At 64.3% G+C, this 115,343-nt stretch carries 99 protein-coding genes, 1 tRNA gene and 1 riboswitch (1 of these 101 running past the window's edge); of the genes, 52 read left to right on the plus strand and 48 right to left on the minus strand.

Going from position 1 to position 115,343, the window contains the following annotated elements; all coding sequences use genetic code 11:
- Positions 1-94: 94 nt before the first annotated feature.
- A complete protein-coding gene (locus LB525_RS13260; RefSeq protein ID WP_224544963.1) occupies positions 95-4,117 on the minus strand; it encodes an SEL1-like repeat protein in 4,023 nt (1,340 codons plus the stop codon).
- Between the two features lie 450 nt (positions 4,118-4,567).
- Between LB525_RS13260 and LB525_RS13265 the strand changes: the two genes are divergently transcribed.
- The 7 genes from LB525_RS13265 to LB525_RS13295 all read left to right on the plus strand — a co-directional run bounded on the left by LB525_RS13265 (position 4,568) and on the right by LB525_RS13295 (position 13,532).
- Positions 4,568-5,032: a MerR family transcriptional regulator gene (locus tag LB525_RS13265; protein ID WP_140845707.1), complete on the plus strand. Its 465-nt coding sequence runs from the start codon at positions 4,568-4,570 to the stop codon at positions 5,030-5,032.
- A gap of 234 nt (positions 5,033-5,266) precedes the next feature.
- Positions 5,267-7,063 (plus strand): acyl-CoA dehydrogenase, encoded by a 1,797-nt coding sequence (locus LB525_RS13270; protein ID WP_095765912.1) that lies wholly within the window; start codon positions 5,267-5,269, stop codon positions 7,061-7,063.
- A gap of 52 nt (positions 7,064-7,115) precedes the next feature.
- Complete coding sequence (locus tag LB525_RS13275; protein WP_224544964.1) at positions 7,116-8,288, plus strand: acyl-CoA dehydrogenase family protein; 1,173 nt, start codon at positions 7,116-7,118, stop codon at positions 8,286-8,288.
- A 33-nt stretch (positions 8,289-8,321) separates the two neighbouring features.
- Entirely contained in the window at positions 8,322-9,530 is a 1,209-nt protein-coding gene (locus LB525_RS13280; protein WP_224544965.1) for an acetyl-CoA C-acetyltransferase, read from the plus strand.
- A gap of 14 nt (positions 9,531-9,544) precedes the next feature.
- Positions 9,545-11,764 carry a 3-hydroxyacyl-CoA dehydrogenase NAD-binding domain-containing protein gene (locus tag LB525_RS13285; protein ID WP_224544966.1) on the plus strand — a complete coding sequence of 740 codons (2,220 nt, stop codon included), beginning with the start codon at positions 9,545-9,547 and terminating at the stop codon, positions 11,762-11,764.
- 229 nt (positions 11,765-11,993) lie between these two features.
- On the plus strand, positions 11,994-12,635 hold the full coding sequence (locus LB525_RS13290; RefSeq protein WP_224544967.1) for a helix-turn-helix transcriptional regulator: 642 nt from the start codon (positions 11,994-11,996) through the stop codon (positions 12,633-12,635).
- 12 nt (positions 12,636-12,647) lie between these two features.
- Positions 12,648-13,532: a thermonuclease family protein gene (locus tag LB525_RS13295; RefSeq protein WP_411971023.1), complete on the plus strand. Its 885-nt coding sequence runs from the start codon at positions 12,648-12,650 to the stop codon at positions 13,530-13,532.
- Here the strand turns inward: LB525_RS13295 and LB525_RS13300 are convergent.
- Positions 13,495-15,144, minus strand: a complete 1,650-nt coding sequence (locus LB525_RS13300) for a lysine--tRNA ligase (RefSeq protein ID WP_224544969.1) — start codon at positions 15,142-15,144, stop codon at positions 13,495-13,497. The genes LB525_RS13295 and LB525_RS13300 overlap by 38 nt on opposite strands.
- Before the next feature lie 214 nt (positions 15,145-15,358).
- Here LB525_RS13300 and LB525_RS13305 point away from each other — a divergent pair, with 214 nt between their 5' ends.
- Complete coding sequence (locus LB525_RS13305; RefSeq protein ID WP_224544970.1) at positions 15,359-15,772, plus strand: tellurite resistance TerB family protein; 414 nt, start codon at positions 15,359-15,361, stop codon at positions 15,770-15,772.
- A 77-nt stretch (positions 15,773-15,849) separates the two neighbouring features.
- Here LB525_RS13305 and LB525_RS13310 read toward each other — a convergent pair whose 3' ends face one another.
- The gene (locus LB525_RS13310; protein ID WP_411965611.1) at positions 15,850-16,701 is read right to left on the minus strand and encodes a transporter substrate-binding domain-containing protein; all 852 of its coding nucleotides are present in this window, start codon (positions 16,699-16,701) and stop codon (positions 15,850-15,852) included.
- Positions 16,702-16,949: 248 nt separating this feature from the next.
- On the opposite strand from LB525_RS13310, the gene LB525_RS13315 reads away from it, so the two are divergent.
- From LB525_RS13315 to LB525_RS13325, 3 genes are all read left to right on the plus strand, one after another.
- Entirely contained in the window at positions 16,950-17,681 is a 732-nt protein-coding gene (locus tag LB525_RS13315; RefSeq protein WP_095765903.1) for a LuxR family transcriptional regulator, read from the plus strand.
- Between the two features lie 98 nt (positions 17,682-17,779).
- On the plus strand, positions 17,780-18,418 hold the full coding sequence (locus LB525_RS13320; RefSeq protein WP_224544971.1) for an acyl-homoserine-lactone synthase: 639 nt from the start codon (positions 17,780-17,782) through the stop codon (positions 18,416-18,418).
- An 11-nt stretch (positions 18,419-18,429) separates the two neighbouring features.
- The gene (locus tag LB525_RS13325; RefSeq protein WP_140845695.1) at positions 18,430-19,179 is read left to right on the plus strand and encodes an enoyl-CoA hydratase-related protein; all 750 of its coding nucleotides are present in this window, start codon (positions 18,430-18,432) and stop codon (positions 19,177-19,179) included.
- A 119-nt stretch (positions 19,180-19,298) separates the two neighbouring features.
- Here LB525_RS13325 and ppk2 read toward each other — a convergent pair whose 3' ends face one another.
- Positions 19,299-20,204, minus strand: a complete 906-nt coding sequence (ppk2, locus tag LB525_RS13330; protein ID WP_224512977.1) for a polyphosphate kinase 2 — start codon at positions 20,202-20,204, stop codon at positions 19,299-19,301.
- Between the two features lie 185 nt (positions 20,205-20,389).
- On the opposite strand from ppk2, the gene LB525_RS13335 reads away from it, so the two are divergent.
- The 3 genes from LB525_RS13335 (at position 20,390) to LB525_RS13345 (ending at position 23,578) form a co-directional block, all read left to right on the plus strand.
- A complete protein-coding gene (locus LB525_RS13335) occupies positions 20,390-21,655 on the plus strand; it encodes an ATP-binding protein (protein ID WP_224512975.1) in 1,266 nt (421 codons plus the stop codon).
- Between the two features lie 108 nt (positions 21,656-21,763).
- Complete coding sequence (gene phoU, locus LB525_RS13340) at positions 21,764-22,486, plus strand: phosphate signaling complex protein PhoU (protein ID WP_095765899.1); 723 nt, start codon at positions 21,764-21,766, stop codon at positions 22,484-22,486.
- 87 nt (positions 22,487-22,573) lie between these two features.
- Positions 22,574-23,578, plus strand: coding sequence for a magnesium and cobalt transport protein CorA (locus LB525_RS13345; RefSeq protein ID WP_095765898.1), 1,005 nt, complete (start codon positions 22,574-22,576; stop codon positions 23,576-23,578).
- A 164-nt stretch (positions 23,579-23,742) separates the two neighbouring features.
- On the opposite strand, the gene LB525_RS13350 is transcribed toward LB525_RS13345, so the two are convergent.
- Entirely contained in the window at positions 23,743-24,261 is a 519-nt protein-coding gene (locus tag LB525_RS13350; protein WP_095765897.1) for a GcrA family cell cycle regulator, read from the minus strand.
- A gap of 357 nt (positions 24,262-24,618) precedes the next feature.
- Between LB525_RS13350 and LB525_RS13355 the strand changes: the two genes are divergently transcribed.
- From LB525_RS13355 to LB525_RS13365, 3 genes are all read left to right on the plus strand, one after another.
- Positions 24,619-25,818: an aspartate aminotransferase family protein gene (locus LB525_RS13355; protein ID WP_140845698.1), complete on the plus strand. Its 1,200-nt coding sequence runs from the start codon at positions 24,619-24,621 to the stop codon at positions 25,816-25,818.
- Positions 25,819-25,834: 16 nt separating this feature from the next.
- Positions 25,835-26,746, plus strand: a complete 912-nt coding sequence (gene argF / locus LB525_RS13360) for an ornithine carbamoyltransferase (RefSeq protein WP_140845699.1) — start codon at positions 25,835-25,837, stop codon at positions 26,744-26,746.
- Positions 26,747-26,870: 124 nt separating this feature from the next.
- Positions 26,871-27,899: an Hsp33 family molecular chaperone gene (locus LB525_RS13365; protein ID WP_095765894.1), complete on the plus strand. Its 1,029-nt coding sequence runs from the start codon at positions 26,871-26,873 to the stop codon at positions 27,897-27,899.
- 202 nt (positions 27,900-28,101) lie between these two features.
- Here the strand turns inward: LB525_RS13365 and apaG are convergent, their stop codons facing one another.
- Positions 28,102-28,494, minus strand: coding sequence for a Co2+/Mg2+ efflux protein ApaG (apaG, locus tag LB525_RS13370; RefSeq protein WP_095765893.1), 393 nt, complete (start codon positions 28,492-28,494; stop codon positions 28,102-28,104).
- Between the two features lie 343 nt (positions 28,495-28,837).
- On the opposite strand from apaG, the gene LB525_RS13375 reads away from it, so the two are divergent.
- Positions 28,838-29,983 carry a ceramide glucosyltransferase gene (locus LB525_RS13375; protein ID WP_224544972.1) on the plus strand — a complete coding sequence of 382 codons (1,146 nt, stop codon included), beginning with the start codon at positions 28,838-28,840 and terminating at the stop codon, positions 29,981-29,983.
- 82 nt (positions 29,984-30,065) lie between these two features.
- Here the strand turns inward: LB525_RS13375 and LB525_RS13380 are convergent, their stop codons facing one another.
- Positions 30,066-31,256: an O-succinylhomoserine sulfhydrylase gene (locus LB525_RS13380; protein WP_224544973.1), complete on the minus strand. Its 1,191-nt coding sequence runs from the start codon at positions 31,254-31,256 to the stop codon at positions 30,066-30,068.
- 56 nt (positions 31,257-31,312) lie between these two features.
- A riboswitch (SAM riboswitch) is annotated at positions 31,313-31,390 on the minus strand.
- 116 nt (positions 31,391-31,506) lie between these two features.
- Here LB525_RS13380 and LB525_RS13385 point away from each other — a divergent pair.
- Entirely contained in the window at positions 31,507-32,601 is a 1,095-nt protein-coding gene (locus LB525_RS13385) for a 2'-deoxycytidine 5'-triphosphate deaminase (protein WP_095765890.1), read from the plus strand.
- 177 nt (positions 32,602-32,778) lie between these two features.
- Here LB525_RS13385 and LB525_RS28555 read toward each other — a convergent pair whose 3' ends face one another.
- The 5 genes from LB525_RS28555 to chvE form a co-directional block, all read right to left on the minus strand.
- Positions 32,779-32,901 carry a hypothetical protein gene (locus LB525_RS28555; protein WP_263481479.1) on the minus strand — a complete coding sequence of 41 codons (123 nt, stop codon included), beginning with the start codon at positions 32,899-32,901 and terminating at the stop codon, positions 32,779-32,781.
- 185 nt (positions 32,902-33,086) lie between these two features.
- Positions 33,087-34,082, minus strand: a complete 996-nt coding sequence (araD1, locus tag LB525_RS13390) for an AraD1 family protein (RefSeq protein WP_224523445.1) — start codon at positions 34,080-34,082, stop codon at positions 33,087-33,089.
- Between the two features lie 197 nt (positions 34,083-34,279).
- The gene (mmsB, locus tag LB525_RS13395; RefSeq protein ID WP_224544974.1) at positions 34,280-35,575 is read right to left on the minus strand and encodes a multiple monosaccharide ABC transporter permease; all 1,296 of its coding nucleotides are present in this window, start codon (positions 35,573-35,575) and stop codon (positions 34,280-34,282) included.
- A complete protein-coding gene (gene mmsA / locus LB525_RS13400; RefSeq protein ID WP_224544975.1) occupies positions 35,572-37,104 on the minus strand; it encodes a multiple monosaccharide ABC transporter ATP-binding protein in 1,533 nt (510 codons plus the stop codon). The genes mmsB and mmsA overlap by 4 nt, the downstream gene beginning before the upstream one ends.
- Before the next feature lie 187 nt (positions 37,105-37,291).
- Positions 37,292-38,362: a multiple monosaccharide ABC transporter substrate-binding protein gene (gene chvE / locus LB525_RS13405; RefSeq protein ID WP_095765887.1), complete on the minus strand. Its 1,071-nt coding sequence runs from the start codon at positions 38,360-38,362 to the stop codon at positions 37,292-37,294.
- A 294-nt stretch (positions 38,363-38,656) separates the two neighbouring features.
- On the opposite strand from chvE, the gene LB525_RS13410 reads away from it, so the two are divergent.
- Together LB525_RS13410 and LB525_RS13415 are read left to right on the plus strand one after the other, a co-directional pair.
- Complete coding sequence (locus LB525_RS13410) at positions 38,657-39,646, plus strand: LysR family transcriptional regulator (protein ID WP_224523451.1); 990 nt, start codon at positions 38,657-38,659, stop codon at positions 39,644-39,646.
- Between the two features lie 102 nt (positions 39,647-39,748).
- Positions 39,749-40,099: a protamine-2 (modular protein) gene (locus LB525_RS13415; RefSeq protein WP_224544976.1), complete on the plus strand. Its 351-nt coding sequence runs from the start codon at positions 39,749-39,751 to the stop codon at positions 40,097-40,099.
- Positions 40,100-40,352: 253 nt separating this feature from the next.
- Here the strand turns inward: LB525_RS13415 and LB525_RS13420 are convergent.
- A tRNA-Gly gene (locus LB525_RS13420) sits at positions 40,353-40,426 on the minus strand.
- Positions 40,427-40,563: 137 nt separating this feature from the next.
- Here LB525_RS13420 and LB525_RS13425 point away from each other — a divergent pair.
- Positions 40,564-40,833 (plus strand): DUF6460 domain-containing protein, encoded by a 270-nt coding sequence (locus tag LB525_RS13425; protein WP_181166832.1) that lies wholly within the window; start codon positions 40,564-40,566, stop codon positions 40,831-40,833.
- A 12-nt stretch (positions 40,834-40,845) separates the two neighbouring features.
- Here the strand turns inward: LB525_RS13425 and LB525_RS13430 are convergent, their stop codons facing one another.
- Positions 40,846-41,748 carry a histone deacetylase gene (locus LB525_RS13430; RefSeq protein ID WP_224544977.1) on the minus strand — a complete coding sequence of 301 codons (903 nt, stop codon included), beginning with the start codon at positions 41,746-41,748 and terminating at the stop codon, positions 40,846-40,848.
- A gap of 123 nt (positions 41,749-41,871) precedes the next feature.
- Here LB525_RS13430 and LB525_RS13435 point away from each other — a divergent pair, with 123 nt between their 5' ends.
- On the plus strand, positions 41,872-43,206 hold the full coding sequence (locus LB525_RS13435; RefSeq protein ID WP_411971024.1) for an MATE family efflux transporter: 1,335 nt from the start codon (positions 41,872-41,874) through the stop codon (positions 43,204-43,206).
- On the opposite strand, the gene LB525_RS13440 is transcribed toward LB525_RS13435, so the two are convergent.
- Together LB525_RS13440 and LB525_RS13445 are read right to left on the minus strand one after the other, a co-directional pair.
- Positions 43,199-44,290 carry a quinone-dependent dihydroorotate dehydrogenase gene (locus tag LB525_RS13440; protein WP_224544978.1) on the minus strand — a complete coding sequence of 364 codons (1,092 nt, stop codon included), beginning with the start codon at positions 44,288-44,290 and terminating at the stop codon, positions 43,199-43,201. The genes LB525_RS13435 and LB525_RS13440 overlap by 8 nt on opposite strands.
- Positions 44,287-44,634, minus strand: coding sequence for a DUF952 domain-containing protein (locus LB525_RS13445; protein ID WP_224544979.1), 348 nt, complete (start codon positions 44,632-44,634; stop codon positions 44,287-44,289). Before LB525_RS13445 ends, LB525_RS13440 begins: the two co-directional genes overlap by 4 nt.
- Before the next feature lie 112 nt (positions 44,635-44,746).
- Here LB525_RS13445 and LB525_RS13450 point away from each other — a divergent pair, with 112 nt between their 5' ends.
- Positions 44,747-45,178 (plus strand): hypothetical protein, encoded by a 432-nt coding sequence (locus LB525_RS13450; RefSeq protein ID WP_224544980.1) that lies wholly within the window; start codon positions 44,747-44,749, stop codon positions 45,176-45,178.
- Positions 45,179-45,305: 127 nt separating this feature from the next.
- Positions 45,306-45,965: a response regulator transcription factor gene (locus LB525_RS13455; RefSeq protein WP_095766186.1), complete on the plus strand. Its 660-nt coding sequence runs from the start codon at positions 45,306-45,308 to the stop codon at positions 45,963-45,965.
- Positions 45,966-46,062: 97 nt separating this feature from the next.
- Here the strand turns inward: LB525_RS13455 and LB525_RS13460 are convergent, their stop codons facing one another.
- Both LB525_RS13460 and LB525_RS13465 read right to left on the minus strand, forming a co-directional pair.
- Positions 46,063-47,322: an MDR family MFS transporter gene (locus LB525_RS13460; protein ID WP_224544981.1), complete on the minus strand. Its 1,260-nt coding sequence runs from the start codon at positions 47,320-47,322 to the stop codon at positions 46,063-46,065.
- A gap of 105 nt (positions 47,323-47,427) precedes the next feature.
- A complete protein-coding gene (locus LB525_RS13465) occupies positions 47,428-48,084 on the minus strand; it encodes an O-methyltransferase (RefSeq protein ID WP_224523463.1) in 657 nt (218 codons plus the stop codon).
- 83 nt (positions 48,085-48,167) lie between these two features.
- On the opposite strand from LB525_RS13465, the gene LB525_RS13470 reads away from it, so the two are divergent.
- On the plus strand, positions 48,168-48,803 hold the full coding sequence (locus tag LB525_RS13470) for a TetR family transcriptional regulator (RefSeq protein ID WP_224544982.1): 636 nt from the start codon (positions 48,168-48,170) through the stop codon (positions 48,801-48,803).
- A gap of 16 nt (positions 48,804-48,819) precedes the next feature.
- On the opposite strand, the gene LB525_RS13475 is transcribed toward LB525_RS13470, so the two are convergent.
- Positions 48,820-52,305 (minus strand): PAS-domain containing protein, encoded by a 3,486-nt coding sequence (locus LB525_RS13475; protein WP_224544983.1) that lies wholly within the window; start codon positions 52,303-52,305, stop codon positions 48,820-48,822.
- Positions 52,306-52,542: 237 nt separating this feature from the next.
- Here LB525_RS13475 and mscL point away from each other — a divergent pair, with 237 nt between their 5' ends.
- Both mscL and LB525_RS13485 read left to right on the plus strand, forming a co-directional pair.
- Complete coding sequence (mscL, locus tag LB525_RS13480) at positions 52,543-52,965, plus strand: large conductance mechanosensitive channel protein MscL (protein WP_095766185.1); 423 nt, start codon at positions 52,543-52,545, stop codon at positions 52,963-52,965.
- A 111-nt stretch (positions 52,966-53,076) separates the two neighbouring features.
- The gene (locus LB525_RS13485; RefSeq protein WP_224544984.1) at positions 53,077-54,243 is read left to right on the plus strand and encodes a pyridoxal phosphate-dependent aminotransferase; all 1,167 of its coding nucleotides are present in this window, start codon (positions 53,077-53,079) and stop codon (positions 54,241-54,243) included.
- Positions 54,244-54,254: 11 nt separating this feature from the next.
- Here the strand turns inward: LB525_RS13485 and hemA are convergent, their stop codons facing one another.
- Positions 54,255-55,532, minus strand: a complete 1,278-nt coding sequence (gene hemA, locus LB525_RS13490) for a 5-aminolevulinate synthase (protein WP_140844007.1) — start codon at positions 55,530-55,532, stop codon at positions 54,255-54,257.
- Positions 55,533-55,810: 278 nt separating this feature from the next.
- Here hemA and galE point away from each other — a divergent pair, with 278 nt between their 5' ends.
- Positions 55,811-56,806 carry a UDP-glucose 4-epimerase GalE gene (gene galE, locus LB525_RS13495; protein WP_095766183.1) on the plus strand — a complete coding sequence of 332 codons (996 nt, stop codon included), beginning with the start codon at positions 55,811-55,813 and terminating at the stop codon, positions 56,804-56,806.
- 103 nt (positions 56,807-56,909) lie between these two features.
- Positions 56,910-58,166, plus strand: a complete 1,257-nt coding sequence (locus LB525_RS13500) for a D-amino acid dehydrogenase (RefSeq protein WP_224544985.1) — start codon at positions 56,910-56,912, stop codon at positions 58,164-58,166.
- 206 nt (positions 58,167-58,372) lie between these two features.
- Here LB525_RS13500 and LB525_RS13505 read toward each other — a convergent pair whose 3' ends face one another.
- The 7 genes from LB525_RS13505 to LB525_RS13535 all read right to left on the minus strand — a co-directional run bounded on the left by LB525_RS13505 (position 58,373) and on the right by LB525_RS13535 (position 65,593).
- Entirely contained in the window at positions 58,373-59,725 is a 1,353-nt protein-coding gene (locus tag LB525_RS13505; RefSeq protein WP_224544986.1) for an FGGY-family carbohydrate kinase, read from the minus strand.
- Positions 59,722-60,036, minus strand: a complete 315-nt coding sequence (rhaM, locus tag LB525_RS13510; protein ID WP_224544987.1) for an L-rhamnose mutarotase — start codon at positions 60,034-60,036, stop codon at positions 59,722-59,724. The genes LB525_RS13505 and rhaM overlap by 4 nt, the downstream gene beginning before the upstream one ends.
- Entirely contained in the window at positions 60,036-61,037 is a 1,002-nt protein-coding gene (locus LB525_RS13515; RefSeq protein ID WP_224544988.1) for an ABC transporter permease, read from the minus strand. The genes rhaM and LB525_RS13515 overlap by 1 nt, the downstream gene beginning before the upstream one ends.
- Positions 61,034-62,011, minus strand: coding sequence for an ABC transporter permease (locus LB525_RS13520; protein ID WP_095765870.1), 978 nt, complete (start codon positions 62,009-62,011; stop codon positions 61,034-61,036). The genes LB525_RS13515 and LB525_RS13520 overlap by 4 nt, the downstream gene beginning before the upstream one ends.
- A complete protein-coding gene (locus LB525_RS13525; protein ID WP_224523483.1) occupies positions 62,008-63,549 on the minus strand; it encodes a sugar ABC transporter ATP-binding protein in 1,542 nt (513 codons plus the stop codon). Before LB525_RS13525 ends, LB525_RS13520 begins: the two co-directional genes overlap by 4 nt.
- Positions 63,550-63,733: 184 nt before the next feature.
- Positions 63,734-64,729 (minus strand): rhamnose ABC transporter substrate-binding protein, encoded by a 996-nt coding sequence (gene rhaS / locus LB525_RS13530; RefSeq protein WP_201413304.1) that lies wholly within the window; start codon positions 64,727-64,729, stop codon positions 63,734-63,736.
- A gap of 54 nt (positions 64,730-64,783) precedes the next feature.
- Positions 64,784-65,593 carry a DeoR/GlpR family DNA-binding transcription regulator gene (locus LB525_RS13535; RefSeq protein ID WP_140844017.1) on the minus strand — a complete coding sequence of 270 codons (810 nt, stop codon included), beginning with the start codon at positions 65,591-65,593 and terminating at the stop codon, positions 64,784-64,786.
- A gap of 188 nt (positions 65,594-65,781) precedes the next feature.
- On the opposite strand from LB525_RS13535, the gene LB525_RS13540 reads away from it, so the two are divergent.
- The 3 genes from LB525_RS13540 (at position 65,782) to ggt (ending at position 71,295) form a co-directional block, all read left to right on the plus strand.
- Positions 65,782-67,884 (plus strand): bifunctional rhamnulose-1-phosphate aldolase/short-chain dehydrogenase, encoded by a 2,103-nt coding sequence (locus LB525_RS13540; protein WP_224544989.1) that lies wholly within the window; start codon positions 65,782-65,784, stop codon positions 67,882-67,884.
- Between the two features lie 52 nt (positions 67,885-67,936).
- Positions 67,937-69,271, plus strand: a complete 1,335-nt coding sequence (gene rhaI, locus LB525_RS13545) for an L-rhamnose catabolism isomerase (protein ID WP_224544990.1) — start codon at positions 67,937-67,939, stop codon at positions 69,269-69,271.
- Positions 69,272-69,558: 287 nt separating this feature from the next.
- Positions 69,559-71,295 (plus strand): gamma-glutamyltransferase, encoded by a 1,737-nt coding sequence (ggt, locus tag LB525_RS13550; RefSeq protein ID WP_224544991.1) that lies wholly within the window; start codon positions 69,559-69,561, stop codon positions 71,293-71,295.
- On the opposite strand, the gene LB525_RS13555 is transcribed toward ggt, so the two are convergent.
- From LB525_RS13555 to LB525_RS13565, 3 genes are all read right to left on the minus strand, one after another.
- Entirely contained in the window at positions 71,292-71,639 is a 348-nt protein-coding gene (locus tag LB525_RS13555) for a hypothetical protein (RefSeq protein WP_224512899.1), read from the minus strand. The two genes, ggt and LB525_RS13555, sit on opposite strands and share 4 nt — an antisense overlap.
- A gap of 213 nt (positions 71,640-71,852) precedes the next feature.
- Positions 71,853-73,208 (minus strand): sigma-54-dependent transcriptional regulator, encoded by a 1,356-nt coding sequence (locus LB525_RS13560; RefSeq protein WP_224544992.1) that lies wholly within the window; start codon positions 73,206-73,208, stop codon positions 71,853-71,855.
- Entirely contained in the window at positions 73,205-75,070 is a 1,866-nt protein-coding gene (locus tag LB525_RS13565) for an ATP-binding protein (protein WP_224544993.1), read from the minus strand. The genes LB525_RS13560 and LB525_RS13565 overlap by 4 nt, the downstream gene beginning before the upstream one ends.
- Positions 75,071-75,308: 238 nt before the next feature.
- On the opposite strand from LB525_RS13565, the gene LB525_RS13570 reads away from it, so the two are divergent.
- Together LB525_RS13570 and LB525_RS13575 are read left to right on the plus strand one after the other, a co-directional pair.
- Positions 75,309-76,643 (plus strand): dicarboxylate/amino acid:cation symporter, encoded by a 1,335-nt coding sequence (locus LB525_RS13570; RefSeq protein ID WP_224544994.1) that lies wholly within the window; start codon positions 75,309-75,311, stop codon positions 76,641-76,643.
- Between the two features lie 132 nt (positions 76,644-76,775).
- The gene (locus tag LB525_RS13575) at positions 76,776-77,357 is read left to right on the plus strand and encodes a histidine phosphatase family protein (protein ID WP_224544995.1); all 582 of its coding nucleotides are present in this window, start codon (positions 76,776-76,778) and stop codon (positions 77,355-77,357) included.
- A 262-nt stretch (positions 77,358-77,619) separates the two neighbouring features.
- Here LB525_RS13575 and LB525_RS13580 read toward each other — a convergent pair whose 3' ends face one another.
- The 3 genes from LB525_RS13580 to LB525_RS13590 all read right to left on the minus strand — a co-directional run bounded on the left by LB525_RS13580 (position 77,620) and on the right by LB525_RS13590 (position 79,514).
- Positions 77,620-78,363 carry a pseudouridine synthase gene (locus LB525_RS13580; RefSeq protein ID WP_224544996.1) on the minus strand — a complete coding sequence of 248 codons (744 nt, stop codon included), beginning with the start codon at positions 78,361-78,363 and terminating at the stop codon, positions 77,620-77,622.
- 97 nt (positions 78,364-78,460) lie between these two features.
- Entirely contained in the window at positions 78,461-78,943 is a 483-nt protein-coding gene (locus LB525_RS13585) for a hypothetical protein (RefSeq protein ID WP_224544997.1), read from the minus strand.
- A 130-nt stretch (positions 78,944-79,073) separates the two neighbouring features.
- Positions 79,074-79,514, minus strand: coding sequence for a hypothetical protein (locus LB525_RS13590; protein WP_140844035.1), 441 nt, complete (start codon positions 79,512-79,514; stop codon positions 79,074-79,076).
- Between LB525_RS13590 and LB525_RS13595 the strand changes: the two genes are divergently transcribed.
- Together LB525_RS13595 and LB525_RS13600 are read left to right on the plus strand one after the other, a co-directional pair.
- A complete protein-coding gene (locus tag LB525_RS13595; RefSeq protein ID WP_224544998.1) occupies positions 79,505-79,858 on the plus strand; it encodes a hypothetical protein in 354 nt (117 codons plus the stop codon). The two genes, LB525_RS13590 and LB525_RS13595, sit on opposite strands and share 10 nt — an antisense overlap.
- Positions 79,859-79,867: 9 nt before the next feature.
- Positions 79,868-80,887, plus strand: coding sequence for an NAD-dependent epimerase (locus LB525_RS13600; protein ID WP_224544999.1), 1,020 nt, complete (start codon positions 79,868-79,870; stop codon positions 80,885-80,887).
- A gap of 126 nt (positions 80,888-81,013) precedes the next feature.
- On the opposite strand, the gene LB525_RS13605 is transcribed toward LB525_RS13600, so the two are convergent.
- A complete protein-coding gene (locus tag LB525_RS13605; protein WP_224545000.1) occupies positions 81,014-82,324 on the minus strand; it encodes an MFS transporter in 1,311 nt (436 codons plus the stop codon).
- A 223-nt stretch (positions 82,325-82,547) separates the two neighbouring features.
- Between LB525_RS13605 and cyoA the strand changes: the two genes are divergently transcribed.
- Genes cyoA through LB525_RS13640 form a run of 7 tightly spaced genes read left to right on the plus strand, consistent with a single transcriptional unit; the run spans position 82,548 to position 89,431 of the window.
- Positions 82,548-83,729 (plus strand): ubiquinol oxidase subunit II, encoded by a 1,182-nt coding sequence (gene cyoA, locus LB525_RS13610; protein ID WP_224545001.1) that lies wholly within the window; start codon positions 82,548-82,550, stop codon positions 83,727-83,729.
- Between the two features lie 10 nt (positions 83,730-83,739).
- Entirely contained in the window at positions 83,740-85,737 is a 1,998-nt protein-coding gene (gene cyoB, locus LB525_RS13615) for a cytochrome o ubiquinol oxidase subunit I (protein ID WP_224545002.1), read from the plus strand.
- Positions 85,738-85,746: 9 nt separating this feature from the next.
- Complete coding sequence (gene cyoC, locus LB525_RS13620) at positions 85,747-86,373, plus strand: cytochrome o ubiquinol oxidase subunit III (protein WP_224545003.1); 627 nt, start codon at positions 85,747-85,749, stop codon at positions 86,371-86,373.
- Entirely contained in the window at positions 86,370-86,744 is a 375-nt protein-coding gene (cyoD, locus tag LB525_RS13625; protein ID WP_224545004.1) for a cytochrome o ubiquinol oxidase subunit IV, read from the plus strand. Before cyoC ends, cyoD begins: the two co-directional genes overlap by 4 nt.
- Positions 86,741-87,562, plus strand: coding sequence for an SURF1 family protein (locus LB525_RS13630; protein ID WP_411971025.1), 822 nt, complete (start codon positions 86,741-86,743; stop codon positions 87,560-87,562). Before cyoD ends, LB525_RS13630 begins: the two co-directional genes overlap by 4 nt.
- Positions 87,562-88,908, plus strand: coding sequence for an ATP-binding protein (locus LB525_RS13635; protein WP_224545005.1), 1,347 nt, complete (start codon positions 87,562-87,564; stop codon positions 88,906-88,908). The genes LB525_RS13630 and LB525_RS13635 overlap by 1 nt, the downstream gene beginning before the upstream one ends.
- Complete coding sequence (locus LB525_RS13640) at positions 88,898-89,431, plus strand: response regulator transcription factor (protein WP_210239569.1); 534 nt, start codon at positions 88,898-88,900, stop codon at positions 89,429-89,431. The genes LB525_RS13635 and LB525_RS13640 overlap by 11 nt, the downstream gene beginning before the upstream one ends.
- A gap of 15 nt (positions 89,432-89,446) precedes the next feature.
- Here LB525_RS13640 and doeB read toward each other — a convergent pair whose 3' ends face one another.
- From doeB to LB525_RS13690, 10 genes are all read right to left on the minus strand, one after another.
- Entirely contained in the window at positions 89,447-90,451 is a 1,005-nt protein-coding gene (gene doeB / locus LB525_RS13645; protein ID WP_224545006.1) for a N(2)-acetyl-L-2,4-diaminobutanoate deacetylase DoeB, read from the minus strand.
- A gap of 4 nt (positions 90,452-90,455) precedes the next feature.
- Positions 90,456-91,634 carry an ectoine hydrolase DoeA gene (gene doeA / locus LB525_RS13650; protein ID WP_224545007.1) on the minus strand — a complete coding sequence of 393 codons (1,179 nt, stop codon included), beginning with the start codon at positions 91,632-91,634 and terminating at the stop codon, positions 90,456-90,458.
- A 36-nt stretch (positions 91,635-91,670) separates the two neighbouring features.
- On the minus strand, positions 91,671-92,663 hold the full coding sequence (locus LB525_RS13655; RefSeq protein WP_224545008.1) for a cyclodeaminase: 993 nt from the start codon (positions 92,661-92,663) through the stop codon (positions 91,671-91,673).
- Positions 92,660-93,643: a hydroxyectoine utilization dehydratase EutB gene (gene eutB / locus LB525_RS13660; protein ID WP_224545009.1), complete on the minus strand. Its 984-nt coding sequence runs from the start codon at positions 93,641-93,643 to the stop codon at positions 92,660-92,662. Before eutB ends, LB525_RS13655 begins: the two co-directional genes overlap by 4 nt.
- Positions 93,644-93,662: 19 nt before the next feature.
- The gene (gene eutA / locus LB525_RS13665) at positions 93,663-94,439 is read right to left on the minus strand and encodes an ectoine utilization protein EutA (RefSeq protein ID WP_224545085.1); all 777 of its coding nucleotides are present in this window, start codon (positions 94,437-94,439) and stop codon (positions 93,663-93,665) included.
- A 5-nt stretch (positions 94,440-94,444) separates the two neighbouring features.
- Entirely contained in the window at positions 94,445-95,104 is a 660-nt protein-coding gene (gene ehuD, locus LB525_RS13670) for an ectoine/hydroxyectoine ABC transporter permease subunit EhuD (RefSeq protein ID WP_140844060.1), read from the minus strand.
- A 16-nt stretch (positions 95,105-95,120) separates the two neighbouring features.
- The gene (ehuC, locus tag LB525_RS13675; RefSeq protein WP_095765846.1) at positions 95,121-95,780 is read right to left on the minus strand and encodes an ectoine/hydroxyectoine ABC transporter permease subunit EhuC; all 660 of its coding nucleotides are present in this window, start codon (positions 95,778-95,780) and stop codon (positions 95,121-95,123) included.
- 205 nt (positions 95,781-95,985) lie between these two features.
- Positions 95,986-96,837, minus strand: coding sequence for an ectoine/hydroxyectoine ABC transporter substrate-binding protein EhuB (gene ehuB / locus LB525_RS13680; protein ID WP_095765844.1), 852 nt, complete (start codon positions 96,835-96,837; stop codon positions 95,986-95,988).
- A gap of 94 nt (positions 96,838-96,931) precedes the next feature.
- Entirely contained in the window at positions 96,932-97,717 is a 786-nt protein-coding gene (gene ehuA, locus LB525_RS13685) for an ectoine/hydroxyectoine ABC transporter ATP-binding protein EhuA (protein WP_140844064.1), read from the minus strand.
- Between the two features lie 136 nt (positions 97,718-97,853).
- On the minus strand, positions 97,854-99,239 hold the full coding sequence (locus LB525_RS13690; protein WP_224545010.1) for a PLP-dependent aminotransferase family protein: 1,386 nt from the start codon (positions 99,237-99,239) through the stop codon (positions 97,854-97,856).
- A gap of 82 nt (positions 99,240-99,321) precedes the next feature.
- Between LB525_RS13690 and LB525_RS13695 the strand changes: the two genes are divergently transcribed.
- The 7 genes from LB525_RS13695 (at position 99,322) to LB525_RS13725 (ending at position 109,932) form a co-directional block, all read left to right on the plus strand.
- Complete coding sequence (locus LB525_RS13695) at positions 99,322-99,807, plus strand: Lrp/AsnC family transcriptional regulator (RefSeq protein ID WP_140844068.1); 486 nt, start codon at positions 99,322-99,324, stop codon at positions 99,805-99,807.
- Positions 99,808-100,224: 417 nt separating this feature from the next.
- Positions 100,225-101,718, plus strand: coding sequence for an NAD-dependent succinate-semialdehyde dehydrogenase (locus LB525_RS13700; RefSeq protein WP_224545011.1), 1,494 nt, complete (start codon positions 100,225-100,227; stop codon positions 101,716-101,718).
- Between the two features lie 34 nt (positions 101,719-101,752).
- Positions 101,753-103,132, plus strand: a complete 1,380-nt coding sequence (locus LB525_RS13705) for an aspartate aminotransferase family protein (RefSeq protein WP_224545012.1) — start codon at positions 101,753-101,755, stop codon at positions 103,130-103,132.
- A gap of 22 nt (positions 103,133-103,154) precedes the next feature.
- The gene (locus LB525_RS13710; RefSeq protein WP_224545013.1) at positions 103,155-104,255 is read left to right on the plus strand and encodes an alcohol dehydrogenase family protein; all 1,101 of its coding nucleotides are present in this window, start codon (positions 103,155-103,157) and stop codon (positions 104,253-104,255) included.
- A 366-nt stretch (positions 104,256-104,621) separates the two neighbouring features.
- A complete protein-coding gene (locus LB525_RS13715; RefSeq protein ID WP_224545014.1) occupies positions 104,622-107,171 on the plus strand; it encodes a caspase family protein in 2,550 nt (849 codons plus the stop codon).
- A 423-nt stretch (positions 107,172-107,594) separates the two neighbouring features.
- Positions 107,595-108,686, plus strand: coding sequence for an OmpA family protein (locus tag LB525_RS13720; protein ID WP_224545015.1), 1,092 nt, complete (start codon positions 107,595-107,597; stop codon positions 108,684-108,686).
- Between the two features lie 85 nt (positions 108,687-108,771).
- Positions 108,772-109,932 carry a caspase domain-containing protein gene (locus LB525_RS13725; RefSeq protein ID WP_224545016.1) on the plus strand — a complete coding sequence of 387 codons (1,161 nt, stop codon included), beginning with the start codon at positions 108,772-108,774 and terminating at the stop codon, positions 109,930-109,932.
- Positions 109,933-109,947: 15 nt separating this feature from the next.
- Here LB525_RS13725 and LB525_RS13730 read toward each other — a convergent pair whose 3' ends face one another.
- Entirely contained in the window at positions 109,948-110,508 is a 561-nt protein-coding gene (locus LB525_RS13730) for a DUF6931 family protein (RefSeq protein ID WP_224545017.1), read from the minus strand.
- A gap of 260 nt (positions 110,509-110,768) precedes the next feature.
- On the opposite strand from LB525_RS13730, the gene LB525_RS13735 reads away from it, so the two are divergent.
- Entirely contained in the window at positions 110,769-111,302 is a 534-nt protein-coding gene (locus tag LB525_RS13735) for an OmpA family protein (RefSeq protein WP_224523530.1), read from the plus strand.
- Between the two features lie 320 nt (positions 111,303-111,622).
- Here LB525_RS13735 and LB525_RS13740 read toward each other — a convergent pair whose 3' ends face one another.
- The 3 genes in view from LB525_RS13740 to LB525_RS13750 are tightly spaced (at most 11 nt apart) and all read right to left on the minus strand, a layout consistent with a single transcriptional unit that may run on beyond the window.
- The gene (locus LB525_RS13740) at positions 111,623-114,064 is read right to left on the minus strand and encodes a M23 family metallopeptidase (protein WP_224545018.1); all 2,442 of its coding nucleotides are present in this window, start codon (positions 114,062-114,064) and stop codon (positions 111,623-111,625) included.
- A complete protein-coding gene (locus LB525_RS13745) occupies positions 114,061-114,549 on the minus strand; it encodes a DUF1036 domain-containing protein (protein ID WP_224545019.1) in 489 nt (162 codons plus the stop codon). Before LB525_RS13745 ends, LB525_RS13740 begins: the two co-directional genes overlap by 4 nt.
- Before the next feature lie 11 nt (positions 114,550-114,560).
- A protein-coding gene (locus tag LB525_RS13750; RefSeq protein WP_224545020.1) for a serine/threonine-protein kinase crosses the window boundary here: on the minus strand, positions 114,561-115,343 show its 3' end. The gene runs 1,761 nt beyond the window's last position; 783 of the gene's 2,544 nt are visible here — the last part of the coding sequence; its start codon lies beyond the right edge, outside the window; it ends in the stop codon at positions 114,561-114,563.

Raw genomic sequence — 115,343 nt, forward strand, 5'->3', positions numbered from 1 at the left:
CCCCCCCCCCCCCCCCCCCCCCGAAACAAAAACCATCTCAATCAGTTAACAGGCAAATGTGTGGCAGGGCGTCGCATATGCGACGCGTCCGCCGTTATTTGTGCGCCAAGAGCGCCTTGACGAGCGGCGCGTCGATCTCGCCCGTCGGCTTCATCTTGTTGTCGGTCTGGAAGGCCATGATGGCGGTCTTGGTCTTGCCGCCCATCACGCCGTCGGCGCCGCCGGCATCATAGCCGTTCTTGTTGAGGATCAGCTGGATGTTCTTCACCGCCTTCTTCATATCGATGCCGGCGGTCGTCTGCGGAGTGCTGTCCTGCCAGGACTCCGGAACGTCGGCCGAGTTGGCGGCCGCGTTGAGCGGCTTGGCCTTCCACAATTCCGTGGCGGCGCGCGCCCGCTCGACTTGTTCGGGCCTGAGCGCATTGGCGATCTCGTCGCGCTTGGCCGCAGCGTCCTTGTCGCCGGTCTTGGCGACGAGCGCGAACCACTTGTAGGATTCCTCCAGGTTCTGTTTCATGCCGACGCCCTTGGCGGCCAGGATGCCGAGGTTGAACTGGCTGTCTTTGACGCCGAGGTCGGCGGCTTCCTGGAACCAGTGCGTCGCCGATTCATTGTCGGTCACGCCGTCCGCCGCCATGGCGAACAGCACCGCCAGATTGTGCATGGCGCTGGCATTGCCCTGTTCGGCGGCGAGCTGATAGTAGGTCTTGGCCTTCTTGATGTCGCGCGCGACGCCGATGCCTTTTTCGTAGAAATTGCCGATGCGGTATTCGGCCGGCGCGAAGCCGAGCTCGGCCGACTGCTCATACCATTTGGCGGCCGCCTTCATGTCTTCCTTGACGCCGCGCGATTCCGCATAGCGCGAGCCGATCTCGAACAGCGCCTTGGCGTCGCCATCGGCGGCCGCATCGTGCAGCGCCACCGGACCGATTTCGGAAGGAATGTCGAATTTGGCCGCGGCTGCCTGGTTCCCGGCCGGCGGCACGGCGCCTGTCGTGTCGACGGACGTGGCCGTCGGTGTGCTGGCAGCGGCGCCCTCGGCTGCCGGACTGGCCGTCATGGGGCCCTTGGCCACAGGCTGCATGTCGCCATCCGTATCCGCCGCGGACGCGGCTGCGGCGGCGGGTTCGGGCGGCGTTGCCGAAGCCATGGGAGCCGGCACCGGCGCGGCAGGCGCAGCAAGCGCCACTGGCGCGGGCGCCGGTTCGGCGGGCATGGCTGCGGCATTTTCGGGACTGGAAGACGTAGAAGCGGCGAGTGCCGCGTCCTTGACGGGCTCGGCCTGCCTGACGGGCCGGGCCGGGCCGCTTTCGTCCTGTGCTGTTTCCGTGTCGACCATCTGCGGAGAGACGACCGGTGCGGGCTGGTTGTTGGCCGTCTCGACCGGATCTGACAAAAAGGCCTTGCCCAACTGCAGGCCGGCCAGCGCCATCATGATCGCGGCCGCCGCCATCAGGATCGGCTTGCGCCGCGCCTTGAGCAGGTCGCCTATCCTCAGCGCCTTCACCGGGCCGGTCAGGGTCGATTGCCGCTTCAGCGTGTCGGCTTCCGCGGCTGCGGCCTGGGCCGCGCGGCGGGCCGCGGCGATGAAATCGGACTTGGCGGCATCGCTCTCGTTGCGCTTGACCGGCTGGCCGCCGCGCTCGTCGCGCACGCGTTTCATGATAGCGTTGAGGTCCGGCGCGCCGGAACCGGGCTCCAACGGCCGGTTGGCGGCCTTGGGGTCGAGCGGCTCGTCGATGTCGACGCTTGGCACGTCACCGACCGGCGCAGAGCCGGCAAGCGGCTGCGTGTCCGCATCTTTCTTGCCCTTGAAAGCGCGCGCCAGGCCGCTGAACATCGATCTCCTGCGGCCGGCCGTCTCGCTCTTGTCGCCGATCGCATCCGGCCCGAGGGCCGCCATGGCTGCTGCCGCCGCGGCCTCGGCAGGCGTGCGCGGCGCGTCTGGCTCATCGCGCATGATCGCAGCCGCACGGCCTTCGAGACCGGCCATGTCCCCCGTGAGCGGCAGCGGCTGGTCGATATCCATCGAAGGCGCGTCCTGCACCACGATCTTACCGCCGCGGCCGCCGCGCTTACCGGCCGGCTGCGGATCCACCAGTTCGCTGACCGCTTCGCTGGTCTCGTCCGATTCGAGCGAGCCGAGCCTGTCGACGATCTTGAGCAGCGTATCGTGGATCGCCTCGAATGTGCGCGAGTTGCGTTCGTCGGAGCGGCGGGTGAGCGCTTCGAGCGTCTTCAGGTCCTGGGCGAGGCCGGCAACGGCGGTCGCGTTGCTCTGGGCCGTGCTGGACGTCGACTCGGCAAGCGATCTGACGGCGCTCTCGGCCGCCTCGCGCGCCACGGTCAGGATGGAATCGCGCGTGCCCGCCAGCGACTTCTCGATCTCGTTGAGGCGCGGGCTGATGTCCTCGAATTCGGGCAGCGGCGTGCCGGGCTTGGAAAGATGCGCCGACAGGCCGGCGACCTGCGCCTCCAGGCTGCGGATCAGCGCCGGATCGATGCCCGCGACCTGCTGCGCGGACATTTCCAGCCGGCTGGAAATATCCTCGAGCCGGCTTTCCAGCCCGCGGATCGCCGCGTCGTTGGCGGGATCCGGCGTGCGTGTCTCGATGCGCTTGGCCAAAGCGGTGAAGCGGGCGTCGATCACCTCCATGATGCCGGCGCTCTCATCCTGGCGCATGCGCTGGTCGAGCCGGTCCGCGACCTCGTCCAGCCGACGCTCTAGATCGCGAAACAGCATATTGCCCTGTTCCATCGCATCGCCCTGGCGGCGCTCGATTAACATGGACAGTGCCTCGAAGCGCTGTTCCAGGCCTTGGAAGATATGATCGGCGTCGGGCATGGCCTGCACGCGGTCCATCTTGTCGGTGATCAAGGCAATCTGCTTGCCGAGCCGCTCCATGGCCTGCTCGGGCAGGTCTGCCCTGCCGGCCAACTGATCCACACGGCTGGTAAGAAGGTTGAGGTGATCAATGACTTCCGCGCCGGGCCGCGACTGCGCAACCTCTTCGATCTGCGCCGCCAGGGAGGCCATGCGCTTCTCGATCCGGCCGAAGGTCTCGGGGTCGAAGGCATTGGCCTGCGCGGCCACCGTCGAGGCGACGATGGCGCGGGAAATCTCGTCCAGCCGCTCGTCGATCATGGCCAGCGTCTCGCCGCCGCGCATAGTCTGCTGGCTGGCGAAACGGTCGACCGCGCCGGCAAGCGTGCGCACCTTTTCCTCCAGCGAGCGCAGCGAAAGCGATTCCGGCAGGTTGTTGACGGCGCTGCTGATCTGTTCGAGCCGGTCGGTCAGCACCGAAAGGCTCGGGCCTTCCGCGCGCTTGCGCTGATCAGCGTCGACGCGGTCTTCGAAGGCGCTCCAGCGGCGGTCGAAATCGTCCCAGCGGCGGTCGACCTTCTGCACGCTTTCCTCGCGTGCCAGCGTGTCCAGCGCGCCCTTCACCTGTTCCAGTTCCAGCCGCAGCAGGTTGACGCTGCGGTCGTCGCTCTTTTCGGCCAGTGTCTGGATGGCGCCCGAAAGCCGCTCGAATTCGAGACCGAGCTCGGCGCTGCTCTTATCCGGCAGGCCGTTGGCGCCGCGCTGCATAGCGCGGTCGATGTCCTGGCGAAACGCCTCGAATTCGCGCTGCAGGCCGGCGGTCATCTGGTGGCGCAATTCCTCGCGCAGCCCGCGCAATTCGACGGCGATCTTGCCGACCATGGCGACGCTGTCTTCCTGGCCGCGCACCCGGTCGATGTCACGCGCGATCGCCTGATAGCCCTGGTCGAAGGCGGGCGCGGCGGGCGCCGGATTTTGCGGCGCGCGCGGTTGCGGCCGCTGATACTGTGAGCCAGGATTCTGCGTCGCCGGGTTCTGCTGCGGCCGGTCCAGGGGTCTTTGCGCGGCATAGGTGTCTTCGTACCACCGCGGCTGGCCGTAAGGCTGCGTGCTTGGATAACGCGGCTCGACTGGCGGCCGCCGCAGGTCGGGGCGATCGGGCATGTCGGCGCGCGTGCGGTCCAGCCGCTGCTCCAGGGTTTCGAGCGAGCGGTTCAGTTCTTCGAGCGAGGCGTGCGGCCGGCGTTGCCTGCCGGCATTGAGTGTATCGAGATAGGACCGCTTGCTGTTCATCGATGCGCCCGTGTTCAGAATGGCCGGCCGGAGGCCGGTCTCCCATTAGCCTGCCGGAAACGAAGCGAGCCGAGCGGTTTTGCTGCGGAGGAAGACGGGCTTCCCGGGTTTTCACCCACGCTTCGAAAACCGTGAAAAATTCTCTACAGGATAAACACGGGTGACCGACATGCGCACATTTCGCCCAACGTGGTAAACAAGGCGTTAACCAAGCTTAAGAAGCCGCGCATAATCGTCAGCCGCCTGGCGGGGTGCGGCATAAAGCTCCGTTTCGACAACGCCCTTGCGTCACCTTGCGGCTATCGATATAGAATTGACGTAAACGTAAAAGGTGCGAACCGTGCCTCTTGCGATTGACTTGTTGCAACCACGATTGGAAGCACGCCCCTGCTTCCATTCAGGCGACGCTTGGTCCGCGACCGCGACGCCGCCAGGGGAAAGCCAGTGACCATGAAACTTGTTTCGCCCGGCGAAGCCGCGGCCAATACCAATGACATCCCGGTCGAAGCCGGCGAGGAATTCGTCCGCATCGGCGAGATGGCCAAGAAATACGGTGTGACGCTGCGCACGCTGCGTTTCTATGAAGACAAGGGCCTGCTCAATCCGCATCGCGACGGCTCGACCCGTCTCTATACGCGCCGCGACAAGGCTCGCCTGAAGCTGATCCTGCTCGGCCGCAAGGTCGGGTTCTCGCTGCGCGATGTCAAGCAGATGATGGATCTCTACGATCCGACCGGCACCAACACCAGGCAGTTGCGGCTGGCCCTCGACAAGTCGGAGAAGCAACTCGCCCGCCTGCAGAAGCAGCGCGCGCTGATCGACGACGCCATCGGCGAGTTGAGCAACTCGATGTCCGTCGTGCGCCAGATGCTCGTCGAGCGCACCGCGGCGCCGCAGGCCAGCGCCGCCGGCTGAACGCACGCGTTCAACGGCGACAATCCAAAAACTGAAAGCCGCGTGGCCATAGCCGCGCGGCTTTTTTGTCGCCAGGATGCCTGACCACTCACAAAATTTTTGACTGCGACGAAGTTGACGTTTACGCAAACGTCAATATTTGCTATCGCAGCATCGACATTTGCCCGGCCTCCTGTCCAGGATGTGGACAGGCGACTTGCTGGTCGGGCCGGGACCGTAAGGGCGGAGGAAGGCATGACGATCTACAGGGCGCCGATCCAGGACACGCTGTTCGTGCTCAACGATGTGCTTGGCTATCAGCGCTATTCCAATCTTCCGGGCTTCTCGGATGCGACGCCCGACGTGCTCGAGGCGATCCTCGCCGAGGGTGCCAAGCTGGCCGAAAACGTCATGCATCCGCTGAACCGCGTCGGCGACATGGAAGGCTGCGTGCGCCATGACGACGGCTCGGTAACGACGCCGAAGGGTTTCAAGGACGCCTACGACCAGTATCGCGAAGGCGGCTGGATGGGGCTTGCGGCACCCGTCGAGTTCGGCGGCCAAGGCCTGCCCTACACGGTGCACCAGGCTGTTTCCGAATATATGGTTTCCGCCAACATGGCGCTGATGATGTATCCCGGCCTGACGCAAGGCGCGATCGCGGCGATCGTCACCCACGGCACGGAGGAGCAGAAGGCGACATGGCTGCCCAGGCTGATCGAGGGCACCTGGACCGGTACCATGAACCTGACCGAGCCGCATTGCGGCACCGACCTTGGCCTGCTGCGCACCAAGGCCGTTCCCAACGGCGACGGCAGCTACAGAATCTCCGGCCAGAAGATCTTCATCTCCGCCGGCGAGCACGACATGGCGGACAACATCGTCCACCTGGTGCTTGCCCGCGCCGAAGGCGCGCCGGAAGGCGTCAAGGGCATCTCGCTGTTCATCGTGCCGAAGTTCAAGCTCGATGCCTCGGGCAATCCCGGTGAGAGGAACACCGTCTCCTGCGGCTCGATCGAGGAGAAGATGGGCATCCATGGCAACTCGACCTGCGTCATGAATTATGACGAGGCGGAGGGCACGCTGCTCGGCGAATTGAACGGCGGCTTGAAGGCCATGTTCACGATGATGAACGAGGCCCGACTCGGCGTCGGCCTGCAGGGGCTTTCGGTCTCCGAGATCGCCTACCAGAACGCCGTCTCCTACGCCAAGGACCGCCTGCAGGGCCGCTCGCTGTCGGGCGCCAAGGCGCTGGACAAGAAGGCCGACCCGATCATCGTCCATCCCGACATCCGCCGCTCGCTGATGACCATGAAGGCCTTCAACGAGGCCGGCCGCGCGCTGGCGCTGTGGACGGCGATCAAGTCCGACGTTGCGCACCGTTCCGGTGACGACAAGGACCGCCAGGCGGCCGACGACTACACCGGCCTGATGACCCCGGTGGTCAAGGGCGTGCTCACCGACAAGGGTTTCGACCATGCGGTCATGGCGCAGCAGGTGTTCGGCGGCCACGGCTACATCGAAGAACACGGCATGAGCCAGTTCGTGCGCGACGCCCGCATCGCCATGATCTATGAAGGCGCCAACGGCATCCAGGCGCTCGACCTCGTCGGCCGCAAGCTGGCGCAGAATGGCGGTCGCGCCGTGCAGGCCTTCTTCAAGGAAGTCGGCGAGTTCTGCGAGGAAAACCGCGCCGACGAGAAGATGGCGCCCTTCACCAAGGCGCTGAAGAAGGGCCTCAACGACCTGCAGGCGGCCACCATGTGGCTGGTGCAGAACGCCATGGCCAAGCCCGACAATGCCGGTGCGGCCTCGAGCGACTACATGCATCTCTTCGGCCTGGTGGCGCTGGGCTACATGTGGGCGCAAATGGCGAAATCCGCTGAGGCGAAGCTCGCGGACGGCGCCAACGGTGCTGGCGCGTTCTACGACGCCAAGCTCACGACCGCGCGCTTCTTCATGGAGCGCGTCATGCCGGAAACGGCGGCGCGTCTCGCCCGCATAACGAGTGGCGCGGACACGCTAATGGCGCTGCCGGCGGAAGCGTTCTAGGTTTGGCGGGCCGGCACCGCCGGCCCACAAGTGTCGGAACGCGGAGGAAATCGTGGCGACAAATCCAGCCGAAATTCTTGGTCTTCCAAAGCCCGCCTGGGCGGCGGACGAGGTCGGCATGCTCTACGATATGGCATCGCGCTTCATGGCCGAGGAGATCGCGCCGCGTTACGACGAGTTCGAGAAGAACGAGATGTTCGACCGCGAGAGCTGGCTGAAGGCGGGAGCGGCCGGCCTGCTCTGCGCTTCCATGCCGGAGCAATACGGCGGCTCGGGCGGCACCTTCGCGCATGAGAGCGCCATCATCGAGGCGATCGGCCATGTCGGCGTCGACGGCTTCGGCATCGGCCTGCACAATTCGATCGTAGCACCCTACATCCTGCATTACGGTTCCGAAGAGCAGAAACAGAAATGGTTGCCCAAGCTCGCGACCGGCGAGCTGATCGGCGCCATCGCCATGACCGAACCCGGCGCCGGCTCCGACCTGCAGGGCGTCAAGACCCGCGCCGAGAAGGACGGCAACCATTACAAGATCAGCGGCTCGAAGACCTTCATCACCAATGGCCAGCTCGCTAACCTGATCATCGTCGTCACCAAGACAGATCCGGACAAGGGCGCCAAGGGCACGTCGCTGATCGTCGTCGAGACCGATGAGGTGGAGGGCTTCGAGCGCGGCCGCAATCTCGACAAGATCGGGCTGAAGTCGAACGACACGTCCGAGCTGTTCTTCAACGACGTGCGCGTGCCGACCTCCAACCTGCTCGGCGACGAGGAAGGCAAGGGCTTCGTCCAGCTGATGCAGCAATTGCCGCAGGAGCGGCTCCAGATCGGCACCGGGGCGATCGCCATGATCGAGCGGGCGCTGGCGCTGACCATCGACTACGTCAAGGAACGCAAGGCCTTCGGCAAGGCGGTCATCGAGTTCCAGAACACCCAGTTCAAGCTGGCCGAATTGAAGACCGAGGCCACGATCGGCCGCGTCTTCTACAATGACTGCGTCGCCCGCCACATCGACGGCGGTCTCGACCCGGTGACCGCCTCGATGGCCAAATACTGGCTGTCCGACCTGCAGGGCAAAGTCGTCGACGAATGCCTTCAACTGCACGGCGGCTATGGCTACATGAATGAATATCCGATCGCCCGCATGTACCGCGATGCACGCGTCCAGCGCATCTACGGCGGCACCAACGAAATCATGAAATTGCTGATCGGGCGCTCTCTCTGAGCGCGGCGGCCGGCAAAGCCAAGGAGCACGAAAATGACTGAGGCTTACGTCTATGACGCCGTGCGCACGCCGCGCGGCAAGGGCAAGAAGGATGGCGCGCTGCACGAGGTGCCGGCGGTGCGGCTCGCCGCCAGGACGCTCGAGGCGCTGCGCGACCGCAATGGGCTCGACACCGGCAATGTCGACGACATCATCTTCGGTTGCGTCGATCCGGTCGGCGAGGCGGGCTCCGTCATTCCGCGCGCCGCCGCCTTCGAGGCCGGCTACGACACCAAGGCACCCGGCATGCAGATCTCGCGCTTCTGCGCCTCGGGTCTCGACGCCATCAATTTCGGCGCCGCCAAAATCGCGCAAGGGGCGGACGAGATCGTGATTGCCGGCGGCGTCGAATCCATGTCGCGCGTCGGCATGGGCATGTCGGGCGGCGCCTGGTTCATGGACCCCTCCGTCGGCCTGCCCGGCTGGTTCGTGCCGCAAGGCATCTCGGCCGACCTGATCGCCACCAAATACGGGTTTTCCCGCGATGACGTCGATGCCTACGCCGTCGAGAGCCAGAAGCGCGCCGCCAAGGCCTGGGGCGAGGGCCGTTTCAAGAATTCGGTGATCCCGATCAAGGACCAGAATGGTCTCACCATCCTCGATCATGACGAGCACATGCGGCCCACGACCGACATGCAGTCGCTGGCTTCGCTCAACCCGTCCTTCGTCATGCCCGGCGAGATGGGCGGCTTCGACGCGGTCGCCGTGCAGAAGCATCCCGAGGTAGAGGAGGTCAACCACGTCCACCATGCCGGCAATTCCTCGGGCATCGTCGATGGCGCCGCCGCCGTTCTGCTCGGTTCCAAGAAGGCCGGCAAGGCGATGAGACTGAAGCCGCGCGCGCGCATCCGCGCCTTCGCCAATATCGGCTCGGAACCGGTGCTGATGCTGACCGGTCCGGTCGACGTCACCGAGAAGCTCCTGAAGCGCGCCAAGATGAAGCAGTCGGACATCGACCTGTTCGAGCTCAACGAGGCCTTCGCCTCCGTCGTGCTGCGCTACATGCAGGCCTTCGACATCCCGCACGACCAGATCAACGTCAATGGCGGCGCGATCGCGATGGGCCATCCGCTCGGCGCCACCGGCGCCATGATCCTGGGCACGGTGCTGGACGAGTTGGAGCGCCGCGACCTCAACACCGCGCTGGTCACGCTCTGCATCGGCGCGGGCATGGGCACCGCCACCATCATCGAACGCGTCTGACGGGGAGAGAAGAGATGAGCTACACCAATTTCACCCTCGACGTGGACGCCGACGGCATAGCGCTGATCACCTGGGACATGCCGGACCGTTCGATGAACGTCTTCACCGAGGAGGTGATGCGCGAGTTGAACGCCATAGTCGATCAGGTGGCCGGCGATGCCGCCATCAAGGGCGCGGTCATCACCTCCGGCAAGGACTCTTTCTCCGGCGGCGCCGATATCACCATGCTGCAGAAGATGCTGGCGACCTTTGCCGTCGACAAGGAGAAGGACCTCGACAAGGCGACCAAGGCGCTGTTCGACAATGCCGGCTATATGACCGGCCTGTTCCGCAAGATCGAGACCTGCGGCAAGCCGTTTGTGTCGGCGATCAACGGCACCTGCATGGGCGGCGCTTTCGAGATGTCGCTCGCCTGCCATGGCCGCATCGCCGCCGATTCCGACAAGGTGAAGATGGCGCTGCCCGAAGTGAAGATCGGCATCTTCCCCGGTGCCGGCGGCACCCAGCGCGTGCCGCGGCTGACCGACCAGCAGCAGGCGCTGCAGATGCTGACCACCGGGCAGAACCTGACGCCGCAAAAGGCGAAGGCGATGGGCCTGATCCACGAGATCGCCGAGCCTTCGAAACTGGTCGAGACCGCCAAGGCGATGATCCGGAACGGCCTGAAGCCGGTCGCGCCGTGGGACGAGAAGGGCTTCAAGCTGCCGGGCGGTCCGATCTATTCGGCGGCCGGCGCCAATCTCTGGCCGCCGGCGATCGCCATCCTGCGTCGCGAAACCTATGGCAACTATCCAGCCGCGGCCGCGATCCTGAAATGCGTCTATGAAGGCCTGCTGGTGCCGTTCGACACGGCGCTCAGGATCGAGCAGCGCTATTTCACCGAGATCATGCAGTCGAAGGAAGCTGCGGCCATGATCCGCTCGCTGTTCGTCTCGCTGCAGGAACTGAACAAGGGCGCGCGCCGGCCGACCGGCGTGCCGGAGACCAAGTTCAAGAAGATCGGCATTCTCGGCGCCGGCTTCATGGGCGCCGGCATCGCCTATGTCACCGCACGAGCCGGCATTCCCGTGGTGCTGCTCGACCGCGATCTGCCGTCGGCCGAGAAGGGCAAGGCGCATTCCGACGGCCTGATGGCCGATCAGGTCAAGAAGGGCCGTGCCAAACCCGAGGACAAGGACAAGCTTTTGTCGCTGATCACCCCGACGGCGGACTATGCCGACCTTGCCGGCTGCGATCTGGTCGTCGAGGCGGTCTTCGAGGATTCGAGCGTCAAAAAGGAAGCCACGGAGAAGGCCGAAGCGGTGCTGAAATCGTCGGCGATCTTCGCTTCCAACACGTCCACCATACCGATCACCGCGCTGGCGAAGAATTCGGCGCGGCCGAAGAACTTCATCGGCATCCACTTCTTCTCGCCGGTCGACAAGATGATGCTGGTCGAGATCATCCTCGGCAAGAAGACGGGCGACAAGGCCTTGGCCGTCGCCTTCGACTTCGTGCGCGCCATCACGAAGACGCCGATCGTCGTCAACGATACGCGCGGCTTCTACGTCAACCGCTGCGTGCTGCGCTATATGTCGGAAGCCTATAAGATGCTGATCGAAGGTGTGCCTGCACCGATGATCGAGAACGCCGCCAAGGCCGCCGGCATGCCGGTCGGCCCGCTGGCGCTGACCGACGAGACGGCCGTCGACCTTGCCCAGAAGATCATGAAGCAGACCATCAGGGATCTCGGCGACAAGGCCGTCGATCCGAAGCAGATGGCGCTGATCAACACCATGGTCGACACCCATGGCCGCTTCGGCCGCAAGAACGGCAAGGGTTTCTATGACTATCCGGCGAAGCCGGCGAAGAAGAAGCTGTGGCCAGGCCTGAAGGATCTCTATCCGCAGCTGAAGCCCGAAAAGGTCGACTATGAGGAGCTGAAGCAGCGCCTCTTGGTGACCATCGCGCTGGAAGCGGCGCGGGTGATGGAAGAAGGCATTGTCACCGATCCGCGCGAGGCGGACGTCGGCTCGATCCTCGCTTTCGGCTTCGCTCCCTTTACCGGCGGCGCGCTATCTTACATCGACGGCATCGGCGCCAAGCGTTTCGTCAAGATCGCCAAGGGGCTGCAGAAGAAGTATGGCGCCGAGTTCAAGGCGCCGAAGCTTCTGCTCGACATGGCCGAGAAGGGCGAGACCTTCTACGAGCGCTTCGACCCTTACCGGAAGGGCGAGGTCCGAGAGGCGGCCTGATCAACCCAAGATGTATGTCTGGGGGCGAATGGCCCGCACCATGGCCACGGCGTCGAGCCGTGGCCCCTACAGGGTCGGCGACGAAAGCCGGCTCGATTAGTGTGCGGAACCACGCACATCTGTGCCTGCGTATCACTTTCCATCCCGGTCCGCCGCTACCGGTGGACAATGGTGTGGTCGCGCGCTAGACAGGCTTGAGGCATTTTTTCCTGTTTGAAGGAGAGCGCGCGTGCTCTCACACGACCGCGTATGGGCCGCCATTGACGCTCTCGCCGAGCGCTATTCGCTATCGGCTTCCGGTCTTGCCCGGCGCGCGGGCCTCGATTCGACGGCCTTCAACAAGTCGAAGCGCCTGTCGTCCGATGGCCGGCCGCGCTGGCCCTCGACCGAATCGCTGGCCAAGATCATCGAGGCCACCGGCGCGTCGCTCGAGGAATTCACCGGACTGGTCGAAGGGCGCGGCGGCGCCTCCATAGCCCAACAGCGCAGCGCCGTCCCGCTGCTTGGTTTCGCCCAGGCCGGCGCGGGAGGCTTCTTCGACGATGCCGGCTATCCGGCGGGGCAGGGCTGGGATCTGGTCGAGCTGCCGGCGCGGGCGACCGAGACGTCCTACGCGCTGCAGGTGCAGGGCGATTCCATGTTGCCGCTCTACCGCAACGGCGATGTTCTGATCGTCGAACCGGGCGCGCCGACGCGCAAGGGCGACCGTGTCGTCGTCAAGACAACCGCTGGCGAGGTAATGGCCAAGGTGCTCGACCGGCAAACGGTGAAATCGATCGTGCTGGTTTCGCTCAACCCCGCCCATCCGGACCGCGACATCGCGACGCGCGATATCGAATGGATGGCGCGCATCGTCTGGGCGAGCCAGTAGGGCCCCGGACCGGTGCGGCTTCTTCAAACAGCCCTGACGATTCTGGCACTTCCCGTGATGGCGGCTCTCGTTGTTGCCGGCGGACGGACGGTCAAGGGTCACGAAAGCGCCGTCACGGTCGATCAGATCGATCCCGTTGCCGATGCGCTTCCAACCGGCGGCGACACCCCTTCCGCTTCTGATGCCGCGCAAGAGCCGGCCACTGCGGCCATTCCGGCGCCGCCCGCTCCGCAGCCACCGAAGCCCGCCGCTCGTTCGAGGGCCATCGATCCCGACGTCGTGGCGCCGCCGGACCTGTCGGACCAGGAACTCGAACGGGTGGAACCGCGCGCGCCGCTCAGCGATCTGGCGCTGGCCGGGCCGCCCAAGCCGCCCAAAACGAAGATGCCAGGCGATTGGAATGGCACAAAATTGTTCCAGCCGGTCGCCACCGCCGCCGGGCTCATCGAGTCGAAGGGCTACGCGGTCGCCGTGTCCGGCGTGGATGTCGTCAAGGCCGACGAAACCTGTAGCGACGCGGGCAAGAGCTGGGCCTGCGGCACGCGCGCCAGAACGGCCTTCCGCGCCTTCCTGCGTGGCCGTGCGGTCGCCTGCACGGTGCCGCCGGACGGCGGTCGCGACATCATTACCGCCGAATGCCATATCGGCAACCAGGACATCGGCCAGTGGTTGGTCGAGAATGGCTGGGCGCGCGCGGCGCAAGGCGGTCCCTATGTCGAGGCCGGGAACAAGGCCCGCGCCGCAAAGAAGGGTATTTTCGGCCCAGCGCCAAAACTTGACGGTCTGCCGGCACTGCCGGCCGCGTCAGGGCCGGCGCCGGTCGCGCCGGATTCGATCCTGCCGGCTGATGGCGGCGCGGTTACGCCGCCAGTTGACCAGCCAGCGCCCGCTCAATGAGCGCGCGTGTTTCGGCGATGCCGTAAAGCGCTGCGAAGGAACCAAAGCGCGGCCCGCGTTCCTGGCCGATCAGCACCTGGTAGATCATCTGGAAGAAGGCGACCGACACGCCGGGGCCGCCTTCCGGGCTCTGCTTGGAATGATCCTGGTAGCGCTCGATTTTGCGCGCGACATTGAGCGCGGCGTTCTGGATCGCTTCGCCATCGGCGCCCTGCGGCAGCGCGCCGAGCGCGTCGGAGAGCTTGGCCAGCGCCTCGCGCTCCACCTCGTCGGCGGCGCGGTAGACCTTGGTCGGCTTCACGAAGTCGTCGAAATAGCGGATCGCGTAGCCGGTCAGGCGGTCGAGCTCCGGATGCGTCTTCGGCGTCACGCCCGGCGCATGCCGCGAGATGAAGCCCCACAGCACCGCCTTGTCATGCGCATTGGAGGCGCTGACCAGGTTGAGCAGCAGCGCGAAGGGCACCGGCAGGTCGATGGCCGGCGGGCTGCCGTCATGCATGTGCCAGACCGGATTGCCGAGCCGCTCCTTCCAGTCCTGGCGCGGATAGGCGCCAAGGAATGCGTAATACTCGTCCACCGCCTTCGGGATGACGTCGAAATAGAGCTTCTTCGCCTGCCGCGGCCGCTGGTACATGTAGAGACCGAGGCTCTCCGTCGGCGCGTAGGTCAGCCATTCGTCGATGGTCAGGCCGTTCCCCTTCGACTTCGAAATCTTCTGGCCTTCCTCGTCGAGGAACAGCTCGTAGACGAAATGCTCCGGCGCGCGTCCGCCGAGGATGTTGCAGATGCGGTCGTAGATCGCCGCGTTGGTCTGGTGGTCCTTGCCGAACATCTCGAAATCGACGCCGAGCGCCGCCCAGCGCATGCCGAAATCCGGCTTCCACTGCAGCTTCACACGGCCGCCGGTGACAGGCAGCGTCGTCTCGGTGCCTTCGTCGTCGAAGGTGATGGTGCCGGCCTTGGCGTCGACATTTATCATCGGCACGTAGAGCACGCGGCCGCTCTTCGGCGAGATCGGCAGGAACGGGCTGTAGGTCGCCTGGCGCTCCGGCCCGAGCGTCGGCAGCATCACGCCCATGATCTCGTCATAGCGTTCGGCGGCGCGCCGCAGCACCTCGTCGAAACGGCCGGCCTTGTAGTACTGCGTTGCGCTGGCGAATTCGTAGTCGAAGCCGAACGTGTCGAGGAAGCGGCACAGCATCGCATTATTGTGGTCGGCGAAGCTCGCATAGTCGCCGCCGAACGGATTGGGCACCGAGGTAAGCGGCATATGCAGATAGGGCTCAAGCGCGGCGCGGTCCGGCACGCTCTCCGGGATCTTGCGCATGCCGTCCATGTCGTCGGAGAAGCACAGAAGCTTGGTCTTGACCTTGTCTTGCGTCAGCACCCGGAAGGCATGCCGCACCATGGTCGTGCGCGCCACCTCGCCGAAGGTGCCGATATGCGGCAGGCCGGACGGGCCATAGCCGGTCTCGAACAGGACGGTCTCGGGAAAGTCCTTGCCCTTGTAGCGGGCGATGACTTTTTTCGCTTCCTCGAACGGCCAGGCCTTGCTCTCGGCCGCCGCGGCAAGCATCTCGGGAGTGAGATCGATGATGTTTGATCCCGTCATGTCAAAGTTCCAGTCATGGCCGTCTTCGCGGCGGATAAGGTTTTGTCGACCGGTCTCTAGGCGTGACAGGCTGGAGCGTCAACGATTTGCGGCGCTTTTCCTTGCGACGCCGCGATAGCGCTCCTACGTTCGGGCCCATCATCCAGTGCATGTCATCCAAAAGTGTGTCACGGTTTTGGAAAGATGACATGCGCGCCGCCTTCAGGAGTTTTGAATGCCCTCATTGACGCCGCACGAAGCCCTGATCCACCTGATGGTCATCACATCGGCCTCCGATCGCGACATGACCGATGTCGAGCTGCAGCGGATCGGCGACGTCGTCCGCTCCTGGCCGGTGTTCATCGACTTCCACCAGGACAGGCTGGTTGCAGTGGCACAGGCGTGTCAGAAGGCGCTGCATGAGAAGGACGGGCTGGAAGGCGTGCTGGCGCGCGTCGCCGAGGCGCTGCCGGAGCGGCTGCGCGACACCGCTTATGCGGCTGCTTTCGAGGTTGCCGCCGTCGATCTCGAAATGCGCATGGAGGAAGTGCGCGTCCTGCAGCTCATCCGCCTCAAGCTCGACCTCGACACGCTGACCGTCGCCGCGATCGCCCGCGCGGCCAAGGCGCGCTTGCGCTCGCTGACATGAAGCAATCCAGGAAAAGTGTGAGCGGTTAGGCTCGGCGACTTCGCCGCGCCTTCTGTTCGGAATTGCTGGATAACCGGTTAGAAAAAACTCACCGGGAAATAGCGCAGGTAGAACTCGGCGAAGGTGCCCTTGATCGAGATTTCCTGCAGCGCGTAGTCAAAGGCGGCGGCAAGCGCTGTGTCGTTCTTGCGGGTGGCGATCGCCATGCCCGAGCCCAGATATTCCGGCGCCAGATACGGACCGCCGGCGAAGCGGCAGCAGCCGGCGGCGTCCGAGCCGCCCAGCCAGAAAGCAAAGCGCATGCCATCGCCGAAGGCGGCGTCGACCTTGCCGGCCTTGAGGTCGGCATAGAGGTCTTCCGGTGTGTCGAAGGTCACCACCTGCACGGTGTTGAAGTAGTCCCGCAGCATTTTCTCATGCGCCGAGCCGGCGACGACGCCGACCCGCTTGCTTCGCAGCTTGTCGAGGATCGGCTCGGCGAAGGCCTTCGCCTTGGGCATGATGAAGCGCGCCGGGAATTGCATGTAGGAGCGCGAGAAGGCGTATTTCTCGCGGCTGTCCGGTGTCGCGGCGATGCCGGCGATGATCGCCTCGCCTTCGCCTTTCTGCAGAGCATCGTCCAGTTCGTTCCACGGCAAAGCCTGGACCTGGCACTTTTCGGCGACGCCCAGTTCCGCGCAGATCGCCCGCGCCAGATCGATGTGGAAACCCGACAGGCGGCCGGCGCCATCGAGGAAGTTGAACGGCGGAAAATCGGTGGTGGTGAGGAATCTGAGCCGCGGCAGCGCGGAGAGATCGGGTTTCGGCAGCCGCTCCTTGGCGTCCCACAGCACCGGCACCTGCGGCTCCGCCGCCTGAGTCGGTCCGGCAAGGGGCAGCGCGCCGGTCAGTGCCGATATCAGGGCCAGAAATATCCACCGCAATTTCACGATAAGGCTCCGCCCAGACAGCTTTCTTGGCTTTTCGTATGAAAAGGGGGCAGGCACAACGGTTTTTGATTTCAAGCCGCCAAATTCAGCGTATGCTTTAGCACGTTTGCAAGTGACCTTGCGTGCCGGAAGGGGGAAGCTGCCGGTTTTGCTGAGGAGATTGCGACGCGGGGGTTGATGGCGAAGGGGGGTTCGGGCATCTACCGTCGGTAATGAAAAAGCAGAAGCAACATGGGGTAGATGTTGCGATGGGCCTGTTCGACAGAACTCTGGAATACATAGACCAGTTGCAGCATGCTGGCACCGCGGCCGCGGTCTGCGAGAGGCTGCTCGGCATCACCTCGAGCTTCGGCCTGACCGCACTGATGGCGGGAACCGTGCCGCAGCCGGGCACGCCGCGCGGCCGGCAGAAACAGCATGTGATGCTTTGCGATTGGCCCGGCGAATGGCTGGAGCGCTATGTAGCGCGCAATTATGTCGATCACGACCCGGTCGTCAGTCACATGAAGCAGCTTCAGGCGCCGTTCCAATGGCGGGACGCTTCCAAGAACGCCCTGATCGACAAGAACAGCGACGAAGTCATGGGCGACGCCCGCGAGTTCAAGCTGCGCGACGGCCTGGCGTTTCCGCTGGTCACGCTCGACGGCCAGATCGTGATGGTCTCGCTGGGCGGCGAATCCGTTGAACTGTCGGATGCGGAATTCGGAATGGTCTCGCTCGCGTCGACCTATGCGATAGGCCGCGCGATGCAACTGCACACCAAGGCCGACAGCGTCATCGATCACATAGAATTGACGGCGCGTGAGCGGGAGTGCCTGCAATGGGCCGCCGTCGGCAAGTCCGAATGGGAGATCTCGCAAATCCTCGGCATCTCGGAACACACTTCCGAGAAACACCTTCTTAACGCCAAGAGCAAACTCGGCGCAGCCAACCGGGTACAGGCAGTCGCGGAGGCGATTAGGCGCGGCTATATTAGCTAGGTCGGCCGTGCCGACCTGGAAATTCTTGCCTGCGCATTCGCGTAATATTTTAAGGGACATCACGGCCGTATCTTCCTCTTAAGCCCAGGAGACGGCTAATGCTTTTTGCCCTTACCACTCAGGAACTGATGGAACGCCCCGATCTTTGGGAGGCGGTCCATCGCTTGCGCTACAAGATCTTCGTCGAGGAGATGGGTTGGACCGATCTCGACCGTCCGGACCAGCTCGAGATCGACCAGTTCGATCATGACGAGGCCGAACACCACCTCGTCATCCGCAACGGCGAACTGGCTGGTTACCAGCGCATGCTGCCGACCACACGCCCGCATCTTCTGACGGATGTTCTGTCGGATCTCTGCGAAGGACCGACCCCCTCGGGGCCGAATGTGTGGGAACTGACCCGCTACGCGGTGGCTCCGGGTTTTCGCGACGGCAAACGCGGCGTTTCGACAGTCGGCACCGAGCTGATCGCCGGCTTCGTCGAATGGGGCCTGAAGCGCAACGTCAACCAGGTCATCATCGAGTTCGAGCCGATGTGGGTGCTGCGCGCCCTGCAACTGCACTTCCTGGCGACGCCGCTCGGTTACCAGCGCACCTATGGCAACCAGCAGGTCGTGGCGACGCTGCTCACCTTCACCGAGCATACGCTCGATGTCGTGCGGGCCCGCCGCAACCACCATCTGCCGGTGCTGAACCGGGGCTATCCCGGTCTGCTCGGCCTCAAGCAGGCTTCGTGATGGAGGCGGTCATGAGTTTCCATCCCGAACCGGAACTGCGCGGTCATACGCTGGTCGTCACCGTGTCCTCGCATGACGGCCGGCCAGTGCTCGACAGGCACGCCTATGCGAGCCTTGCCAGGACCTTGCGCGATGCGGCGGTCAACGACGAGGTCCGCGTCGTCATGCTGCGCGGCCTTGCCGGGTGCTTCTGCCTTGGCGGGGACTTCTCGGAGTTCCTCGACGCCACCAAGCACCGAGAGCTGATCGCCGCCGTCACCGACATGTTCCGCATGTTGGCGACCTTCCCCAAGCCGGTCCTTGCCTGCGTCGACGGCGATGCCGTCGGCGTCGGCTGCACCATCCTGTTCCATTGCGACATGGTGATCGCTTCCAGGGGCAGCACCTTCAGGGTGCCGTTCGTCGATTTTGGCCTGGTGCCGGACGCGGCGACCAGCATTCTGGCGCCCCAGAAGCTCGGCTATGCCGGTGCGTTCCGCTTCTTCTGCCTGGGCGATACGCTGGGCGTCGAAGACGCCAAGGCGCTGGGCCTGGTCGGCGAGATCGTGACGCAAGGCAGTGCCGAGGAAGCAACGCTGGCGAGGGCCAAACAGCTGGCCAAGAAGCCTGTTGCGGCATTGCTGCAGACGCGCAGCCTGCTCAAGGGAGATACGGACGTGTTGTGCGACCGCATCGACCACGAGATCACGCTGTTCCAGCAGGCGCTTCAGGATGACACCACGCTGAAGCGGCTGCAGCGGATTGCTCGCCTGGCCGCCTGAGCGCCCGGCATGAAACCTCAGCGCCGCGCGAGCCGAAAGGCGCGCGGCGCTGTAACTCGTCCGGAACCGCGTTACCCCGCGGGTAGGGCAGGCCAGCGGTTCCAGACGAAGAACAACAACTAGTCTTTCAGGAATTCCGGCCCCTCGCCGATGATCTTCTTGTCGGGCTTGCCGACGGCGTCGAGGTCCCTTCCGTCATAAGGCAGGGAAAGCAGGATACGCTGGATCACCGCGAGCCGGGCGCGTCGCTTGTCATTGGCCCGCACGACGACCCAGGGCGAGAACTCCTTATGTGTGCGCTCGATCATCTGGTCGCGCGCCCTGGTGTAGTCGTCCCACTTGCCGACGCCGGCGATGTCGATCGGCGAGAACTTCCAGTTCTTCAGCGGCGACCAGCGGCGGTCATGGAACCGTTCGAGCTGCGTTTCGCGGCCGATATTCAGCCAGAATTTGAAGAAATGCATACCTTCGTTGCAGATCATCCGCTCGAAATGCGGCGTCTCGTCGAGGAATTTCTCATGCTGCTCCGGCGTGCAGAACCCCATGACCGGCTCGACACCGGCGCGGTTGTACCAGGAGCGGTCGAAGGTGACGAATTCGCCCGAAGTCGGGAAATGGTCGACATAGCGCTGGTAATACCATTGCCCCGCCTCGGTCGGCGTCGGCTTGGGCAGCGCGACGTTGCGGGCCGTGCGCGGGTTCATATATTGCCGCAGCACGAAGATCGTGCCTCCCTTGCCGGCCGCGTCTCTGCCCTCGAAAAGCGCCATCACCCGCTTGCCGGTGGCTTGCAGCCAAGCCTGCGCCTTGACCAGTTCGATCTGCAGCTCCTCGAGCTCCTTTTCGTAGTCCTCGCTTTTCATCTTCTTGTCGTAAGGATAGCCGCCTGCGGTAAGCTTGTTGTCCTCGATCCAGTCGGGCAGCACCGGATTGTCGATGTCGAACTCGCGCTCCTTGCCGCCGATCTTGATCTTGATCGGCGCCGTGGCCGGCACCGCTTCGGCCGTTTCCTTGGCTTTTTTCATCCGGACGAACCTTTCCAGTTTGCGGACTCATGCTATGGAGCCTGTGCAGCGCAAAGACGCTGCAGCATTTTGATCTTGCGCATGAACCTTCGCGAAAATCGATCCTGATTTCCAGGGGCCCATGCGTCAGGCCGGTCCAGCGAGCCGGCTGACCGGTCGAACGGGATGCGGGGTGGCGCGGGCCTATGGCAGAGACGGGCGCGGGACAAGACAACAAGGGGCAAGCCTTGGCCGGGCGGCTGGCGCGCAACCGCTGGCTGCTTGGCGCAGGCGTTCTCGCGGTCCTTGCCGTTTATTTTTTCGCCGGCTCATCCGCCTATGTGCTGCTGCTGGCCCTGGCCGCGCTGGCGGCCGCGGCGATGCTGCCGGCAGATGCCGAACGCCAGCCGGCCGATGCGGGGGCAGCGATCGAGGCCAGCGGGCTGCAGAGGCTCTCCGGCGAATATCTGGCCGCCGCGGTCGCCGACCCGCTGATCATCTTCGACCATTCCGCCACCATCGTTCACGCCAACGCTGCCGCCTTCGCCGCCTTTGGCGGACTGGCGCCCGGTATGTCGCTGTCGCTCAAGTTCCGCGCCCCGGAAATGCAGGCGCTGCTCGACGGCATCCTTGCCGGGGAAGTCGCTTCCGATGCGGTCGACTACACCGAAAAGCTGCCGGTGGAACGCACATATCGGGTCAGCGCGTCCACGGTCGGTCATGCTACAGGCCTTTACGTGCTGGTGTTCAAGGATCAAAGCGAGACGCGTCGCATCGATCGCATGCGCGCCGACTTCATCGCCAATGCCAGCCATGAGCTGCGCACGCCGCTTGCCTCGATCGCCGGCTTCATCGAGACGCTGCGCGGGCCGGCCCGCAACGATCCGGCGGCGCGCGACCAGTTCCTGCAGATCATGCAGAACCAGACCGGCCGGATGGCCCGCCTGATCGACGATCTGCTCTCACTGTCGCGGTTGGAGATGAAACCCTATCTGGGACCGGGCACGGAAGTCGATCTTCGCCAGACGATCGACAGCGTCATCGATTCGCTGGGGCCGCTGGCCAGTGAGAACGGCGTCGTCATCGAGCGGGAGTTCGCCAACGCGCCGCTTGTCGTCCCCGGCGATCGCGACGAGCTGTTCCAGGTCTTCGAGAATCTCCTCGAGAATGCCTGCAAATACGGCCAGTCAGGCGGGCGCGTCACCGTATCGGTCGCCGGCGGCGAGGATGGCCAGCAGCCGGGCTTCGACGTCACGATAAGGGATTATGGTCCGGGCATTGCCGAAGAGCACATCCCGCGCATCACCGAGCGCTTCTACCGCGTCGATGTTGAAAACAGCCGCGCCCAGAAAGGCACCGGGCTTGGCCTTTCGATCGTCAAGCATATATTGACCCGTCATAACGCAAGATTGTCCATCAAGTCGGAAGTCGGCAAGGGCGCGGCGTTCACGGTTCATTTGCCGGCTCGCTGATCGTATATCGGTTACCAACCGGGATTTTCTTCTTTCTGTCATGCGGTTCACGTATCAGCGACGGATTGAGGGAACGCACCAGCCGGCACAAGCCGGGAAGGCATATCCATGCAGTCCGTTCATATCGCCAGTGCCTATGATGAAGAGCTGAAGTTCCTGTCGAAGCGCATCGCCGCGATGGGCGGCCATGCCGAGCGCATGGTCGAACAGGCGGTCGCGGCCCTGGTGAATGTCGACCATGGCCTCGCGCAGAAGGTCATCCAGGACGATCTCGTCCTCGACGAAGGACAGCGCGAGATCGACGACAAGGCCATCATCATCATCGCCAGGCGCCAGCCGATGGCGACGGATCTTCGCGAGATCGTCGGCGCGATCCGTATCTCGGCCGATATCGAGCGTGTCGGCGACTTGGGCAAGAACGTCGCCAAGCGCGTGGCCTCGGTGGACGGCCGCCAGCCGAATAGCCTTTTCCGCGGTATCGAGGCGCTTGCCAATCTGGCGCTGACGCAGCTCAAGGAAGTGCTCGACGTCTACGCCTCGCGCTCGGTCGAGAGGATTGGTCTCGTGCGCGACCGGGATGACCAGATCGACGCCATGTACACCTCGCTGTTCCGCGAGCTCTTGACCTACATGATGGAAGATCCGCGCAACATCACGCCCTGCACGCATCTTCTGTTCTGCGCCAAGAACATCGAGCGCATCGGCGACCACGCGACCAATATCGCCGAGACGATCTATTACATCGTCACGGGCGACCAGATGCCAGCCGACCGGCCGAAAGGCGACAAGACCGACAAGGTCGTGCTTCCCGGCCCGGTGCCGGCTAAGTGAACCGGCGCCTCTCGAATGGCTTCCTGATTTAGGATAAGCTCCTCCAGGGACAGCGATTTTGTCAGTCGCAGTCTCGGGAGGTTTGCGATGGAACAAGTTCGAAACCTGACCCCGGCCCCTATGTCGGGCATCATTGCATCCAGCGTCTATTCGGGCGGCAAGCGCATTGCCGACATCGCCATCGAACAGGCCGGCGAATGGGCGGCAAAACCCGGTCATGTCGTCTGGATCGGCCTGCTCGAGCCCGATCGCAACCTGCTGCTCCGGGTGCAGGCGCAATTTCACTTGCATGATTTGGCGATCGAGGATGCCGAGCATCCGCATGCGCGCCCGAAGATCGAGCAATATGGCGACGCCCTCTTCATCGTTGCCCGCACCGCGCAATTGATCGACGGCCGTGTCACTTTCGGCGAGACGCATCTGTTCGTCGGCGCCGGCTATATTGTCAGCGTCCGGCACGGCCCGTCGACCTCTTACGCCGCCGTGCGCCAGCACTGGGAGAGCTGCCCGCATTCGCTCGCCAAAGGCGAGGATTTCGTCCTCTACGCCATCCTCGACTTCATCGTCGACAACTACATGCCGGTGCTGGAGCAGATCGAGGACGAGGTCGAGGCGATCGAGGACAAGGTGCTTCTGAAGCCGATGACCGGTTCCGATATCGAGCGGCTTTACATGCTGCGCCGCGATCTGCTGCGGCTGCGCAATGCGGCGCTGCCGCTGGTCGAGGTCTGCCGTCGGCTGACAAGCGCCGACCTGCCGCAGATACATGCCGCCATGCATCCGCTGTTTCGCGACGTGACCGACCACATCCGCACCGTGCAGGAAAAGATCGACTCGCTGCGCGAGGTTCTGGCCTTCGCTTTCGAAGCCAGTCTGCTGGTCGGGCAGAGCCAGGAAACCGCAATATCCAAGAAGCTCGCCTCATGGGCCGCCATCCTGGCGGTGCCCACGGCCTTCGCCGGCATCTACGGCATGAACTTCTCCGACATGCCGGAACTGAAGATGGAATACGGCTATCCGGCCGTCCTGGTGGCGATCGCGCTCATCTGCGCGTTCCTGTACTGGCGGTTCAAGAAGAATGGATGGCTGTGAAATAGGGAAGTAGGGCAGTAAGGGAATAGGGAGCGAGTAGCGAATAGGGAGTAGCGAGTAGGGGAAATAAGTTGCCCTTTTCGCGAAACTCTATCCAGTTCTATTCGCTATTCGCTATTCGCTATTCGCTATTCGCTATTCGCTATTCGCTATTCGCTATTCGCTCAACGCGCCCTGCGCCGCTCCCCTGCCGGCTGGAACGCCACCCGGGAATGATACTTGCAATAGGGTCCCGTTTCGGCGGCGTCGTTGCCGCAGAAGTTGAAGTCTTCCGACAGCGGATCGCCGTTCGGCCATTTGCAGGTGCGTTCGGTCAGCTCGACGAGCTGCAGATGCCGCGAGATCGGCACGACCACGTTCTCGACCGGTCGGATGTAGTGGCGCGCGACCGGCTCGGCGTCGAACTGCACCTGCAGCGCGGTGGCGCCGATGGTGGTGGTCACGTGACGCGTGGCACTCGCGGCGCGGGTCACCGATTTCTGCATCGAGGCGCCTTGCGTCGCCTTCTTCTGGCGCGCCGGAGCGGCCGTTGCGCGGCCGCGGCCCGACAGCTTCAGGCGATGCACCTTGCCGATGACGGCGTTGCGGCTCACCCCGCCGAGCTGTGCGGCGATCTGGCTGGCGCTCAGACCCTCCGACCACAATTTCCTGAGAAGTTCGACCCGCTCGTCAGTCCAGTTCATGAGACCGCGCTCCTGCTGAGGCGTACGGCAGTCAGAATCCTTTCCCGCCCCCGGCTCTCGCCGGGCAAACAACACCACATATACCGGGTGATTAGGTCCGCCGCACGAAATCTAGTTATTTCTCGACTACAAATACCTTATGCGCTGACTCGGTGACAAGAGTCCCCAGGGCAACACGATTCGGTTTTTTCGGTTTTCCCCAACTTGCCGGCCTACTTATGAACCGGCGTGGCGTCAGGGGCTTGCCACGCGCTTCTGCGTGACGTTTTCGTTGACTTCATGGCCGAAAAACATGATAAGCCGCAAAGGCCGCCGCATTGGCGGCTTTTTTGATTTCCGGTTCCGGAGACGCATATAATGAGCGGTTCGGCGCTTTACGAGACCTTTGCCCGCGCACCCCTGGCGTTCGACCGTGGGGAGGGGACCTGGCTGGTCACCGACAAGGGCGAGCGATATCTCGACTTCGCCGGCGGCATCGCGGTGAATTCGCTGGGCCACAGCCATCCGCATCTGGTCGCGGCGCTCACCGGGCAGGCCGCCAAGCTGTGGCACGTCTCCAACCTCTATGAGATCCCGGAACAGCGCCGGCTGGGCGAGCGGCTGACTGAGGCGACCTTTGCAGACAAGGTGTTCTTCACCAATTCCGGTGCCGAGGCACTGGAATGCGCCATCAAGACGGCCAGGCGCTATCAATTCGTCAAGGGCCGTCCCGAGCGCTTCCGCATCATCACCTTCGAGGGTGCCTTTCACGGCCGCACGCTGGCGACGATCGCCGCCGGCGGCCAGTACAAATACCTCGAAGGCTTCGGCCCGAAGGTCGAGGGATTCGACCAGGTGGCTTTCGACGACATCGACGCCGCTGAAAAGGCGATCACGCCGGAGACCGCGGCGATCCTGATCGAGCCGGTGCAAGGCGAGGGCGGCATACGCCCGGTGCCGACGCAATCGCTGAAGCGGCTGCGGCAACTCTGCGACAAGCACGGCCTGCTTTTGATCTTCGACGAGGTCCAGTGCGGCATCGGCCGCACCGGCAAGCTGTTCGCACATGAATGGTCAGGCGTCACGCCCGATCTGATGGCGATCGCCAAGGGCATCGGCGGCGGCTTCCCGATGGGCGCCTGCCTTGCCACCGACGAGGCGGCGACCGGCATGACGGCCGGCGTGCACGGCACGACCTTCGGCGGCAATCCGCTGGCGATGGCCGTCGGCAACGCCGTGCTCGACGTGGTGCTGGCCGGCGGCTTCCTCGAGGACGTGCAGCGCAAGGCGCTGCTTCTGAAGCAGGGCCTTGCGGCGGTGGCCGATGAATTCCCCGACGTCATCGAGGGCATCAGGGGAACCGGCCTTATGCTCGGCCTGAAATGCGCCATGCCCAACGCCAAGGTGAATATGGCGCTGCGCGACCAGCACCTGCTTGCCGTGCCGGCGGGCGACAACGTCATCCGCCTCCTGCCGCCGCTCACCGTCACCGACGAGGAGATCGGCGAGGCGCTGGAGCGCATTCGCGGCGGCGCCAAGCGCCTGACCGACGCGATTGCCGCCGAAGCCGCCAAATAATTTCTGGAACCTGCCGATGAGTGTTCGCCACTTCACCGATCTGTCCGCCGTTTCCGCGGGCGACCTGCGCATCATGCTTGACGACGCGGTGGCGCGAAAGACCAGGCTCAAGGCGGGTGAGCGTTCAAAACCGCTCGATGGCAAGGTGCTGGCCATGATCTTCGACAAGCCGTCGACGCGCACGCGCGTGTCCTTCGATGTCGGCATGCGCCAGCTCGGCGGCGAGACCATCATGTTGACCGGCACCGAGATGCAGCTCGGCCGTTCGGAGACCATCGCCGACACGGCGAAAGTGCTGTCGCGCTATGTCGACGCCATCATGATCCGCACCACCTCGCACGACCGGCTGCTGGAGCTCACCGAGAACGCCACCGTTCCGGTCATCAACGGGCTGACCGACGACACGCATCCCTGCCAGCTCATGGCCGACATCATGACCTTTGAGGAGCATCGCGGTCCGGTGTCCGGCAAGACCTTCGCCTGGACCGGCGACGGCAACAATGTGCTGCATTCGCTCCTGGAGGCCTCGGCGCGGTTTAGCTTCAACCTCAATGTCGCGGTGCCGGAAGGCAGCGAGCCTTTCGAGAAATATGTCGACTGGTCGAAAGCCAATGGCGGCAAGGTCCGGTTTTCCAGGTCCGCCGAGGAAGCCGTCGACCAGGCCGACTGCGTCGTTACCGACAGCTGGGTCTCCATGGGCCAGGAGCATCGCGCCCGCGGCCACAACGTCTTCCTGCCCTATCAGGTCAATGCGGCGCTGATGGCGAAAGCCAAGCCCGATGCATTGTTCATGCACTGCCTGCCGGCGCATCGCGGTGAGGAGGTCACCGACGAGGTGATCGACGGCCCGCATTCGGTGGTCTTCGACGAGGCCGAGAACCGGCTGCACGCCCAGAAGGCGGTGCTGGCCTGGTGTCTGGGCGCGTGAGAAGGGCTGGACCTGACCGCTTCCGGCCCGATCGGGCTCGACTTGATCTGGGGACATGTGATGCCTATTTGCGGGCCATCACGTAAATCGAACGCGCTTCGACGCATGCGGCTCACCGGGCGGCATGGCTGCGCCCCGGAGTATTGTCATGCTGGAAACCCAGACCTTGGCTGAGCATAAACCCCAACTCGGTGAATTCGGCTTTGCCGGCGACGATCACGTCGTGCCTTACGAGGTCGCGCCGCTCGATGTGCGCGGCCGCACCGTGCAGCTTGGGCCGATGCTCGACGCTATCTTGAGCCGCCACGATTACCCCGAGCCGGTCGCCCGCCTGCTGGCGGAAGCCTGCGTGCTCACCGTGCTGCTCGGCACTTCGCTGAAGTTCGAAGGCAAGTTCATTCTGCAGACCCGCACCGACGGTCCGGTCGACATGCTGGTGGCCGATTTCACCACGCCGCATGCGCTGCGCGCCTATGCGCGCTTCGATGCCGACCGGCTGCAGGCGCTGACCGCCGCCGGCGAGACCTCGCAGCAGACGCTGCTCGGCGACGGCGTCTTGGCCTTGACGATCGACCAGGGCGCGCATACGCAGCGCTACCAGGGCATCGTCCAGCTCGACGGCACCTCGCTCGAGGATGCCGCGCGCACCTATTTCCGGCAGTCGGAGCAGATCCCGACCGATATCAAGATGTCGGTCGCCAAGCTGGTCACGCCCGGCCCAGCCGGCGCGCGCGAGCAGTGGCGCGCCGGCGGCATCCTGGCGCAATTCCTGCCGCGATCGCCGGAGCGCATGCGCGTTCCCGATATTTCCGGCGGCGACGGCGATCCGCGTGACGTTGCGGACCAGCCGGCCGACAATTCCTGGCAGGAGTTGCTGGCGCTGCTCGGCACGATCGAGCCGACCGAGTTGATCGACCCGACAGTGGGCGCCGAGCGATTGCTCTACCGGCTGTTCCACGAACACGGCGTGCGCGTTTTCCGCGGCGTCCCTGTCGCCGACCAGTGCTCCTGCTCGCGCGACAAGATCCGCGGCATTCTCGAAGGCTTTTCGGCTGAGGAGATCAAGGAATCGACCGAGGAGGGCGGCATCCATGTCGCCTGCGAGTTCTGCTCGACCCAATACGACTTCGACCCGGCTGAATTCGCGAAGTGAGCCCTCTTCCTTCTCCCCGTTCCATGGGGAGAAGGTGCCCGAAGGGCGGATGAGGGGCGGCGCCAACGTTGGCGATCATAGCGACACGCTGGCGACGCGGTCGTCCGCCTCAAGGAAAATCTCAGAAGCCCGGCGCCGCCCCTCATTGCCCTGCCGGGCATTTCTCCCCGTGAAACGGGGAGAAAGAGGCTGTCGCCGACGTCTAATTCACCGTGCGCCTTGTCCCTGGCATGTCGAGCGAGAAAGCCGGAATGGCGATATCGAACGTCTCGCCGCGGCCGTTGCGCATCGTGTAGTGGCCGACCATGATGCCTGACGGCGTCGAGAGCGGGCAGCCCGAGGTGTACTGGTAACTGTCGCCGGGATTGAGTTCCGGCTGGTCGCCGACGACGCCGGCGCCGCGCACCTCCTCGACCCGGCCCTGACCGTCGGTGATGTGCCAGTAGCGCGACACAAGCTGCACGAACTCGTCGGAGCGGTTGTCGATCGTCACCTGATAGCCCCAGACATAGCGGTTCTCGGACGGATCGGAGCGGTCCTCCAGATAGAAGGGCCTGACCAGCACTTCGATGTTGCGCGTCACTGCGCGATACATGGGCCACTCCGGTTGCCGCCGCGGAAAATATGTCACGCTCCGCTCTTGATAAACGCAGCGCCGACCATCCTGCCAGCCTTGTAAGTGCAGGTGCCGAAAAACAATGTCATTTAGGTGACACATGACAATGTTGGTGTGCACAAACCGTGCCGGGCGACTCGGGCGCTCTGTAACAGTTGAAACGGCCGCGTGCGGCCTAAAGCAATTCCAGGAAAGCGCGAGCGGTTAGGCTCGGCGCCTTCGCCGTAGCCTTCCGTCCGGAATTGCGTGAAAACAAGGAGATGGAGTGGGTCGCCGTTTGCGTGAAACGGTGAAACTCTCTATCGGGGGTGACCAGATCTCGATGGAACTGACTATCGCAGCCGGCCTGGCTTCGTCAGCGCTTCTTTCCTTCAATCTCGCCAGCATCCTGCTCGCCTCGTCGCGGCTGAAGCGGCGGCATGTCATCGCGCCGCCCTCCAGCGCGCGGCCGCCGGTCTCCATCATCGTGCCGTCGCGTGGCGTCGAGCCGTTCACGCCGGAGACCTTGCAGCGCGCCTTCTCGCTCGATTGGCCGCGCTACGAGCTGATCTTCTGCGTCGCGCATGCCGAAGACCCGGTGGTCAAGCTGATCGATGCGGCGATCGCGCGCCACCCCAAAATTCCTGCGCGGCTGCTGATCGGCGACGATCGCGTCAGCGCCAATCCCAAGCTCAACAACTGCGTCAAGGGCTGGCAGGCGGCGAGACACGATTGGGTGATCCTCGCCGATTCCAACGTGCTGATGCCGAGAGACTATGTCCAGCACCTGATGGCGGCATGGCGGCCGGATACCGGCCTCGTCTGCTCGACGCCGATCGGCTCGCGGCCGGACGGGTTTTGGGCCGAAGTCGAATGCGCCTTCCTCAACACGCTGCAGGCGCGCTGGCAGTATGCCGGCGAGGCGCTTGGCCTTGGCTTCGCCCAGGGCAAAAGCATGCTGTGGAACAAGCCGATGCTCGATGCCAATGGCGGTATTCAGGCCTTGGCCGCCGAAGTCGCCGAGGACGCGGCGGCCACCAAGCTGGTCAACGGCCTGGGGCTCAATGTCAACCTCGTCGCCTCGCCATTCGAGCAGCCGCTCGGCCAGCGCAGGCTCGCCGAGGTCTGGTCGCGCCAGACGCGCTGGGCGCGGCTGCGGCGGGTTACCTTTCCGCTGTTCTTCGCGCCGGAGATCCTGACTGGCGCTGCGGTGCCGCTGCTGCTGGCGCTGATTGCGGCGGCAAGCGCCGGCGTCAGCCTGCCCACGACGGCCTTGGGCGTGCTGGCGATCGCCTACCTGCCGGAATGGCTGCTGGCCTTTGCGAAGGGCTGGTACCTGTCGCCGCGCAGCATAACCGCGATGATCGTGCGCGATGCCCTGCTGCCGGCCATCTGGGCGCGCGCCTGGTTCGGCGGCGCCGTCGAATGGCGCGGCAACGCCATGACCATCCGCACCAAGGCGATGACCGAGCTGGAGGAGCTCGCCTAGAGCAATTCCAGGAAAAGTGTGAAACGGTTTTCCGTCCGGAATTGCGGCTCTGGAAGGCTCCGGCCGCGGCGTTCTCAGCGTTCTATTTTGCTGCCTTCAGCGCCTGTTCGACGTCTTCCAGCAGATCGTCGCTGTCCTCCAGGCCGACGGAGAGCCTCAGCGTGCCTGGCCCGATGCCGAGCTCGGCGCGGGCCTCGTCGCTCAGGTTCTTGTGCGTCGTCGTCGCCGGATGGGTGATCAGGCTCTTGGCGTCACCGAGATTGTTCGAGATCAGCACGATGTCGAGCGCGTTCTGGAAGGCAAAGGCCGCCTGCTTGCCGCCCTTGACGTCGAGGCAGATCAGCGTCGAGCCTCCCGACATTTGCTTCTTGACGATATCCGCTTGCGGATGATCGGCGCGGCCCGGATAGATGACGCGGGCGATCTCCGGCCGCTCGGCCAGGAAATCGGCGATCTTGCCGGCGCTCTCGGTCTGCTGGCGCACGCGTAGCGGCAGCGTCTCCAGGCCTTTGAGCAGCGTCCAGGCGTTGAAGGGTGACAGGCTCGGGCCGGTGTGGCGGAAATAGTCGTGAAGGTTCTCGTCGATCCACTTCTTGTCAGACAGGATGACGCCGCCCAGGCAGCGGCCCTGGCCATCTATATGCTTGGTCGCCGAATAGACGACGACATGGGCGCCGAGCAGCAAGGGCTTCTGCTGCAGCGGCGTGGCGAAGACATTGTCGACGATCAGCCTGGCGCCGATCGAATTGGCGAGCCTGGCGACGGCGGCGATGTCGACCACCTCCAGCGTCGGGTTGGTCGGGCTTTCCAGGAAGAACAGCTTGGTGTTCGGCCTTACCGCCTTTTCCCAATTGGCGATGTCGGTGCCGTCGACCAGCGTCGCCTGGATGCCGTAGCGCGGCGCCAGCGTCTCGACCACCCAGCGGCAGGAGCCAAACAGGGCGCGTGCCGCCACGATATGATCTCCGGCTTTGGCGCTGCAGAGCAGCGCGGCGGTTACTGCGGCCATGCCGGAAGCGGTGGCGCGGGCATCCTCGGCGCCTTCGAGCGCGCACATGCGCTTTTCGAACATGTCGACGGTCGGGTTGGCGTAGCGCGAATAGATGAAGCCCGGCTCCTCGCCCTTGAAGCGGGCTTCCGCCGCTTGCGCCGTCTCGTAGACATAGCCTTGGGTGAGATACATCGCCTCGGATGTCTCGCCGAAACCGGAACGCAACGTTCCGCCATGCACGAGTGCCGTCTGAGGTTTCCAGTTGCGCTTCTTGGTGCTCATAGCCCTGCTTTCAGACACAAAAAAACCGGCCGCGAAGTCGCAACCGGTCCATATAGCCTTGCGGCTCGACGGTCCTTTAGCGACTTATTTAACGTGGCTGCAAGCCGACCGGCCAAATCACCACGGGATAACGACCCTTTAGACCCGCGCCGCGCTTGCGTCAATTGCCGGCTTCATTAAGAGGTTTGTACCGGCCGGGCGGCAAGAGCCTGCTTAGATCCTCGCCCGGCCTTGTGAACGGAGCCAGCCTTTGCGGCAAACAGGCATTCTTCCGGATCAGGACATCGCAGCGCTGTTCGAGGCCAAGGCGCTGAAGTCGCCGCGCGCGCTGGACGCCGACCAGATCCAGCCGGCCAGCCTCGATCTAAGGCTCGGCGACAAGGCGTTTCGCGTGCGTGCCTCGTTCCTGCCGGGTCCGGATCATCGGGTCGTCGACAAGCTCGAGCGGCTGAAGCTGCACGAGATCAGCCTTGCCGAGGGCGCGGTGCTGGAAACCGGCTGCGTCTATATCGTGCCGCTGCTCGAAAGCCTGGCGCTGCCGGCGAACGTATCCGCCTCGGCCAATCCGAAGAGCTCGACCGGCCGCCTCGACATCTTCACGCGCGTCATGACCGATCGCGGCCATGAGTTCGACAAGATTGCCGCCGGCTACCGCGGGCCGCTCTACCTCGAGGTCAGCCCGCGCACCTTCCCGATCGTCGTGCGCGCCGGCTCGCGGCTGTCACAGATCCGCTTCCGCACCGGCAACGCGGTGCTCTCGGAGAATGAGCTGCGCGACCTTCACCGCGCCGAGATGCTGGTCGCCACCGAGCCGCCCAATATTTCAGGCGGCGGCATCGCGCTCTCCATCGATCTCGATGGCGACAAGGACGGCCTTGTCGGCTATCGCGGCAAGCACCACACCGGCCTGGTCGACGTCGACAAGCGTGCCGCGCAGGATGTCGTCGATTTCTGGGAGCCGATCTACAAGAGCGGCGCCGGCGAACTGGTGCTCGATCCGGACGAATTCTATATCTTGGTCAGCCGAGAAGCTGTGCACGTGCCGCCGCTCTATGCCGCCGAGATGACACCCTTCGATCCGCTGGTCGGCGAGTTCCGCGTCCATTATGCCGGCTTCTTCGATCCGGGCTTCGGCCACTCCGCCGCCGGCGGCAGCGGTAGCCGCGCGGTGCTTGAAGTGCGCAGCCACGAGGTGCCTTTTATCCTCGACCACGGCCAGATCGTCGGCCGTCTCGTCTACGAGCATATGCTGAAACGCCCGCAGGCGCTTTACGGCACCGAACTCGGCTCGAACTATCAGGCGCAGGGCCTGAAGCTCTCCAAGCATTTTCGGGCAGCGCGGTGAGGTCCAAGTGGGGAGATGTCCGGAAGGGGACGCGCCGTCCCATCTGTTCTTCGTCATTCTAGGGCGGAGCAAGGAGCGAAGCGACGCGCGCAGACCCTAGAATCCATGCCGTGACGCCTGAGCGCCGCCACGGTGCCGAACGCTCACCAGCCAATTCCGCGAGAGAACTCGAACCATTCAGGATGATCTTCTGGAGCCTTGGCCGGTCTTGTGCCCGGGCATGCGGTGGGTAAGGTCATTGGCGACACCGAAATAGCGTGCCACCTTCTGGCTCGCGGTCATGTAAACATAGCCTGTCATGTTGCGATCTTAGCTGGCGCTGCGCCAACGGTTATTCTGGACGGCAGCAGTCTACGCCCAATGTCACGGCATGGATCTAGGGTCTGCGCGCGTCGCTTCGCTCCTTGCTCCGCCCTAGAATGACGAAGTGGAAGAGGCAGCTTCCTTCGCGCCCCTCTGGCCTGCCAGTCACCGGGAGATCGGCGCTACAGCGCCTTCACCGCCACCTTGACCGGCTTCTCGATCTCCAGCGGATTGCGCAGCGGCAGGCCGAAATCCGGCGCCTCGATCTCGAACATATCGCCGGCCTCGGTCCTGATGCCATCGGCGAAGGAGAGCGTCGCGGTGCCGAACATATGCACATGCACGTCGCCCGGCTGGCGGAAGGCCGAATATTTGAAATGGTGGTGCTCGAGATTGGCGATGGTGTGCGACATGTTCGCTTCGCCCGACAGGAACGGCTTTTCCCAGAGCAGCTTGCCGTCGCGCCAGATGCGCGATGCGCCACGGATGTCGGCCGGCAGCTCGCCGATCAGGATTTCGGGGCCAAACGAAGCGTTGCGCAGCTTGGAATGGGCGAGGAACAGATAGTTCACCCGTTCGGTGACGTGGTCGGAGAACTCGTTCGACAGCGTGAAGCCGACGCGGAACGGCGCGCCGTCATCGCCGATGACATAGATGCCGGCGATCTCCGGCTCCTCGCCGCCATCCTGCGCGAAGGCCGGCGACATCAGCGGCGCGCCAGGCGCCACCGCCATCGTGCCGTTGCCCTTGTAGAACCATTCCGGCTGCACGCCGACCTGTCCCTTGGCCGGCTTGCCGCCTTCGAGGCCCATGCGGAACATCTTCATGGAATCGGTGAGTTCCGCCTCGCCGCCCTCGCTGAGCTTCTTGTGCATGGAATCGCGCGTCGCCGCGGAACCGAGATGCGTCAGCCCCGTGCCGGTGAGGTGCAGATGCGCCGGGTCCGGATGGTTGATCGGCGAGACCAGCCTGCCCCTCTTATAGGCGGCATCGAGATCGACCGTCTCGCCATAGCCCTTGCGCTCGATCAATGCCTCGAGGCCCGTGCCTGTCCGCGCGGCCTCCATCGCCAGCGAATAGACGCTGCGCGCGCCGTTGATGACCCTGGTCTTGCCGCCGCCATTGCGGGCGACGACGCGGATCGTCTCGGCGTCGTCGAGGATCTGGGAGATCAGCATGTTTGAACCCTCTCTCATCTTGCCTGGCTGCCCGCGGGCAAACCTTGACCGGCGCGGCGCGGAGAAATCCGTGCCACGGTTGAAATTCTTCGTCCGGATTGCGCTCGCGAGCCCGGTCCTTGCCTGGACTTCTTGGCGCCGACGGGTTGCCGGCAGCTTCGCGATCTGAAACCCGTATGCCTCCTTAAGTCAGGTCTTCAGGCCTTGTTCTTGTTGTAGACGTCGAAGATGACGGCGCCGAGCAGCACCAGGCCTTTCACCACCTGCTGCCAGTCGACATTGACGCCCATGATCGACATGCCGTTGTTCATCACGCCCATGATGAAGCCGCCGACGACGGCACCGATCACCTGTCCGACGCCGCCCATTGCCGAGGCGCCGCCGATGAAGACGGCCGCGATGACGTCGAGCTCGCTGCCGAGACCGGCAGCCGGCACGGCCTGGCCGAGGCGCGCCGCGATGATCAGGCCGCCCAGCGCCGAGAGCACGCCCATATTGATGAAGACCAGCAGGGTCAGCCTTTCGGTGTTGATGCCCGAAAGCTGCGCGGCCTTGGCGTTGCCGCCCATGGCATAGATCCGGCGGCCGATGGTCATGCGCTTGGTGACGAAGACGAACAGCGAGATCAGCACGCCCATCACCAGCAGCACGACCGGCAGGCCCCTGTAGCTGGCGAACTGGAAGACCAGGAACAGCGCCAGCGCGCTGCCCACCAGCGTCTTGACGACGAACAGCGGGAAGGGCTCCGCCTCATAGCCGTGACGCTCGCGCTTGCGCCGCGTCCTGAAGCCGAAATAGGCATAGGCGAGCACCGCGATGAGGCCGAGCACGACCGTCGTCATGTGCAGCGTCAGTCCGCTGCCGACGATCGTCTTGCCGGCGGCATTGACCGCCGGCGGGATCAGCGTCAGCGGGCCGATCACGTCCGGAATGAAGCCGGAACTCAGCGCCTTGAAGCTGTCCGGCAGCGGACCGACCGAGGAGCCACCGCCGAGCAGCGCCTGGCAGATGCCGCGGAAGATCAGCATGCCCGCCAATGTCACGATGAAGCTCGGTATCTTGTGATAGGCGATCCAGTAGCCTTGCGCAGCGCCGATGAGCGCCCCGACGATCAGGCACACGATCGAGACCACCAGCGGATTCGAGAATATCCCAAGCGGCCAGATCACCATCATCATCGCCGCCAGCGCGCCGATGAAGCCGGCGACCGATCCGACGCTGAGGTCGATATAACCGGCGACGATCACCAACAGCATGCCAAGCGCCATCACGATGATGAACGAGTTCTGCTGCACCAGATTGCTGAGATTCACCGGTTTGAACAGCGTTCCCGACGTCGTGTATTGGAAGAACAGCATGATGACGATCAGCGCGATGATCAGGCCGTATTCGCGCAGGTTCGTCGTCAGCGCCGAGACGGCGACGCGCGGACCCTGCTGCTTGACGTCCTCGGCGAGGCCGCTTTGCGGCGCGGGAGCGCTTTCTGTGCTCATGATGCTTTTCCTTCTCCGCGAACGATGGCGCGCATGATTTTTTCCTGGCTTGCGTCGCTTGCAGCCATTTCGCCGACTATACGCCCTTCGTTCATCACATAGATACGGTCGGAGATACCGAGCAGTTCGGGCATTTCCGACGAGATGACGATGATCGCTTTGCCCTCGGCGGCAAGGCGCGCGATGATTGTATAGATTTCGTACTTCGCGCCGACGTCAATGCCGCGGGTCGGCTCGTCGAGGATCAAAACCTCCGGATCGGCGAACAGCCATTTCGACAGCACGACTTTTTGCTGGTTGCCGCCCGAGAGGTTGCCGGTCAGCTGGTAGACGCTGGAGGCGCGGATGTTGGTCTTCTTGCGGTAGTCGTTGGCGACGCTCATCTCGCGCATGTCATCGATGACGCCGCGGCTGGAAACGCCGGAGAGGTTGGCCAAAGTCACATTGTGCTTGATGTGGTCGATGAGGTTGAGGCCGTAGGTCTTGCGGTCTTCGGTGACATAGGCGATGCCGCTCGCCACAGCCTTGCTCACCGATGAGAGGTCGATAGGCTTGCCGTGCAGCGACACCTCTCCGCTGATGTGCCGGCCGTAGGAGCGTCCGAAAAGGCTCATCGCGAATTCGGTCCGGCCGGCGCCCATCAGCCCGGCGATACCGACAACCTCGCCCTTGCGCACATTGAGGTTGATGTTCTTGATCACCTGCCGCTCGGCATGGATCGGGTGGTAAACCGACCAGTCCTTCACCTCGAAGATGACGTCGCCGATCTTCGGCTCGCGCGGCGGGTAGCGGTCGTCGAGCGAGCGGCCGACCATCGAGGTGATGATGCGGTCTTCCGAGATGTCCTTCCTCGGCAAGGTCTCGATGGTGCGCCCGTCGCGGATCACCGTCACCTTGTCGGCGACGCGGTTCACCTCGTTGAGCTTGTGCGAGATCAGGATCGAGGTCATGCCCTGGCGCTTGAACTCGAGCAGAAGGTCGAGCAGCGCCTGGCTGTCCTTCTCGCTGAGCGAGGCCGTCGGCTCGTCGAGGATAAGGAGCTTCACTTCCTTGCTCAGCGCCTTGGCGATCTCGACCAGCTGCTGCTTGCCGACGCCGATATTGGTGATGAGCGTCTTGGGGTCTTCCTTGAGCCCGACCTTCTTGAGAAGGGCGCCGGTACGCGTCTCGTTGGCGTCCCAGTCGATGACGCCGTAGGTGGCGTGCTCGTTGCCAAGGAAGATGTTTTCCGTGATCGACAGCATCGGCACCAGGGCAAGCTCCTGGTGGATGATGACGATGCCGATATGCTCGCTGTCGTGAATGCCTTTGAAATTGCATTCCTGGCCGCGGAAGATGATCTGGCCCTCATAGGTGCCGGATGGATAGACGCCCGACAGCACCTTCATCAGTGTCGACTTGCCGGCGCCGTTCTCGCCGACGACGGCGTGGATCTCACCTTCCTCGACGCTGAGATTGACGTTCGACAACGCCTTCACGCCGGGGAACGTCTTGGTGATGTCGCGCATCTCCAAAATCGTCGAGGCCATCAGGATCTGCTCCCTGGCGCAGGCCTTCCACTCGCGGAAAGCGTCTTGCGCGAAATCAACATGCCACAGTTTCGCTCATGCCTTGGCGGCATATGGCGCTGCGGTAGCCGGCAAAAACAATACCGGGGTCGCTTGCGAACGAAAAGGGGCCCTGCAGTCGCGCAGGACCCCTTCCTTTGAGACCGGATTACTTCAGCTCTTCAGCCTTGATGTAGCCGGAGTCGACGACCAGTTCCTTGTAGTTCGACTTGTCGACCTCATGCGGCGTCAACAGGATCGAGGGAACGACCTTGACGTCGTTGTTGTAGGTCTTGGTGTCGAGGCCGTCCGGCTTGCCGCCGGAGAGCACCTTGTCGACCAGCTGCACGGTGGCCTTGGCCAGCTCGCGGGTGTCCTTGAACACGGTCGAGTACTGCTCGCCCGAGATGATCAGCTTGACCGAGGCGGTCTCGGCGTCCTGGCCGGTCACGATCGGCCAAGGCTGGGCTTCCGTGCCGTAGCCGACGGCGCGCAGCGAGGCGGTGATGCCGCGCGACAGGCCGTCATAGGGAGACAGAACGCCGTCGACGCGGCTGCCGTCCGAGTAGTTGGCCGAGAGCAGGTTGTCCATGCGCGCCTGGGCGGTGGCGGCAAGCCAACGCAGGGTGCCGACCTTGTCCATGCCCATCTGGCCGGACTTGATCTTGATCGAGCCGTCGTCGATCAGCGGCTGCAGGACCGACATGGCGCCGTTGTAGAAGAAGAAGGCGTTGTTGTCGTCCGGCGAGCCACCGAACAGCTCCACGTTCCACGGCTTGGTGTTCGGGAAGCGCTCCTTGAGGCCCTTGACCAGCGAGTTCGCCTGGATCACACCGACGCCGAAATTGTCGAAGGTGGTGTAGTAGTCGACATTCGGGGTCTTCTTGATCAGGCGGTCATAGGCGATGGTGACGACGCCGGCATCATTGGCCTTCTGCAGCGCGTCGGCCATGGTGGTGCCGTCGATCGAAGCGATGATCAGCGCCTTCGGGCCTTTGGTGATTTCGTTTTCCAGCTGGCTGAGCTGGTTCGGGATGTCGTCCTGCGCATATTGCAGGTCGACGGTGTAGCCGAGCGCTTCGAGCTGGGACTTGACGGCGTCGCCGTCGTTGATCCAGCGCTGCGAGGTCTTGGTCGGCATCAGCACGCCGACGAGACCCTTGTCGGCGGCGTGCGCCGAATAGGTCGTGGCGGCAATGCCAAGGGCCGCGATGGCGGCCAGCGTCTTGATGATCTTCACGATTACTCTCCCTGGTTGATGGACGCGACACCTCGGGGCTTCGCGGGCCGCGCAGTCGAGCAGGTGCGCTGGCGCGCCACTGTCGGCTTTATCGATCTCCGGTATCCTCCCAATCGGCCCCGCGGCGCAGTTTTCAATCGATACGATTTCACTCGTCGCCGACCCCTGCGCATCGGAACGCGCGGAGGGTGGGTCGCTTTGACATAACTGTCAAATGCGATCTTTGCTGGTTGCTATATCGATACTGGTATGGCTTAAGCGATCGATAGAAACCGGCACAGGAGACCGAAAACCATGGCGGCGTTGCGCGATCCCGATGCGATTTCAGGTGGTTACGAGAAATTGCCGGGAGATGGCGAGACGCTGCTGCGCAGTGGGCTCAGTCTTCGCCACATGCGCATGATTGCCGCCTTGGACGATCACGGGCGGGTGAGCGCCGCCGCCCAGGTCATGAACATCTCCCAGCCGGCCGCCTCGCGCATGATCGCCGAGATGGAAGCGGTGCTCGACGTGAAGTTGTGCGAGCGGCTGCCGCGCGGCGTGACGCTGACCCCCTACGGCCAGGCGCTCGCCCGGCGCGCCCGCTCCATCCTGCTCGAGATGCGGGAGGCCGATCGTGAGATTTCCGAGCTCAAGGCCGGCAAGGGCGGCTCCGTATTCCTCGGCGCGGTCACGGCGCCGGCGATCGAACTGGCCGTGCCGGCGATCCGTGAGATCCGCCGCATCTATCCGCGCATCGAGATCACCATGCAGGTCGAGACCTCGAACGTGCTGGCCCGCGAGCTGATCGCCTCGCGCCACGACTTCATCATCGCCCGCATCCCTGACGATCTCAATCCGCGGCTCTTCGAATCGCGCGTCATCGGCGTCGAGAAGGCCTGCCTCATCGTGCGCCGCGGCCACCCGCTGGCGAGCGGCAAGATGGTGCGGCTGGAAGATACCGCGGCCTATGACTGGGTGTTCCAGTCCGGCGGCTCGCCGCTGCGCCAGGCGATGGAAAGCAACTTTTTGAACCGCGACATTCCGCTGCCCGACCGCATCCTCAACACCTCTTCGCTGCTGCTCACCTTGGTGATGGTGGCGCAGTCCGACGCCATCGCACCGGTCTCGATCCAGGTCGCCAAGTTCATCCAGGGCGGCGATGGGCTGGCCGGCGCCATCGATGTCGTGCAGACCGAGTTCGACATCGAGGTTCGACCTTACAGCCTGATCACGGTCAGGAACCGCGCGCTCTCGCCCGCCGCCAAGATGCTGCACGACTTCATTTTGCGCGAGGTGGGCTAATGGAACGAGAAAGCTACTTGCACGTTCAAACCGATCGGTCGCTCCCTGGAGCCCGTTGCGGGTGAGGAAGGGCTGCCGTGCCCAACAGCTCGGGAGGTTTTTATGGAACGTCGGTTGTTTCTCACCGGAATGCTTGGCGTTGCGGGGGCGGCAGCGCTTGCAAGCCTGGCCGGACCCAGCAAGGCCGTTGCCGGTATTCCCGCCGGCAACGGAATTCTGGATGAATTGGATAAGCCGGATCCGGCCATCTACGAGGAGGATGACCAGGCCGATCTGCTGCAGCCAGCCCAGTACTACCGCCGTCGGTATTACCGTGATCGGTACTACCATGATCGATACTACCGCCGCCGCCGGCGCCACGTTTGGAGAAGGGTCTGCCGGCGCTACTGGCGCCATGGCCGGCGTCATGTCCGCTGCTGGCGCCGCCGCGTCTGGATCGGCTTCCGGCTCTAGAGCATGATCATCTAGGTCGATAGCGACCATGTAGCCGAGCCTGCCGGGTGAATCGCTGACGGGGGTCTTGCATGGGTGTGCAAGATCCCAACGCTCGCCTTACAAACAGCCGAATTCACCCTCGCGCAAACTGCCCGGCCTGAGGGTCGACCCGATGCAATTCCGCCCCGCGATCGCCGGCAGCCGACCTGAATCGGACGCGCAATTTGGCCCCTTGGTGAGGCCTCACTCAAATCCCTGCGGTGCAAGCTGGTGGAGCGGGTAGCGGGAATCGAACCCGCGCGTTCAGCTTGGGAAGCTGACAAGCTACCATTACATCATACCCGCGTCGGCCACCTCGTTATCATGATGGCAGGGCGTCAAGCAATCGGCAAAGCGGAACCGCGGTCCATTGCTTGATGCCTTTCCGCGGAATGCGTATCTCTGATATCGCCCCGCCCGAATCGGGCGGCTCGAACCGGAGAATGGCCTTGTCCGCACTGACGCGCTTTCTCGGCGACACGCCGCTCAGGGTGTTCCTGAAGCTGCTCGTGGTCTCCTTCCTCGTCGGCCTCGTCATGCATGCCTTCGGCTGGTCGCCGATGGACGTCTTTTACGGCATCCGTCAGTTCTTCGTCGATCTGTGGAATCTCGGCTTCCATGCCATCGACCGCTTCCTGGGCTATATCCTGCTCGGCGCCGCGATCGTTGTGCCGGTGTTCATCCTGCTCAGGATCGCCAGCTACAGGAAATAGTTCGGCGCGGACTCACGCATATCGCGACGCCGCCTCGAACAGGATAGCGTGGCGCGCGGCCAGCGCCGGTACGTCGGTCGAGTAGCCGCCGCCGATGACGCCGCACAGCGGCACGCCCTGCTTGCGAAAATGGCCGATGACCATGTCCTCGCGGGCGCTGAGACCGTCGTCGGTGAGCGCCAGCCGGCCGAGCCTGTCCTCGGCATGGACATCCACGCCGGCATTGTAGAAGACGATGTCCCAGCGCCTTTGCCCGAAGAGTTCCGGCAGGATGGCGGCGAGCCGTTCGAGATAGGCGTCGTCGCCTGTCCCGTCCGGCAAGGCGACGTCGACGTCGGAGGCGATCTTTCGCACCGGGTAGTTGCGCTCGCCATGCATGGAAAAGGTGAAGGCGCGAGGCTCGTCCTTGAGAATGTCGGCCGTGCCGTCGCCCTGATGCACGTCGAGATCGACGACCAGCACGTTTTCGACGGCGCCTTCGGCCAGCAGCGCCAGCGCGGCGACGGCGACATCGTTGAAGGTGCAGAAGCCAGCGCCTTGCGCGCGCCTGGCATGATGGCTGCCGCCGGCGGCGTTGCAGGCAATGCCATGTTTAAGCGCCAGCCTGGCAGCCAACACCGTACCCGCGGTGGCGAGCTGCGCTCTCAGCGACACGCGCGGGCCGATCGGAAAGCCGATCTCGCGCTCTATTTTCGCCGGTACCTGGCAGGCGATCACCTGATCGACATAGTCGGACGCGTGCGCCAGCTTCAGGCGTGCGGCCGGCGCCGGTTCCGGCATCGAAAGCGCGCCGTGCACGGCTAGACCGCGTAAGCGCAAAGCCTCCATCAACAGCGGATATTTGCTCATCGGAAAGCGATGGTTGACGGCGAAGCCTGCGTCATAATCGGGGTGATGGACGATCTGCAGCGGCATGAATTGGTGGCTGCGCCAGGTTTGCAATTCGGTTGGCAGCCCGGCGGATATGGTTGCGTGATGCCGGCAAACTGGGGCACATCGGGTCCTCGATCAAGCCGGAATCGGACAGGCAGCAGTCCCTTGGACGTAACACAAGCCAGCGCCAGGTCTTTCGTCGTCACCAACCGCTCAGTGCTGGCGATCGCCGTGCCGATGACGCTTGCCTATCTGACGACGCCGCTGCTCGGCATCGTCGACACGGCGGTGGTCGGCCAATTCGGCGACGCGGCCCTGCTTGGCGGCCTGGCGGCGGGATCGCTGGTCTTCGACGTCGTCTTCACCAGCTTCAACTTTCTGCGTTCCGGCACCACCGGCCTCGTCGCCCAGGCCTTCGGGCGCGGCGATGCGCTGGAGGAGCAGGCAGTGCTGTGGCGCGCCGTGCTGATCGCGGTCGTCGCCGGCGTCATACTTGCCGCCCTTGCGCCGCTCTTTGCCGTCGCCGGCCAATGGTTCATGGGCGCCGAGCCGCGCGTTAGCGAAGCGATGTCGGTCTACATCCGTATCAGGCTGCTCGCCGCGCCCTTCTCGCTGATCAACTACGCCATACTGGGCTACGTGCTGGGACGCGGCGAAGGCGGGCTCGGGCTGATGCTGCAGGCGGTGCTCAACGGCATCAACATCTTGCTCTGCTTCCTGCTCGGGCTCGAGCTCGGCTGGGGCGTTGCCGGCGTCGCCTGGGCGACCGTCACTGGCGAGTTCCTGGCCATGCTGCTTGGCCTTGCCATCGTGCTCAGCCGCTTCCGCAGGCTGGAGCGGCCGTCGCGCCGCCGCATCCTCGATTTGCCAGCCTACCGGCGCATGCTGTCGCTCAACCGCGACATCATGATCCGCTCCTTCTCGCTGCTTGCCGCCTTCGCGCTGTTCACCAGGCAGGGCGCGCAGTTCGGCACGGTGACGCTCGCCGCCAACGCCGTGCTGATGAATTTCTTCCTCATCGCCGGCTATTTCCTCGACGGCTTCGCCACCGCCGCCGAGCAGCTTGCCGGCCGAGCCATCGGCGCGCATGCGCCCGCCCCGTTCCGGCAGGCAGTCCGGCTGACGCTGATCTGGGGCTTTGGCCTCGCCGGTATCGCCACGCTCATCCTGCTGACCGCCGGCGCCAGTCTGGTGGCGCTGGTGACGACGTCTCCGGAGGTTCGCGCGGTCGCCGACACCTATCTGCCCTGGGCCGCCTTCACGGCGCTGAGCGGCGTGCTGGCCTTCCAGATGGACGGTGTCTTCATCGGCGCCACCTGGTCGCGCGACATGCGTAACATGATGTTGTTGTCGTTCCTCATCTTCAGCGCTGTGCTCATCACCCTGGCGCCGGCCTTCGGCAACAGCGGCCTTTGGGCATCGCTGCATGTTTTCCTGCTAGTGAGGGGGCTGAGCCTGCTGACGGTCCTGCGGCTGAGAATGCGAACGGCTTTCAGCTGATCGGTTTCGAAGCCCAGCGCTCGCAAGCCGAGTCGCGCAGATCCCTGATCGAGCCAAGCCGCTCGCGTTCCATGAACCGCGCCATGCCGGCGACGATGCGCCCGGGCAGCGCCGGTCCGGCATAGATCATGCCGGTGTAGAGCTGGACGAGATCCGCGCCGGCGCGGATTTTCTCCAGCGCCGTTTCGGTGGAGTCCACCCCGCCGACGCCGATGAGGGCAATGCTTGGGCCGAGCAGCTTGCGCATACGGGCGAGCACGGCGGTGGAACGCTCGAACAATGGTTTCCCTGAAAGACCGCCGGTTTCATTCGCCACGCCGCCGCTTCGCAATCCTGTCCTTGCAAGCGTCGTATTGGAGACGATGACGCCGTCGATCTTCTTCTCGGTGATCTCGGCGGCGATGTCTTCGAGCTCCGCCTCGACGAGGTCCGGCGCGATCTTGAGGAAAATCGGCGGCTGCGCGGGGGCCGCGGCACGGGCGGCTATCACCCGTGACAAGAGCTCACCGAGTTGCTCGCGCGCCTGCATATTGCGCAGGCCAGGCGTGTTGGGCGAGGAGATGTTGACGGTCAGATAGCTCGCATAGGGCGCGAAGCGGGCGACGCCGCGCTCATAGTCGGCGATGCGGTCGGCGCTGTCCTTGTTGGCGCCGATGTTGACGCCGACGATGCCCGGCCGCCCCTTGCGCGCGGCAAGACGCTTTTCGGCGGCCGCATGGCCCTCATTGTTGAAGCCCAGCCGGTTGATCACCGCCTCGTCCGCCGTCAGCCGGAAGATGCGCGGCTTCGGATTGCCGGGTTGCGGCAGCGGCGTGACGGTTCCGACCTCGGCGAAGCCGAAGCCAAGCCCAAGCAGCGCGTCCGGCACTTCGGCGTTCTTGTCGTAGCCGGCGGCCATGCCGAGCGGGTTTGGAAAATCGAGGCCGCAAAGGCTGACCTTCAGCCGCGCGTCATGCGTCGGGCGCCGCGGCGCCGTCGCGCCGACTGGCAGCCCGCAGCGCAGCGCCGCGATCGACAGGCCATGCGCGGTTTCCGGATCGAAGGAGAAAAGCAGCTTCTGGCCGATCCGGTCGAGCACGCTCATTCGCCCTCCAGCGTCGGGAATTCGTGGCCGCCGGCGCCGAGCGGCAGCGGTTTCACCCAGAGAACCGCATCAAGGTAGAGCTCGGCGTAGAGATGCGGGAACAGGGCGCCACCGCGCGAGACCTCGTATTTCAGCGCATTACCCAGCTTCGCCGCGTCGATCGCGATCAGCAGCAGGTCCGTCTGCTCGGCGAAGTGCCTGGCCGCCGTTTCGCGAACCTGGCCGGCGGTGGAGAAATGGATGAAGCCGTCGGCGATGTCGATCGGCGCGCCGGCGAAGCGCCCGTTCCTCTCGGCTTCGCGCCAAAGCGCCTCGGGCGCGATCTTGTAGATAATCTGAGACATTGTCGCGCTATAGTCCGAACCGAAGGTGCGGGGAAGGCTCGAAGCTCGACTCTTCCCCATTTCCGGCGCAAACCTGTGATAGCCCGCCTTCACTGGCTCATGGAGGAACAACATGCGTCTGCAGCACATCGTGATCCCCGCGGCGCTTTGCTCGCTGGTTGCCGCATCCGCCTATTCCGAGGAAACCGACCACTACCGTTTGGAGAAGTCGGCCAACGGCTATGTCCGCATGGACACAAGGACCGGCGCCATGTCTGTCTGCGAGGAGCGCTCAGGCCAGCTCGTCTGCCAGATGGCCGCCGACGAGCGGGCCGCCTACCAGGACGAGATCGACCGGCTGGACAATTCGGTCAAGGCGCTCGACGCGCGCGTCGCCAAGCTCGAGAATTCGCTCTCCGCCCGGCTGGAATCGCAACTGCCCAGCGAAGAGGATTTCAACAAGACGATGGGTTATATGGAGCGCTTCTTCCGGACCTTCAAGGACATCGTCAAGGACCTGGACAAGGAAGACGGCGACGGCAAGCTGAACCAGCAGAAGACCTGATTGCAAAGCCGCCTTGGGGAAAACCCCGCGCGCGGCCTTTGTCGCTTGAAAACGCGCCGCGCCGCCGCATAATCATTCCGGTCCCCGCAAGAAGCACACAATGATGATGGGATCGGGGGAGGACTATTTGCCGTCGGGCCACACTTTCGTCATTGCCGACGACCATCCGCTTTTTCGCGGCGCGCTGAAGGAGGCGCTTGCCGGCATCGGCGACGTTGCCGCCATCCATGAAGCCGGCGACTTCGAGAGCGCCAAGGCGCTGGTGCTTGCCAATGAAGATATCGATATGGTGCTGCTCGACCTGTCGATGCCGGGCGCCAGCGGCCTCTCCGGCCTGATCTCGCTGCGCGGTATCCATCCCGCGGTGCCGCTGGTGGTGGTATCGGCGCATGACGATCCCGTCACCATCCGCCGCGCGCTCGATCTCGGCGCTTCCGGCTTTATTTCCAAATCGGCCAGCATGGATGAGATACGCGGCGCCGTGCAGGCGGTGCTTGCCGGCGACATTGCCGCGCCGGCCGGCATTGAGCTCGGCGTCGAGCGCGACCCGGAAATCTCCGACCTGATCAAGCGGCTCCAGGCGCTGACGCCGCAGCAGACGCGGGTGCTCGGCATGCTGGCGGAGGGCCTGCTCAACAAGCAGATCGCCTATGAGCTCGGCGTCTCCGAGGCCACTATCAAGGCGCATGTCTCGGCCATCCTGCAGAAGCTCGGCGTCGACAGCCGCACCCAGGCGGTCATCCAGCTGTCGAAGATCGGCGGCGACCCGCTGCAGCCGGTCGGCTGATCGCAGGCACCTCAGGCGAAGCTTTTCACCCTAACTGAACCCGACCAGCGCGGATCGATCATGCGGTCGCTTCGCGTCGGGTCGATGGCTGCGCCCGTCAGCGATAGTTTTCGACGGCCGAGCCCAACTGCGACGCGGCATCATCCTCGGTCGGGCCTGAAGGATTCCGCGCTCGCCCGATCGCGGCGCCGAGGCCCAGCGAAGCGATCGCCGCCAGTGGAATGCCGGCGATCCAGGGCAGGGGCGGCGCGAGCGCATAGAGCGCCGTGCCGATCGACGGTCCGAGCGAGTCCTTAAGGTCGACCGCCACAGACGAGGCGGCCATATAGCAAGCGCGTCGCGGCGATGGTGCGAGCGCGTTGACGGCGGTCGGCACGAGCGGCCCGACCAGCATCTGTCCCACCGAGCAGAAGCTGACTGCGACGACCAGCGAAAGTATCGCCGACGAGGTCGCCAGCAGGGCAAAGGCGGCGATGGTCGAGATGCCGGCGCCGGCTGCCAGCCAAAGCGCCGATCGCGTCTCGGCAAAGCGGCTGACTAGCATCTGCAAACCGACCGTCAGGGCGGCCGCATAGGCAAACAGCGCGCCGACACCGGACGGGGTGAGCGTGCCGGCATCCTGCGCGTAGAGCGGGATGACCGCTTCGATCCAGTTGCCGGAAATCTCGAACAGCACGACCCAGGCGAGCAACTTTGCCAGGCGACCATCGCGGAAGGCCGGCAGCAGCGCCGACAGGCCTTCCTCTTCCGCCGCTTCCTCCTGGTCGGTCGCGGCATGCCCGCGCGTCTCGGCGAATGCGGCAAGCATGACGATGCTGCCGAAGAGCAGCATGCCGCCGCCGGCCAGGAACACGCTGCCGAGCGAAACAAGCGCCAGCAGCGCGCCGCAGGCCGGGCCGAGGATCTGTCCGGCGCTCGAGCTGACGCGCGCCATGCCGAACCAGCGCGGATGCGCCGGCGGTTCCGTCACATCGGCGATAGCTGTGAGGATGGTCGGGTGGAGCACCGACTCGCATATGCCGGTCAAAAGCAGCACGGCCGCGGTGGCGGCGACGCCATGGGCGAAGAACAGCGCGACGAAGCCGCAGCCGACGCCGAGCGAGGACAGGATCAGCACCGGGCGCCGGCCGACCCGGTCGGCGATGCCGCCGATCAGCGGCGCGGCGATCAATTCGCCGCCGGCATAGCAGGCAAACAAAAGCCCGATCGCGCCGATCGGAATGTTCGCCTCGCCGCTCGCCCAGAGCGGAAAGAAGGGCACCAGCGCGCCGTCGGCGAAACCGGCGCAGAAGAACAGGAACAGGCCGAGCAGAGCCGGGCGCGGCAGCCCGCGCCAGGACGATGGGAGGAAGGTCATGGATGTCACCTACGCGTCAAAGGCCCGAAGGCCGGGATTGCGCGTTGGTTGACGTAAACGCCTACGGCTGCCTCAGAAGCAGCATGGGGTAGTTTCGAGCAGGCCTTAGCCGAGCCGCATCGACAGCTCCACGTCGTCGCCGAATGGCGTCGACATATAGCCGCCGGCTGGCGCGCGCACCCGCTCCAGATAGTCGGGCGAGAAGTCGGCGTTGTCGGCGATGACCAGTGCGCCGGGCCTGAGCCGGCTCTCGACCAGGCTCAGTATCTCCGGATAGAGCGCCTTGGCGCCGTCGAGCAGCAGGAGGTCTATCCGGTCGGGCAGGTCGGTGCTGAGCGTTTCCAGCGCGTCGCCCTCGCGGATCTCCACCAGGTCGATGAGGCCGCCTTCGGTCAGATTGGCCTTGGCCCGCGTTACCTTCGACGGCTCGAATTCCGTCGTGATCAGCCGGCCGCCGCCATTGTCGCGCAGCGCCGCGGCAAGATAGAGCGTCGAGATGCCGAACGATGTGCCGAATTCGACGATGATGCGCGCGCCGGTGCTGCGCGCCAGCATGTAGAGCAGCGTGCCGGTCTCCGGCGAGACCGCAAGCCACAGGTCCTTCAGGCTGCCGTAGAACTGGCGATACTCGGTCTTGCTGTGGAGCAGGCGCGTCCGTTCGTCGCGCGAGTACTGGGCGATCGCCGGGCTGGTCGCCGCGTCGGCTTCCTTGAACAGGCGGGCGAGCAGCGGTGCCAAAGGGGTTGCGGTCAAGGTGGTCATGGCTGTCTCCGGCAGGGTTCTTGTGTTGCTTCAAAAATACGAATAATCCTTCAGGTTTCCAATTCGCATTTCGGCGTGCGACCATGATCCAACGCTCAAGCCCTTCAATTTCCACCCGAAAACAGCCCAAACAGGCGCGCGCCACGGAGCTGGTCGCGGCGATTTTAGAGGCGGCTGCTCAGGTTTTGGCTGCTGAAGGCGCGCAGCGTTTCACCACCACGCGCGTTGCCGAAAGGGCGGGCGTCAGCGTCGGTTCGCTCTACCAGTATTTCCCGAACAAGGCGGCCCTACTGTTCAGGTTGCAGAGTGACGAATGGCGCCAGACGACAGAGCTTTTGTGCGGCATTCTCGAAAATACCGGGCTATCACCGCTCGAGCGGACAAGAACGCTGGTCCACGCCTTCATCCGCTCCGAATGCGAGGAGGCGGCGGTGCGCGGCGCGCTGAACGACGCCGCGCCGCTCTATCGGGATGCGCCGGAGGCTGACGAGGCGAGGGCGGCGGCGAGCCGGACCGTCGGGACCTTCATGCGCGAGACGCTTCCTGACGCGCCGGACAGCGGCCGCGCCCTGGCCGGCGACCTGATCATCAAGACGCTGAGCGCTGTGGGGGCGGATTTCTCGGAAAAGGAGCGAACGGCCGATGAGATCGAAGCCTATTCCGATGCGCTGGCCGACATGTTCTGCGCCTATCTCCGAAGCCTCGGGCATCGCGGCTGATAGCAGTGTTTTGTCTCTATTCGGCGGCCGGCGCCAGCGGCCTGACGCGCGCCATCATCGAGCGCAGCACGGCCGGCTTCAGCGGCTTGTTGATCACCGGAATGTCGAGCCGGCCGGCAGCCGCGCGCACCTCGCTGGAGCGGTCGGCGGTGACCAGCACGCAGGGCAGGTCCTGCCCGTAGGCGGCGCGCAGCGTGGCGACCGCATCGAGCCCGGTGCCACCGTCGAGATGATAGTCTGCTAGCACGAGGTCCGGCTTCGGCGCGCCGGGCTTCAGGAGATCGCCTGATCCCGAAGCCGTCTCGACACGGCATCCCCAGCCTTCGAGCAGCAGCCGCATGCCGTCGAGGATGCGCGCGTCATTGTCGATGCACAGCACATTGAGCCCGGCAAGCGTCGAGGCGGAGCGGGCCGGCGCCTTGCCGGCCTCGCGCGGCGGCGCGGCGACCGCCGCGACCGGCAGAATCACGGAAAAGCGCGTGCCCTTGCCGGGATTGGAGTAGATGCGGATTTCGAGCCTCAGCACCCTGGCGATGCGGTCGACGATGGAGAGCCCCAGGCCAAGGCCTTCGGCCTCGCGTACGCCCTCGTCGAGGCGCGTGAACTCGTGGAAGACGGTGCTGAGCTTGTCGCCGGCAATGCCGATGCCAGTGTCGATCACCTGGATCTCGGCCAGCTCGCCGCGTCGCCGCACCCCAACCAGAATGCGGCCCTGGCGCGTGTATTTGATGGCGTTGGAAACGAGATTCTGGATTAGCCGCCGCAACAGGTTCCGGTCGGTCATGACGCCGAGCGAGGATGGGATGATCTTCAGATCGAGCTTCTTTTCGGCGGCCAACGGGCGAAAATCGTTGCCGATCTGACCGAGCAGTCCGCCCAGGTTGAAAGCGGTATTGTCGGGCTTCATGGCGCCGGCATCGAGCCGCGAGATGTCGAGCACCGCGCCGAGGATGGTCTCGACCGATTCCAGCGAGGATTCGATGTTGACGGCGGCCTTCCCGGCCGGTCCCTTGCCTGCCTTCTCGATCAGCGACGAGCAATAGAGGCGGGCGGCGTTGAGCGGCTGCAGGATGTCATGGCCGGCGGCGGCGAGGAAGCGCGTCTTGCCGAGGTTTGCCTCCTCGGCCAGCATCTGCGCCTGCGCCAGTTCCTCGTTGACGCGGGTGAGTTCGATTGTGCGGGTCTTGACCCGTTGCTCCAGCGATTCATTGGCCCGCTTCAGCGCCAGGTCCTGCTCGACGCGGCCGGAGATGTCGGCATAGGTGGCGACGATGCCGCCGTCGGGCATCGGGTTGGAGCGCAGCTCCAGGATGCGGCCGCTGGTCTTCAGCTCCATCTGCCACGGGCCAGCGAAACTGGTCAGCCGGTTGAGCGTCGTCACGCGCTGGTCGGCGGGAATATCGCCGCGCTCGGCGAGATGATGGAGGATTCGGTCGAGCGAGACGCCGACCTGGCCCATCTCGTCCGGCAGGTCGAACAGCAGCCGGTATTGCCGGTTCCAGCAGATCAGTCGGAAATCGCGATCGAAGACGGTGATGCCTTGCTCCATCTGGTCGAGCGCGATCTGCAAAAGGTCGCGATTGTGCTGCAGCGCCTCGGTGGCGTCGTCGAGCAGCTTGAAGGCATCCTTGGAGTCGCGATCGTTGCGGCGGAAGAGCAGCGACAGGATCAGCCGCGCCGAGGACGAGCCGACGGCGCTCGCCAGCAATTGCTCAGAGAAGCGGATGACATCCATGCTGGCCTGTTCGGTGCCGTGCAGGGAGACTTTCGCGTCCCTCTCGAAGGATTGGAACGAGCGCTCCGTGCGCTCGACGCCGAGATAGCGTGAAATCGTATCCTTCAGGTCGTTGACGGTGACGGCGGTGCGGAAGCGGCGCAGGCTGGGCATCGGGCCTGCCTCGCGCGGCACGAAGATCGCCGCCTGGATGCGCTCCAGCGGCACGGACGCGCGGGAGAGGGAGCCGAGGACGAAAAACAGCGCATTGACCGAGAGGCTCCAAAGCACGCCATGGTTCAGCGGCTCGCCGACGGTGCCGAACAGCGCCTGCGGCCTCAGCGCCTCGAAGCCGAACAGACCGTGGACGACTATGTCGGAAGCCGGGCCGACGAGTGAAGGCAGGAGCAGCGTGTAACCCCAGACGGCGATGCCGGCGACCATGCCGAGGGCTGCGCCCCGGCCGTTGGCGCGGCGCCAGATCAGCCCGCCGACCAGCGCCGGCGCGAATTGGGCAATCGCGGCAAACGACATCAGCCCGATCGAGGACAGCCGCGCGCTATTGGTGCTCTCGCGATAATAGAGGAAGGCGATGAACAGCATTATGAAGATCGAGGCGCGGCGCACATTGAGGATCAGCGTCGACCAGTCCTCGTTCTCCGAAGAACTCGTCTTTAGCACGCGGCGCACGAACAGCGGGATGACGAGATCGTTGGAGATCATGATCGATAGCGCGACGCTCTCGACGATCACCATCGCGGTTGCCGCCGACAGTCCGCCGACGAAGGCGGCCATGGCCAGCACGTCATGGCCGCTGAACAGCGGCAGCGACAAGACATAGAGGTCGCTGCTGGTCTTGTCGCCGACCAACGACAGGCCGGCAAAGGCGATCGGCAGCACGAAAAGGTTGATCGCCACGAGGTAGAGCGGGAACACCCAGGTCGCCGTGCGCAGTTCCGCCTCGCTGCGGTTCTCGACGATGGTGACGTAGAACTGCCGCGGCAGCATCAGCACGGCAAAGCCGCTCAGGCCGGTCAGCACCAGCCAGGTGGCGAGCGAGGTGCTGTAGCTCATCGCCTGGCGAACCTGGCTGTTTCCGGCAAGCCTGGCGAACATGTCGCCGGGCCCGCCGAAGATCAGGAACATCACCATCAGGCCGATGGCGAGAAAGGCGGCGAGCTTGACCACGGTCTCGACCGCCACCGCCAGAACCAGTCCGTCCTGATGTTCCGTGGCATCGGCATGGCGGGTGCCGAACAGCACCGCGAACAGCGCCAGCAACATCGCCACCACCAGCGAGATATCGCTGACAAACGGATCGAAAGAGGGCGGCGAGCCCGTATAGTGCTCGACCATCAGGCTGACGGAACCCGAGATCGCCTTGAGCTGCAGCGCGATATAGGGCACCGCGCCGATGGTGGCGATCAACGTCGCGATCGCCGCGACGGTGAAGCTCTTGCCGTAGCGGGCGCCGAGGAAGTCCGCGATCGAGGTGATCTTCTCGCTTTTTGCCAGCCGGATCATGCGGTTGAGCAGCGGGAAGCCGAATACGAAGACCAGCACTGGACCGGTATAGATGCCGAGGAATTCGAGGCCGCGCTCGGAGGAAAGGCCGACCGAGCCGAAGAAAGTCCAGGAAGTGCAGTAGATGGCGAGGCTGAGCGCGTAGATGAAAGGCCGCGCCCGGCCGAGCCCGGCTGCCACCGAGCGCCGGTCGCCGACGCTGGCGATGGCGAAAAGCAGCGTCACATAGGCGATCGCGATGATGACGACGAACCAGCCTTGCACGGTCCGCACTTCCTCCCTGGCCGGTTTCCTCATCCGGTCGTTAAGACGCAACCACAGCTTGGAGCCCAAGTCCATCGCGGCTTTTGGCGCATATGCGGCTGACGAGGCAGGTAAGCACAAACCGGTGTCTTCGCCCTTTTTTCCGGTTTTTCAACCGGGGGTTTTTGTTATTGTGGCTTCGGATCGGTGCCGGAGAGCCGGGGCGGCTGCACGGCCGGTCATGGCAAGGAGGGCCGAATGCTGAAAGAATTCCAGGAATTCATTTCCAAGGGCAATGTGATGGACTTGGCCGTCGGCGTCATCATCGGCGCCGCCTTCGGCAAGATCGTCGACTCGCTCGTCAACGACATCATCATGCCGATCATCGGCGCGATTTTCGGCGGGCTGGACTTCAACAACTACTTCTTCGGGTTGTCATCGAACGTCCATTCGGCCACGCTGGCCGATGCCAAGAAAGAAGGCGCCGTCTTCGCCTATGGCAGCTTTATCACGGTCGTGCTGAACTTCCTGATTCTTGCCTTCATCATCTTCCTGATGGTCAAGGCGGTGAACAATCTGCGCAGGCGGCTGGAGCGCGAGAAGCCGGCTGCTGCCGCGGCACCGCCGCCCGCCGACGTACAGCTTCTGACTGAGATCCGCGACCTGCTGGCGAAAAGATAACTCCTCAAGCAGCGCCCTGGACCAAAACCCCGGCCGCTTGCGGCCGGGGTTTTCTGTTTGCGGCTGTCGTAAAAGAGGCTAGCAGTCGCGAACAACCGGACGGATTCTTGCATGACCCTGATCGAGACCTTGCGCGCCGAAGCCCGCGCCGCGCCCGAAAGCGGTATCGTCGCCGTCGTCAATCACGGCCGCCTGCGCGAAGGGCTGATCCCGCTCTGGGCCGGTGAGGGCGATCTGCCGACGCCTTCCTTCATCAGCGATGCCGCCGCCAAAGGGCTGGCCGATGGCGAGACGTTCTACACTTGGCAGAAGGGCATTCCCGAGCTCAGGCAGGCGCTCGCCCGCTACTACGCCAGGCACTTCGGCAAAGCCTTCGCCGAGGAGGAGTTCATCGTCACCGGATCCGGCATGCACGCCATCCAACTGGCCATCGACGCGATCGCCGGCAGCGGCGATGAGGTGATCTACCTCTCGCCGGCTTGGCCGAATTTCGCCGCGGCCGCCGGCGTGGCGGGCGCCGTTCCGGTGCCGGTCACCCTCGACCAGTCCGGCAATGGCTGGTCCTGCGATGTCGAAAAGATCGCCTCCGCGATCACGCCGCGCACGAAGCTTTTGTTCATCAACACGCCGTCCAACCCGACCGGCTGGACCGCCGACAGACAGACGCTGCAGGCAATCCTCGATCTCGCCCGCCAAAAGGGCCTGTGGATCATCGCCGACGAGATCTATTCGCTGTTCCACTACGGCCATGGCCGCGCGCCGTCCTTCCTCGACGTCGCCACGGCCGACGACCGTATCCTGTTCGTTAACAGTCTCTCCAAGAACTGGGCGATGACGGGTTGGCGTGTCGGCTGGATCAAGACCCATCCAGCCTTGCAGCAGGTGTTCGAAAACCTGATCCAGTACTCGACCTCGGGCGTCGCCCAGTTCATGCAGCGCGGCGCGGTCGCTGCCCTCGACGAGGGCGACGGCTTCATCGCCGAACAAGTGGAGCGTGCACGCGCCGCTCGCGATCTCGTCTGCGACATACTCGGCGCGACCGGCAAGGCGCGTTTCACCGTGCCGCAGGGCGCGTTCTATCTGTTCTTCAGGGTCGACGGCATCACCGATTCCCGAACCGCCGCCTTCGACATCGTCGACAACGCCAATGTCGGCCTGGCGCCTGGCACCGCCTTCGGCCCCGGCGGCGAAGCCTTCCTCAGACTATGCTTCCACCGCCGCCTCGATCAGCTCGAGGAAGCGGCGCATCGCCTGGCGAGGTGGATAAAGACGGTGTGAGAAAGGCGGCTTCAGCCGCCCGACTTCGGCACCAGCAGCGGAATGATCCGGTCGCTCTTGGCGACGGCGGGACGGCCGGAGCTGGCATAGGGAATGCCCAGCGCATCCCAGGTCTCGACCAACGCGTCCTGCAGCTCGGCGATCAGCGCGTCCGAATGGAATGGCGTCGGCGTGATGCGCAGCCGTTCGGTGCCGCGCGGCACCGTCGGATAGTTGATCGGCTGGATGTAGACGCCGTGCACGCCAAGCAGCCGGTCGCTGGCCATCTTGCAAAGCTCGGGGTCGCCGACCAGCACCGGCACGATATGCGTGGCCGATTCCATCACCGGCAGCCCGGCCGCGGCAAGCACCTGCTTGGTTCTGGCCGCCTGGCGCTGCTGCGCGTCGCGCTCGGTCTGCGAGCGCTTGAGATGCCGGATCGAGGTGGTGGCGGCGGCGGCGATCGCCGGCGGCAGCGCGGTGGTGAAGATGAAGCCCGGCGCATAGGAGCGCACCGCATCGATGACGGCGCTGGTGCCGGCGATGTAGCCGCCAAGCGTGCCGAAGGCCTTGGCCAAAGTGCCCTCGATGATGTCGATGCGGTCGGCCAAGCCTTCGCGTTCGGTGATGCCGCCGCCGCGCGGTCCGTACATGCCTACGGCATGGACCTCGTCGATATAGGTCATGGCGTTGTAGCGTTCGGCGAGCTCGACGATCTCTCTGATCGGCGCGATGTCGCCGTCCATCGAATAGACGCTTTCGAAGACGATCAGCTTGGCGCGCTCGCGCCCCGCGGCCTGCAAGAGGCTCTCTAGATGCGCGACGTCATTGTGGCGGAAGATCTTCTTCTCCGCGCCCGAGCGCCGCACGCCTTCGATCATCGAGGCATGGTTGAGCTCGTCCGAGATGATCAGGCAGTTGGGCAGGAGCCTGGCAATGGTCGAGATCGAGGCCTCGTTGGAGACGAAGCCGGAGGTGAAGACCAGCGCTGCCTCCTTGTCATGCAGATCGGCGAGCTCCTGCTCGAGCTCGACCAGGGGGTTTGAGGTGCCGGAAATGTTGCGGGTGCCGCCGGCGCCCGAGCCCATCTTGGCGGCCGCGTTCTGGAAGGCGGCAATCACGTCCTCGTTCTGGCCCATGCCGAGATAGTCGTTGGAACACCATACGGTGATTTCCTGGGCGCGGCCGTTGGAACGCCAGATGGCGCGCGGGAACTTGCCCACGATGCGCTCCAGGTCGGCGAAAACGCGATAGCGACGCTCGGCGTGGAGCTGGTCGATCGCATCCTCGAAGAACCGCTGATAGTTCATGTCGACTTCCCAATTTTGGGCCGGATCATAATCACTGCCCCATGCCGCGTCCACCGCGCCCAACCGGTCAAAATGCCACGCCCGTGCCCTGTTCCTAACGATGCCGGATCGTGGCCTATTCCCTGCTGTTTGAAGCAACTTGGTTTCAGTACGATGCCTCGGGCGCGACGAACTGTTACGGACTTAACACATAGGGAGGCTAGTGGGCTTGCGGCGGGTTTTCCAGCGCGGTGGCTGTTGAGACAGTTTCCGACAAATCTTGATCAGCGAGGTAGATGATGACGGTTTTGGTGACAGGCGGTGCCGGTTATATCGGCAGCCACATGGTCTGGGAACTGCTGGACGCCGGCGAGAGCGTCGTGGTGCTCGACCGGCTTTCCACCGGTTTCGAATGGGCGGTCGCCCCGGAAGCAAGGCTCACCGTCGGCGATGTCGCCGATCGTGATCTGGTCGGCCGGATCATCCGCGACAACAAGGTCGACGCCATCATCCACTTCGCCGGCTCGATCGTGGTGCCGGAATCGGTCGCCGACCCGCTTGGCTATTACGAAAACAACACCTGCAAGACCCGCACGCTGATCGAAACGGCGGTGCGCGAGGGCGTGCCGCATTTCATCTTCTCCTCCACCGCCGCCGTCTATGGCGGCGCCGGGCTGGAGCCGGTGCGCGAGGATGCTCGCCTTGCGCCGGAATCGCCTTACGGCCTTTCCAAGCTGATGAGCGAATGGATGCTGCGCGATGCAGCGTTGGCGCACGACATCCGCTATACGGCGCTGCGCTATTTCAATGTCGCCGGCGCCGATCCGAAGGGCCGGACCGGACAATCGACGCCCGGCGCCACGCATCTCATCAAGGTCGCCTGCGAGACCGCGCTCGGCAAGCGGCCCTTCATGCAGGTCTTCGGCACCGATTATGCGACGCCGGACGGCACCTGCATGCGCGACTACATCCATGTCAGCGATCTCGCCGCCGCGCACCGGTTGGCGCTGCAGCGGCTGCGTGATGGCGGCGGCAGTCTCGTCGCCAATTGCGGCTACAGCCACGGCTATTCGGTGCTGGAGGTGATCGACAGCGTGCGCCGCGCCTTCGGCCATGACTTCGACGTGCGCATGGGGGACCGCCGGCCGGGCGACGCCGCAGCCGTGGTCGCCAATTCCGAGCTTGCCCGCAAGGAATTCGGCTGGACGCCGCAGCGCGACGATCTCGACCTGATCGTCAACGACGCGCTGGCCTGGGAACGGATCCTGACGACCAAGAACTCCGTTCGAAACTGATCTGTTGGGCCAAGGGCTCGCGGGGCGCCTATAGACGCGGTATTGAGCCTCATGCAGCGGCGGCGCGCGGGCCCGCCGCTGCGATGATGCTTGAGGGAACGGCATGAAGGTCTTGGTTCTCGGCGCCGGCGTGGTTGGCACGGCGGCCGCCTATTATCTGGCAAGGGACGGTCACGAGGTGATGGTGATCGAGCGCCACGAAACGGCGGCGCGCGGCACCAGCCAGTCGAATGCCGGCCTGGTGTCGCCTGGCGACGCTACCGCCTGGGCTTCGCCTGCGGCGCTGAAGACCTTCCTGCGCGCGCTCTGGAACCATGACCTTGGCATCAAGGTCAGGCTGCGCCTCGACCCCTATTTCTATGCCTGGAGCCTGCGCTTCCTGCGCGAATGCACGGTGGCGCGGCTGCGCGCCAACACCGACATCAAGCTGAGATTGGCACTCCATTCCCGCGACTGCATCAATCAACTGTCGGAGGAAACCGGCATCCATTACGATGAGCGCAAGAAGGGCATTCTCTACTTCTTCCGCTCGCAAAAAAGCCTCGACACCGGCACCGACAATTATCGCTATCTCGGCGAGCACGGCCTGCCGATCGAGATCGTCGGCCGCGAGCGTCTGGTCGAGCTGGAGCCTGGTCTTGCCGGCGTGAAGGAAAAGATCGCCGGCGGCATCTATTCGCCGATCGACCAGACCGGCGATTCCAAGCAATTCACCGACCGGCTCGCCGCCTATGCCGCCGAAAAGCTCGGCGTGAAGTTCCTGTTCGGCACGACGGTCGAGGGCCTCGACATCGAGGGAGATCGGGTGCGCGCGGTGATGACCTCGGCAGGACCGGTCACCGGCGATGCCGTCGTCATCTCCATGGGGCCAGAAAGCGGCCTGCTCGGCCGCCGCTACGGTATCGACCTGCCGGTCTATCCGGTGAAGGGCTATACAGCGACGATTCCCTTGGAGGACGAGAGCAAGGGGCCGACCATGGGCGGCGCCGACGAGGACCGGCTGATCGGCTATTCCAGGCTCGGCAATCGCCTTCGCATGTCCTCGACGGCCGAATTCACCGGCTTCGACCGTAGCTTCAAGCCGGGCGATTTCCGGACCATCCTGGAAACCGGCAAGGATCTTTTTCCCGGCGCCTTCGACGAGAAGAAGGCCGTGCTCTGGGCCGGCCTGCGGCCGATGATGCCGAATTCGGTGCCGGTCATCGGCCAGGCGAAATACCGCAATCTCTATCTCGACACCGGCCACGGCCATGTCGGCTGGACCATGGCCTGCGGCTCGGGGCAGTTCCTGTCGGATGTCGTCGCCGGCCGCAAGCCGCAGATCGATCCCAAAGGATTGCTGTACGGGACGGCGCGCTGAAGGCTTTGATTGCCGAGGTCGGCGCTGCCCCTCATCCGCCTGCCGGCACCTTCTCCCCGTTGAACGGGGAGAAGAGAGCTGTGGCCATGCCGACACGCATTTCCGCGGCGTTGAAAATTGGCGAAATCGCCGGTGACGGCCTCTTTCTCCCCGTCACTATACGGGGAGAAATGCCCGGCAGGGCAATGAGGGGCAGAGCCAACCTGTCAAGTAGAGCGGCGCCAAGCCCGAGCATATCCGCCCCAGGACTGATCGGTCGGTGGTTCTGAGCGCTCACCCTTGCTCATCGCGATGACGCGATCTGAGGCTAACAAGGCCGCGCCGATGCTGGTCCCGGTCGAGGTCTCTGACGCAATGACCGGTCGCTCGGTAGCTGCCGCCAGCATTCTGATGAAAAGCGGGTTCTGCGCGAAAGGTCCCTCGACGGTCGTCGGTCCGTCGCCGCCGATCAATTCCAGGCAGGTCGCGGTCGTCAGCGCCAGATAGAACGAGATGGCGGCGAAGCGCTGGCCGGCGCTTAAGTCCTCGGCATTGACCCACTGTGCGCCGCGATGCGGAAACGGTCCCGAACCCCGCTGAGTGGCAGGCAGGAGCAGCACCTGCCGCGCCAGAACGGCGGCAACATCGTCTTCGCTCCATTCCTGGCTTTGGCCGTCGGTCAGAAGCGAGAACTCGCGCCCACCCATGAAGCGCGCCGAAGGCACCGGATCGCCGAGCGCGTTGACATTGACCAGCGTGTCGCGCGCCGGGTCGAGCTCCACCTTCCTGCCGCCCACCGCCATCGACACCACCCATGTGCCGGTCGAGACGACGGAGAAGGGCGGTGTGTCGGATAAAAGGTGCGGCAGCAGCGAGGCGTTGGAATCGTGCAGTCCGCAGAACACGGGCGTCTGCGGGTCGAGCCCTGTCCGCCGCGCCAGCTCCGGCAGGATCGGGCCAAGCCGATCCTTTGCCGGTCGCACCGGCGCCATCAGCCGGCGCCAGTCCATCCGGTCGACCAGCGACGAGTAATCGGACGTCCAGGGATTCCAGAGATCGGTGTGGCAGCCGAGCGAGCTCACCTCATTGGCGGCGACGCCGGTCAGCCGCAGCGCCCAATATTGCGGATACATCAGCATCGCGGCGGCCGTGGCGAAGTCCGCCGGGAAACGTTTCTGCTGCCAGAAGAACTGTGCGCCGAGATTGAGGCCGATCGGCAGTCGCGGCGTGCCGGTTTCGCCGAAGGGCGGACGCACGGCGTCGTAATCGGCCCTAAGCTGGTCGGGGCCGTCGAATTCATAGTCGAGCACAGGCAGCACCAGTTCGCCCGAGTCGTCGACCAGCGCGCCGGTCGCGCCATGCGCGGTGATCGAGATCGCATCGATCCGCCGTTCGCGGTTGAGATCGGCGAGGCTGTTCAGGATGAACGTCCACAGCGCCTCGACATCGTGATGCGGGTAGGGCGCCTGCCGCACCGGCGCGTTGGCGAAGCGGCGCAGCCCAATCTCGCTCAGTGTCGCGAGATCGACCAGCGCCACCTTGGCGTTGGTCTTGCCGATATCGATGACGGCGACGATCATGCCATATGGAACACGGTTTCCAGCGGCGCCGCCACCGGCTCGTTGTCGGGTTTGGTCTCCATGACGTCGGCCATGTGCGCCCACCAGCGCTGCATCACCGGGTGCTTCGGAAGATCGGCCATGCCGTGGTCGTCGCGGCGCCACAGCACGCCGAACAGGATATCGGTCTCCTCGTCGAGATGGATCGAATAGTCGGAGACGCCGGCCTCTCTCAGCAGCGCGACCAGCTCGGGCCAGATCTCGTCATGCCGGCGCTTGTACTCGGCCTTCATGCCAGGATTGAGCTTCATCTTGAAGGCGTATTTCTCCATCAGGCGAAGCGCCCCTCGCGCAGCCGCCGCCAGACGATCGGCAGGGCGATGACGATGATCAGCAGCAGGCCGATGAAGATCGACATGACAATGCCGGGCACGTTGAGCAGTCCGAGGCCGAACGTCACCAGCCCCATGATGAAGGCGGCAAGCACGACGCCCAGGATGCTGCCGGCGCCGCCGAGGATCGAGACGCCGCCGAGCACCACCATGGTGATCGCCTCAAGCTCATAGCCCTGCGCGATCGACGGCCGCGTCGAGCCAAGCCGCGAGGTGATCAACACCGAGGCTATGCCCGACATCAGCCCGGTCAGGCAAAACAGGATGAATTTGATGCGGTCGACGCGCACGCCGGAAAAATGGCAGGCGACCGGGTTGTTGCCGATGGCGAAGACGCGGCGGCCGAAGCTCGTGCGGTGCAGCAGGAACCAGTAGATGAGCGCCGCGGCGAGGAACAGCGCCAGCTCGAACGAGAAGACCCACCAGACATAGCCCTGGCCGAAGAAGGCGAAGCTCTCCGGATAGCCTTTGTAGGCCTGGTCGCCGAGAATGATGAAGGCGATGCCGCGAAACAGGCTCATCGTGCCGATGGTGACGACGATGGAAGGCAGGCCGAGCCGGGTGACAAGCAGCCCGTTGCAGGCGCCGCAGCCGAGTCCCACGAGGACGCCGATTGCCACCAGCACCGGTGTTCCCGCGCCGGCCTGCACCGCCATGCCCATCATCGTCGAAGCTAAAGCCACGATCGCCGCGACCGACAGGTCGATCTCGCCCGAGATGATCAGCAGCGCCATGGCTAAAGCGATCAGCCCTTTTTCGGTGAAGTTGAAGGTCAGGTCCGACAGCGACCACGGATCGAGGAAGTAGGGCGAAGCAAAACTGTTCACCGCGAAGATGAGGACCGCGATGACGACGAGCAGCGCCTCCCAGGAGAAGATCGCCGAGGAGAGTGGCTTGTCCAACCGGTCGGGGATGTGGCGCGGGGCAGGGGTGTCGGTCATGCCGCTTCCGCCTTTCTCAGGATGATCCGGCCCTGCCGGCGCTCGCCGCGCGCGTTGAGCACCACGGCCAGGATGATGGCGCTTCCCGAAATCGCCATCTGCCAGAAAGGCGAGATGTTGATGACCGGCAGCGCGTTGGAGATGATGCCAAGGAACAGCGCACCCAGCACCGCGCCGCCGACCGAGCCGATGCCGCCGGCGATCGAGATGCCGCCGATCACGCAGGCGGCGATGATGTTGAGCTCATAGCCGTTGGCGACCTCGACTGAGGCGATGACGTAGCGCGAGATCCACAGATAGCCGGCGAGCCCGCCGATCATGCCGGAAATGCAGAACACGATGAATTTGGTGCGGCCGACATCGATGCCGGCATAGACCGAGGCGGTCGGGTTGACGCCGATGGCGTGAATCGAGCGGCCGATCTGCGTGCGCGTCATCACCAGAAAGAACAGCGCGATCACGATGATCGCGATCCAGGACAGCACCGGCAGGCCGAGGAAGGCGGCGCGCTGGAAATTGATGAAGTCCGAGCTCATCTGGTCGGCATTGACCCAGGCGCCGCCCGAGACGACGAAGGTGGCGCCTCGATAGATCGTCAGCGTGCCCAGCGTCACCACGATCGACGGGATGTTCAGCCGCCACACCAGGAAGCCGTTGATCGCGCCAAGCGCCAGTCCGATGGCAAGTGCGATCACGATCAGCACCGGGATCGGGATCGCCGGATGCGCGGCGTTGAGCATCGCCACCACCATGCCGGTGAAGCAGAGGTTGGACGCCATCGACAGGTCGATCGAGCGCGTCAGGATCACCACCATCTGACCCAGCGCCAGGATCATCAGGATCGAGGTGTCATTGAACACCTGGCGCAGATTGGCGGGGACGGCGAAGCCGGGGAAGCGCGTCGAGATCAGGCCGATCAGCACGACGATGCCGGCAAGCAGCCAGATCTCGCGGTATTTGAGGAAGCTCTTCATGCCGCGATCCCCGCCGCCGTTCGAACTAGCGTCTCGGCGTCGAGCCCCTTGTTGTCGTAGGTCGCCGCGATGCGGCCTTCGCGCATGACCACGACGCGGTCGGACATGCCGAGGATTTCGGGCAGTTCCGACGAGACCATGATCACCGACAGGCCTTGCGCGACCAGTTCGGCCATGAAGCCGTGCACGGCGGCCTTGGAGCCGATGTCAATGCCCTTGGTCGGCTCGTCGAGAATGATCACCTTGGGCGCTGTGGCCAGCCATTTGGCGATAACGACTTTCTGCTGGTTGCCGCCGGAAAGCGTGCCGACATCCTGGCTCAGCGATGAGGCGCGCAGGTCGAGCCGCTCGGTGTAGGAGCGCGCGAGCGAGAACTCTTCCGCCAGCCTCAGCACGCCGGATTTCGAGGTGCGCTTCAGCGACGGCAGCGACACGTTCTGGAAGATGGGCAGGCCGATCACCACGCCCTGCTTGCCGCGCTCTTCCGGCACATAAACGATGCCGGCCTCGATCGAATCCGCCGCCGATTTCGGTGCGATCGTCTTGCCGTCGAGTGAGATGGTGCCCCGGCTGATGCGCGTGATGCCGGCGATCGCTTGCATGACCTCGCTGCGCCCCGCGCCGACCAGCCCGTAGAAGCCGAGGATTTCGCCCTTGCGCAATTCGAAGCCGACGTCGTCGAACTCGGTCGGATGCGACAGGCCGGAAACCGACAGCACCGGCGCCCCGATCTTCGGCTCGCGCTGCGGAAAGATATGATCGACGTTGCGGCCGACCATCATGCGCACGATCTCGTTCTGGCCGGTGTCCTTGAGCAGGCCTTCGCCGACCATCTCGCCGTCGCGGAAGACGGTGTAGCGGTCGGCGATGCGGTAGATCTCGTCGAACTTGTGGCTGATGAAGAGCACCGCCTTGCCTTCGCTCTTCAGGAATTCGATCAGCAGGAAAAGCTCCTCGATCTCCTTCATCGAAAGTGCCGCTGTAGGCTCGTCCATGATGACGATGCGCGCGTCGATCGACATGGCGCGTGCCACCGCCACCAGATGCTTATTGGCGATGCCGAGGTCCTTCAGCCGCGCGTCAGCGTCGATATGGCCGGCGCGCATCGTCTCCAGCACCTCGCGGGCGTTCTTGCGCATGGTGCGCCAATCGATGGTGCCGAAGCGGGTGCGCGGCGCATGGCCGAGAAAAATGTTTTCGGCGACCGAAAGATCATCGAACAGCACTGTCTCCTGGTGGATGGCGGTGATGCCGTGGCCGAAGGCGGCATGCGCGCTGGGCAGCGTCGTGGTCAGGCCGTCGATGCCGATCTCGCCTGAATCGGGCTGGTAGATGCCGGTCATGATCTTGACCAGCGTCGACTTGCCGGCGCCGTTCTCGCCGATCAGCGCCGTCACCTGTCCGGGATAGAGCGACAGGCTGACATTGTGCAGCGCGCGCACGCCCGGGAAACTTTTCGAGATGCCTGAGAGCGTCAGGCGAGGAGCGGAGGCGGGGAGCCGCTCCTTTACCGTGCCGTCATGGGCCGTCGTGTCCATAGTCGTATCAAGCCCGGTCAATCTATTGCGTGTAGACTTCCCCTCACCCGACCTCCGCTTCGCTCGGTCGACCTCTCCCCGAGGGGAGATGAGATTTCCGAGCTTGGCTCCAGGCTCTTCTCCCCACCGGGGAGAAGGTGGCCGCGAAGCGGCCGGATGAGGGGGCAGCGCCATCAGTCCGAGATCAATAGATCTTGGAGAACTTCTCGATGTTCGTCTTGTCGAACTGGAAAGGCGGAGCCATCGCGGCCGAGTTGGTGTCGTCGAGCGTCACCTTGCCGACGCGGCCGATCGACAGCGTGGCGCCGGGCTTGGCTTCTTCCTTCTTCACCGCCAAGTCATGGGCGAGATAGATCGCCGAATAGCCGAGGTCGATCGGGTTCCAGAGAGCGACAGCCTGCGAAGCGCCGTTGTCGATGAACTTCTTGAACTCCGACGGCAGCGCGAGGCCGGTGACGTTGACCTTGCCGATCAGGTTCTCGTCAGTGACGACCTGCGCGGCAGCGACGACGCCCACCGTGGTCGGCGCGATGATCGCCTTGAGGTTCGGGTAGGACTTCAAGAGGCCCTTGGCTTCATCCGTGCTCTTGGCCGAGTCGTCATCGCCATAGACGGTGGCGACCAGCTTGATCTTCGGGAACTTCTCCGGCAGCACCTTCTTGGCTGCCTCGATCCAGGCGTTCTGGTTGGTCGCGGTGGAGGAGGCAGACAGGATGGCGACGTCGCCGCCCTCCGGCAGGTAGTCGGCGGCGAGCTTGATGATGGTCTCGCCGATCAGATTGGTGTCGGACGGGTTGAGGTGGAGCTGGCGGCCTTCCTTGGCGACGCCCGAGTCCCACGAGATCACGGTGATGCCGCGCTCCATCGCCTTCTTCAGCACCGGCACCAGCGCGTCTGCATCATTGGCTGAAACGGCGATCGCATTGACCTTCTGCGCGATCAGCGAATTGATCACCTCGATCTGGGCTTCGGCGGTAGCCTTAGTCGGACCGGTATAGATGACATCGACATCGCCCAGTTCCTTGGCCGCTTCCTCGGCGCCCTTGTTGGCGGCGTCGAAGAAGCCGTTGCCGAGCGACTTCACCACCAGCGCGATCTTGACGTTCTCGGCATAGGCGGCATTCACGAACATGGCGGCGGAAAAGGCCGCCGTAACCAGCAGTTTCTTCAAAAAGCTCATCGAATATCCTCCCTTGAGCGTTGCATTCCATCGCCGCTGCGGGCGCGAGTTTCCTCAGGCCTGCAGTGAAGATTCCTCCTTGTCGCTTGACTGTCCGCGGGCGACGATCAGCGCCACGCCCGCCGTTTCCAGCATCTTGGCCTCGCGGTCCTCGATGCCGTCGTCGGTGATCACGGTTGCGATGCGCGACAGCCCGCACAGGATAAGGCTCGAGCGCATGCGGAATTTCGAGGAATCGACCAGCACCACCAGTTCGTCGGCCTGGTCGATCAGCTTCTGCTCCGCCTGGATCAGAAGCGGGTCGCCTTCCATCAGCCCGAGCGGCCCCAGCCCCTGCGCGCCCATGAACATGCGTCGCGCATAGAAGTTGCGCGTCACGTCATTGTCGAAGGGCGACAGGATGATGTTCTGCTCGCGGTAGATCGTACCACCCGACAGCATCACCGTGTTCTTCGAGTGCTTGAGCAGATGCTCGGCGATCGGGAAGGAATTGGTGAAGATCGGCATGCGGCGTCCGGTCAGGAAATGCACCATCTGGAAGGTGGTGGTGCCGCCATTGATGATGATCGGTTCGCCGTCCGCGCAAAGGTTCACGGCTTCGCGGGCGATCGCCCGCTTTTGCGCGGCGTTCAGTGTTTCGTTGACCGAGAAGGGCCGGCCGGCAAGGCCGATGAACTGCGGCGGCGAGATCGCCTCGGCGCCGCCGCGCACCCGGCGCAGGCGCTTTTGTACATGCAGCGCCGCGATGTCGCGCCGGATCGTCGCTTCGGAAGAGTCCGTCAGTTCGACCATCTCCTGCACCGTCACCACAGGCTTTTCCTGGACGGCGGACAGTATGATCCTGTGGCGCTCTTTCTCGTGCATGGTTCCTCCCTGCCCAAGCATCAGGCCTTAGAAAACGCGCAGTGTCAATCATTTCCGATCACATATTTCCATTGTGCAGTGCAATATGATCGATATTGATCGTTTGTGATTGACAAGCGCGACGCTTGCGTAGACATTCCCGGGCGAGAAATGAGGGGCGCGGCGCTCGCGCCTCAGGGAGGACACCTATGCTCGACAAGCGCTCCGGCTCGCGCCTCGCCAATCTTTGGGACGATGCAAAAGCCGAAGGGATGAGCGGTCCCGAGCTCCTGGTCTATCGCTCGAACACGCTGGGCTCCGACAAGCGCGTCACCAATTATGGCGGCGGCAACACCTCGTCCAAGGTCTGGCAGAAGGATCCGCTCACCGGCGAGGATGTCGAGGTGCTGTGGGTCAAGGGCTCGGGCGGCGACAGCGCCTCGATCAAGCTTGACGGTTTCGCCACCCTCTACATGCAAAAGCTGCGCGCGCTGAAAGGCCTTTATCGCGGCGTCGAGCACGAGGACGAGATGGTGAGCTATCTGCCCCACTGCACCTTCAATCTCAATCCGCGCGCGGCCTCGATCGACACGCCGCTGCATGCCTTCGTGCCTAAGGCTTGCGTCGACCACATGCATCCTGACGCCATCATCGCGGTCGCCGCCGCCAAGGATTCCAAGGCGATCACCAAGGAGATTTTTGGCGACGCCATCGGCTGGCTGCCGTGGAAGCGGCCAGGCTTCGAACTCGGCCTGTGGTTGGAGAAATTCTGCCTCGAGAACCCTGATGCCAAGGGCGTCGTGCTGGAAAGCCATGGCCTGTTCACCTGGGGCGACACGCCCAAGGAGTGCTACGAGACGACGATCTCGGTGATCAACCAGGCGATCGACTGGTTCGAGCGCAAATCCGAGGGCAAGGCGATCTTCGGCGGCGAGGCGGTCCAATCGCTCGACGCTTCCGCGCGCCGCGCCATCGCGGCCAAGCTGATGCCGCGGATCCGCGGCCTCATCTCCGAAAAGAGCCATAAGCTCGGCCATTTCGATGACCAGCCCGCCGTGCTCGAATTCGTCAATTCGAAGGACTTGCGGCCGCTGGCGGCGCTCGGCACCTCCTGCCCCGATCACTTCCTGCGCACCAAGATCCGGCCGCTGGTGATCGAGTTCGATCCGGCAAAGCCGGATGTCGATGCCGTCATCGCGCGCCTGGCCGACGACATCGCCGAATACCGCGTCGGCTATCAGGCCTATTATGACAGCTGCAAGCATCCGGACTCGCCCGCCATCCGGGATCCCAATGCCGTGGTCTATCTAATGCCGGGCGTCGGCATGTTCACCTTTGCCGGCGACAAGGCGACGGCGCGCATTTCCGGCGAGTTCTATGTCAACGCCATCAATGTCATGCGCGGCGCCTCGACGGTTTCGTCCTATGTCGGCCTGCCTGCACAGGAAGCCTTCGACATCGAATACTGGCAGCTCGAGGAGGCCAAGCTGCAGCGGCTGCCAAAACCGAAGGCGCTTGCCGGGCAGATCGCCTTGGTCACCGGCGGCGCCGGCGGCATCGGCCGCGCCACCGCCACCCGGCTGCTGCGCGAAGGCGCCTGCGTAATGCTGGCCGACATCGACGATGCCGCGTTGGCCAGCGCCAATGACGAGCTTTCGAAAGCCTACGGCAAGGACTTCGTCCGTCCGGTGCGGATCGACGTGACGTCGGAAGATCAGGTCGCCTCGGGCTTTGCCGAAACGTCGGTCGAATTCGGCGGCATCGACATCCTGGTGTCCAACGCAGGTCTGGCCTCCTCGGCGCCGATTGAGGAGACAACGCTGACCTTGTGGAACAAGAACATGGACATCCTGTCCACCGGCTACTTCCTCGTTTCGCGCGAGGCTTTCCGGCTGTTCCGCGCCCAGAAGATCGGCGGCAATGTGGTTTTCGTCGCCTCCAAGAACGGGCTCGCCGCCTCGCCGAACGCGTCCGCCTATTGCACGGCCAAGGCTGCCGAGATCCATCTGGCCCGCTGCCTCGCGCTGGAAGGGGCGGAGGCGCAGATCAGGGTCAATGTCGTCAATCCGGACGCCGTGCTGCGCGGCTCCAAGATCTGGACCGGCGAATGGAAGGAACAGCGTGCCGCCGCCTACAAGATGTCGACCGACGACCTCGAGGAGCATTACCGCTCGCGCTCGATGCTGAAGCGGTCGGTCTTCCCGGAGGACATCGCCGAGGCGATCTACTTCTTCGCCTCCGACATGTCCGCCAAGTCCACGGGGAACATCGTGAACGTCGACGCCGGCAACGCGCAGAGCTTTACGCGTTAGGCACGCGCTTCCCTTCTCCCCGTTCTAGGGGGAGAAGGTGCCCGAAGGGCGGATGAGGGGCAGCGCTAGCCGACGAATACTGGGAGGAAGTGCAGTGTCCGAAACGATCATCTCGACTGACGTCGTCGAAAAAAGCAACGCCACGCGCGAAGCCGACCTCGACCGCGACTACGCTTCCCTCGGCGAGCGCCTTGACCGGCGCGGCATCGCCATCGACGCCATCTGCGACAAGGTCGAGAAATTCGGCGTCGCGATCCCGTCCTGGGGCGTCGGCACCGGCGGCACGCGCTTTGCCCGCTTTCCCGGCGCCGGCGAGCCGCGCGATATCTTCGACAAGATCGAGGACTGCGCCGTTATCAGCCAGCTGACGCAGGCAACGCCCACCGTCTCGCTGCACATCCCGTGGGACAAGGCCGATCCGAACCGGTTGAAGCAGGCGGCGTCCCGCTTCGGCCTCGGCTTCGATGCCATGAATTCCAACACCTTCTCCGATGCCAAGGACCAGAAGCTCTCCTACAAGTTCGGCTCGCTGTCGCATGCCGATGCCGGCACGCGCCGCCAAGCGGTCGAGCACAATCTTGAATGCATCGAGATCGGCAAGACGCTTGGATCGAAAGCGCTGACGGTGTGGATCGGCGACGGCTCCAACTTCCCCGGCCAGGTCAATTTCGCGAAGGCCTTCGAGCGCTATCTCGTCGCCATGCGCGAGATCTATGCCGGCCTGCCGGACGACTGGCGGCTGTTCACCGAGCACAAGATGTATGAGCCGGCTTTCTATTCGACCGTCGTGCAGGACTGGGGCACCAACTACATCATCGCCAAGGAGCTCGGCGACAAGGCCTTCTGCCTGGTCGATCTCGGCCATCATGCGCCCAACGTCAACATCGAGATGATCGTGTCGCGGCTGATCCAGTTCAAAAAGCTCGGCGGCTTCCACTTCAATGATTCCAAATATGGCGACGACGATCTCGACGCCGGCTCGATCGATCCGTACCGGCTGTTCCTTGTCTTCAACGAGCTGGTCGATGCCGAGCTCACCGATGCCAAGGGCTTCAATCCCGCGCATATGCTCGACCAGAGCCACAACGTCACCGACCCGATCGAGAGTCTGATGCTATCGGCGGTCGAGGTGCAGCGCGCCTATGCGCAGGCGCTGCTGGTCGACCGCAAGGCGCTGGAAGGTTTTCAGGATGCCAATGATGCTTTGATGGCGACGCAGACGCTCAAAGTCGCCTATCGCACAGATGTCGAGCCGATCCTCGCCATGGCACGGCTGAAGAAGGGCGGCGCCATCGATCCCGTGGCCGCCTATCGCGACGCCGGCTATCGGGCAAAGGTCGCCGCGGAGCGGCCGGCTGTTGCGGGTGGCGGCGGCGGGATTGTGTAGTCAACTTCCTGTCGATCCAACGGGCGACGGCAGCGCTTGAGCACCCCCCTCTGTCCCTGCCGGACATCTCCCCCGCAAGGGGGGAGATCAGCAGTTCCGCCGACGGCGCTGTTCCTGCAACGTTGGTGATTGGCGAAAGCGATGGCGACATCAGATCTCCCCCCTTTGCGGGGGAGATGGCCGGCAGGCCAGAGGGGGGTGTGAAGGATTGCCAACCGTCACAATTGGCTGGACTCACCCACCTCAACGGTCTTTCCTAGGCGTCCCCAAACGCCAGGAGCACCGCCATGCCCTTGACCCGCCGGACGCTGATCGCCGTCAGCCTTTCGCTCACCTTTGCCTTCACGCCGACCACCGTCTTCGCCGCTTCGCCAACTCCCGCCAAAGGCGAGCACGGCATGGTGGTGACTGCCCAGCATCTTGCAACCGAAGTCGGTGTCGACGTGCTGAAGAAGGGCGGCAACGCGGTCGATGCCGCGGTCGCCGTCGGCTATGCGCTCGCCGTGGTCTATCCCAACGCCGGCAATATCGGCGGCGGCGGCTTCATGACCGTGCGCATGAAGGACGGTCGCACGACCTTTCTCGATTTCCGGGAGCGCGCGCCGCTCGCCGCGACCAAAACCATGTATCTCGACAAGGACGGCAAGCCGATCAAAGGCGCCAGCCTCGACGGCTATCTCGCGGTCGGGGTGCCCGGCTCGGTCGCCGGCTTCGAGATGGCGCGCGAGAAATACGGCACGCTGCCGCGACAGGAATTGATGGCGCCGGCGATTGCCTACGCCAAGGACGGCTTCGTGCTCAATCAGGGCGACGCGGCTTCGTTCGCCGGCGGCGCCGACCGGCTGGCGAAGGACCCGGCTGCCGCCGCCATCTTCCTCAAAAAAGACGGCAAGCCTTACGGTGTCGGCGAGAAGCTCGTTCAGCCGGACCTTGCCGCCTCCCTTTCGGCGATCTCGGAAAAAGGCCCGGACGCCTTCTACAAAGGGTCGATTGCCGATGAAATCGTCAAGGCGAGCGGCGCGAAAGGCGGCATCCTCGCCAAGCCTGATTTCGAGCAATATGCCGTGCGCGAGCTGAAGCCGGTGACCTGTTCCTATCGCGGCTACGAGATCATTTCCTCGCCGCCGCCGAGCTCGGGCGGCGTCATCATCTGCGAGATACTCAACGTGCTGGAGGGCTATCCGCTCTCCTATCTCGGCGCCGGCTCGGCCGAGACGGTTCACGTCATGGTGGAAGCCATGCGCCACGCCTATGTCGACCGCAACTCGGCGCTCGGCGACCCTGATTTCGTCGACAATCCGGTCTCGAAGCTGGTCGACAAGGCCTATTCGAAAGACATCCGCGACAAGATCGACCCGTTCCGCGCCGGCGTCTCGAAGGAGCTGATGCCGAAGGGCTTCGGCGAGTCGAAGGAAACCACGCATTACTCGATCATCGACAAGGACGGCAACGCGGTGGCCGTCACCTACACGCTGAACGGCTCCTTCGGCGCCGGCGTCGTCGCCGACGGCACCGGCATCCTGCTCAACAACGAGATGGACGATTTCACCCAGAAGCCGGGCGTGCCGAACCTCTACGGCCTGGTGCAGGGCGAAGCGAACGCCATTCAGCCGAAGAAGACGCCCTTATCCTCCATGAGCCCGACGATTGTCACGAAGGACGGCAAGCCGTTCATGGTCATCGGCAGTCCGGGCGGCTCGCGCATCATCACCATCACGCTGGAGGCGATCGTCAATGTCATTGACCACGGCATGGACATCCAGCAGGCGATCGATGCGCCGCGCATCCATCATCAATGGCTGCCGGACACGGTCTATGTCGAGCCTTTCGGGCTGTCGCCGGACACGGAGCGGCTGCTTGCCGGAATGGGCTACCATCTCGACTTGAGCGACCAGACCTGGGGGCAGGCCGCGGGCATCCTGGTCGGCGGCAAGAGCCTGGCGGAGATCGAGAAGGGCGGCGGCGCCCGCTACAATGGCGCCATCGACAGCCGCGCGGCCGCCGGTGAGGCGCTGGGATATTAGATGACCAGCGTGATGGTCGAAGCGATCAGCATGACGGCGGCGATGGCGACGAACAGCGCATAGATGCGCGGCCGGTCGAGCAGCAGCGCATTGCCGGAAATCCAGGCCGCCGTAGCGCCGCCGAGCGCGAAGAGGAAGCCGTTGCGATGGCCGAAGGACATGGAGGCGGCCATCAGGCCGCCGATGATCAGCGCGCCGAAGACGATGATGACGGCGACCGCGTATTTCTCGAAATCATTGCCGCCGCCCATCGCCGGCCCCATCGCATTGAGATTGGGCAGGTCGTCCGGGTCGAAAGGGCTGGTCGACCCGTATTCGTCTTGACCGAGGGATTCGCGCATCATTCGTTCTCCGCTGGGCGGCAACAAACCATCAACGCCAGCCGAGCGCAACCCGGCAAAACCGCCACGGCGATGCATTCGCTGCCCGGCTGATGCCGACGTGCCACGGTTTCCCGGTCGGTTTCAACGGCGCAGCGGCGTTGCGGTTCCCACAGCATGATGCCGAAAGATACGAAGGGGTTTTCCGACGATATCAGCTCCATCTCTGGCCCTGATCTACCTGGAAAAATCACTGCGCACGATGCCGTGCCGCTGCAGCTTGTCATAGAAGGTCTTGCGCGGGATGCCGAGCGCCTCGATGGTGCGCCGGACGTCGCCGTCATTGCGGCCAAGTGTCTCGCGGATGATCTCGGCCTCGTAGCGATCAAGCCGTTCCGGCAAGGGCACGGAGGTGTCGCGTTCCGTTGCCGCGGGGGAAGGCGATCCGGCAACGTCCTCGAGCCCGAGCACGAAACGTTCGGCGAAATGGGCAAGCTCGCGCACATTGCCCGGCCAGTCATGGTCCCTCAGATGACGCTGGACCGCAGCGGAGATCGCCGGCACGGTGCGACGGAAGCGGGCAGCGGCCCGCTCGGCGAAGTAACCGAACAGCAGCGGCACGTCGTCCCGCCGCTCGCGCAGCGGCGGGATTGAAAGCGTCACCACATTGAGCCGGTAATAGAGATCCTCGCGGAAAGCGCCGCGTTGACTGGCATCGCCGAGATCGACCTTGGCTGCCGCGACCACCCTCAGATCGACCGGGCGCACCTCATTGGTGCCGAGCGGCGTCACCTCGCGCATTTCCAAGACGCGCAGCATCTGTACCTGTGTTGAGGCCGGCATGCTTTCGATCTCGTCCAGGAACAGCGTGCCGCCGCTCGAATGCTCGATGCGGCCGACGCGCTTCTTCTGCGCGCCGGTGAAGGCGCCGGCCTCGTGTCCGAACAATTCGCTCTCGATGACCGTCTCCGGCAGCGTGCCGCAGTTGAGCGCCACGAAATTGCCCTTGGCGCGGCGGCTCCAGCGGTGCAGCAGGCTCGCCACCACTTCCTTGCCGGAGCCGGTCTCGCCGGTCACCAGAACGTCGACATCGGTGTCGGCGATCTGCCGCAGCGTCCGGCGCAGCCGCTCGATAGCCGGCGTCTGGCCGATCAGCGGCAATCCCTCCTGGGCCTGCTCGGCCGCTTCTCGTAAAGCGCGGTTCTCGATCACCAGCCGGCGTTTTTCCGCCGCGCGCGCAACGCTCTGCGCCAGCCGGTCGGCGGCGAAGGGCTTGGTGATGAAGTCGTAGGCGCCGTCCTTGATCGCCTTGACCGCCATGGCGATATCGCCATGGCCGGTGACCAGGATGACGGGAATGTCGGGGTCGAGCCGCAGCACGCGGTCGAAAAGCTGCAGCCCGTCGATCTCCGGCATGCGGATGTCCGACACCACCACGCCGGCGAAATTCCTATCGAGCGCTGCCAGCGCTTCCTTCGCCACCGGGTAGGCCGACACCGCAAAGCCGGCAAGCTCCAGCGTCTGTCTTGTCGCCTTGAGCAGATCGCTGTCGTCATCGATCAGGATCACCGGTGCTGGGTCATGCCTGGTCATGCTGCGCCGGCTTTCGACAGATGGATGGTGAAGCGTGTGCCTTGGCCGCTGCTCGAAACCTCGATGCGCCCGCCATAGTCGGCGACGATGTCCTTGGAGATGACGAGGCCGAGCCCGAGGCCCCTTTCCTTCGAGGTGTTGAAGGGCGTGAACAGGGATTTCAGGATCGCGGGCGGGATGCCCGGCCCGTTGTCGGATACGACCAGCGCCACGTCTTCGGCGGTTTCGGTGGCGGAGACTTCGACCCGCGCGCCATCACGGCCATCGAGCGCCTCCAGCGCGTTCTGGAACAGGTTGATCAGCACCTGCTCCAGCCGCAACCGGTTGCCCATGACCTTCAGCGCCGGCGGCGGCAGCGTGATCGCCAGCGCGTCCAGCCGGCCGGCGAAGCGGCTCCTGAGCAGCACCACGGCGCCTTCGATCACGCTGCGCAGCTCGACCGGTTCGGCGGCGGTGCGGCCCTTGCGGGCAAAGGCTTTCAGCTCTTCTGTGATCGAGCCGATGCGCTCGGTCAGCGCCGCGATGGCGCCAAGGTTCTCTTCAGCCGAGGCGCTCTGCTTGCGCTCCAGGAAGACTCGCGCATTGTCGGCATAGGCGCGGATCGTCGCCACCGGCTGGTTGATTTCATGCGCGACGCCGGCAGCGACCTGGCCAAGCGTGGCAAGCCGGTTGGCCTGGACCAGCTCCTGCTGCATCACCTGCAGCTTCGCCTCCGTGCTGCGATGGTCGGTGATCTCCGCCTGCAGCCGGTCGCGTGCCAGGCTGAGGTCCTGCGTGCGCTCGACGACGCGGCGCTCGAGCTCGGCCCGCGCGGCCTGCTCGGCGGCGATCCGCATCTGCGCGGACTGCCTGCGCCACAAAAGATAGGCGGCTAATGCGAGGAGCGGGACAAGAACGCCCAGTGTCAGCAGCCGCATCTCGCGCTGGGCCGCCGCGATCGGCGCCTCGGCCGGAACGAGATAGTCGAGCCGCCACGGCGTCGACGGCACCGCGGTCGACAGCCGCAGATACTCGGCGTCGCTGCCCCCGGGCGTGATGGCATGGACCAGCGCGACGTCGGAGCTCAGCGGTTGCGGTTTTGTGATCGGCAGGGGCACCAGTGGCGCATCGCCAAATTGCTGGCTGGCGCGGATGGCGGCGCTGACCGAAACCGCCAGCGGCGCCGTCGTCATGAAGCGCCAGGAGGGCACGCTGGTGATCAGCACCACGCCATGCTCGTCGCTCACATAGGCCGGGCGGTTGGCCTCGTGCCAGTCGGCCTCGAGCTGGTCGAATTCCATCTTGACCACGACAACGCCGAGCGGCCCCGAAGCGCCGTCGACGCGGCGCGAGATGTAGAGGCCCGGACGTTTGCTGACGTTGCCGAGCGCGAAATATTCGGCCGTGCCGGTTTCCATAGCGCCCGAGAAATAGGCCCGAAAACCATAGTCGTTGCCGACGAAGCTCACCGGTTCGCGCCAATTGCTGGAAGCGATCGCCAGGCCGTCCGGGCCGGTGACGTAGAGCACCGAGGCCTTGGTGCCCGACACCAGCCCTTCGAGCTTGCGGTTGAGCACGTCGATCGCGGCAGGGCTGCGTTGCGTCAGCGCGTCATGCACCTGCTGGTCCTCCGACAGAAGCAGCGGCAGCGCGCGCGGATTTTCCAATACAGCGCGCAACAGCGCGACCTTGAGGTTGGCGTCGGTGCGTCCCTGCGTGGCCAAGGCCCCGATCTCGGTCGAACGGCCGTAGAGGCCGGCGCTGTAAAGCGCTGCCGCGACGATCGCCAGCGCCACCGCTCCGAACAGCAGCCAGGCGCGCCGCGCCCGCCCGGCGAGCAGTTCGGGCGTCGAGGCGAAGGCAGCGGCAGGGCGTTGCAGCATGCCGCATCTGTGCATGAATTCGCACAAAGCACAATTCGACCTATGCGGATAAGCGCACGGAAGCTCTCGAAGATGCCCCGTCGTCGGTTCGAAAAAGCCAACAAAATCAATGTTTCGAGGCTTCGGCTATCACCTGGCACGCGCGTTGCAAATGCATCCGTAGCAGCCGTGAGGCTGTGGAGGTCAACAGCCCCCAGGGAGGTCGAGCGTTTCGATCGGGGGCCGAATGGAGGATATCATGCAGACAGCAATCGCTGCCGCCGAACCGCGCGGCAAGGTTCCCTTTTACCGGCATCTCTATGTGCAGGTCCTGGTGGCGATCGCCGCCGGCATCCTGCTTGGCCATTTCTATCCCGACTTGGGCGCCTCGCTGAAACCGCTTGGCGATGCCTTCATCAAGCTGGTCAAGATGGTAATCGCACCGGTGATCTTCCTCACCGTGGCGACCGGCATTGCCGGTGTTTCCGACCTGCAGAAGGTCGGCCGCGTTGCCGGCAAGGCGATGATCTATTTCCTCGTCTTCTCGACTCTGGCGCTCGTCGTCGGCCTCGTCGTCTCCAACGTCGTCCAACCCGGCGCCGGCATGCACATCAATCCGGCCACGCTCGACGCCTCGAAGGTCTCGACCTTCACCGAGAAGGCGCATGACACGACCATTGTCGGCTTCCTGATGAACATCATCCCCGACACCATCACCGGCGCCTTTGCGCAGGGCGACATCCTGCAGGTGCTGTTCTTCTCGGTGCTGTTCGGCATCGCCCTGGCGCTGGTCGGCGAACGCGGCCGCCCGGTCGTCGATTTCCTCCAGGCGTTGACCGCGCCGGTCTTCCGCCTCGTCGCCATCTTGATGAAGGCCGCCCCCATCGGCGCCTTCGGCGCCATGGCCTTCACCGTGGGCAAATACGGCATAGGCGCGATCGCCAACCTCGCCTTCCTGATCGGCACCTTCTATCTGACGTCGCTGCTCTTCGTGCTCGTAGTGCTGGGTGCCGTCGCATGGTACAACGGCTTTTCCATCCTGGCGCTGATCCGCTACATCAAGGAAGAGCTGCTCCTGGTGCTCGGCACCTCGTCGTCGGAAGCGGCACTTCCCGGCCTGATGGCCAAGATGGAGCGCGCCGGCTGCAACCGCTCGGTGGTCGGTCTTGTCATCCCGACAGGCTATTCCTTCAACCTTGACGGCACCAATATCTATATGACGCTTGCCGCGCTGTTCATCGCCCAGGCGACCGACACGCCACTCACCTTCGGCGACCAGATCCTGCTTTTGCTCGTCGCGATGCTGAGCTCGAAGGGCGCGGCCGGCATCACCGGCGCCGGCTTCATCACGCTGGCCGCCACGCTCTCGGTCGTGCCCTCGGTGCCGGTCGCCGGCATGGCGTTGATCCTCGGCGTCGACCGCTTCATGTCGGAATGCCGCGCGCTCACCAACTTCGTCGGCAACGCGGTCGCGACCATCGTTGTGGCCCGCTGGGAAGGCGAGCTCGACCAGAAGCAATTCGCCGCCGCCATGGCCGGTCAGTTGCCGGAAGAGGCTGACCTTGCGCTGTCGGGCGGCCTGCAACCCGCCTAGCCAACCAGCATCCTCCCGATGCCGAGCAGGCCGCGGCAAGCGCCGCGGCCTGTTCTTTTTGTCGGCTGCCGCATAGGGTGGCGCGGCGCGGCACTCCTGCCGGTGCATTCCCGTTTCATTCAGGGGCGGTCGATGAGCAATGCGTTTCCCGAGATCTACGTCGTTCGCCATGGCGAGACGGAGTGGAGCGCATCGGGCAGGCACACCGGGCGCACCGATATCCCGCTGACGGCGAAAGGCGAAGAGGCTGCGCGCGGCATCGCCTATCGGCTCGAGGGGCTAACGTTCCAGGCGGTCTGGTCAAGCCCCTCGCAGCGCGCTTTCGACACCTGCCGGCTCGCCGGCTTTGGCGAGCGCGCGGTCAAGAGATCCGACCTTCAGGAATGGGACTACGGCGCTTATGAAGGCGTGACGACCAAGGAGATCCTGTCCAAGCGACCCGGCTGGCAATTGTTTCGCGACGGCTGTCCGCACGGTGAGACGGCGGCCGATGTCGGTGCCCGCGCGGACGCCATCATCGCCGGGCTGCGCGCGGTTGCCGGCAATGTGCTCATCTTCTCCAGCTCGCATTTCCTGCGTGTGTTCGCGGCTCGCTGGGTCGGCCTGCCGCCGGAAGGCGGCGAGCACTTCGTGCTCGATACCGCCAGCCTCAGCATCCTGGGCTATGAGCACGATCTGACCGAGCCGGTCATACGCCGCTGGAACCAGAAGTAGCCGCAGCTCGATAGCAGCTCAGGCGTCTCTGGAGATTAGGCGAAAACCCTCAGCCTCGTCATTCTAGGGCGGAGCAAGGAGCGAAGCGACGCGGCGCAGACCCTAGAATCATTCCGTTACCAATGAGCGTTGCCGCGGTGCAGAGCGACCCCTGTCTTGCACCGCCTTTACCCTTTGCGCCAGGTCACGGAATGGAACCTCGGGTCTGCGCGTCCGCTTCGCTCCCGCTCCGCCCGTGGATGACGAAGCTGAGGCGTTTCGGCTAGACTCTGACCATCGCCAGCTCCTCGGCCGTCAGATGCCGCGCCTTGCCCTTGGCAAGTTCGCCAAGCTGCAGCCGCCCGATCGCCACCCTGACCAGCCTCAGCACCTCAATGTCGAAAGCGGCGAGCAGCCTGCGGATGTGCCGGTTGCGTCCCTCGTCAAGCACGATCTCCAGCCAGGCTGTCCGCCCGCCGCTGCGCAACAGCGCGATCGAGCTTGCGGTGAGCAACTCGCCGTCGACGACGGCGCCCTGACGAACGCGCTCCAGAATTTCCTCGTCGAGCGCGGCGGCGATCTGCACGTGATAGGTCTTGGCGACATGCGAGGCGGGGTCGAGCAGGCCGTTCGCCCAGCGCGTGTCGTTGCTCATCAAAAGCAGCCCTTCGCTCGCCTTGTCGAGCCGGCCGACGGCCGACACGAACGGCAGGTCAAGCCCTCCCAGGCAGTCATAGACGGTGCCGCGGCCCTCCGGGTCGTCGCGGGTGGTGACCAGCCCGCGCGGCTTGTTGAGCATCAGATAGACCTTGCGCTCGGCAATGACGCGCTCGCCGTCGACGGTGATGCGGTCGCGGTCGGGATTGATGCGCAGCAAGGCATCGCGCACTGTCTTGCCGTTGACCTGCACGCGGCCCTCGACGACGAGACGCTCGGCCTGCGTGCGCGAGCAGAAGCCAAGCTTGGAGAGCGCTCGGGCGAGGTTGACTTTTGGGTTTGCGGATCGTCTGTCGGGTTGGCGTGCCACTATCTTTGTCTTCGAACATCTCAAAGCGCCGCAACCGATGCCACGCCTGGCGAGATGGGCGCAAGCGGCTCCGTCACCTACTTCGGGCCGTCCAACGTCACTCCCGCGGGGCGCTCAATCGCCGGTAGGAGACGCCGTCGAATGTTGCCGTCACGAAGTTGTTGACCGACATCTTGCGCTTGCGCCCGTCGCTGCAGGCATAGAGCGGCCAGCCGGCCTCGCTGCATTCGATGGCCATGCAGATGCGGGTCACGCAGTTGCCTGTGGTCAGCCGGAAACCGCCCTTGCCGGCAAAGCCCTGCAGCAGGCTGCCATCCGAGGAACGCCATGTCCGCTGCTGGAATTCAGGCCGCAGCAGCCGAGGCTCGAGCGGCGCGGCTAAACCGGCTTGAGCGGCGGAGGCCGAATATTGAAGCCGGTAACGCGCCATGCCGGTCGTGTATGCGGTGATAAGATCGGATTGGCCCGAATAGGCCGCCGCGAGGCCGGGTCGGTCGAAAAGATGGGACGCGCGCGGCTCCGCCCCTGACGGTCTCGTCAGGGCAGCGATGGCGACAAAGGCCAGGCAGACGCGCAACATCCCGATTTCCAGCAGCCATACCCCATCCGGCGTGCCGGGTTGCCCGGTGCCTGAGCGTACAATCTTTCCAATCGGATTTTCGCGCAAGCGCCCGTTTTCGGGGCGCCGTAACGGATCGCCCTCGCTTCCGTCAGCTATTGGCGGCCGACGGCAGCTCGAACAAGGTGGCGCCGTTCTCGCGCCCTCGGTCGACATAGCCGATCACGCGGAACCATTTCGCGACGTCGGGCCTGTGCAGCCAGCTGCGCGAGTGGACGGGAAGGTTGCCGGCCAGCGCCTGGACATGGCGGATGTGGCGCTTGCAGAAGCGGACCGTCGTGGCGTTGAAGAAATCCTCCCGCGCGGCAAAGAGCGTGTCGGCGGCGTCCGCGTGCTCATGCCAAGCGATGATCGCCACCGTCCTGTCGTCCTGCACGAGCGCATGGGCCCGGCCTTCCTTCAGGTTCATCATCAAATTGTCATAGGCGCTTTTGCTGTCCTTGCCGGCCGCCACATATTCGTCCGACATTCGCTTGGACAGACCGCGGAAAACATCTTCCAGGTCTCCGACCGTCGCCGCGCGTGCTCTCATTTCTCCTCCTGACAGCCCGCCAGCAGTTTGCCCCAAGCAACAGGGATCACCAAGAAAACCAAATTCCCGATCCGCGGTGTGCGCGCAATCTTTTTCCGCACGGAAGGGCCCGACCGCTGATCACGCTCGCATATCAGCGTTGGCTTGAGATCGCTTTTCCGCTGTCGGATCTCGGCGGCGGCTGCGTGCGCCTTGGCAATACGGACATCCGGCTGGCGGCCGATCTTGCCGCTGGCCTCACGCTGGCGACGACGGCAAGAGAAAGCGTATCGTTGAATTCATTGCAGCCCTGCCATAAAAGGCGCAAGTTCTCGATGGCCTGCAAGGTCTGGCTGCAGCGTTAGGGGTATGCATTGACGTCAAGCAGGCCGATCCTGATCACCGGCGCGGCCGGCTTCATAGGTTTTCACCTATGCCAGAGGCTGCTGGCCGAAGGCCGGCAGGTTGTCGGCCTCGATTCCATGAATGAGTATTACGACGTCACCTTGAAGCAGGCGCGGCTCGAGCGGCTGAAGGCTTTCCCAAACTTTCATTTCGAGCATGTCGATCTCGCCGACCGCGATGGCATCTCGGGGGTCTTTGCGTCGGTCGCGCCGCAGATCGTCGTCAACCTCGCCGCGCAGGCGGGCGTCCGCTATTCGCTGGTCAATCCGCATGTCTATGCGCAAAGCAATCTAAACGGCTTCCTCAACATCCTGGAAGGGTGCCGGCAGGCCTCGGTCGGCCATCTCGTCTATGCATCGTCAAGCTCGATCTATGGCGGCAGCACGCGCATGCCGTTCTCGGTGCATGATTCCGCCGACCATCCCCTCAGCCTCTATGCCGCCAGCAAGAAGGCAAACGAGCTGATGGCCCACACCTACAGCCATCTGTTCGGGCTGCCGACGACGGGCCTGCGCTTCTTCACCGTCTACGGTCCGTGGGGTCGGCCCGACATGGCCTTGTTCATCTTCACCAAGGCCATCCTCGCCGGTCAGCCGATCGATGTCTTCAACCATGGCAACATGCAGCGGGATTTCACTTATATCGACGATATCGTCGAGGGAGTGGCCCGCGTCATGCAGCATCCAGCGACGCCCAATCCCGATTGGACAAGCGCTGCACCGGACCCCGCGACGAGCACCGCGCCGTTCAGGATCCATAACATCGGCGACAGCTCGCCTGTCGAGCTCAGCCGGCTGATCGACGTTCTGGAAGACGCTCTCGGGCGCAAGGCAATCCGCAACCTGATGCCGCTGCAGCCGGGCGATGTGCCTGCGACTTATGCCGACGTCGCCTCACTCGAGGCGGTGATCGGTTTCAAGCCCAGGATCCCGATCGAGATCGGCGTCCCGCGCTTCGTGCAATGGTATCGGGATTTCTACCAGGTCTGATTGCAGGTCAGAGCAATTCCAGGAAAAGTGTGAGCGGTTGAGCTCGGCGCCTTCGCCGTAACCTTCCGTCTGGAACTGCGTCAAAAACAAAGGGATAGAGCGGCGACTATCCGAGCTCGCGCTCGTTCAGTCGGCCCGGCGTGCCTGCCTGTCGATCCAAAGCGCGATCAGCGTGCAGGCGGCGCCCGAAAGCAGGTAGGCGCCGGCGGCGATGAGGCCGAAATTGCCGGCCAGGAGCAGCGCCGCGAGCGGCGCGAAGCCGGCGCCGAACATCCAGGCCAGGTCCGATGTCACCGCCGAGCCGGTATAGCGGTGCTGGCGCGAGAAGCTCGATGCGACGACGCCTGAGGATTGCCCGAAGCTCAAGCCCAGCAGGATGAAGCCGAGCACCATGAACACCGTCTCGCCGACGGTGCCGCCGTTGAGAAGTTGTGGGGCAAAGCCGCTGAAGGCTGCGATGGCGACGGCGCCGCCGCCGAGCAGGGCGCGGCGTCCGACACGGTCGGCCAGCGGACCCGATGCAACGATCGCCGCGATGCCGAACAACGCGCTCACCGCTTCGATGACCAGGAAACGTTCCGGACCCTCGTTGGTGAACAGGAACACCCAGGACAGCGGGAACACCGTCACCATATGGAACAGGGCGAAGCTCGCCAGCGGCGCGAAGGCGCCGACGATGACGTTGCGTCCTTCAGTCCGAACCATCTCCCTGATGCGCGTCGGTTGCAGGTCGCCGCTCTCGTAGAGTTTCGAGAATTCGGGCGTGACCACGATGCGCAGCCTGGCAAACAGCGCCACGACGTTGATGGCGAAGGCGACGAAGAAGGGATAGCGCCAGCCCCAGGCGAAGAAGTCGTCGGCCGAGAGGTTGGCGACGAAGAAGGCAAATAGCGAGCTTGCCACGATGAGCCCGATCGGCGCGCCGAGCTGCGGGATCATCGCATAGATGCCGCGCCGGTTCTGCGGCGCATTCAGCGCCAGGAGGGAGGGCAATCCGTCCCATGTCCCGCCGAGCGCCAGGCCCTGCAGGAAGCGGGTGAGCGCCAGCAGCCAGGCGGCGACCGCGCCGACGTCCTCATAGGAGGGCAGGAACGCCATGGCGACCGTCGAGGTGCCGAGCAGGAACAGCGCGATCGTCAGCTTGGCGCCGCGGCCATAGGCGCGGTCGATCGCCATGAACAGCACGGTGCCGAACGGGCGCGCGATGAAGGCCAGCGCGAAGATGGCGAAGGAGTAGAGCGTTCCGACCAGCGGGTCGTGGGTTGGGAACACAAGCTTGGGGAACACGATCACGGAAGCGATCGCATAGACGAAGAAATCGAAGAATTCCGACGTCCTGCCGATGATCACGCCGACCGCGATATCGCCAGCGCTGACCTGGCCGTGATGCGAACCGATCAGCCTGCTGTCCGTTTCGGAAGTCGAAGTTTCAGCCATCTTGTCCGTCGCCACCGAGCTCAAGTTCGGAACGCGATTGTTGTCGTCCCGATGCGATGTTGTCGTCATCCAATTATGCGTGCACACTTTCGCCAAAGCCATAGCAATCCGGCATTGGACAAATTGTCCAATGTCGTCGCTGTGCCTGCGGCAGTAGCCGTTGGTCCATATCGCATCGCAACCTGCAGAGATCCTGCTGCAGGGCCATCGAGGGCAGCGTTTGATGAGACGATCCGGAGCGTTGCTTCTTTTTCCGCTCGCCGTGCTGCTGAGCGGCTGCGACCTGGTCGTGCTGGCGCCCGCGGGCGACGTGGCAGTGCAGCAGCGCGACCTGCTCGTCGTCTCGACCCTGCTGATGCTGCTCATCATCCTGCCGGTCATGGCACTGACCGTGCTGTTCGCCTGGCGCTACCGGCAATCCAGCACCACGGCGATCTACACGCCGGACTGGGACCATTCGACCAAGCTGGAGCTGGTGATCTGGGCGGCACCCCTGCTCGTCATCATCTGCCTCGGCGCGCTCACCTGGCTCGGCTCCCATCTGCTCGATCCCTACCGGCGCATCGATCGGATCGAACCAGGACAGCCGGTCACCCAGAACCACAAGCCGCTCAGGGTCGACGTCGTCGCGCTGGATTGGAAATGGCTCTTCATCTATCCGGATTACGGCATTGCCTCCGTCAACGAGCTGGCGGCGCCGGTCAACCAGCCGATCGACTTCCGCATCACCTCCTCGACGGTGATGAACTCCTTCTACATTCCGGCCCTTGCCGGACAGATCTACGCCATGCCCGCCATGGAGACGAAGCTGCACGCGGTCATCAACCGTCCGGGCACCTATTCCGGCTTCTCGGCCAACTACAGCGGCGCCGGCTTCTCCGGCATGCGCTTTGCGTTCCACGGGCTCTCCGATCAGGCGTTCGGTGAGTGGGTGACGCAGACCAAAGGTGCGCAGGCTACGCTCAGCCGCGAGACCTATCTCGAGCTCGAGCGTCCGAGCGAGAACGAGCCGGTCCGCCACTATGCCTCCGTCGATCCCGACCTCTATGGCGCGATCCTCAATCTGTGCGTCGAGCGCGGCAAGATGTGCATGAACGAGATGATGTCGATCGACGCCAAGGGCGGCCTTGGCCTGGCCGGCGTGCGCAACACTTTGCCGCTGCAATATGACAAGCTTGCCCGGCGCGGCGCGGTGTTCGGCAACGATCCGTCCTATGTCGCCAGCATCTGCACGGCCGAGGAAGCAGCCACCGCCTTGCGCGCGGCCCGCGATGCCGGCGCGAAATACTGGCCAATGCGCGATCTTTCCCCGCTGCGCGGGGCAGGGCTGCTCAGTCCAGGGGCCGGCAGCCGCCGCGCCGATGCCGGGACCCCGTCGCTCGGCCTGCTGCGCTTCGAATTGTGAGGGATGGCGGATGCCTGAGTCGCTGACCAAATTCATCTTCGGCCGCCTCACTCTGGAGTCGCTGCCGCTGCACGAGCCGATCGTCGTCGTCACCTTCATCGTCGTGGCGTTGGGCGGCCTCGCGGTGCTCGGCGCGGTCACCTATTTCAAGCTTTGGGGTTATCTGTGGCGCGAGTGGTTCACCAGCGTCGACCACAAGAAGATCGGCATCATGTACATGGCGCTCGGCCTCGTCATGCTGCTGCGCGGCTTCTCCGACGCCATCATGATGCGCCTGCAGCAGGCCATCGCCTTCAACGGTTCCGAGGGTTACCTCAACGCTCATCACTACGACCAGATCTTCACCGCCCATGGCGTGATCATGATCTTCTTCGTGGCGATGCCTTTCGTCACCGGGCTGATGAACTTCGTCGTGCCGCTGCAGATCGGCGCGCGCGACGTCTCGTTCCCTTTCCTCAACAATTTCAGCTTCTGGATGACGGTCGGCGGCGCGATCCTGGTCATGGCCTCGCTGTTCGTCGGCGAGTTCGCCCGCACCGGCTGGCTGGCCTATCCGCCGCTCTCCAGCATCAATTACAGTCCCGACGTCGGCGTCGATTACTACATCTGGGCGCTGCAGGTCGCCGGCGTCGGCACGACATTGTCCGGCATCAACCTGATCTGCACCATCATCAAGATGCGCGCCCCAGGCATGACCATGATGCGCATGCCCGTCTTCACCTGGACCTCGCTCTGCACCAACGTGCTGATCGTCGCGTCCTTCCCGGTGCTGACGGCGGTGCTGACGCTGCTTGCGCTCGACCGCTACGTCGGCACCAACTTCTTCACCAACGATTTCGGCGGCAATCCGATGATGTATGTGAACCTCATCTGGATATGGGGCCACCCGGAGGTCTACATCCTTATCCTGCCGCTGTTCGGCGTCTTCTCCGAGGTCACCTCGACCTTCTCCGGCAAGCGCCTGTTCGGCTACACCTCGATGGTCTACGCCACGATAGTCATCACCATCCTGTCCTATCTCGTCTGGCTGCACCACTTCTTCACCATGGGCTCCGGCGCCAGTGTCAATTCCTTCTTCGGCATCACCACGATGATCATCTCGATCCCGACCGGGGCGAAGATATTCAACTGGCTGTTCACCATGTATCGCGGTCGCATCCGCTTCGAATTGCCGATGATGTGGACGGTGGCCTTCATGCTCACCTTCGTCGTTGGCGGCATGACCGGCGTGCTGCTTGCCGTGCCGCCCGCCGACTTCGTGCTGCACAACAGCCTGTTCCTGATCGCGCATTTCCATAACGTCATCATCGGCGGCGTGCTCTTCGGCCTGTTCGCCGGCATCGCCTATTGGTGGCCCAAGGCCTTCGGCTTCAGGCTCGATCCGTTCTGGGGCAAGGTCTCGTTCTGGTGCTGGGTGCTCGGCTTCTGGCTCGCCTTCATGCCGCTCTATATCCTCGGCCTGATGGGCGTGACGCGCCGCATGCGCGTCTTCGACGATCCCTCGCTGCAGATATGGTTCGTGATCGCCGCTTTCGGCGCGGTGCTGATCGCCTGCGGCATCGCCGCCTTCCTGGTCCAGATCTTCGTCTCCATCCGCAAGCGCGAAGTGCTGGCCGATCACACCGGCGATCCCTGGGACGGCCGCACCCTCGAATGGTCGACCTCCTCGCCGCCGCCGGCCTACAACTTCGCCTTCACGCCGGTCATTCGCGACAACGACGCCTGGTTCGACATGAAGAAGGCCGGCTACCGGCGCCCGCTGTCCGGATTCAAACCGATCCACATGCCGAGCAACACCGGCACCGGCGTCGTCCTGGCGGTTTTCAGCGTCGCGCTCGGCTTCGGCCTGATCTGGTACATCTGGTGGCTGGCGGCGCTGAGCTTCGTCTGCCTCATCGCAACCGCGATCGGCCACACCTTCAACTACCACCGCGACTTCGACATCCCGGCTGCCGAGGTCACGCAAACCGAAGAGGCGAGGACGACGCTCCTCGCCGCCCAGGGCTAGGAATTGAGCATGGCATCGAGCGCGATCACGGCCGTCGCGGAACCGGTCTTCCACCTGGAAGAAGAGCACGCGCACGCCGAAGGCGGCAGCACCATGCTCGGCTTCTGGCTCTACCTGATGAGCGACTGCCTGATCTTCGCCATGCTGTTCGCGGCCTTTGGCGTGCTCGGCGGCAATTACGCGGCGGGTCCGGCGCCGAAGGATCTGTTCGATCTCGGTCTGGTGGCGGTCAACACCACCATGCTGCTCTTGTCCTCGATCACCTATGGCTTTGCCATGCTGACCATGGACAAGGGCCGTGTCGGCGCGACGCAGGCCTGGCTCGTGGTGACCATGCTGTTCGGCCTGGCGTTCCTCTCCATCGAGCTATCCGAATTCGCGCACATGATCCATGAAGGCGCGACGCCGCAGCGCAGCGCCTTCCTGTCGTCCTTCTTCACCCTGGTCGGCACGCATGGCCTGCACGTGACCTTCGGCATCGTCTGGATGGTGACGCTGATGGTGCAGGTCGCGAGACACGGCCTCATCGAGGCCAACCGCCGCCGGCTGATGTGCCTCTCGATGTTCTGGCACTTCCTCGACGTCGTCTGGATCGGCGTCTTCACCTTCGTCTACTTGATGGGGATGCTCAGATGAGCGCTCATGATCATGCCGATCGCGACCATACCCATGGCGGCGCCGCGCACGGCTCGCTGAGGGGCTACCTGATCGGCTTCGTCCTGTCAGTGGTCCTCACCGCCATCCCGTTCTGGATGGTCATGACCGGCGCCATGGACAACAAGCAGGCCGCGGCCATCATCATCATGGCCTTCGCGGTGGTACAAATCGTGGTGCACATGGTCTTCTTCCTGCATATGAACCCCGCCTCGGAAGGCGGATGGTCGATGCTGGCGCTCATCTTCACGGTGGTTCTCGTCGTCATCGTGCTGAGCGGCTCGCTCTGGGTGATGTACCACCTCAACGCCAACATGATGCCCGGGCTCCACGAGATGCGGGAGATGCCATGAGCCCCATTTCGGGCGTGGGCGTGTTGCGCGCGGGGAGGGCCAAAGCCGAGGCAAAGGACATGACCGGCCGGGCAGGTATCGGCTCTCATGCGGCCTCGAAGGGTTCCACGTCGCGATTCTTGGCTGTGGTGCTTGGGCTTCTCGGCGTCCTGATGTTTCTCGGGCTCGGCGTCTGGCAACTGGAAAGACGGGTCTGGAAGCTCGACCTGATCGCCCGCGTCGACCAGCGCATCCATGCTCCCGTCGTCGATGCGCCCGGCCCCCAGGACTGGAGCGGGTTGAGCGCACCGGACTACGAATATCGCCACGTGCGGTTGATCGGGCGCTTGCAGGGCGGCGCCAACACGCTGGTGCAGGCGGTGACCGAGCTTGGCGGCGGCTATTGGGTGCTGACGCCGATGCGCGACGACCGCGGTTTCACGGTCCTCGTCAACCGCGGCTTCATCTCGCAGGAGCGCAAGGTGGAGTTCGAGCGGGAGAATGCCGCGCTCGCCTCACCGGCGACGGTTGACGGGCTGCTGCGCATCAGCGAGCCCGGCGGCGGTTTCCTGCGCAGAAACGATCCGGCTGCCGATCGCTGGTATTCGCGCGACGTCGCGGCAATCGCCAAGGCGCGCGGCCTGGCGGATGTCGCGCCTTATTTCATCGATGCCGAGGCATCCGGCGCTGCTGGCTGGCCGCGCGGCGGGCTCACCGTCGTCACCTTCCGCAACAGCCATCTCATCTATGCTTTGACCTGGTTTGCCCTTGCAGGGATGCTGGCGATGGCGCTTGCCAGACAGGTTTTCTCCGGCCGCCGGAACTGGGATGCAGCGTGATGAATATCGCGTGGCCCCATCGCGACAAGCCGTTCCTGACGCTTCTTCCAACGCGGCAGGGAGGCGCCGCGTCGGACGCCGACGTCACGAACAGGAAGAACCTGCTCCTGCTCATCCAGCTGCGCTGGCTGGCGGTGGCGGGGCAGGTGCTGACCATCCTGGTCACGCAATACTGGTTCGCGATCCCGCTGCCGCTCGCCGAGATGGCGGGCGTGGTGCTTTTCCTCGTCGGCCTCAACATCTTCAGCCTGCTCGCCCTGCGCGGCAACCGCCGGATCTCCAACGCGCAGCTCTTCGTCGCGCTGATTTTCGACATGGCGGCGCTGACGACGCAGCTCTACCTGAGCGGCGGCGCCTCGAATCCGTTCGTGTCGCTCTATCTCCTGCAGATCACGCTCGGCGCTGCGCTGCTGGCGCCATGGTCGACCTGGCTCCTGGTGGTGGCGGCCTCGGCCTGCTTCGTCTTCCTCATCTTCGTCTTCCAGCCGATCGCACTCCCGCATCACGGCGGCAGCGACCTCCTGGCGCTGCATCTGCGAGGCATGTTCATCTGCTTCGTGCTCGCGGCCGGCCTGATCGTGATCTTCATGACCCGAATCAACCGCAACCTGCGCGAACGCGATGCCTATCTCGCCGACCTGCGCCAGCGTTCGGCCGAGGAAGATCACATCGTGCGCATGGGCCTGCTGGCTTCGGGTGCCGCGCATGAACTGGGCACACCGCTGTCGACAATATCGGTCATCCTGTCCGACTGGCGCCAGATGCGCGGCGTCAAGCGCAACCGCGAGCTTTCCGAGGACGTGGCCGAGATGCAGGCGCAGATCGAGCGCTGCAAAGGCATCGTCACGGGCATTCTCATGTCCTCCGGCCAAGCGCGGGGCGAGGGCACCATCCGCACTACGATCCGCCGGTTCCTCGACGATCTCGTCGAGGAATGGCGCGTCAGCCGCCAGCCTATCAAGCTGGACTACGGCAATGGTTTCGAGCCGGACGAGCCGATCGTGTCCGACACGGCGCTGAAACAAGTGATCTTCAATGTGCTCGACAATGCGCAGGAAGCATCGCACGATTGGGTCGGCATCACTGCCGAGCGGCAGGATGAGAAGCTGGTGCTCTCCGTCGAGGACCGCGGCCCGGGTTTCGACAAGGATATTCTGGCAGCGCTCGGCCAGCCCTATATGTCGAGCAAGGGGCGTCCGGGCGGCGGCCTAGGCCTCTTCCTGGTGTTCAACGTGGTGCGCAAGCTCGGCGGCGACGTTTCGGCGCGCAACATGGCCGAGGGCGCCCGTGTTACCCTTTCGCTGCCGCTGGCGGCGCTGACCTATGGAGACGATCGTGAAATCTGATCGATCCTTGTTCGTCATCGAGGACGACGCGACCTTTGCGCGCACGCTCAAACGCTCGTTTGAAAAGCGCGACTACGACGTCGTGGTCTGCCACGACCGCGAGGCGCTGCTGGTCGCGCTGGAAACGGCCGTTCCGGCCTATGCCGTCGTCGATCTCAAGCTCGGATCGGGATCGGGTCTCGAATGCGTCAAGCTTCTCAGCGCCCGCAATCCGTCGATGCGCATCGTCGTGCTGACGGGATTTGCCAGCATCGCCACGGCAGTCGAGGCGATCAAGCTCGGCGCGGGCCACTATCTGGCCAAGCCCGCCAACACCGATGACATCGAAGCCGCCTTCGGCCGCGCCGAGGGCGACGTTTCGGTGCCGCTCACCAGCCGCCCCACCTCGATCAAGAACCTCGAATGGGAGCGTATCCACGAAACGCTGGTCGAGACCGGCTTCAACATCTCCGAAACCGCGCGCCGGCTCGGCTTGCACCGGCGCACGCTTGCCCGCAAGCTCGAGAAGCGCGTGGTGCAGTAGGATGCCGCACCAAGATTATTCGCGAACGGCCACGGCCAGCACCGAGACGCAGTCGCCAGCCTTGACCAGGCCCGGGAAATGACGCGCGGCGAGCAGCCCCGACATCCTTGTCCTGATCTCCTGCGGCGCCTGCCCGGTGCGCCCGACCGGATGGATGCGCGCGACAACCTGGCCATCCTTCACGGATTCGCCGAGATCGACCATCGTCTCGATCATGCCGTCATCCTCGGCGAAGGCGAAGCAATCGCCGGAAGGCATGTCCAGCCACTGGGTTTTGCCCTTCTCGACCGCGCCATCGACGATGCCGGCGTGGCGCAGCACGTTGAGGATGCCGCGCCGGGCGATCCGCACCGTCTCGGCGCGCGAGGTTCCGCCGCCGCCGAGCTCGGTAGTGACAAAGACCTTGCCCATCTCCTCGGCGGCCGTGTCATACATGCCGACCGCGTCGATCTCGGTCATGCGCATCGAGAACGGCGCCGAGAAAGCCTCGACCGCGGCGAAGGCCTTTTTCTCCTGCGCCTTGTCCGGCAGCGTATGCGCCGCGCAGAACGGCACGAAGTCCAGCGTCTTGCCGCCGGAATGGAAGTCGAAGACGATGTCCGCGCGCGGCAGCAGCTCGCGCTGGAAATAGTCGGCGATCTTCTCCGTCACCGTGCCGTCCGGGCGCCCGGGGAAAGAGCGGTTCATGTTGCCCTTGTCGATCGGCGAGGTGCGCGTGCCGGCCCGGAAGGCCGGATAGTTCATCGCCGGCACGATGATGACCGTGCCGGAGACATTCTTCGGATCGAGCGTGCGGGCGAGTTCATAGAGCGCCAATGGCCCCTCATATTCGTCGCCGTGATTGCCGCCGGTGAGCAGCGCCGTCGAGCCCTTGCCGTTGCGCATCACACAGACCGGGATCATCACCGAGCCCCAGGCGGAATCATCGCGGCTGTAGGGCAGGCGCAGGAAGCCGTGCTGGACGCCGTCGCGCTCGAAGTCGACGGTGGGCGTGATCGGCGAGGGACGCAAAGCGGACATCGGCTCAGTCCTTCACGAACAGCTTGCGCGGCACGTTGGCCAGGCACTCGACGCCGGTGTCGGTGATCAGGATCGACTCGGTGATCTCCAACCCCATCGTCTCCAGCCACAGTCCGGTCATGAAATGGAAGGTCATGCCGGGCTTGAGCTCGGTGCGGTCGCCGGGGCGCAGGCTCATGGTGCGCTCACCCCAGTCCGGCGGATAGGAGATGCCGATTGGGTAGCCGGTGCGGTTGTCCTTGACGATGCCGTATTTCTTCAACACGGCGAAGAAGGCGTTGGCGATATCTTCGCAGGTGTTGCCGGGCTTGGCGGCCGCGAGGCCGGCTTCCATGCCTTCCAGCGTCGCCTTCTCGGCGTCGAGGAAGGCCTGGGTCGGCTTGCCGAGAAACACGGTGCGCGACAGCGGACAATGATAGCGATTGTAGCAGCCGGCGATCTCGAAGAACGTGCCTTCATTCACCTTCATCGGCTTGTCGTCCCAGGTGAGATGGGGCGCCGAGGCGTCCGCTCCCGACGGCAAGAGCGGCACGATCGCCGGATAGTCGCCGCCGATGCCGGCGACGCCGCGCGTGCCGGCATCGTAGATCTCGGCGACCAAATCGCATTTGCGCATGCCGACCTCTATTTTGTCGACGATCCGCTGGTGCATCGCCTCGACGATACGGGCGGCGTTGCGCATATACTCGATCTCGGTCGGGCTTTTCACGGCGCGCTGCCAGTTCACCAGCGCTGTGGCGTCGGCAAAGCGGGCGTTGGGCAGGTGCTTCTGCAACGCCGCGAAGGCTGCGGCCGAAAACCAGTAATTGTCCATCTCGACGCCGATGCTGAGCTTGTCCCAGCCGCGCCCGGCCAGCACGCTGGCGAGGTAATCCATCGGATGCCGCTCGGTCGACTGCACATAATGGTCGGCGTAGCCGATGATGTTGTCATGCGCGAGATACGCGGTGCGCTTGGCGCCGTTGGCGTCTTGGCCGCGGCCGTACCAGACCGGCTCGCCGGAAGGCGGCACGATGACGGCCTGATGCACATAGAACGACCACCCGTCATAGCCCGTCAGCCAGGCCATGTTGGAGGGATCGCTGACGATCAGCAGATCGACGCCTTTAGCCTCCATGGCTTTTCGTGTCTTGGCGAGGCGCTCCGCATATTCGCCGCGCGAGAATTTCAAATTTGGCTGCATTTTGTTGTCCTCGTTTGTTGGGCCTGGCGGCCAGCATCAACTTTCGAAATCGAGCCCGGCATTGGCGGCGCGCGCACGGTCGCGAGCCAAAGTGGCGATTGCGGTGTCCTGCACGCCGGTGCCGGTGAGGTCGGCGATGGTGATGTCGCTGGCCGAGCGCCGTCCCGGCTTGCTGCCGGCGATGATCTGGCCAAGTTCCGTGACCTCGGCGTCGGCGGCGAAGACCGCCGCCTCGATGGCGTGGTGGAGCTCGCCGAGGCGCCGCGTCTGCTTGGCGCTGTCGGCAACGTAGAGATCGGCCATGCGCAGGATCGCCGGCGCGATCTCGTTCTTGTGCTCGGCGTCTGAGCCCATGGCGGTGATGTGTTGGCCGGCGGTGACGAAACCGGCCTTGACCAGCGGTTCGGTCGACGGCGTTGTGGTGACGATGATGTCGGCGCCCGCTGCCGCGTTCGCCGCATCCGGCTCGGCCCGCACGAGAATACCGAGCTTCTCGCGCAGGCGCGCGGCGGTGGCTTCAGCCTTGGCGGCGTCGCGCGCCCAGATGCGCGCTTCCTCGATCGGTCTGACGAGACGCAGCGCTTCCAACTGCAGGCCGGCCTGCAGGCCGGCGCCGAAGATCGCGGCCACGCTGGAGTCTTGACGCGACAAATGCTTGGCCGCGACCGCGCCGGCGGCGGCCGTGCGGATGTCGGTGAGATAGCCATTGTCGAGCAGCAGCGCCTCGACCACACCGGTCTTGGCCGAAAGCAGCACCATCATGCCGCCGCCGCTCGGCAGGCCGAGCGTCGGATTGTCGAAGAAACCGGAGCTTATCTTGACGGCGAAACCGTCAATGCCCGGCACATAGGCAGACTTCACGTCGACCTCGCCGCGATGCTCGTGAATGTCGAGTCGCAGGATCGGTGGCATCGCCACCGGCAGGGTGGCCAAGGCGCGAAAAGCGTCCTCGACGCAGGCAACGGCGTCCAGATCGAGCGTCACGATCCTGCGCAGATCACTCTCGGTGAGAATGGTTATGCGGCTCATGCTGCGCGCTCCGCGATTGTCTCGCCGCAGACGATGCGGCGGTGCAGGTCCATGTCGATGTTCTTGCCGGAGAGGATGAGAACAGTGGGGCCGCTCACTTTGACCTTGCCGGCAAGCAGCGCGCCGATGCCGACGGCGCCGGCGCCTTCGACTATCTCGCGCTCCTCTTCATACGCATGGCGGATGCCGGCGGCGATCTCGTCCTCGGCAAGCAGGACGACGTCGTCGAGCAGTCCCCGGCACATGGCAAAGGTCAGCCGGTTGTCGAGCCCGATGCCGCCGCCGAGCGAATCCGCCAGTGTCGGCAGTTCCTCGACCTGCACCGGCCGGCCGGCGTCGAGGCTGGCCTTCATCGCAGCGCCGCGTGCCATCGAGATGCCGATGACTTTGGTGCGCGGGCTCACGCCTTTGACCGCCGCCGCCACACCGGCCGCCAGCCCGCCGCCGGAGAGCGGCACCAGCACGCTTGCCGCGTTCGGAACCTGCTCCATGATTTCCAGCCCGAGCGTGCCTTGCCCGGCGACGATATCGGGATGGTCGAAGGGCGGCAGCATGACTAGCCCTTCATTCGCCACCAGCCTGTCGACTTCCTGCTGGGCGTCGTCCTGGCTGTTGCCGACGATGCGGATATCCGCGCCGAGGCGACGGATGGCGTCGAGCTTGTTTTCCGGCACCAGCCTCGACATGCAGATCACCGCGCGGATACCTTCGAGCTTCGCCGCATGCGCCAGCGCGCGGCCGTGATTGCCGGTCGATGTCGCGACGACGCCGCGCGATTTTTCTTCCGCGCTCAATGCTGCGATCGCATTGGAAGCGCCGCGCAGCTTGAACGCGCCGGTGGTCTGGTGATGCTCCAGCTTGAGATGAACAGGACGGCCCGCGCGCTCCGAGAGGCTTTGCGACAGCACCATGGGTGTCCGCTCGACCTTGCCGGCAATGCGTTCGCGCGCCGCGCGAATATGCTGAAGCTCAACAGTCATTTCGATCACGGGCACTCGTTCACTGGGCCAGCGGCTTCGTCCATAGCCGGCCGAACTCGGGCCGGGGCCTCTCGTCGCCGCAAAGCCGCAGGCAGTTCCAGGCGCTGGCCTGGTTGCTGGTGACGACCGGACGTCCGATCGCCTCTTCCATAGCTGGAACCGCGAGCGCGGCGCGCAGCGCGGTGCATGAGACGAACAGCGCATCGGCCTGCGGATAGATGATCTTGCGCGCCAGCTCGACCAGGGACGTCGGCGCGATGCGCGCCATCTCGCGGTCGTCCTCGAAGCCCAGGCAGGTGAAGCTCTGGATATCGAAGCCGTGCGCCGCGAAATAGGCGGCCATCGGCCGGCTGGTCTCGACGGTATAGGGAGTCAGGATGCTGACGCGCCTCACCCCGAACGCGTTCAGGCCGCGCACACCGGCCATTGGCGGGGTGACGACGGGCACGCCGGGCTTGGCTGCATGGATCGCCTGCTCGATCTCAGCGTCGCCGATCACCACCGACGCAGAGGTGCACGAGTAGCATATCGCATCGAGCGGCTCGTCCGGCAGGATGAGCGCCGCGCCCGCCGAAAGCGACGGCTGCATCTTGCGCAGGTTTTCCGGCGTCGTCGGATTGGCGTAGGGGATGCGCGCAACATAGACGCCGATCCGCTCGCTCGCCACCATGCGGCGGAAATCCACTTCGCTGGTGTGATCGGTCGCAAGCGCAATCAGGCCGACGCGCTTTTCCAGCGGACGCGAGTCCAAAGTGGGACGCGCCGTTTCGAGGCGGATCTCGGGCAATGCGTTCATGACTTTCATCTTTCGATCCTGCCGTAGCGATGCTCCAGCCAGCGCAACAGCACGACGGAGCAGAGGCTGATGACGAGAAAGAAGGCGCCGACCAGCGTCATCGGCTCGATGTAGCGGTAATAGGTGTTGGCGACGCTCTTGGCTTGGTTCATCAGTTCCAGCACGGTGATCGCCGACAGCAGCGGCGTCTCCTTGAACATGGCGATGAAATAGTTGGCCAACGCCGGGATCATCGGCGGGATCGCCTGCGGCAGGATGATATGCGTCCAGGTGTGGCGGCCGCCCAGATTGCAGGCCTTGGCAGCTTCCCACTGGCCGCGCGGCACATTGTCGATGCCGGCGCGGTAAACCTCGGCCGTGTAGGTGCCGTAATGCAGGCCGAGCCCGATGATGCCCGCCACCAGCGGCGGCAGCAGGATGCCGATGTCGGGCAGCACGTAGAAGATGAAATAGAGCTGCACCAGGAGCGGCGTGCCGCGGATGAACTCGGCGAACCAGCCGACGCTGCGCGCGACGATGCGGTTCTCCGAGCGCCGCGCCAGCGCGATCCCAAGCCCCACGATCGCCGCCAGGACCGAGCCGAGCACCGTCGCCAGGATGGTGATCTTCACCCCCTGGATAAGGGTCGGCATGATCTCCCAGACGAAGTTCCAATCCCAGTCCATTATTTGGCCCATTCCATCAGACGCGCACTCCGTCGAGGCCGCGCGCCATGCGGCGCTCCAGCGTGCGAATGCCCCAGGAGATAATCAGCGCCAGCGCGAAATAGATGACGAGAACGGAGAGGAAGGGCATCAGCGTGCTGCCGGTCTGCGAGCGCACCACCTGCGCCTGGAAAGTCAGGTCGGCGAGCGAGATAAGCGAGACGACCGAGGTTGCCTTGAGCAGCTCGATCGCGTTGTTGCCGAAGGTCGGCAGCATGACCAGCAGCGCCTGCGGCAGGATCACATGGCGCATGCCTTGCCAGCGGCCGAGATTGAGCGCCGTGCAGGCCTCGTATTGCTCGCGGCCGACCGACAGGATGGCGCCGCGCACGACTTCCGCCGCATAGGCGCCGACATTCAAGCCCAGCGCCAGCACGCCTGCCTGCAGCGGCGTCAGCGACAGGCCGGCGAAAGGTAGCACGAAATAGGCCCAGAACAACTGCACGAAGATCGAGGTGCCGCGGAAGAATTCGATGTACGTCGTCGCCAACGCGCGGATGATGAAGAAGCGCGACACGCGCCCCATGCCAGCCAGGAAGGCCATGATCAGCGCAAGCACCGACCCCATCAGCGTCAGCTCGATGGTGACAAGAGCTCCCTGCAATATCAGGCCGAGATAGCCGGACCACTGGGTCATAAAACTAGCAGTTTCCCAACATTGATGTGCTTGGCGCCTCCCATCGACAGAGAGATGCCGGTTACCCTCCGTAGCTGCAGCGCAGCTGCTGCGTAGGATGGGCAGGCAGATGAGGGGCGGAACCAGCCTTACAGAACTTGGCGCTGCCCCTCATCCGGCTCTTCGAGCCACCTTCTCCCCGCAAGCAGGGAGAACGCAAAGAGCATTATTTCGCCGCGCAGAGCTTCTCGCGCGTCGTCGACATCGCCGCCTTGGCGGAGAAGCCGTAGGGCTCGATGATCTTGGCGAACTCGCCGGACTTCTTCATCTTGGCGAGCTCGACGTCATAGGCGTCGCGCAGTGCCTCGTCGCCTTTCTTGAAGGCCGCGCCATCGCAATAGACCGGCGCGCCCTGCACCGGCGCGATCACTTCGAGGTTCGGGTCGTTGGCCTTCTTCATCAGGTCGTTGATCGAGAGCACAGGCAACGAATAGGCGTCGATACGGCCGTCCTGCACCATCTTCAGGCCGCTCTGGCCGTCCGGCACGACGATGACGCGATCGCGCGGCACGCCGGCAGTGAGCGCCAGCTTCTCCTCGGTGCCGCCGCCCGGCGCGCCGACCGTGGCGGAGCTGTCCTTGGCGATGTCCTCGTAGCTCTTGAAGCCCTTCGGATTGCCCTTCTTCACCAGCATCGCTTCGGCATCGCAAAGCACCGGCTCGGAATAGGCGACCGCCGCGCAACGCTCCGGCTTCATGAACAGGCCGGCGGTGACGACGTCGAAGCGGCCGGCCTGCAGGCCGGGGATCATGGCGCCGTATTCGGAGATGGAAGCGACGATGTCGTTGACGCCGAGACGCTTGAAGATCTCGCGCGCCACGTCGGGTGCCGCGCCCGATACCTTGCCGTCGGCCGCGACCGCCGTATAGGGCGGCTCGTTGGCGATGGCGACGCGGGCGAAGCCTTGCTGCTTGAGCTGCTCCAGCTTGGCGTCATCCGCCGACCGCGCGCCGGGGGCGAGCAGCATCGCGGTGATCGCGAGGCCGGCGACGCCAGCCAGAATGCCAAGTTTCTTCATTGTTCCCAACTCCTTGTTTGTCTTCTTGGTTTGCCTGGTTCGGGACGGCCTTTGGCCACCCGTGGACGGCTTGCGCCGCCCGCTCGCATTGCGGTCAGACGCGATGTCCGGCCGCGATGATCTTCTTCAGGAAGCTCTGCGTTCTTTCCTGTTTGGGATGGCGGAAAATCTCATCGGGCTTGCCTTCCTCGACGATCCTGCCGCGGTCGAAGAACAGCACGCGGTCGGCGAAGTCGTGGGCGAAGCCCATCTCATGGGTGACCAGAAGCATCGTCATGTCGGTCTCGGCGGCGAGCTTGCGCATGACGTTGAGCACTTCCTCGACGAGCTCGGGGTCGAGCGCCGAGGTCACCTCATCGAACAGCATGATCTTGGGCGACAGTGCCAGCGCCCGGGCGATCGCCACGCGCTGCTTCTGGCCGCCGGAGAGCTGCGCCGGCATCGCCTTCGCCTTGTCCGCAAGCCCGACCATGTCGAGCAGTTCCATCGCCCGCTTCTCGGCGGCGGCGCGCGCGACGCCCTTGGTCAGCATCGGCGCCAGGGTCACATTGTCCATGACGCATTTGTGCGGGAAGAGATTGAACAGCTGAAAGACCATTCCGATCTTCTGGCGCATCCTGGCCAGGTGCCGCTCGTCGGCCGGCAGCAGCTGGCCGTTGCGCTCCATGTGGTAGAGCTGCTCGCCGTCGACCTGAATATGGCCGCCGTCGATCTTCTCCAGCGTCATCAGGATGCGCAGGATCGTCGTCTTGCCGGAACCGGACGGGCCGATCAGCGCCAGCTTCTCGCCAGGCATGACCTGCATCGACAGGCCGTCCAGCACCTTGAAGGCGCCGAAGCTCTTCGAAATCGCATCAACCTTGATGATGGGCGCGGGCAATCCATTCCCCCGTTCTGGAGAAGCCTATGCCCTTAACGATGCGAAACGTGCCAAATCATGTCAATTGGGAAAATAATATCATGACAATATTTCCGGCGCGGCACAATTTCAGGGCAATCTGAGCTTCCTTTGTGCATCAGATGGCGAGCAGGAGATGCTCCGGATCGCCGAGCAGCAGTTTGGCGACAACGCTCAGGCCCGCCCGCAGTTCCCCCTCGGTGGTCGATCCGAGCGAGATGCGCACGGCCGGATGCCAGGGCGTGTCGGCGATGCGGAACGAGGTGCCTGGCGCGATCGCCACCCCGCGCCGGCGCGCCGGCGCGACAAAGCTCTCCTCGGCCCGGTCGCCCGGCAGCTCGAGCCACAGATGCAGCCCGTCGCGATGACAGCGATAGTCGACACCCGTGAGCACTTCCGCGGCGATCTCCTGCCGGCGCCTCAGCGCGCCACGCTGCCAGTTGACCAGTTCCATCGCTGTGCCGTCGGTCACCCAGCGCGTGGCGATCTCTGCAACCATCGGCGTCGCCATCCAGTTCGAGACTAGGTGGCGGTTGGCGACGGCCGCGACATAGCGGTCCGGTACCGCGAGATAGCCGATGCGCAGGCCTGGCACGACGATTTTGGTGAAGGAGGTGACGTAGAGCGTCCGTTCCGGCGCGAAGGCGGCAACCGCCGGCGGCCTGCCTTCAACCAGCGGCCCGAGCACGTCGTTCTCGATGATGGCAATGTCATGCTTGCGCGCGACCGCCGCGATCTGCTCGCGCCTTGTGGCGTCCATCAGCGTCGCCGTCGGGTTGATCACCGACGGCTGCACGAACACAGCGCGAATGTCCGAGAGGCGGCAGGCCTCGTCGAGCGCTTCGGGGACCAGCCCATTGCCATCGATCGGCAGGCCCTCGAGATTGAAGCCGAGATAGCGGGCAAGCGGGATCAGCGTGTGGTGGCCGATCGCCTCGGTAGCGACCGTCGAGCCCGGCGGCGCGACGCTCATCAGCGCCACCGTCATGCCGGCGGTGGCTCCGTTGGTCAGGCTGATATTCTGCGGCGACGCTTCGAGGCCGCAAAGTTTCAGCCACTCGACCGCGACCGCCCGGTGGCGCGGGAAAACCATGTTCGGCCGGAACGATAGCGCCGAGCTCGACGGCAGGTTCTCGGCCAGCCACCCCAGCGCCTGCTTCAGTTTCTCCAGATGCATCGGCTCGCAGACCGGCTTCAGGATCGAGAGGTCGATGACCTCGCCCAGCCGTTCCGGGATGTAGGGCGGCTCGGGCTCGCGACGCTGCGTCTGCACGAAGCTGCCGCGGCCGACCTCGCCGGAAATCAGTCCCCGGCGGATCAACTCCTCATAGGCGCGGCTGACGGTTTGCACCGAAAGCTTCAGATCGTCCGCCAGCCGGCGATGCGTCGGCAGCCGCGTGCCGTTGGCCAGCCGCCCGTCATGGATGGCGCGCGCGAACTGGTCGGCCAGCGAGAGATAGGCCGGCCGGCGGATGAGAGCAGGATCTGGCTGCCAAAATGTCATGACTTATTAGAGATCGAAATCAGTGCAATTGACAATCGAAATAATGCATCGTCATGGTGTCCGCAACGAAAGGCGGACCCGCATGGCGGCAGCGAAACTCGACCCGATCGACCTCAGGATTCTCGATGCCATCCAGCGCGACGGGCGTATCACCAAGCTCGCGCTGGCCGAGAAGGTCGGCCTGTCGCCAACGCCGTGCTGGATGCGGCTGCGCAAGCTGGAGAAGGCCGGCATCGTCTCCGGCTATCACGCCGCGATCGCCATGCGTGTCATCGCGCCGGTGGCGACGGTGCTGATGGAGGTCACCCTGGCCAATCATCGCCAGGCTGACTTCGACCGCTTCGAGCGGGTCGTGCGCGATATCCCGGAGATCGTCGCCTGCTGGTCGGTGGGCGGCGGCGTCGACTACGTGCTGAAAGTGATGGCGCGCGACATCGACGCCTATCAGCGGCTGGTCGACGGCCTGCTTGAGCGCGAGATCGGCATCGACCGCTACTTCACCTACATCGTCACCAAGACGGTCAAGGACGAGACCGTGCTGCCGGTGGCCGATCTGCTGCCGGAATAAGGGTGAGTCGGTCTCACGATCAGCGTGGAGATTAGCCGAAACGTCCGTCACTTCGTCATCCACGGGCGGAGCAAGGAGCGAAGCGACGCGGCGCAGACCCGAGGATCCATTCCGTAACGCCAAGGCGTTGCAACGGTGCAGAATTCTGCTCCGCTGCGCCTTCGATCAAGGTCACGGAATGGATCCTCGGGTCTACGCGTCCGCTTCGCTTCCGCTCCGCCCGTGGATGACGAAGTTGTGGAGGCTCGGCCAATTTCACCGTTTGGTGGCATCCGGCGGCTGGTAAGCTAGAGAGATTGACCTGCTCTCCCGGACAAATAGAGACAATCTCTCTACATCGGACCGCCGAAACAGCCTCTTTGTCCCGATTGCACGACTAGTCTCTCCATATCGCCTCGGCACCGGGAGACCCGACTGATGTCCGCACATTTTGCCCGTACCAACCACCATGACGCGCTCGACCGCCTCGCCGATCGCCGGCTGCTGCGCGCGCTCGCCTATGTCGACGGTCACTGGACGGCGAGCGAAGCGGCGGCAAGTTTTGAGGTTACCGATCCGGCCACCGGCGCTACCGTCGCCTTTGTCGCCGCGCTCGATGCTGCCCAGACGACAAAGGCGATCAATGCCGCGTCACGCGCGTTTTCCGCCTGGCGCTCGGCGCTGCCGCAGGAACGCTCGAAAATCCTGCGAAAATGGTTCGATCTGATCATCGCCGCCAAGGAGGATCTGGCGCTGCTGATGACGCTGGAACAAGGCAAGCCGCTGAAGGAATCGCTGGGCGAGATCGACTACGCCGCTTCCTTCGTCGAGTGGTATGCCGAGGAAGCGAAACGCCTCAACGCCGAAAGCGTCACCAGCCATCTGCCGAATGCCGAGATGTCGGTGCGCCGCGAGCCGCTCGGAGTCGTCGGGGTCGTCACGCCCTGGAATTTTCCGTCGGCCATGCTCACCCGCAAGGCGGCCGCGGCGCTCGCCGCCGGCTGCACGGTTGTGGCGCATCCGTCCTCGGAGACCCCGCTGTCGGCCCTGGCGCTGGCGGAACTCGGCGAGCGTGCCGGGCTGCCGGCAGGCGTCTTCAACGTCGTCACCGGCGATGCGCGCACGATTGTCGGCGCGATGTGCGCCGATGCGCGGGTCCGCGCCATGAGCTTCACCGGCTCGACCGAGGTCGGCCGGCTGATCGCCGCGCAGAGCGCTGCGACGATGAAACGACTGGTGATGGAACTCGGCGGCCACGCGCCGCTGATCGTCTTCGACGACGCCGACATCGATAAGGCCGTGGCGATCGCCCTCGATGCCAAATTCGCCACCTCCGGCCAGGATTGCCTCGCCGCCAATCGCATCTATGTGCAGCGGCCGATCTATGATCGCTTCTGCGCCGCTTTCGCCCGCCGCATCGAGCAACTCCGCACCGACAACGGTCTATCGGCAGACGCCGATATCGGACCGCTGATGCATGAGCGCGCGGTCAAGAAGGTCGAGGAGCAAGTCGCCGATGCGCTCACCCACGGCGCGCGCTGCCTGGCCGGCGGTAAGCGTCACGCGGCCGGGCCGCTGTTCTACCAGCCGACGCTGCTCGCCGATGTGCCGGACGAAGCGCTGATCATGCGCGAAGAAACCTTCGGCCCTGTCGCGGCTGTGACGCCATTCGACGACGAGGCGGAAGTCGTCGCCCGCGCCAATGCCACGGAATACGGCCTGGTCGCCTATGTCGTCACCGAAAACGGCGCGCGCCAGGCGCGCATGGGCCGCGCCTTGGAGTACGGCATGGTCGCCATAAACCGGGTCAAGATCACCGGCGCGCCGATCCCTTTCGGCGGCGTCAAGCAATCAGGTATCGGCCGCGAAGGCTCTCGCCACGGCCTCGAAGCTTTTACAGACCTCAAATACCTTTGCCTCGACGTAGCCTAAGCTACGCGGGCCTCATTCTCGTCAGGAGTCAAAAATGCTCGAACAGTCCAACGAACTCTCCGCTTGGGATCGCGACCACTTCTTCCATCCCTCGACGCATATGGGCACGCACGCGCGCGGTGAATCGCCGGCCCGCATCATGGCCGGCGGCGAAGGCGTCACCGTCTGGGACAACACCGGCAAGAAGAGCATCGATGCCTTCGCCGGCCTCTATTGCGTCAATGTCGGTTACGGCCGCCAGAAGATCGCCGATGCCATCGCCGAGCAGGCGAAGAACCTCGCCTACTACCACGCCTATGTCGGGCATGGCACCGAGGCCTCGATCCGGCTCTCCAAGATGATCATCGACCGCGCGCCGAAGGGCATGAGCCGAGTCTATTTCGGTCTCTCCGGCTCGGATGCCAACGAGACCAACATCAAGCTGATCTGGTATTACAACAACGTTCTCGGCCGGCCGGAGAAGAAGAAGATCATCTCGCGCTGGCGCGGCTATCACGGCTCGGGTGTCATGACCGGTTCGCTTACCGGGCTCGAGCTGTTCCACAACGCCTTCGATCTGCCGCGCGCGCCGATCCTGCATACCGAAGCACCGTACTATTTCCGCCGCGCCGACCGCTCGATGAGCGAGGAGCAGTTCTCGCAGCATTGCGCCGACAAGCTGGAAGAGATGATCCTTGCCGAGGGCCCTGACACGGTCGCAGCCTTCATCGGCGAGCCGATCCTCGGCACCGGCGGGATCGTTCCGCCGCCGGCCGGATATTGGGCAAAGATCCAGGCCGTGCTCAACAAATACGACGTGCTGCTCGTCGCCGACGAGGTGGTGACCGGCTTTGGTCGACTCGGCACCATGTTCGGCTCCGACCATTACGGCATCAAGCCTGACCTGATCACCATCGCCAAGGGCCTGACATCGGCCTATGCGCCGCTTTCCGGCGTCATCGTCGCCGACAAAGTCTGGCAGGTGCTGGTCAAGGGCTCCGACAAGCTCGGCTCGCTCGGCCATGGCTGGACCTATTCGGCGCACCCGATCTGCGTTGCCGCCGGTGTCGCCAATCTCGAACTGATCGACGAGATGGACCTTGTGCGGAACGCCGGCGAGACCGGCGCTTACTTCCGCGCAGAGTTGGCCAAGGCCGTCGGCGGACACAGGAATGTCGGCGAGGTTCGCGGCGACGGCATGCTGGCCGCCATCGAGTTCGTCAAGGACCGCGACGACCGCGTCTTCTTCGATCCGGCGCTTAAAGTGGGGCCGCAGATCGCCACCGCGCTAGCGGCAAGCGGCGTCATCGGCCGCGCCATGCCGCAGGGCGATATCCTCGGTTTCGCGCCGCCGCTCTGCCTGACGCGCGAGGAAGCCGACATCGTCGTCGCCAAGACCGCCGACGCGGTGAACAGCGTATTGGCCAGCATCTGAGAAGTGACATCCGAGAAGCGACATGAATGCCATGACCAGAACTCTTCCCGCCACCATGGCCGCCGTGCAGCTTACGGGTCATGGCGGCCTTGAGAAGCTCGTCTATCGCACGGATGTGAAGGTGCCGGCACCTGCCGCCTGCGAGGTGCTCGTCAAGGTCAGCGCCTGCGGCATGAACAACACCGATGTCTGGGTGCGCCAGGGCGCCTATGGCACGGAGGAAGATGCCGAGGCGGTGTCGACGTGGCGCCGGCAAGGCAACACTCTGACCTTCCCGCGCATCCAGGGCACCGACACTGTTGGCACGATCGTCGCCGTCGGCGACGGCGTGTCCGCGGAGCGCATCGGCGAGCGCGTCATGGTCGATTTCTCGATCTATAATCGCGACGACGATTCGCTGGCCGACATCGACTATATGGGCCACGGCCGCGACGGCGGTTATGCCGAATACCAGGCGCTGCCGGCCGAGAACGCGCATGTCGTCGACACCGATCTGAGCGATGTCGAGCTAGCCACCTTCTGCTGCGCCTATCTCACCGGCGAGCAGATGCTGGAGCGGGCGGCGCTAAAAGCTGGCGAGCGTGTGCTGGTCACCGGCGCCTCCGGCGGTGTCGGCTCCGGCATCGTGCAATTGGCGAGGGCGCGGGGCGCGATCCCCTATGCCGTCGTCGGCAAGGGCAAGGAACAGGCCGTGCTCGACATCGGCGCCGAGAAGGTGATCACGCGCGGCGTGGCCGACCTGCTCACCGCCGTCAACGAAGCGACGAATGGCCAGCCCATCGATGTGGTGGCCGACCTCGTCGGCGGCGCCATCTTCAACGATCTCCTACGCATCCTGCGGCCCGAAGGTCGCTACACCACGGCCGGCGCCATTGCCGGCCCGGTCGTGCAGTTGGACCTCCGCACCATGTATCTGAAGCAGCTCCAACTCCACGGCTCGAGCCAAGGCACGCGCGCGGACTTCCGCCGCATCGTGCGCTACATCGAGGAAAAGAAGATCAAGCCGCTGGTCGGCGGCGTCTACAAACTGTCGGATTTCCACCGCGCCCAGACCGACTTCATGGGCAAGGACTTCGTCGGCAAGCTGGTGGTGGTGCCGGACGCTATGTGGAGCGGCGCCTGACCCAGGAAAGAGGCCGGCTCGGGGTCGGCGGTTCGCCGTAGCCTTCCGTCCGGAATTGCGTAAAGCAAAGAGATAGGACGCTTTCGCCGTTCCCATGAAACGCTGCGGCGTCACAGACACGCAGCGCCGCGCGGAGGCGTGGCTCGCCGATGGCGATCCTGCATCGACAGACGGCGACGCGCTTACCCAGGTCATTGCGGCGCCGAGGTCTCTGGGTTATTTTAGCAGTTAGTTGAATGCGCGATCTGCCTTGCCATCGCAGGCGCGTTCCTTGCCGTCTTGGCAGATTGTGAAGTCTTTAACAGACCGCGATGCCGCAAGCTGCGTTCTTGTGGCCGACGGGTGATAGCAGTTAGGGATTTTACCATGCTGCGATGCTGCGCGCTGATTGCAGCCTTGATCCTCGTGGGCCTCGCGACGGTGCAGGCGCACGCCGATCGAAGGGTTGCGCTTGTCATCGGCAATTCCGAATATCGCGAAATCCCGGCGCTGAAGAATCCGGACAAGGACGCCGACGACGTGTCGAGCACGTTCCGGCTGGCCGGCTTCGATGTGTTCGTCGCCAAGGATCTCACCAAGCTCCAGTTCGAGAAGGAATTTCGCAATTATCTCGCGGCGGCGGACGGCGCCGATCTGGCGGTCGTCTACTATTCCGGCCACGGCTTTCAGATCGGCGGCGAGAATTTCCTGATCCCGGTCGACGCGTCGCTCAAGGATGCGGCCGACATCGAGGTCCAGGCGGTCAAGCTCGACGACGTCCTGCAACAGTTGCGCGCCAAATCGAAGATCCAGGTGATCATCCTCGATGCCTGCCGCAACAACCCGTTCCCGCGCAAGGATTACTGGCTGCGCGACCAGTTGATCGCGGCCGGCGGCACCGGCCTCGCGCAGGTGAAAAGCTCGCTGAACACGCTGATCGCCTTCGCCACGGAACCCGGCGCCGTCGCCTATGACGGGTCCGGCGATCTCAGCCCGTTTTCATCCGCCTTCTCGCGCCGCGCGCTGGCGCCGAACCAGGAGATACGCTCGGTCATGGCGGCCGTCCGCCGCGATGTGGTCGAGGCCACCAAGGGCGCGCAGGTTCCCTGGGAAAATTCCTCGCTGATCGACGAGGTGGTGCTGATGCGCCGCGCCAGCCGGCCGGCTTTGCCGCCGGTGCTGGAAAAGACCGTACCGTCGGGCGTCGGTCCGGTCGCGCTCGACCTGCCGGTGCCAGTCGATGTCGATGGCGGCTCGGTCACCATCAGCATCGAAAGGCCGCCGGCGCTGGGGCGTCTGATCCTGGACGGCAAGCCGGTCGCGACGGGCGAGCCGATAGAGGGCAAGGATCTGCCGCGGCTCGCGATGGATGTGCCGAAGGGCGCCGACGCCGAGGACCAGGTCGATATGCTGGCCTATGCCGCGCATGACGAATGGGGCGGCGGATCGCAGGGCATACTGGTGTTCCGGGTCAAGAATGGCGAGGGTGCCGCGGGCAAGCAGCTTGTCGCCTCGCTCGAGTCGAAACAGAAGCAGCAGGTGGTGGAGCGCGGCATCCACATCGCCGGCGCCGCCGAGGCGATCGAGAACCGCGACGTCAAGATTCCGGTCGGTGTCGGCCCGGTGCCGCTGAAGCTGGATTTCCCGACCAACGATCCGGCCGTAAGCGTGAAGCTTGCGAGCTATCCGGCAACCGGGACGCTGTCCCTGCCGGATCGGACCCTATCGCCGCAATCGAGCCTGATGGCCGACGAGGTCGATAAACTGCGCTACGAACCGCAGATAGGCGCGGTCAAGCCATTGATAGTCGGCGTCGAAATCAGAGCTGACAACACATCGTCGAAGCCGGCGACGATGAAGCTTTCGCCGAGTGTCGACCCGTGCGACACGCAGGCAGGCGAACCCTTGGACCTGCAGGGCGTCGTTCCCGGCCTGTTGCCGAACGAGATCGGCGAAGGCGCGGTGGAGGCCTGCCGGGCGGCCGTGAAGGCCTATCCCGATGTCGCCCGCTTCCACTATGAACTCGGCCGCGCGCTGCTCGCCGCCGGCAAGGTCGAGGAGGCCAAGAAGGCGATCAAGGAAGCCGCTGACCAGGGACATGTCCGCGCTGTATTCGAGCTGGGCTACCTCAACGCGACCGGCACGGGTATGCCCGCCAACCGCAAGCAGGCCAACGCTTTCTATGCCGCGGCGTCCGACAAAGGCGATCCCTATGGAATGACTTCATGGGGCCGCGCCTTGTTCAACGGTTACGGCGTCGACCGCGATACCGGCAAGGGGCTGGACCTGCTGCTCAAGGCGGCGGCGATGGGCCATACCTATGCGATGAACGACCTTGCGGCGATCTTCACCGAAGGCCGCAACGGCGTGCCGGCCGATCCGGCTCGCGCCGTGGCCTTCCTCAAGGCCGGCGTCGAGCGGCAGGACATGTATTCGATGAACCTGCTTGGGCGCAATTATCTCTCCGGCACGGGGGTCGAGAAGGATCCCAAAACCGCGCTCACGCTGTTCCAGAAGTCGATGGATCTCGGCCAGCCCTATGCCCCCGGCAGCCTTGCACGCATGTACAGGGACGGTGTCGGCGTGCAGCAGGACCTGGCAGAGGCGCAAAGGCTGTTCGAGCTGGCGACCGATCGCGGCGATCAGTCGGCCGCATATGATCGCGCGGCGCTGGAGATGCAAAGAGGCGACAAGGCCGACCAGGCGGTGGCCGCGCGCTATCTTGCTTTCGCGGCCGCGCTCGATCTTCGCAACGAGATTCCGGACGCAAAGGCGACGCTCGCGAAATTTGGAGCCAAGGCGAAGACAGCGGCTCTGAAACACATGCGTGCGGAACTCAAATCCAAGATTTCGGCGGACGGCTCGTTGGACGATCAACTGGTCAAGACGGCCAGGGCGGTCTGGGAACAAGCCAATCCGCGACGGGACCTGTTCTGATCAGCAAGGAGGCAATGTTGTGGGCTGGGCATCGAAACACGCAATCGTCGCAACAATCCTGTCCGGTGCTCTCGCAGTCGCGGGCTGCACGACCGTGACGCCCAGGGTCGAGCCGGCCCCGACGGAGAAGCACAGGACGAAGGCTGTTCGCACGACGACCGCGCCAAAAGTCGTCGAGCGCAAGAAGGTCACCGCCAAGAAACTGATCAAGCCCGTTCAGACCGAAACCGCCCCTGTCATTGCACCGATAGGCGGGGGAGGGGGCAGTGGCGGAGGCGGCGGAGGCGGTTGGGGATGAGGACTCGGTAGCTGCGGCCGAGTCGTTTATCAAGTCCGCGTAACCGCTCGCCAAGCCGGGGCAAGTGCTCTATGCTCCGATCACATGCCGGTATCGAGATCGGGTTGTCCTGGCGGGGGCGTTCCATGTTCGAAGTCGTCGCATTCTGGCGAAAAATGCGAGTCAAGGCCGCGGCATTTGGCTTGGTCGTTGCCGCGCTGCTGGTCTTCGGATCGCAGGCTGCGAGCGCCGCGCCGAATTGGACGCTCGATCCTTCCGCTTCGGTGCTCACCTACCAGTCGGTCAAGAAGAACACGATCGTCGAGACCAACAAGATCAGGAACATCACCGGCACGCTGAGTTCCGCCGGCGACGCCAGGATCAGCTTCGACCTCAATTCCGTCGATACGGGCGTCGACTTGCGCAACGTTCGCATGCGTTTCCTGTTTTTCGAGACATTCACCTATCCGACGGCCGAAGTGACGGCGAAGGTGGATCCGGCGGCGTTCGCCGATTTGCCTACCAAGCGCCGCGTGAAGACGACACTGCCGTTCCGCCTCAGCCTGCATGGCGTCGACAAGGATCTCGAGGCAAGCGTCGTCGTCACCATGATCAGCGACACCCAGGTTTCCGTCGCTTCGGAAGCGCCCGTCGCGGTCCATGTCGAGGATTTCGGCCTCCTGCCCAACATCGACAAATTGCAGCAGGCGGCCAACGTGACCAACATCGTGCCCACGGCGTCGGTGTCCTTCGATTTCGTCTTCACCGCCGAAGGCGCCAAGCCGGCCGCCGTGCAGACCGTTGCGGCCTCGACCGCCGAGGTCGGCCCCGTCGCCACCGATGCCGCGAAAGCCAATTTCAGCGACGAGGAATGCCTCAACCGGTTTGCCGTGCTCTCGCGCACCGGCGCCATCTATTTCCGCCAGGCGAGCGCGAGGCTCGACGCCAAGAGCCGCCCGCTGCTGGCGGAGGTCGAGGGCGTCGTCGGCAAATGCCCGGCCCTCAAGGTCGAAGTGTCCGGCTATACCGATTCCGACGGATCGCCCGAGGCGAACAAGGCGCTCTCCGAGCGGCGCGCCCAGGCGGTCGCCGATGCGCTTATCGCCGACGGCGTGCCGCGCAACCAGATAAGCTCGGCCGGTTATGGCGAGGACAAGCCGGTCGCCGCCAACGACACGCCCAAGAACAAGGCGCTCAACCGGCGGATCGAATTCTCCGCCAGCAAGCTCACCAACTGAGGTGACGGTGGGTCCTGGTCCGATCGCCTTTTGCGGTGGCCTGCTTCGCGCCGCGGGAGTTGTGGCGCTTGCCCTGATTCTGACGATGGCCGCCGCAAATGCCGAGCGGCGCGTCGCGCTCGTGCTCGGCAACTCGCAATATCAGCACGCGGCGCCGCTCGCCAATCCGGCGCGGGATGCGCAGGCCATGGCCGATCGGCTCAAGGACCTCGACTTCGAGGTGGTCTCCGGCTTCGACCTCACCAAGCAGCAGACACAGACTACGGTCGCGCAGTTTGCCAAGCAGGTGCGGGGCGCCGACATCGCGCTTTTCTTCTATGCCGGCCATGGCCTGCAGGTCTCCGGCAAGAATTATCTGCTTCCGGTCGACGCCGCGCTCGAGGACGAGACCTCGCTCGATTTCGAGGCCGTCTCTGTCGATTTCGTCCTGCGCCAGATGTCGCGCGAGACCAGCATAAGACTGGTTTTCCTGGACGCTTGCCGCGACAATCCGCTTGCCGACGTGCTGGCGAAGACCGCCGGCATCAAGGGCGCTAGCAGCGGCCTCGCCGAAATTCCGATCGAGAATGGCGGCGCCGGCACGCTTGTCGCCTTCGCCGCAAGTCCGAACCAGCTCGCCTATGACGGTTCGGGCGACCACTCGCCGTTCACCACGGCGCTGCTCCAGCATATCGGCGAAGCCAACGTCTCCATCACCGAAGCGATGAACAGGGTGACCAGCGATGTCTTCAAGGCCACTGCCGGCAAGCAGCGCCCCTGGATCAACGTCTCGCTGACCACCAAGGTCGTCCTGCACAGGATCGATCTCAATGCGCCGCTGATCGTCGGCGAGGCAGGCCCGCCGCAGGCCGAAGCGGGCTCCGGGACGCGCAACACCGGCGCGGCGTCCGGCCAGACCGACGAACAGCTTGCGCTCAATGCGCTGCGTGAAAGAATCCCGAAGCTGGCGACGGACGGGCCGATCTTTTTCGATCGCCCGGTCAAGTTTGGCGACCCGGCGATCGACGGCAAGAGCATAGCCCAACTGATCAAGGGAAAACCGCTTTTCAGTCCGGTCGAAGGCCTCGACAAGTCGGTCTGGCAAGGCAAGCACTGCGACGGCTGCCACGAGTGGAACGAGACCCGCCTTTGCGAGCAGGCGAAGAATTTCGCTGCCAACGACGTCTCCGTGCTGCGCCTGCAGCATCCGCTCGGCACGCGCTTCAAGGTCGCTTTGGCCAGGTGGGCGCAAGGCGGCTGTAAATGATTTTCCTGGAGTTACCTAATACGCGTCGACCGATTGCCGCTGCGCCTCCATCTCCACGATCTGGATGCCCATATCGACGAAGGCCGAAAGCACGCCAAAACGATCCGCGGTCGAGACGCGCGCCAGCCCCGCCAGGATTCCGGCGTTGACGGCGTGGGCGGCGGGAAATCCAGTCGACAGCATATCGAAGGCCGGGTCGCGCCACGCCGCGGACAGAGCGATCCAAGCAGCCGGCGTCGTCGGCGCCGGATCGACGGCGTCGCCCAGCGCCGTTCGATAGCGGGGATTGCCAGGCTCGCCGACCCAGTCATTGACCAGCGCCAGCAATTCGAGGTCCCTATCGGCAAGGAGTTCTGAGAGATGGCTCAGGCATTCATGCCCCCACCAGACCGCGGCGCGTTCCGGCAGGAGATAGGCACAGAACGTGACAGCCTCCTCCGGCACGCGCCCGGCGAGCAGGGCGCGGCAGAACTCAAGCGGGGATTGATTGGCGGCCGGCGATTTCATGTCCCGGGCGATCGCGGGACAGGCAAGAAAGAGATCTCTTGCGGTTCTGTATCCGAGTTCGTTGGCCATGGCTGCCAAACCCCGAGAGCCAGCTGACAACCACTCAAGCCTTTAGCCGCGAGCCGGTCAAGCCTTAGAGCCGGATGAACCCGCCTCTAAATCAAAGAACTAGAGCGTGATGCCGCCCGAAACCGCTTCATATTTTCGGCATCATGCTCTAGCTTTTAGCAGGTGGCGGCCATCGGCAACGTGCGCTTGTTCACAGACAATCGCTTCAAGATTTGATATGGTGCGCGCCAGCGAAACCCGCTCAAACAGGAGTGACGGTCATGCGGTGGGGCAGCTCAGCCTTGGCATTGGCGACCGTGCTTTTTTCAACGCACGTTTATGCCGATCCGCTACAGAAATCGGAAGACATCGTGAAGTTCTTCGCTGGCCAGGGTAATCTTGGCGCGTCGCGCGGTATCTGCGTCGGCACCGAGGAAGAGTGCAAGAGCAAAGCCGACAAGAACGAGGCGCCCCAAAAGGGCAGCCTCGACATGATGATCAATTTCGCCCTGGATTCGGCCCAGCTCGACCAGACCGCCCGCACGGAGCTGGACGAGTTCGCCAAGGCGCTGAAGGACAATAGGCTGAGCACGTTCAGCTTCGTCGTCGAAGGCCACACCGACGCGACCGGTACGGATCGCTACAACCAGGACCTGTCGCAGCGAAGGGCGCAATCGGTGGCGGCCTTCCTGACGGCGAACGGCGTTCAATCTACCCGCCTCGAGCCGATCGGCCTGGGCAAGTCGCATCCGCGCGTCGCCAATCCCTACGATCCGGTCAACCGCCGGGTGGAAATGCGGATCAGGACGCAATAGGCGGCCGCCCCTGTCTCCAAACGGCTCATGGCGAGACAGCCGGCCCGCCGACCGGCCGGGCTTTGTCTCGGTCAGTTCTTGAGCGCACCGCCTACCGCGATGCCGGTGCCGAAGATCAGCGCCTTGGTGATTTCCGTGAAATCAGCGCAAACGCCGGGAATTGGTTGAAGCCGCCCCAACCTCGTCATTCTATGGTCTGCGCGGCGTCGCTTCGCTCCTTGCTCCGCCATAGAATGACGATCGCGATGGGCGTTTCGGCTAATCTTCAATGCATGCCATCTGCCAACGCAAAGAGAGGTCAAAATCCCTGTGCAGTGCCGTTAGCCGGGCTCCAGCGTATTCTGGATCGAACCTATCAGCGCGGTGATCGCCTGCTTGTATTTTTCGAATTCCGGAGACGTCTGCCGGATTTCGGTCGTGGTCGTCGCCGGCTGGCCTTGGTCGGTCACCACGCGCGGCGCTTTCTGCCCCATTTTCCGCTCGGCCCAGTCCACGACATAACTGGCGGTCTTGCCGGTAAGGAACGGGTTGGCCTGGATGACGGCTGATCCCAGAACCGCGGTCAATTGCGACGAGCCCGGTGCCGCCAGCACCTGATGCGCCCCTTCCATGCCGAGGAAATGGCAAAGATAGAGGCGACCGGCGGTGATCTGGTGGCCGCGGGCGCGCAGATAGGCTTCGCCTTCGCGCGCCAGGTTGCGCACCATCTCGCGCGACAGCGTCGCGTCGTAGCGGAGCGCCAAAAGGTCGGCGGTCGAAAGCGAGCGGGCGAGATCGGGACGATAGGTGTTCATCATGCGGATCCAGGTCTTGGAGATGAACTGGCCGGCGCCGGTCGCGGACGAAAGCGGGTTCTTGGCACGGGCGCTGCCGCCGCTTTCGACGTGCACGATCCGGTCGGTCAGCGTCTCGACGGCGGAATCCCCTGAGCCGCCGGAGCTGACGGAAACGGCGGTGGCGACCGAAGTGACCGTGCCCAGCGGATCGATCGCCACGCCATTCTGATAGAGTTCGAAATGCAGATGCGGGCCGGTCGAAAGCCCTGTTGTGCCGATATAGCCGATGACGTCGCCGGCCTTCACCTTGGTGCCGACCCCGCTGGCGATGGCGAATTTCTGCATATGCGCATAACGCGTCTCGCGGCCGTTGGCATGCGTGATCTTCACCAGATTGCCGTAGCCGCCGCCATCGCCCTGAAAGGAGATCGCGCCGTTGAAGGCGGCCACGATCGGTGTGCCGACCGGAGCCGCCCAGTCGACGCCCTTGTGGATTCGAACCGTGCCGAGGATCGGATGCTTGCGCGGGCCGAAGGTCGAGGTCATCACTCCGGCGACCGGTGTGACCATGCCGTTGGTGACGGTCAGCGATCGCACCTGATCGTCGCCCGTCACGCAGGCATACTGGCCGTCGCTCTGCTGGAAGACGAAACAGTCGAGGCTCTTTTGCGCGCCCTGGACGCCGACATAGAGAACCCGTCCGGAGATTTCGCCCTGGCCGCGCGGCGTCTGCGAATAGATCAGCACCAGGCGCTGGTCCTCGCTGGCAAAGGCGTCGAGGTCCTGCCCCCGCGACAGATACATGATCGCCTCGCCGATGACGCTGGTCGGCACCTTGTTGCGTGCTGCCGTCGAATAGATCGCGTCGAGCAGGCGGTACTGCCGCTTGGGCCCGCCCTGGTCCGAGGCGCCGGAATAGTTGAAGAGGTCCTCGCGAACCCACGGATCCACGCCCGACACGAAGGCGCCGGCCGCATTACGCGTCAGCGTGCCGACATAGACATTCTTGGCGTAGATCGAGACCTGCATCAGCGACATCGTCGTCGTCTCGCGGTTCGGACGGAACCCGCGCATGGCCACCACAAAGCCGGGCTCCAGCCCGTCGCGGTTGAACAGCGTCTTCAGCGCCTCGCCCGCAAGCTTCGCGTCGTCGGCGGAGAAATGCGCGTCGAGCGCCACGCTGTCCAGGCTGCGGTCGTTGAGGATCTTCACGAAGGTATCCTCGGTCGCCTCGAAGCGCTGGTATTCGCTGGCGACGGTCGCCACGGTCGTGTTGTTCTCGACCGCGGTCTTCTTGAAAGCCGGGAGCGCGGCTTCCCCCTGGTCGATGGTCTCGCCCCAGCCGGCCTCGGGATCGTCGGCGTCGGCCTTGGTCGCCGGGCCGGCGTCGCTCTCGTCAGGCGCCGCCTGGAGATCGTTCTCGAGGTCGCCCTGCGGATCGCCCTGTTGATCGTCTGGCGCCGCGGCCGGAGCGGGCGGTGCCGGTTGCGCGTCGTCGGGCGTCGCCGCCGATGGCTTGGAAGCGGCCTGCCGCTGCGCCTGGAAGAAGGCGAAATCCTCCTGCGTCGACGGGATCGTCGTCATGAACTTCTCGCTGGCGCTCAGCATCACGTCGGACAGGATCTCGATTTGCGGCGAAGCTCCGGAACTGTCGAGCTCAGCCGGACGCGCGACGGTCTTGCCCTTAGTCGCGGTGTCGGCATCGGGCGCCAGCGTGATCCACATCGGATCGCCGGCGAGATCGATGATCGCCGGCACATAGACCGAGGCATCGGGCGGCACGTCTTCCATGCCCTCGACGGGATGCAGCTCCTCGTCCTCGTCGCCAAACGACCAATAGTCCTTGGTCAGGTAGAAGCCGGTGGCCAAAGCGACGACGGCGAGCGTTGCGGCCCCTGCAAGGATTCCGCGCCGGAGCTTGCGCCGGCGCTCGGCCAAGCGCGCCAGCTTTTTCTGTTTGAAGCTCGTGTCGATCGAGTGCGTCACGGGCTGTTTCCGGTCAGGAAATAGGTCCAGCGCACCTGCTCCTGCGTATCGACCTCGACGAAGCGCGCCGCGATATGGCCGCGCTGCCAGCACTCTTCGATGCCACGGATCGAAAAGCGCCGCCGGTCGATGCACATCTCGGTCGATCCGTTGAGGATCGCGTGGCCGAAGACGTCCGTCGCATAGAGATAGATATAGCGGTTGGTGAGCTCCTCGCGGATGACGTTGACGCACTGGTTGGCGCCGATGGTCCACCAGCCGTCCGTCTGGTCGGCATTGTCGACTTTCTGTCCGACCGCGAGATTCACGACGTCGAGCGTCTGGTTGCAGACGGTGAATTCGGCATGCGCCTTGGCGGGCGAAAAGATCCAGAACAGCGCCGCGCCGAGCAGCGCCGCAAGCGTGATGCGGCTCGGCAATCGGAGCCGGCTACGCTGCTTGCGTGGCGAGGGCTGGTCCAAATAACGCAGGCGGCGAAGGTCCATCGGCGTTCATGCTATCCGCCAAGCCGGAAATAGGTGGCCGTGGCGGAGAACTGCGATCCATCGGCCTCGATCTCCTCGAGGATCCTCGGCAAAAGCTCCGAGGCCGGCGTCGGCCTGGAGAACATGGCGGCCTGGATGTCCTTGGGGCCGGTGATTACCAGCATGATCTGCGGCACCGCTTTGGCGGCTGCTTTGTCGGCGGCAGCGAGACCGATCGGGATGTTGAAGGTCACCTTGTCGGTCTGCGGCACCATGCGGTCGTCGAGGTTGAAGGCGATGCCCTTGTGGTCGATCAGCATGATGTTCGAGACAAGCCCGCCGCCCGTATACAGCGCGCCGCTGACCGGCGATCCGTCGGGGACCGATGTCCGGTCGAGGACAAGCTGTGGCTTTGCAGCCGAGCTTCGGTCGAGGAAGCGAAGGAAAGTGGGCACGCCGCACTGCGGCGGGGTGATCAGGCGCACACTGATGTCCGGCTCGGCGTGAAACCTGGACTGGAAATCATTGAGCAATTGTTCGAAGGGCTGCACCGCCGTTGCGTATCCCTCGATCGTCGGGGTGGCGCCAGGTCCGGAAGTGACGTTCGCGTAAAAACAGCTGCCGCCGCTGAAATCACGCACCCAGGAGCGCTGGTCGTTCCACTTGATCATGTCGTCTTCCGCTGAAGGAAGCGCCGGCTTGGGCACATTGATGGCAACGTCGGTGTTGTCGGGCTGCTTGGCTGCCGGCGGCTGCGCTTGCTGCGCTGGTTGTGCCGGCGCGATCGGCGTTTCCGGCTGGCTGGGTGTTGGGGT

Origin of the sequence: Mesorhizobium sp. CA16 (genome assembly GCF_020165175.1) — a bacterium.
Classification (GTDB): domain Bacteria; phylum Pseudomonadota; class Alphaproteobacteria; order Rhizobiales; family Rhizobiaceae; genus Mesorhizobium.

Bases quoted from the DNA above. Each gene is read 5' to 3' on its own strand.
- LB525_RS13260 (WP_224544963.1), bottom strand. From the start codon at position 4,117: ATGAACAGCAAGCGGTCCTATCTCGATACACTCAATGCCGGCAGGCAA.
- LB525_RS13265 (WP_140845707.1), top strand. From the start codon at position 4,568: ATGAAACTTGTTTCGCCCGGCGAAGCCGCGGCCAATACCAATGACATC.
- LB525_RS13270 (WP_095765912.1), top strand. From the start codon at position 5,267: ATGACGATCTACAGGGCGCCGATCCAGGACACGCTGTTCGTGCTCAAC.
- LB525_RS13280 (WP_224544965.1), top strand. From the start codon at position 8,322: ATGACTGAGGCTTACGTCTATGACGCCGTGCGCACGCCGCGCGGCAAG.
- LB525_RS13285 (WP_224544966.1), top strand. From the start codon at position 9,545: ATGAGCTACACCAATTTCACCCTCGACGTGGACGCCGACGGCATAGCG.
- LB525_RS13300 (WP_224544969.1), bottom strand. From the start codon at position 15,144: ATGACGGGATCAAACATCATCGATCTCACTCCCGAGATGCTTGCCGCG.
- LB525_RS13305 (WP_224544970.1), top strand. From the start codon at position 15,359: ATGCCCTCATTGACGCCGCACGAAGCCCTGATCCACCTGATGGTCATC.
- LB525_RS13315 (WP_095765903.1), top strand. From the start codon at position 16,950: ATGGGCCTGTTCGACAGAACTCTGGAATACATAGACCAGTTGCAGCAT.
- LB525_RS13320 (WP_224544971.1), top strand. From the start codon at position 17,780: ATGCTTTTTGCCCTTACCACTCAGGAACTGATGGAACGCCCCGATCTT.
- LB525_RS13325 (WP_140845695.1), top strand. From the start codon at position 18,430: ATGAGTTTCCATCCCGAACCGGAACTGCGCGGTCATACGCTGGTCGTC.
- ppk2 (WP_224512977.1), bottom strand. From the start codon at position 20,204: ATGAAAAAAGCCAAGGAAACGGCCGAAGCGGTGCCGGCCACGGCGCCG.
- LB525_RS13335 (WP_224512975.1), top strand. From the start codon at position 20,390: ATGGCAGAGACGGGCGCGGGACAAGACAACAAGGGGCAAGCCTTGGCC.
- phoU (WP_095765899.1), top strand. From the start codon at position 21,764: ATGCAGTCCGTTCATATCGCCAGTGCCTATGATGAAGAGCTGAAGTTC.
- LB525_RS13345 (WP_095765898.1), top strand. From the start codon at position 22,574: ATGGAACAAGTTCGAAACCTGACCCCGGCCCCTATGTCGGGCATCATT.
- LB525_RS13350 (WP_095765897.1), bottom strand. From the start codon at position 24,261: ATGAACTGGACTGACGAGCGGGTCGAACTTCTCAGGAAATTGTGGTCG.
- LB525_RS13355 (WP_140845698.1), top strand. From the start codon at position 24,619: ATGAGCGGTTCGGCGCTTTACGAGACCTTTGCCCGCGCACCCCTGGCG.
- argF (WP_140845699.1), top strand. From the start codon at position 25,835: ATGAGTGTTCGCCACTTCACCGATCTGTCCGCCGTTTCCGCGGGCGAC.
- LB525_RS13365 (WP_095765894.1), top strand. From the start codon at position 26,871: ATGGCTGCGCCCCGGAGTATTGTCATGCTGGAAACCCAGACCTTGGCT.
- apaG (WP_095765893.1), bottom strand. From the start codon at position 28,494: ATGTATCGCGCAGTGACGCGCAACATCGAAGTGCTGGTCAGGCCCTTC.
- LB525_RS13375 (WP_224544972.1), top strand. From the start codon at position 28,838: ATGGAACTGACTATCGCAGCCGGCCTGGCTTCGTCAGCGCTTCTTTCC.
- LB525_RS13380 (WP_224544973.1), bottom strand. From the start codon at position 31,256: ATGAGCACCAAGAAGCGCAACTGGAAACCTCAGACGGCACTCGTGCAT.
- LB525_RS28555 (WP_263481479.1), bottom strand. From the start codon at position 32,901: ATGACAGGCTATGTTTACATGACCGCGAGCCAGAAGGTGGCACGCTAT.
- araD1 (WP_224523445.1), bottom strand. From the start codon at position 34,082: ATGCTGATCTCCCAGATCCTCGACGACGCCGAGACGATCCGCGTCGTC.
- mmsB (WP_224544974.1), bottom strand. From the start codon at position 35,575: ATGAGCACAGAAAGCGCTCCCGCGCCGCAAAGCGGCCTCGCCGAGGAC.
- mmsA (WP_224544975.1), bottom strand. From the start codon at position 37,104: ATGGCCTCGACGATTTTGGAGATGCGCGACATCACCAAGACGTTCCCC.
- LB525_RS13410 (WP_224523451.1), top strand. From the start codon at position 38,657: ATGGCGGCGTTGCGCGATCCCGATGCGATTTCAGGTGGTTACGAGAAA.
- LB525_RS13415 (WP_224544976.1), top strand. From the start codon at position 39,749: ATGGAACGTCGGTTGTTTCTCACCGGAATGCTTGGCGTTGCGGGGGCG.
- LB525_RS13425 (WP_181166832.1), top strand. From the start codon at position 40,564: ATGGCCTTGTCCGCACTGACGCGCTTTCTCGGCGACACGCCGCTCAGG.
- LB525_RS13430 (WP_224544977.1), bottom strand. From the start codon at position 41,748: ATGCCGCTGCAGATCGTCCATCACCCCGATTATGACGCAGGCTTCGCC.
- LB525_RS13440 (WP_224544978.1), bottom strand. From the start codon at position 44,290: ATGAGCGTGCTCGACCGGATCGGCCAGAAGCTGCTTTTCTCCTTCGAT.
- LB525_RS13445 (WP_224544979.1), bottom strand. From the start codon at position 44,634: ATGTCTCAGATTATCTACAAGATCGCGCCCGAGGCGCTTTGGCGCGAA.
- LB525_RS13450 (WP_224544980.1), top strand. From the start codon at position 44,747: ATGCGTCTGCAGCACATCGTGATCCCCGCGGCGCTTTGCTCGCTGGTT.
- LB525_RS13460 (WP_224544981.1), bottom strand. From the start codon at position 47,322: ATGACCTTCCTCCCATCGTCCTGGCGCGGGCTGCCGCGCCCGGCTCTG.
- LB525_RS13465 (WP_224523463.1), bottom strand. From the start codon at position 48,084: ATGACCACCTTGACCGCAACCCCTTTGGCACCGCTGCTCGCCCGCCTG.
- LB525_RS13470 (WP_224544982.1), top strand. From the start codon at position 48,168: ATGATCCAACGCTCAAGCCCTTCAATTTCCACCCGAAAACAGCCCAAA.
- mscL (WP_095766185.1), top strand. From the start codon at position 52,543: ATGCTGAAAGAATTCCAGGAATTCATTTCCAAGGGCAATGTGATGGAC.
- LB525_RS13485 (WP_224544984.1), top strand. From the start codon at position 53,077: ATGACCCTGATCGAGACCTTGCGCGCCGAAGCCCGCGCCGCGCCCGAA.
- hemA (WP_140844007.1), bottom strand. From the start codon at position 55,532: ATGAACTATCAGCGGTTCTTCGAGGATGCGATCGACCAGCTCCACGCC.
- galE (WP_095766183.1), top strand. From the start codon at position 55,811: ATGACGGTTTTGGTGACAGGCGGTGCCGGTTATATCGGCAGCCACATG.
- LB525_RS13500 (WP_224544985.1), top strand. From the start codon at position 56,910: ATGAAGGTCTTGGTTCTCGGCGCCGGCGTGGTTGGCACGGCGGCCGCC.
- LB525_RS13505 (WP_224544986.1), bottom strand. From the start codon at position 59,725: ATGATCGTCGCCGTCATCGATATCGGCAAGACCAACGCCAAGGTGGCG.
- rhaM (WP_224544987.1), bottom strand. From the start codon at position 60,036: ATGGAGAAATACGCCTTCAAGATGAAGCTCAATCCTGGCATGAAGGCC.
- LB525_RS13515 (WP_224544988.1), bottom strand. From the start codon at position 61,037: ATGACCGACACCCCTGCCCCGCGCCACATCCCCGACCGGTTGGACAAG.
- LB525_RS13520 (WP_095765870.1), bottom strand. From the start codon at position 62,011: ATGAAGAGCTTCCTCAAATACCGCGAGATCTGGCTGCTTGCCGGCATC.
- LB525_RS13525 (WP_224523483.1), bottom strand. From the start codon at position 63,549: ATGGACACGACGGCCCATGACGGCACGGTAAAGGAGCGGCTCCCCGCC.
- rhaS (WP_201413304.1), bottom strand. From the start codon at position 64,729: ATGAGCTTTTTGAAGAAACTGCTGGTTACGGCGGCCTTTTCCGCCGCC.
- LB525_RS13535 (WP_140844017.1), bottom strand. From the start codon at position 65,593: ATGCACGAGAAAGAGCGCCACAGGATCATACTGTCCGCCGTCCAGGAA.
- LB525_RS13540 (WP_224544989.1), top strand. From the start codon at position 65,782: ATGCTCGACAAGCGCTCCGGCTCGCGCCTCGCCAATCTTTGGGACGAT.
- rhaI (WP_224544990.1), top strand. From the start codon at position 67,937: ATGAGGGGCAGCGCTAGCCGACGAATACTGGGAGGAAGTGCAGTGTCC.
- ggt (WP_224544991.1), top strand. From the start codon at position 69,559: ATGCCCTTGACCCGCCGGACGCTGATCGCCGTCAGCCTTTCGCTCACC.
- LB525_RS13555 (WP_224512899.1), bottom strand. From the start codon at position 71,639: ATGATGCGCGAATCCCTCGGTCAAGACGAATACGGGTCGACCAGCCCT.
- LB525_RS13560 (WP_224544992.1), bottom strand. From the start codon at position 73,208: ATGACCAGGCATGACCCAGCACCGGTGATCCTGATCGATGACGACAGC.
- LB525_RS13565 (WP_224544993.1), bottom strand. From the start codon at position 75,070: ATGCTGCAACGCCCTGCCGCTGCCTTCGCCTCGACGCCCGAACTGCTC.
- LB525_RS13570 (WP_224544994.1), top strand. From the start codon at position 75,309: ATGCAGACAGCAATCGCTGCCGCCGAACCGCGCGGCAAGGTTCCCTTT.
- LB525_RS13575 (WP_224544995.1), top strand. From the start codon at position 76,776: ATGAGCAATGCGTTTCCCGAGATCTACGTCGTTCGCCATGGCGAGACG.
- LB525_RS13585 (WP_224544997.1), bottom strand. From the start codon at position 78,943: ATGTTGCGCGTCTGCCTGGCCTTTGTCGCCATCGCTGCCCTGACGAGA.
- LB525_RS13590 (WP_140844035.1), bottom strand. From the start codon at position 79,514: ATGAGAGCACGCGCGGCGACGGTCGGAGACCTGGAAGATGTTTTCCGC.
- LB525_RS13605 (WP_224545000.1), bottom strand. From the start codon at position 82,324: ATGGCTGAAACTTCGACTTCCGAAACGGACAGCAGGCTGATCGGTTCG.
- cyoA (WP_224545001.1), top strand. From the start codon at position 82,548: ATGAGACGATCCGGAGCGTTGCTTCTTTTTCCGCTCGCCGTGCTGCTG.
- cyoB (WP_224545002.1), top strand. From the start codon at position 83,740: ATGCCTGAGTCGCTGACCAAATTCATCTTCGGCCGCCTCACTCTGGAG.
- cyoC (WP_224545003.1), top strand. From the start codon at position 85,747: ATGGCATCGAGCGCGATCACGGCCGTCGCGGAACCGGTCTTCCACCTG.
- cyoD (WP_224545004.1), top strand. From the start codon at position 86,370: ATGAGCGCTCATGATCATGCCGATCGCGACCATACCCATGGCGGCGCC.
- LB525_RS13630 (WP_411971025.1), top strand. From the start codon at position 86,741: ATGAGCCCCATTTCGGGCGTGGGCGTGTTGCGCGCGGGGAGGGCCAAA.
- LB525_RS13635 (WP_224545005.1), top strand. From the start codon at position 87,562: ATGAATATCGCGTGGCCCCATCGCGACAAGCCGTTCCTGACGCTTCTT.
- doeB (WP_224545006.1), bottom strand. From the start codon at position 90,451: ATGTCCGCTTTGCGTCCCTCGCCGATCACGCCCACCGTCGACTTCGAG.
- doeA (WP_224545007.1), bottom strand. From the start codon at position 91,634: ATGCAGCCAAATTTGAAATTCTCGCGCGGCGAATATGCGGAGCGCCTC.
- LB525_RS13655 (WP_224545008.1), bottom strand. From the start codon at position 92,663: ATGAGCCGCATAACCATTCTCACCGAGAGTGATCTGCGCAGGATCGTG.
- eutB (WP_224545009.1), bottom strand. From the start codon at position 93,643: ATGACTGTTGAGCTTCAGCATATTCGCGCGGCGCGCGAACGCATTGCC.
- eutA (WP_224545085.1), bottom strand. From the start codon at position 94,439: ATGAACGCATTGCCCGAGATCCGCCTCGAAACGGCGCGTCCCACTTTG.
- ehuD (WP_140844060.1), bottom strand. From the start codon at position 95,104: ATGGACTGGGATTGGAACTTCGTCTGGGAGATCATGCCGACCCTTATC.
- ehuC (WP_095765846.1), bottom strand. From the start codon at position 95,780: ATGACCCAGTGGTCCGGCTATCTCGGCCTGATATTGCAGGGAGCTCTT.
- ehuB (WP_095765844.1), bottom strand. From the start codon at position 96,837: ATGAAGAAACTTGGCATTCTGGCTGGCGTCGCCGGCCTCGCGATCACC.
- LB525_RS13690 (WP_224545010.1), bottom strand. From the start codon at position 99,239: ATGACATTTTGGCAGCCAGATCCTGCTCTCATCCGCCGGCCGGCCTAT.
- LB525_RS13695 (WP_140844068.1), top strand. From the start codon at position 99,322: ATGGCGGCAGCGAAACTCGACCCGATCGACCTCAGGATTCTCGATGCC.
- LB525_RS13700 (WP_224545011.1), top strand. From the start codon at position 100,225: ATGTCCGCACATTTTGCCCGTACCAACCACCATGACGCGCTCGACCGC.
- LB525_RS13705 (WP_224545012.1), top strand. From the start codon at position 101,753: ATGCTCGAACAGTCCAACGAACTCTCCGCTTGGGATCGCGACCACTTC.
- LB525_RS13710 (WP_224545013.1), top strand. From the start codon at position 103,155: ATGAATGCCATGACCAGAACTCTTCCCGCCACCATGGCCGCCGTGCAG.
- LB525_RS13715 (WP_224545014.1), top strand. From the start codon at position 104,622: ATGCTGCGATGCTGCGCGCTGATTGCAGCCTTGATCCTCGTGGGCCTC.
- LB525_RS13720 (WP_224545015.1), top strand. From the start codon at position 107,595: ATGTTCGAAGTCGTCGCATTCTGGCGAAAAATGCGAGTCAAGGCCGCG.
- LB525_RS13725 (WP_224545016.1), top strand. From the start codon at position 108,772: ATGGCCGCCGCAAATGCCGAGCGGCGCGTCGCGCTCGTGCTCGGCAAC.
- LB525_RS13730 (WP_224545017.1), bottom strand. From the start codon at position 110,508: ATGGCCAACGAACTCGGATACAGAACCGCAAGAGATCTCTTTCTTGCC.
- LB525_RS13735 (WP_224523530.1), top strand. From the start codon at position 110,769: ATGCGGTGGGGCAGCTCAGCCTTGGCATTGGCGACCGTGCTTTTTTCA.
- LB525_RS13745 (WP_224545019.1), bottom strand. From the start codon at position 114,549: ATGGACCTTCGCCGCCTGCGTTATTTGGACCAGCCCTCGCCACGCAAG.